This window comes from Streptomyces sp. WAC 06738 (assembly GCF_003945505.1).
In the GTDB taxonomy this organism is placed as follows: Bacteria; Actinomycetota; Actinomycetes; order Streptomycetales; family Streptomycetaceae; genus Streptomyces.
Genome location: NZ_CP029618.1, coordinates 5,624,095 through 5,739,179, shown reverse-complemented (window position 1 = coordinate 5,739,179; position 115,085 = coordinate 5,624,095). Strand labels below are relative to the sequence as shown.

Annotated in this window: 94 protein-coding genes (1 of these 94 running past the window's edge); 57 read left to right on the top strand and 37 right to left on the bottom strand. The window is 73.8% G+C overall.

Annotation, left to right across the window (positions count from 1 at the left end; translation table 11 throughout):
- The 3 genes from DMB38_RS25435 to hemC form a co-directional block, all read left to right on the top strand.
- Positions 1–404: the 3' end of an ABC transporter permease gene (locus DMB38_RS25435; RefSeq protein WP_125937108.1), read on the top strand. The gene continues 571 nt to the left of window position 1, outside the view; only the last 404 of its 975 coding nucleotides appear in the window; its start codon lies beyond the left edge, outside the window; it ends in the stop codon at positions 402–404.
- A gap of 186 nt (positions 405–590) precedes the next feature.
- Complete coding sequence (locus DMB38_RS25430) at positions 591–2,462, top strand: CocE/NonD family hydrolase (RefSeq protein ID WP_125937107.1); 1,872 nt, start codon at positions 591–593, stop codon at positions 2,460–2,462.
- A gap of 161 nt (positions 2,463–2,623) precedes the next feature.
- The gene (gene hemC / locus DMB38_RS25425) at positions 2,624–3,556 is read left to right on the top strand and encodes a hydroxymethylbilane synthase (RefSeq protein WP_125937106.1); all 933 of its coding nucleotides are present in this window, start codon (positions 2,624–2,626) and stop codon (positions 3,554–3,556) included.
- A 45-nt stretch (positions 3,557–3,601) separates the two neighbouring features.
- On the opposite strand, the gene DMB38_RS25420 is transcribed toward hemC, so the two are convergent.
- Positions 3,602–5,221 carry an amidase gene (locus DMB38_RS25420; RefSeq protein ID WP_125937105.1) on the bottom strand — a complete coding sequence of 540 codons (1,620 nt, stop codon included), beginning with the start codon at positions 5,219–5,221 and terminating at the stop codon, positions 3,602–3,604.
- Positions 5,222–5,426: 205 nt separating this feature from the next.
- Positions 5,427–6,707, bottom strand: coding sequence for a PQQ-binding-like beta-propeller repeat protein (locus DMB38_RS25415; RefSeq protein ID WP_125937104.1), 1,281 nt, complete (start codon positions 6,705–6,707; stop codon positions 5,427–5,429).
- A 339-nt stretch (positions 6,708–7,046) separates the two neighbouring features.
- On the opposite strand from DMB38_RS25415, the gene DMB38_RS25410 reads away from it, so the two are divergent.
- Complete coding sequence (locus DMB38_RS25410; protein ID WP_240662461.1) at positions 7,047–7,751, top strand: response regulator transcription factor; 705 nt, start codon at positions 7,047–7,049, stop codon at positions 7,749–7,751.
- A gap of 71 nt (positions 7,752–7,822) precedes the next feature.
- Here the strand turns inward: DMB38_RS25410 and DMB38_RS25405 are convergent, their stop codons facing one another.
- The 3 genes from DMB38_RS25405 to DMB38_RS25395 all read right to left on the bottom strand — a co-directional run bounded on the left by DMB38_RS25405 (position 7,823) and on the right by DMB38_RS25395 (position 10,856).
- Positions 7,823–8,380, bottom strand: a complete 558-nt coding sequence (locus DMB38_RS25405) for a hypothetical protein (RefSeq protein ID WP_125937103.1) — start codon at positions 8,378–8,380, stop codon at positions 7,823–7,825.
- Positions 8,381–8,391: 11 nt separating this feature from the next.
- Positions 8,392–10,392 carry an alpha/beta fold hydrolase gene (locus DMB38_RS37545; protein ID WP_125937102.1) on the bottom strand — a complete coding sequence of 667 codons (2,001 nt, stop codon included), beginning with the start codon at positions 10,390–10,392 and terminating at the stop codon, positions 8,392–8,394.
- 161 nt (positions 10,393–10,553) lie between these two features.
- Positions 10,554–10,856, bottom strand: a complete 303-nt coding sequence (locus DMB38_RS25395) for a hypothetical protein (protein ID WP_125937101.1) — start codon at positions 10,854–10,856, stop codon at positions 10,554–10,556.
- A gap of 278 nt (positions 10,857–11,134) precedes the next feature.
- Between DMB38_RS25395 and DMB38_RS25390 the strand changes: the two genes are divergently transcribed.
- From DMB38_RS25390 to DMB38_RS25370, 5 genes are all read left to right on the top strand, one after another.
- Positions 11,135–12,361 (top strand): acetylserotonin O-methyltransferase, encoded by a 1,227-nt coding sequence (locus tag DMB38_RS25390; RefSeq protein ID WP_240662460.1) that lies wholly within the window; start codon positions 11,135–11,137, stop codon positions 12,359–12,361.
- Positions 12,339–12,749: a DCC1-like thiol-disulfide oxidoreductase family protein gene (locus DMB38_RS25385; protein WP_125937100.1), complete on the top strand. Its 411-nt coding sequence runs from the start codon at positions 12,339–12,341 to the stop codon at positions 12,747–12,749. The genes DMB38_RS25390 and DMB38_RS25385 overlap by 23 nt, the downstream gene beginning before the upstream one ends.
- 83 nt (positions 12,750–12,832) lie before the next feature.
- Positions 12,833–13,222, top strand: coding sequence for a metalloregulator ArsR/SmtB family transcription factor (locus DMB38_RS25380; protein WP_125937099.1), 390 nt, complete (start codon positions 12,833–12,835; stop codon positions 13,220–13,222).
- Positions 13,219–14,259 (top strand): TIGR03086 family metal-binding protein, encoded by a 1,041-nt coding sequence (locus DMB38_RS25375; RefSeq protein WP_125937098.1) that lies wholly within the window; start codon positions 13,219–13,221, stop codon positions 14,257–14,259. The genes DMB38_RS25380 and DMB38_RS25375 overlap by 4 nt, the downstream gene beginning before the upstream one ends.
- A gap of 238 nt (positions 14,260–14,497) precedes the next feature.
- Positions 14,498–15,010: a hemerythrin domain-containing protein gene (locus DMB38_RS25370; protein ID WP_125937097.1), complete on the top strand. Its 513-nt coding sequence runs from the start codon at positions 14,498–14,500 to the stop codon at positions 15,008–15,010.
- 43 nt (positions 15,011–15,053) lie between these two features.
- Here DMB38_RS25370 and DMB38_RS25365 read toward each other — a convergent pair whose 3' ends face one another.
- The gene (locus tag DMB38_RS25365; RefSeq protein ID WP_125937096.1) at positions 15,054–15,659 is read right to left on the bottom strand and encodes a DUF6506 family protein; all 606 of its coding nucleotides are present in this window, start codon (positions 15,657–15,659) and stop codon (positions 15,054–15,056) included.
- A gap of 107 nt (positions 15,660–15,766) precedes the next feature.
- Between DMB38_RS25365 and DMB38_RS25360 the strand changes: the two genes are divergently transcribed.
- Together DMB38_RS25360 and DMB38_RS25355 are read left to right on the top strand one after the other, a co-directional pair.
- The gene (locus DMB38_RS25360; protein ID WP_125937095.1) at positions 15,767–18,925 is read left to right on the top strand and encodes a BTAD domain-containing putative transcriptional regulator; all 3,159 of its coding nucleotides are present in this window, start codon (positions 15,767–15,769) and stop codon (positions 18,923–18,925) included.
- 4 nt (positions 18,926–18,929) lie between these two features.
- A complete protein-coding gene (locus tag DMB38_RS25355; RefSeq protein ID WP_276314973.1) occupies positions 18,930–19,484 on the top strand; it encodes a GNAT family N-acetyltransferase in 555 nt (184 codons plus the stop codon).
- Here DMB38_RS25355 and DMB38_RS25350 read toward each other — a convergent pair.
- A complete protein-coding gene (locus tag DMB38_RS25350) occupies positions 19,453–19,911 on the bottom strand; it encodes an ATP-binding protein (RefSeq protein WP_125937093.1) in 459 nt (152 codons plus the stop codon). The genes DMB38_RS25355 and DMB38_RS25350 overlap by 32 nt on opposite strands.
- Before the next feature lie 262 nt (positions 19,912–20,173).
- Between DMB38_RS25350 and DMB38_RS25345 the strand changes: the two genes are divergently transcribed.
- The 3 genes from DMB38_RS25345 to DMB38_RS25335 all read left to right on the top strand — a co-directional run bounded on the left by DMB38_RS25345 (position 20,174) and on the right by DMB38_RS25335 (position 22,270).
- Positions 20,174–21,067 carry a helix-turn-helix transcriptional regulator gene (locus DMB38_RS25345; protein ID WP_125937092.1) on the top strand — a complete coding sequence of 298 codons (894 nt, stop codon included), beginning with the start codon at positions 20,174–20,176 and terminating at the stop codon, positions 21,065–21,067.
- 2 nt (positions 21,068–21,069) lie between these two features.
- On the top strand, positions 21,070–21,357 hold the full coding sequence (locus DMB38_RS25340) for a DUF397 domain-containing protein (protein ID WP_240662459.1): 288 nt from the start codon (positions 21,070–21,072) through the stop codon (positions 21,355–21,357).
- Between the two features lie 85 nt (positions 21,358–21,442).
- Positions 21,443–22,270 carry an SAM-dependent methyltransferase gene (locus DMB38_RS25335; protein WP_125937090.1) on the top strand — a complete coding sequence of 276 codons (828 nt, stop codon included), beginning with the start codon at positions 21,443–21,445 and terminating at the stop codon, positions 22,268–22,270.
- 32 nt (positions 22,271–22,302) lie between these two features.
- Here the strand turns inward: DMB38_RS25335 and DMB38_RS25330 are convergent, their stop codons facing one another.
- From DMB38_RS25330 to DMB38_RS25295, 8 genes are all read right to left on the bottom strand, one after another.
- The gene (locus DMB38_RS25330; protein ID WP_125937089.1) at positions 22,303–24,456 is read right to left on the bottom strand and encodes a bifunctional serine/threonine-protein kinase/ABC transporter substrate-binding protein; all 2,154 of its coding nucleotides are present in this window, start codon (positions 24,454–24,456) and stop codon (positions 22,303–22,305) included.
- Between the two features lie 13 nt (positions 24,457–24,469).
- Positions 24,470–26,581 (bottom strand): bifunctional serine/threonine-protein kinase/ABC transporter substrate-binding protein, encoded by a 2,112-nt coding sequence (locus DMB38_RS25325; RefSeq protein WP_125937088.1) that lies wholly within the window; start codon positions 26,579–26,581, stop codon positions 24,470–24,472.
- Positions 26,578–27,432, bottom strand: coding sequence for a hypothetical protein (locus DMB38_RS25320; protein ID WP_240662458.1), 855 nt, complete (start codon positions 27,430–27,432; stop codon positions 26,578–26,580). Before DMB38_RS25320 ends, DMB38_RS25325 begins: the two co-directional genes overlap by 4 nt.
- 179 nt (positions 27,433–27,611) lie before the next feature.
- Positions 27,612–30,011, bottom strand: a complete 2,400-nt coding sequence (locus DMB38_RS25315) for a LuxR C-terminal-related transcriptional regulator (RefSeq protein WP_240662457.1) — start codon at positions 30,009–30,011, stop codon at positions 27,612–27,614.
- Positions 30,012–30,155: 144 nt separating this feature from the next.
- Positions 30,156–31,166 carry a class I SAM-dependent methyltransferase gene (locus DMB38_RS25310; protein ID WP_125937087.1) on the bottom strand — a complete coding sequence of 337 codons (1,011 nt, stop codon included), beginning with the start codon at positions 31,164–31,166 and terminating at the stop codon, positions 30,156–30,158.
- The gene (locus DMB38_RS25305; protein ID WP_125937086.1) at positions 31,159–32,385 is read right to left on the bottom strand and encodes a DegT/DnrJ/EryC1/StrS aminotransferase family protein; all 1,227 of its coding nucleotides are present in this window, start codon (positions 32,383–32,385) and stop codon (positions 31,159–31,161) included. Before DMB38_RS25305 ends, DMB38_RS25310 begins: the two co-directional genes overlap by 8 nt.
- Before the next feature lie 32 nt (positions 32,386–32,417).
- Complete coding sequence (locus DMB38_RS25300) at positions 32,418–32,930, bottom strand: cupin domain-containing protein (RefSeq protein ID WP_125937085.1); 513 nt, start codon at positions 32,928–32,930, stop codon at positions 32,418–32,420.
- Between the two features lie 56 nt (positions 32,931–32,986).
- On the bottom strand, positions 32,987–34,084 hold the full coding sequence (locus tag DMB38_RS25295) for a type III polyketide synthase (protein ID WP_206337740.1): 1,098 nt from the start codon (positions 34,082–34,084) through the stop codon (positions 32,987–32,989).
- A gap of 265 nt (positions 34,085–34,349) precedes the next feature.
- Here DMB38_RS25295 and DMB38_RS25290 point away from each other — a divergent pair, with 265 nt between their 5' ends.
- A complete protein-coding gene (locus DMB38_RS25290) occupies positions 34,350–35,252 on the top strand; it encodes a sigma-70 family RNA polymerase sigma factor (RefSeq protein WP_125937083.1) in 903 nt (300 codons plus the stop codon).
- A 98-nt stretch (positions 35,253–35,350) separates the two neighbouring features.
- Here the strand turns inward: DMB38_RS25290 and dxs are convergent, their stop codons facing one another.
- The gene (gene dxs / locus DMB38_RS25285; protein ID WP_125937082.1) at positions 35,351–37,270 is read right to left on the bottom strand and encodes a 1-deoxy-D-xylulose-5-phosphate synthase; all 1,920 of its coding nucleotides are present in this window, start codon (positions 37,268–37,270) and stop codon (positions 35,351–35,353) included.
- Positions 37,271–37,830: 560 nt separating this feature from the next.
- On the opposite strand from dxs, the gene ispH reads away from it, so the two are divergent.
- The 12 genes from ispH to DMB38_RS25225 all read left to right on the top strand — a co-directional run bounded on the left by ispH (position 37,831) and on the right by DMB38_RS25225 (position 56,381).
- Entirely contained in the window at positions 37,831–39,894 is a 2,064-nt protein-coding gene (ispH, locus tag DMB38_RS25280) for a 4-hydroxy-3-methylbut-2-enyl diphosphate reductase (protein ID WP_125937081.1), read from the top strand.
- A gap of 82 nt (positions 39,895–39,976) precedes the next feature.
- Positions 39,977–41,125, top strand: coding sequence for a flavodoxin-dependent (E)-4-hydroxy-3-methylbut-2-enyl-diphosphate synthase (gene ispG, locus DMB38_RS25275; RefSeq protein ID WP_125939261.1), 1,149 nt, complete (start codon positions 39,977–39,979; stop codon positions 41,123–41,125).
- A gap of 168 nt (positions 41,126–41,293) precedes the next feature.
- The gene (locus DMB38_RS25270) at positions 41,294–42,877 is read left to right on the top strand and encodes an AMP-binding protein (RefSeq protein WP_164716217.1); all 1,584 of its coding nucleotides are present in this window, start codon (positions 41,294–41,296) and stop codon (positions 42,875–42,877) included.
- A gap of 197 nt (positions 42,878–43,074) precedes the next feature.
- A complete protein-coding gene (locus tag DMB38_RS25265; protein ID WP_125937079.1) occupies positions 43,075–48,603 on the top strand; it encodes a carboxyl transferase domain-containing protein in 5,529 nt (1,842 codons plus the stop codon).
- 182 nt (positions 48,604–48,785) lie between these two features.
- Entirely contained in the window at positions 48,786–49,259 is a 474-nt protein-coding gene (locus DMB38_RS25260; protein WP_240662456.1) for a hypothetical protein, read from the top strand.
- Complete coding sequence (locus tag DMB38_RS25255; protein ID WP_125937078.1) at positions 49,256–49,441, top strand: helix-turn-helix domain-containing protein; 186 nt, start codon at positions 49,256–49,258, stop codon at positions 49,439–49,441. Before DMB38_RS25260 ends, DMB38_RS25255 begins: the two co-directional genes overlap by 4 nt.
- 397 nt (positions 49,442–49,838) lie before the next feature.
- Positions 49,839–50,411, top strand: a complete 573-nt coding sequence (gene idi / locus DMB38_RS25250; protein ID WP_125937077.1) for an isopentenyl-diphosphate Delta-isomerase — start codon at positions 49,839–49,841, stop codon at positions 50,409–50,411.
- An 802-nt stretch (positions 50,412–51,213) separates the two neighbouring features.
- A complete protein-coding gene (locus DMB38_RS25245; RefSeq protein ID WP_125937076.1) occupies positions 51,214–52,350 on the top strand; it encodes a ScyD/ScyE family protein in 1,137 nt (378 codons plus the stop codon).
- A gap of 447 nt (positions 52,351–52,797) precedes the next feature.
- Positions 52,798–53,832 (top strand): methyltransferase, encoded by a 1,035-nt coding sequence (locus tag DMB38_RS25240; RefSeq protein ID WP_125939259.1) that lies wholly within the window; start codon positions 52,798–52,800, stop codon positions 53,830–53,832.
- 594 nt (positions 53,833–54,426) lie between these two features.
- Positions 54,427–55,344, top strand: a complete 918-nt coding sequence (locus tag DMB38_RS25235; RefSeq protein ID WP_125937075.1) for an aromatic prenyltransferase — start codon at positions 54,427–54,429, stop codon at positions 55,342–55,344.
- 83 nt (positions 55,345–55,427) lie between these two features.
- Positions 55,428–55,667: a hypothetical protein gene (locus DMB38_RS25230; protein ID WP_125937074.1), complete on the top strand. Its 240-nt coding sequence runs from the start codon at positions 55,428–55,430 to the stop codon at positions 55,665–55,667.
- Between the two features lie 60 nt (positions 55,668–55,727).
- Entirely contained in the window at positions 55,728–56,381 is a 654-nt protein-coding gene (locus tag DMB38_RS25225; protein WP_125937073.1) for an undecaprenyl diphosphate synthase family protein, read from the top strand.
- A gap of 453 nt (positions 56,382–56,834) precedes the next feature.
- Here DMB38_RS25225 and DMB38_RS25220 read toward each other — a convergent pair whose 3' ends face one another.
- From DMB38_RS25220 to DMB38_RS25210, 3 genes are all read right to left on the bottom strand, one after another.
- Positions 56,835–57,140 (bottom strand): hypothetical protein, encoded by a 306-nt coding sequence (locus DMB38_RS25220; RefSeq protein ID WP_240662454.1) that lies wholly within the window; start codon positions 57,138–57,140, stop codon positions 56,835–56,837.
- Positions 57,141–57,501: 361 nt separating this feature from the next.
- The gene (locus DMB38_RS25215; RefSeq protein ID WP_276314972.1) at positions 57,502–59,043 is read right to left on the bottom strand and encodes an MFS transporter; all 1,542 of its coding nucleotides are present in this window, start codon (positions 59,041–59,043) and stop codon (positions 57,502–57,504) included.
- A gap of 250 nt (positions 59,044–59,293) precedes the next feature.
- A complete protein-coding gene (locus DMB38_RS25210) occupies positions 59,294–61,054 on the bottom strand; it encodes an FAD-dependent monooxygenase (protein WP_125937072.1) in 1,761 nt (586 codons plus the stop codon).
- 1,999 nt (positions 61,055–63,053) lie between these two features.
- Between DMB38_RS25210 and DMB38_RS25205 the strand changes: the two genes are divergently transcribed.
- The gene (locus DMB38_RS25205) at positions 63,054–64,172 is read left to right on the top strand and encodes an AfsR/SARP family transcriptional regulator (RefSeq protein ID WP_240662744.1); all 1,119 of its coding nucleotides are present in this window, start codon (positions 63,054–63,056) and stop codon (positions 64,170–64,172) included.
- A 149-nt stretch (positions 64,173–64,321) separates the two neighbouring features.
- Here the strand turns inward: DMB38_RS25205 and DMB38_RS25200 are convergent, their stop codons facing one another.
- The 5 genes from DMB38_RS25200 to DMB38_RS25180 all read right to left on the bottom strand — a co-directional run bounded on the left by DMB38_RS25200 (position 64,322) and on the right by DMB38_RS25180 (position 70,219).
- Positions 64,322–64,993: a response regulator transcription factor gene (locus tag DMB38_RS25200; protein WP_125937071.1), complete on the bottom strand. Its 672-nt coding sequence runs from the start codon at positions 64,991–64,993 to the stop codon at positions 64,322–64,324.
- On the bottom strand, positions 64,990–66,267 hold the full coding sequence (locus DMB38_RS25195; RefSeq protein WP_125937070.1) for a histidine kinase: 1,278 nt from the start codon (positions 66,265–66,267) through the stop codon (positions 64,990–64,992). The genes DMB38_RS25200 and DMB38_RS25195 overlap by 4 nt, the downstream gene beginning before the upstream one ends.
- Positions 66,268–66,364: 97 nt before the next feature.
- Positions 66,365–68,608 (bottom strand): MMPL family transporter, encoded by a 2,244-nt coding sequence (locus tag DMB38_RS25190; RefSeq protein ID WP_125937069.1) that lies wholly within the window; start codon positions 68,606–68,608, stop codon positions 66,365–66,367.
- 203 nt (positions 68,609–68,811) lie between these two features.
- Entirely contained in the window at positions 68,812–69,243 is a 432-nt protein-coding gene (locus DMB38_RS25185; protein WP_125937068.1) for a PPOX class F420-dependent oxidoreductase, read from the bottom strand.
- A 46-nt stretch (positions 69,244–69,289) separates the two neighbouring features.
- Positions 69,290–70,219: an NAD(P)-binding domain-containing protein gene (locus DMB38_RS25180; protein WP_125937067.1), complete on the bottom strand. Its 930-nt coding sequence runs from the start codon at positions 70,217–70,219 to the stop codon at positions 69,290–69,292.
- A 72-nt stretch (positions 70,220–70,291) separates the two neighbouring features.
- Between DMB38_RS25180 and DMB38_RS25175 the strand changes: the two genes are divergently transcribed.
- The gene (locus DMB38_RS25175; RefSeq protein ID WP_047018049.1) at positions 70,292–70,660 is read left to right on the top strand and encodes a MerR family transcriptional regulator; all 369 of its coding nucleotides are present in this window, start codon (positions 70,292–70,294) and stop codon (positions 70,658–70,660) included.
- Between the two features lie 53 nt (positions 70,661–70,713).
- Here DMB38_RS25175 and DMB38_RS25170 read toward each other — a convergent pair whose 3' ends face one another.
- Together DMB38_RS25170 and DMB38_RS25165 are read right to left on the bottom strand one after the other, a co-directional pair.
- Positions 70,714–71,970 (bottom strand): aminopeptidase, encoded by a 1,257-nt coding sequence (locus DMB38_RS25170; RefSeq protein ID WP_125937066.1) that lies wholly within the window; start codon positions 71,968–71,970, stop codon positions 70,714–70,716.
- A gap of 49 nt (positions 71,971–72,019) precedes the next feature.
- Positions 72,020–72,619, bottom strand: a complete 600-nt coding sequence (locus tag DMB38_RS25165) for a helix-turn-helix domain-containing protein (protein WP_240662453.1) — start codon at positions 72,617–72,619, stop codon at positions 72,020–72,022.
- Between the two features lie 98 nt (positions 72,620–72,717).
- On the opposite strand from DMB38_RS25165, the gene DMB38_RS25160 reads away from it, so the two are divergent.
- Complete coding sequence (locus DMB38_RS25160) at positions 72,718–74,226, top strand: dihydroxy-acid dehydratase (protein ID WP_125937065.1); 1,509 nt, start codon at positions 72,718–72,720, stop codon at positions 74,224–74,226.
- Between the two features lie 9 nt (positions 74,227–74,235).
- Positions 74,236–75,249, top strand: a complete 1,014-nt coding sequence (locus DMB38_RS25155) for an alcohol dehydrogenase catalytic domain-containing protein (protein WP_125937064.1) — start codon at positions 74,236–74,238, stop codon at positions 75,247–75,249.
- 63 nt (positions 75,250–75,312) lie between these two features.
- On the opposite strand, the gene DMB38_RS25150 is transcribed toward DMB38_RS25155, so the two are convergent.
- A complete protein-coding gene (locus tag DMB38_RS25150) occupies positions 75,313–76,245 on the bottom strand; it encodes an EamA family transporter (protein ID WP_240662452.1) in 933 nt (310 codons plus the stop codon).
- A 72-nt stretch (positions 76,246–76,317) separates the two neighbouring features.
- Here DMB38_RS25150 and DMB38_RS25145 point away from each other — a divergent pair, with 72 nt between their 5' ends.
- Positions 76,318–77,229 (top strand): LysR family transcriptional regulator, encoded by a 912-nt coding sequence (locus DMB38_RS25145; RefSeq protein ID WP_125937063.1) that lies wholly within the window; start codon positions 76,318–76,320, stop codon positions 77,227–77,229.
- Between the two features lie 10 nt (positions 77,230–77,239).
- Here DMB38_RS25145 and DMB38_RS25140 read toward each other — a convergent pair whose 3' ends face one another.
- Complete coding sequence (locus tag DMB38_RS25140) at positions 77,240–78,460, bottom strand: hypothetical protein (RefSeq protein WP_164716100.1); 1,221 nt, start codon at positions 78,458–78,460, stop codon at positions 77,240–77,242.
- Positions 78,461–78,588: 128 nt separating this feature from the next.
- Between DMB38_RS25140 and DMB38_RS25135 the strand changes: the two genes are divergently transcribed.
- The 5 genes from DMB38_RS25135 to DMB38_RS25115 all read left to right on the top strand — a co-directional run bounded on the left by DMB38_RS25135 (position 78,589) and on the right by DMB38_RS25115 (position 85,986).
- The gene (locus tag DMB38_RS25135; RefSeq protein WP_125937061.1) at positions 78,589–79,425 is read left to right on the top strand and encodes an NAD(P)-dependent oxidoreductase; all 837 of its coding nucleotides are present in this window, start codon (positions 78,589–78,591) and stop codon (positions 79,423–79,425) included.
- 144 nt (positions 79,426–79,569) lie between these two features.
- The gene (locus DMB38_RS25130) at positions 79,570–80,499 is read left to right on the top strand and encodes a 5-dehydro-4-deoxyglucarate dehydratase (RefSeq protein ID WP_125937060.1); all 930 of its coding nucleotides are present in this window, start codon (positions 79,570–79,572) and stop codon (positions 80,497–80,499) included.
- A complete protein-coding gene (locus DMB38_RS25125; protein ID WP_125937059.1) occupies positions 80,496–81,767 on the top strand; it encodes an enolase C-terminal domain-like protein in 1,272 nt (423 codons plus the stop codon). The genes DMB38_RS25130 and DMB38_RS25125 overlap by 4 nt, the downstream gene beginning before the upstream one ends.
- Before the next feature lie 70 nt (positions 81,768–81,837).
- Positions 81,838–83,418, top strand: coding sequence for a sodium:solute symporter family protein (locus DMB38_RS25120; RefSeq protein WP_125937058.1), 1,581 nt, complete (start codon positions 81,838–81,840; stop codon positions 83,416–83,418).
- Between the two features lie 123 nt (positions 83,419–83,541).
- Entirely contained in the window at positions 83,542–85,986 is a 2,445-nt protein-coding gene (locus DMB38_RS25115; protein ID WP_125937057.1) for a polysaccharide lyase 8 family protein, read from the top strand.
- A 107-nt stretch (positions 85,987–86,093) separates the two neighbouring features.
- On the opposite strand, the gene DMB38_RS25110 is transcribed toward DMB38_RS25115, so the two are convergent.
- A complete protein-coding gene (locus DMB38_RS25110) occupies positions 86,094–87,014 on the bottom strand; it encodes an NADP-dependent oxidoreductase (protein WP_125937056.1) in 921 nt (306 codons plus the stop codon).
- Between the two features lie 63 nt (positions 87,015–87,077).
- On the opposite strand from DMB38_RS25110, the gene DMB38_RS25105 reads away from it, so the two are divergent.
- The gene (locus DMB38_RS25105) at positions 87,078–87,476 is read left to right on the top strand and encodes an RNA-binding S4 domain-containing protein (RefSeq protein WP_047018038.1); all 399 of its coding nucleotides are present in this window, start codon (positions 87,078–87,080) and stop codon (positions 87,474–87,476) included.
- Between the two features lie 77 nt (positions 87,477–87,553).
- Here DMB38_RS25105 and DMB38_RS25100 read toward each other — a convergent pair whose 3' ends face one another.
- Complete coding sequence (locus DMB38_RS25100; RefSeq protein WP_125937055.1) at positions 87,554–88,453, bottom strand: endonuclease/exonuclease/phosphatase family protein; 900 nt, start codon at positions 88,451–88,453, stop codon at positions 87,554–87,556.
- Positions 88,454–88,681: 228 nt separating this feature from the next.
- On the opposite strand from DMB38_RS25100, the gene DMB38_RS25095 reads away from it, so the two are divergent.
- Entirely contained in the window at positions 88,682–89,923 is a 1,242-nt protein-coding gene (locus DMB38_RS25095; RefSeq protein ID WP_125937054.1) for an FAD-dependent oxidoreductase, read from the top strand.
- A 72-nt stretch (positions 89,924–89,995) separates the two neighbouring features.
- Here the strand turns inward: DMB38_RS25095 and DMB38_RS25090 are convergent, their stop codons facing one another.
- On the bottom strand, positions 89,996–90,766 hold the full coding sequence (locus tag DMB38_RS25090; RefSeq protein WP_125937053.1) for a methyltransferase domain-containing protein: 771 nt from the start codon (positions 90,764–90,766) through the stop codon (positions 89,996–89,998).
- A gap of 130 nt (positions 90,767–90,896) precedes the next feature.
- Here DMB38_RS25090 and DMB38_RS25085 point away from each other — a divergent pair, with 130 nt between their 5' ends.
- The 3 genes from DMB38_RS25085 to DMB38_RS25075 all read left to right on the top strand — a co-directional run bounded on the left by DMB38_RS25085 (position 90,897) and on the right by DMB38_RS25075 (position 94,555).
- A complete protein-coding gene (locus DMB38_RS25085; RefSeq protein WP_206337739.1) occupies positions 90,897–91,850 on the top strand; it encodes a sigma-70 family RNA polymerase sigma factor in 954 nt (317 codons plus the stop codon).
- A 94-nt stretch (positions 91,851–91,944) separates the two neighbouring features.
- A complete protein-coding gene (locus tag DMB38_RS25080) occupies positions 91,945–92,796 on the top strand; it encodes a PhzF family phenazine biosynthesis isomerase (RefSeq protein ID WP_125937051.1) in 852 nt (283 codons plus the stop codon).
- Positions 92,797–92,932: 136 nt separating this feature from the next.
- Positions 92,933–94,555, top strand: coding sequence for an MFS transporter (locus tag DMB38_RS25075; protein ID WP_125937050.1), 1,623 nt, complete (start codon positions 92,933–92,935; stop codon positions 94,553–94,555).
- A gap of 114 nt (positions 94,556–94,669) precedes the next feature.
- Here the strand turns inward: DMB38_RS25075 and DMB38_RS25070 are convergent, their stop codons facing one another.
- The gene (locus DMB38_RS25070) at positions 94,670–94,963 is read right to left on the bottom strand and encodes a hypothetical protein (protein ID WP_125937049.1); all 294 of its coding nucleotides are present in this window, start codon (positions 94,961–94,963) and stop codon (positions 94,670–94,672) included.
- Positions 94,964–95,038: 75 nt separating this feature from the next.
- Here DMB38_RS25070 and DMB38_RS25065 point away from each other — a divergent pair, with 75 nt between their 5' ends.
- Positions 95,039–95,779: a VOC family protein gene (locus tag DMB38_RS25065; RefSeq protein ID WP_125937048.1), complete on the top strand. Its 741-nt coding sequence runs from the start codon at positions 95,039–95,041 to the stop codon at positions 95,777–95,779.
- A 50-nt stretch (positions 95,780–95,829) separates the two neighbouring features.
- Positions 95,830–98,181, top strand: coding sequence for a tetratricopeptide repeat protein (locus DMB38_RS25060; protein WP_125937047.1), 2,352 nt, complete (start codon positions 95,830–95,832; stop codon positions 98,179–98,181).
- 94 nt (positions 98,182–98,275) lie between these two features.
- Here DMB38_RS25060 and DMB38_RS25055 read toward each other — a convergent pair whose 3' ends face one another.
- Positions 98,276–99,163, bottom strand: a complete 888-nt coding sequence (locus DMB38_RS25055) for a zinc-binding dehydrogenase (protein WP_125937046.1) — start codon at positions 99,161–99,163, stop codon at positions 98,276–98,278.
- Positions 99,164–99,274: 111 nt separating this feature from the next.
- Here DMB38_RS25055 and DMB38_RS25050 point away from each other — a divergent pair, with 111 nt between their 5' ends.
- Entirely contained in the window at positions 99,275–99,715 is a 441-nt protein-coding gene (locus DMB38_RS25050; protein ID WP_125937045.1) for a helix-turn-helix domain-containing protein, read from the top strand.
- A 4-nt stretch (positions 99,716–99,719) separates the two neighbouring features.
- Here DMB38_RS25050 and DMB38_RS25045 read toward each other — a convergent pair whose 3' ends face one another.
- A complete protein-coding gene (locus DMB38_RS25045) occupies positions 99,720–100,655 on the bottom strand; it encodes a LysR family transcriptional regulator (protein ID WP_125937044.1) in 936 nt (311 codons plus the stop codon).
- A gap of 129 nt (positions 100,656–100,784) precedes the next feature.
- Between DMB38_RS25045 and DMB38_RS25040 the strand changes: the two genes are divergently transcribed.
- From DMB38_RS25040 to DMB38_RS25000, 10 genes are all read left to right on the top strand, one after another.
- Positions 100,785–101,762, top strand: a complete 978-nt coding sequence (locus DMB38_RS25040; protein ID WP_125937043.1) for an SDR family NAD(P)-dependent oxidoreductase — start codon at positions 100,785–100,787, stop codon at positions 101,760–101,762.
- Between the two features lie 71 nt (positions 101,763–101,833).
- On the top strand, positions 101,834–102,139 hold the full coding sequence (locus DMB38_RS25035; protein WP_125937042.1) for a DUF6191 domain-containing protein: 306 nt from the start codon (positions 101,834–101,836) through the stop codon (positions 102,137–102,139).
- A gap of 19 nt (positions 102,140–102,158) precedes the next feature.
- Entirely contained in the window at positions 102,159–102,863 is a 705-nt protein-coding gene (locus tag DMB38_RS25030; protein WP_125937041.1) for a type 1 glutamine amidotransferase, read from the top strand.
- Positions 102,864–102,992: 129 nt separating this feature from the next.
- Positions 102,993–104,495 (top strand): FtsW/RodA/SpoVE family cell cycle protein, encoded by a 1,503-nt coding sequence (locus tag DMB38_RS25025; RefSeq protein ID WP_125937040.1) that lies wholly within the window; start codon positions 102,993–102,995, stop codon positions 104,493–104,495.
- Positions 104,492–105,946: a penicillin-binding transpeptidase domain-containing protein gene (locus DMB38_RS25020; RefSeq protein ID WP_125937039.1), complete on the top strand. Its 1,455-nt coding sequence runs from the start codon at positions 104,492–104,494 to the stop codon at positions 105,944–105,946. The genes DMB38_RS25025 and DMB38_RS25020 overlap by 4 nt, the downstream gene beginning before the upstream one ends.
- Before the next feature lie 78 nt (positions 105,947–106,024).
- A complete protein-coding gene (locus DMB38_RS36240; RefSeq protein WP_164715894.1) occupies positions 106,025–106,189 on the top strand; it encodes a hypothetical protein in 165 nt (54 codons plus the stop codon).
- 123 nt (positions 106,190–106,312) lie between these two features.
- Complete coding sequence (locus DMB38_RS25015) at positions 106,313–107,242, top strand: diiron oxygenase (RefSeq protein ID WP_125937038.1); 930 nt, start codon at positions 106,313–106,315, stop codon at positions 107,240–107,242.
- Positions 107,243–107,289: 47 nt separating this feature from the next.
- Positions 107,290–108,054: a TetR/AcrR family transcriptional regulator gene (locus DMB38_RS25010; RefSeq protein WP_047018022.1), complete on the top strand. Its 765-nt coding sequence runs from the start codon at positions 107,290–107,292 to the stop codon at positions 108,052–108,054.
- A gap of 5 nt (positions 108,055–108,059) precedes the next feature.
- Positions 108,060–108,317 (top strand): hypothetical protein, encoded by a 258-nt coding sequence (locus DMB38_RS25005; RefSeq protein WP_125937036.1) that lies wholly within the window; start codon positions 108,060–108,062, stop codon positions 108,315–108,317.
- Between the two features lie 89 nt (positions 108,318–108,406).
- A complete protein-coding gene (locus DMB38_RS25000; protein ID WP_125937035.1) occupies positions 108,407–109,657 on the top strand; it encodes a C40 family peptidase in 1,251 nt (416 codons plus the stop codon).
- Between the two features lie 11 nt (positions 109,658–109,668).
- On the opposite strand, the gene DMB38_RS24995 is transcribed toward DMB38_RS25000, so the two are convergent.
- Both DMB38_RS24995 and DMB38_RS24990 read right to left on the bottom strand, forming a co-directional pair.
- Complete coding sequence (locus DMB38_RS24995; RefSeq protein WP_047018019.1) at positions 109,669–110,088, bottom strand: roadblock/LC7 domain-containing protein; 420 nt, start codon at positions 110,086–110,088, stop codon at positions 109,669–109,671.
- Complete coding sequence (locus tag DMB38_RS24990; protein ID WP_125937034.1) at positions 110,085–112,274, bottom strand: ATP-binding protein; 2,190 nt, start codon at positions 112,272–112,274, stop codon at positions 110,085–110,087. The genes DMB38_RS24995 and DMB38_RS24990 overlap by 4 nt, the downstream gene beginning before the upstream one ends.
- Before the next feature lie 231 nt (positions 112,275–112,505).
- Between DMB38_RS24990 and DMB38_RS24985 the strand changes: the two genes are divergently transcribed.
- A complete protein-coding gene (locus tag DMB38_RS24985) occupies positions 112,506–113,273 on the top strand; it encodes a protein phosphatase 2C domain-containing protein (protein WP_125937033.1) in 768 nt (255 codons plus the stop codon).
- A gap of 164 nt (positions 113,274–113,437) precedes the next feature.
- Here the strand turns inward: DMB38_RS24985 and DMB38_RS24980 are convergent, their stop codons facing one another.
- Complete coding sequence (locus DMB38_RS24980) at positions 113,438–114,424, bottom strand: alpha/beta hydrolase (RefSeq protein WP_125937032.1); 987 nt, start codon at positions 114,422–114,424, stop codon at positions 113,438–113,440.
- A 145-nt stretch (positions 114,425–114,569) separates the two neighbouring features.
- Here DMB38_RS24980 and DMB38_RS24975 point away from each other — a divergent pair, with 145 nt between their 5' ends.
- Positions 114,570–115,043, top strand: coding sequence for a MarR family transcriptional regulator (locus tag DMB38_RS24975; RefSeq protein ID WP_125937031.1), 474 nt, complete (start codon positions 114,570–114,572; stop codon positions 115,041–115,043).
- Positions 115,044–115,085 lie beyond the last annotated feature (42 nt).

Here is a 115,085-nt window from a genome sequence, read left to right as displayed (position 1 = left end):
GCGCCCTGGCCGGCGACTGGTGGGCGGAGGCCGGCGCGCTCGGCCTGACGGTCCTCGCGGGCGCCGGGGCGGTCGCGGGCCTCGCCGCGGTGCTCGGCCGGGCCGGGATGGGGGCCGGCAGCCTGCTGGTGATGCTCCTCGGCAATCCGTTCTCGGGCGTCACCTCGGCCCCCGAGCTCCTCCCCGAGCCGGTGGGGACGCTCGGCCAGTGGCTGCCGCCGGGCGCGGGCGGCTCCCTGGTCCGCTCCGTCGCCTACTTCGACGGCAACGGCGCCGCGGGCCCGCTCGCGGTCCTCGCCGGCTGGTCCGCGGCCGGCCTGGCGCTGCTGGCCCTCGGCCCGCTGCTCGCCCGCCGCCGTGCCCCGGAGGCCGCGCGGCCGGCCGCCGCGGGCGTCGCGGTGTAGCGCCGTCCCCGCACGGAGCCCGTACGGCCCCGGCCAACAGGCAGGTCGCATGGCCTCGTTGACGTGTACGCGAAGTGATCATACGCTCCACGCGTCGGTCCCGGTCGCGCCCGCGACGTGTGGTTTTCCCGGGTGCGCCCAGCCGCCGTCCCCCCACAACTCCGTACCGTCATTCCGGAGGAGCATGTGAAGAGACGTCACGCGGCCGCCTGGGCCGCCTCCGCACTCGCCGCCACCCTCGCGGCGACCGGCGCGCTCGCCGGGCCCGCGACCGCGGCGCCCGAAGCCACCGCGGCCGGCCCCCAGGCCCGTATCGCCACCGCCACCGAATCCGTCACGCACGACGAGAACGACCGCGTGCCCGAGGGCGCGGAATGGACCCAGCACTACTTCCCCTCCGCCGACGACTCCGGCACCGAGCTGCACGCCGACGTGCTGCTGCCCGAGGGTCTTGAGAAGGGCGAGGAGGTGCCCGTCATCCTCTCCGTCGGGCCGTACTTCGCTCACGCCGGCGCGACCGGCGACGAGGGCTGGTCGCACACCGGGCCCTCCTCGCGGTTCCAGGACTTCATCGAGGGCGCCGACGTCTTCGCCAACGGCTACGCCTTCGTCATGGTCGACCTGCGCGGCTTCGGCGGCTCGACGGGCTGCCTCGACTGGGCCGGGCCCGGCGAACAGGCCGACGTGAAGGCCGCGATCGACTGGGCCGCCGGCCGGCCGTGGTCGACGGGCGCGGTCGGCATGTACGGCAAGTCGTACGACGGCGTGACCGGGCTGATCGGCAACAACCTGGACCAGCGGGCCCTGAAGGCCGTCGTGTCGCAGGAGCCGGTCTGGGACATGTACCAGTACATTTACTCCAACGGCGTGCCGCGCCCCAACGTCACCGGCACCGCCAACGCGTACAACTCGATCGCCACCATCCCCCCGATGGCCGACGACGACCCCCGCTACGCGGCCAACGCCCGCTGGGAGGAGACCCATCCGGAGTGCCTGACGGAGAACTCCGCCGGCTACCGGATCTCCGACCAGGACAGCGAGCACTGGAAGGCGCGCGACCTCGCGCGGCAGGCCAAGGGCAGCGACACCCCCCTCTTCGTCACGCAGGGCTTCATCGAGCCCAACACGAAGCCCGAGGAGATGGAGGAGTACCTGGACAACCACCGCGGCCCCGAGCGCGGTTGGCTCGGCCAGTGGGACCACGTCCGCGGCGGCGACCGCGTGCCCGACGGCCGGCTGGCGATGGGGCGCGAGGGCTGGTACGACGAGACGCTCGCGTTCTTCGACCAGTATCTGAAGGGCGAGAAGCCGTCCGTCCGTTACCCGAAGTACGCCATGGAGGACAACAGCGGCGACTGGCGCGCGCAGAGCACCTGGCCGGTCGTCGAGCGGCGCGCGGGCATCCCCCTGGGCGGCGGCTCGTACGTCGACGACGGCGGCGCCTCCGCCCGCGCCGACCTCACCGCCTCCGGCCGCGCGGCGCCCGGCAAGCCGGCGCAGCCGTCCGGCAAGTGGGACATGGAGAACGCGCCCGCCCTGGAGCCGGCCGCACCGGACGGGCTCGCCGCCGAGGCCGCGAAGCAGCAGCGGGCGGGCGAGGTCACGTCGAGCTTCTTCGCGTGGTCGAAGCCGCTCCAGCGGGACGTGCGCGTCACCGGCACCCCGCGGATCGCGCTGAACGCGAAGGGCGCGGGGAACGTCATGCTCAAGCTCTACGACGTCGCCCCCGACGGCACCGCCGTGATGTTCGACGAGCAGGTCTCGCTCCTGGAGCGCGGCCGGTTCACCGTCGACCTGAAGTCGACCGACTGGCGGCTGGCGGCCGGGCACGTGCTGGCGGTGGAGATCGGCACGATCCAGACCGGCTCGTGGCGGGACACCCCGTCCGGCGAGACGATCGAGGTGCGTGACGCGACGCTGCACCTGGCCCTGGACGGCACCGCCGACGACGTGGCGACCGGCGGCGAGCGCTCGCCGTACCTCGACACGTACCTGAGGCAGTACACGGTGGACCTCCCCGCGGGGCCGCCGTCGTTCACCGTCCCCGGCGTCAGGTAGCTCCGGCGGAACGCAGGCCGGGCCGCCGACGGCACATGCGCCGCCCGGGAGCCCGCGGGCTCCCGGGCGGCGCACGCGTTCGAGGCAGGTCCGAGGCGTACGCGACCGCGGGGCCGGGGCCCGTCCGAAGAGGCCGTTTCTGACGGTCTATCGTGTACGGCATGTCCGTGCCCGAGCTCATCCGCATCGTCTCGCGCGACTCCCCCATGGCCCTCGCCCAGGTCGAGCGCGTCCGCGCCGAGCTGGCCGCCCGCCACCCCGGCATCCGCACCGCGGTGGTGCCGGTGAAGACCACGGGCGACAAGTGGCTGGGCGACCTGTCCCAGGTCGACGGCAAGGGCGCGTTCACCAAGGAGGTCGACGCCGCGCTGGTCAGCGGGGAGGCGGACCTGGCGGTGCACTGCGTCAAGGACGTGCCCGCGGACCGGCCGCTGCCGGCCGGGACGACGTTCGCCGCGTTCCTGCGCCGCGACGACATCCGCGACGCGCTGGTCCACCCCGGCGGGCTCGGACTCGACGACCTGCCCGCGGGCACCCGGATCGGCACGTCCTCGGTGCGACGGATCGCCCAGCTCTCCGCCGCGTACCCGCACCTGGAGTGCGTGCCGTTCCGCGGCAACGCGAACCGCCGGCTGGCGAAGCTCCACGCCGGGGAGGTCGACGCGCTGCTGCTGGCGGTGGCCGGTCTCGAACGCATCGGCCGCGCCGACGTCATCACCGAGGTGCTGCCGGTGGAGACGATGTGCCCGCCGCTGGGCGCCGGGATCCTGGCGCTCCAGTGCCGCGAGGACGACACGGCGACCATCGACGTCGTCAGCGACCTGAACCACCCGGAGACGTACCGCGAGGCCATGGCCGAGCGGATGTTCCTGCACGTGCTCCAGGGCCACTGCAACAGCCCCATCGCCGGCTTCGCCACCGCGGCGCCGGACGAACTGTGGCTGCGCGGCCGGGTGTTCAGCCCCGACGGCAAGACGGTGCTCCACGCCCACGAGTCCGCGGGCCGGCTCACCCCGCCCGACCTCGGCACGTCGGTCGCCCTCGCGCTGCTGCGGCAAGGCGCGCGGGAGCTGATCGACGGCATCGCGCACTGACGCGCGCGGGGCGCAGCAGCGCGGCGGCCGGACGCGGCGGGCGGCTTACAGGCCGACGTCCGGCGCCCGGTACTCCGGCGGCCTGCGGACCGCGGTCGCGCGCTCGTACGCGTACGCCAGCCGCAGCAGCGTCGGTTCGCTCCACGCCGTCCCCATGAACGTCAGCCCGACGGGCAGCCCGAACGCGAACCCCGCCGGCACGCTCACCGCCGGATAGCCGGCGAGCGCCGCGGGGGTCGAGGAGCCGCCGCCGTAGGCGTCGCCGCGGATCAGGTCGATCTTGGCCGGCGGGCCGCTGGTGGGCATCACGAGCGCGTCGAGGCGGTGCCGGCGGAGCACCGCGTCGATCCCGTCGGCGCGCGAAAGCCGGTGGTTGACGGCCAGCGCCTCCCGGTACTCGGCCTCGCCGTACTCCAGCCGGTGCACCGTCTCCAGACCGTCCTGCCGGACGTAGCGCAGCTCGCGGTCGGCGTTCTCGCGGTTGAACTCGATCAGCTCGGCGAGGCTGCGCGGCACGTCGCCCGCGGCGCCGGCCAGATAGGCGTTGATCCCGCGCTTGACCTCGTAGACCTGGACGACGACCTGGCCCGGCAGGTCGTCGAGCTGCCCGGCGGTGGGGATGTCCGCCGGGTCGACCACGGTGGCGCCCGCCGCGCGCAGGGCGGCGATCGCCCGCTCCGCGATCTCGTCGGCGTGGTGGCTGTAGCCGAAGTAGACCTCGCGCGCCACCCCGATCCGGGCGCCGCGCAGCCCGCCGGGGTCGAGGAAGCGGGTGTAGTCGCGGTGGTAGTGGCCGCGGCTCGCCCCGGTCGCGGGGTCGCGCGGGTCGACGCCGACGAGGGTGCCGAGCAGGATCGCGGCATCCCGTACGGTACGGGCCATCGGGCCGACGCTGTCCTGGCTCGGCACCCCGGGGATCATGCCGCCGCGGCCGACGAGCCCGACGGTCGGCTTGACGCCGACGACGCAGTTGGCGGACGACGGGTCGAGGATCGAGCCGTTCGTCTCGGTGCCGATGCCGGCGACGCAGAGGTTGGCGGCGACGGCGGCGCCGGTGCCGGAGCTGGACTCGTGGGGTGAGCGGTCCAGCTTGTACGGGTTGGCGGTCTGCCCGCCGCGGGCGCTCCAGCCGGCGTGGTGGGTCAAGGACATGCCGCCGGCCCACTCGCTGAGGTTGGTCTTGCCCAGGATGACGGCGCCGGCGGCGCGCAGCCGGGCCGCCACGGCGGAGTCCCTCCGGACCCGCATCCCCTCCAGGGCGTAGGAACCGGCGGTGGTGTGCATCCGGTCGGCGGTCTCGAACATGTCCTTGAGCAGCACGGGCATGCCGTGCAGCGGGCCGCGGGGCCGCCGTTCCCGGTCGAGCGTGCGCGCCTCGCGCAGCGCGTCGGGGCTGACCTCGATGACCGAGCGGAGGAGCGGGTCGATGCGCTCGATCCGCTCCAGGTAGTGGCGGGTGAGCCGGACGGCGTCGAGCCGCCCGTCGGCCATGCGGCGGCGCAGTTCGTCGATGTCCAGCTCGTCGAAGTCGTCCGGGGCGTCGGGGACCCGGCCGCGGCCGGTGCCGGCGTGGGCCGGGCCGGCGCCCAGCGCGGGCGCGGCGGCAGCGGCGGAGCCGAGGGCGAGCAGGGAGCGGCGCGAGGGGCGCGGAGCGGGAGTTCTCATACGCCGGAACGCTAGGGCGGCGGCGCCGCCGGATCCCTCCGGCTGCCACCCCCTTCGTCGCGGGAGCCATCCCCCGGCCCGTACGGGGGCCGGCCGGAGTCCCCGACTGCCGTACGGCGGCGGGGAGTCCGGCTCCTCCCGGGCGACCGGGCGCGGGGGCGCCGCCGTCCGCTCCGGCGCACGGCGGCGGCCCCCGCCCGGCGCGCTACCGCCGGTACGCCTCGATCCGCAGCGCCTCCTCACCGACCTCGGGCTCGGCGAGCACGTACACCACACCGCCGTCTTCGCTGCTGGCCACCGCCTGCGCGGAGCCCGCGTTCTCCGGCAGCATGCCCGCGGTCGCGGGCTCGCCGCCCTTCCGCGCGTCCCACAGCGCCAGGTACTCGCCCATGGCGTTCTCGCCCTCGATCATGCCGTCCCGGAGCGCGACCAGTTCGCCGCCGGAACCGCCGCCGGGGGCCAGCGGGTGCGGAGCGAAGTCGAACTCCTTCTTCCACAGCTCCTTGCCGGTGGTCAGATCGATGCCCACGTAGTCGTTGGTGGCGTCGTCGTAGCTGGTGACCAGCACCGAGTCCCGGATGGTGAAGTCCCCCGGGTCGAGGTGGAGATACCCGTCGGGCCGCTTCAGCGGCAGGTCGGTCAGCACCTTGCCGTCCTCGCCGAACGACACCAGCCGCTCCTGCGTCGCGACCGTCAGCGGCTCGTCGGTGAGGATCTCGACCCGGGCGGGCTGGTCCTCGTCGGTGAAGTCCGCCGCGGTCCACAGCTCCTCGCCGCTCGCGGCGTCGTACGCGGCGATGTGGTTCTCGGCGCCGGTCAGGTCGGGGCAGTCCACGACGGCGACCAGAGAGGTGGCGCTGTGCCGCCAGTCGGTGTAGAAGTCGTCGCACTGCTCGCCCACCGTCACCTCGGGGGTGGGCAGTTCCTCGCCGTCGAGGGAGAAGCGGTGCAGGCCGTCCTCGATCAGCTCGACGGTGACCGTCTCCTCGCCGACGCTGACGGGGACGACGTCGGCGCTCGGGTACGCGCTGTCGCCGGAGGTCAGGTCCTTGCTCCAGAGCAGCTTGCCGCTCGTGGTGTCGACCACCGCGAGCACCGCGCAGGAGTCGTCGCCGGGTTTCGCGTCCGCCGGGCCGAACAGCACCGCGCCGACGCCGCCGGCGTTCACCGCCGGCGAGGCGGCGCAGGGCTGTCCCGCGCCCGGTGGCGGGGCCAGTTCCCAGGCGGGCTTGCCGGTCTTGGCGTCGTGTCCTGTGACCCCCTCGGTGCTGATGCCGACGACCCGGTCACCGGTGACCCAGAGCGGCGGCAGCCACACGTCCTCCGGTTCGTGCGCCACGGCCTTCGTCCGCCACTCCTCCGCCAGCGGGGCCCCGCCGCCCCCGGCGGAGTCGCTCCCCTCACCGCCGTCGTCACCGCAGCCCGCGGCGAGCAGCACCGCGGCCGCCGTCGCCAGTAACGCCCACTTCTCCGTCTTCGCGCCCATACAGTCGCTCGTGTCCCGTCCTCTTGTCGTGATCAACTCAGGTTGCTCAGGACGCGACCGCGGACAGGATGGTTCCGCTACGGGTGGGGCGGAAGTCGGCCACGATACAGGGCTGTTTTCCCCACAAGCGGGCCCCGCGGGCCGGGCGGGCGGTGCCGTCGCGCCCGTTCAGGGCCCGGGGGGCCGCCGCGGAAACGGGCCGAACCGGGCACGATCCGCCGGGTCCCACGCGCGGGTCACCCACCGGTAGGGCGGTAACTTGCGCATTGACCAGTCGGGTTTGACTACGCGACCGTTTCCGTATCAGTGAGGTGAGTTCGCGTGCTTTCCATTGGGATCGTGACGCCTGACCGCCGGCACCTGTCGCACGTGCTCGGGCTCGCACTCGACAGATTCCACATCGACATCGTGCTGACCAGCACGGTGGTGGCGGACGCCGTCTCGCGCCCCGAGGCCGGGCGGGTGGACGTCTGGCTGGCGCGGCCGGCCGCGGCCACCGGGGAGTCCGTACGGGAGTTCCGGCGGCTGGTGCCGCCGCGGGGGGCCGCCGAGTCCGGGACGGAGGACGGCGGGGGCGCCGGGGCGGGGGCAGGCGGCGGCGTGGGCCGGCCGCGGCCGCTGGCCGTCGTGTGCGGGGGTGAGGAGGGCCAGGTGGCACAGGCGCTGGCGCTGGGCGCGTCGGCCGTGATGCTGCCGGACGACTCGGTGTTCGACACCGCGGCCGGCCTGTACGCGGCGGCCTCCCGGGACCTGTTCGTCTCGCCGCGGCTGCTGCGCCGGGTGTCGCGGCGGCTGAGCGACGTGCTCAGCGGGCCGCTGACCGTCGGCGTGGACGTGCTGACCGAGCGGGAGCAGCGGGTGCTGAGCCTGATGTCCGCGGGCATGTCCAACGGGGCCATCGCCCGCTCGCTCTGCATCAGCCCCGCGACCGTGTCCACGCACGTGGGGCACATCCTGCGCAAGCTGGGCGCCGGCAACCGTACGCAGGCGGTGATCGCCGCGCTGCGGCAGTCGCTGATCGCGCACCCGGCGCACCACGCCTGAGGGAGGGCGCGGTACGCCGGGTGCGGAGGCGGCCGCGTACGCGGGGCCCGCGTGCGGGTCGCGTACGGCCGTCAGGTGCGGGCGCTCTCCGGCAGCTCGTGGAAGTCGGACGCGAAGAGCGTGCGCGGCTCCTCCTCCTCGTCGAAGCCGCCGGAGGACACCACGAGGAACTGCACCTTCCGGGAGCCCGGCGGGTGCGGGCAGTGGTGCGTGACGAAGGTGAGCAGCGCCAGATAGGGGATGGTCAACTGCAGTACCTCGATGCGCTTCTCGTCCAGCGCGAGCTGCGTCAGCTCCGAGACCGTGTCGGGCAGCAGCTTCTCCACCCGCCGTCCGGGGTGCCAGAGCATGTGCCGGATCGTGCGCCGCTCCAGCATCGGGTACTCGGACCACTCGGTGGTGGAGCCGTCCGCCAGCCGCTCGCGCCCCAGGACGTGGATGTCGGAGCGGCCGGGGTTGGGGGCGAAGAAGGTGGTGACGGGGATCGCCGTGTTGATGGGGTCGATGCGGGTGAGGAACTTCGGGGTCTTGCGGAACTGCTTGGCCGCGGTGAGCCCCAGCCAGGAGGCGAGGACGCCGTAGAGCCCGTAGCGGGCGGCGGCCCGCGGCAGTGCCGTGGTGGTGGTCATGTGCGGTCTCCTCAGGCGCTGTCGGGGGTGGGCCTGGCCTTCTCGGCCTTCCCGGCCTTCAGGGGTACGACCGGGGCGGTGCCCGTGGCCACGCGCGTACGCGCCCACTCCACGGCCCGTACGACATGGGCCGCGTGCGCCTCGTCCAGCACCAGCGACTCGTGCCCCGCCTCCTCGACGACGTCGTGCCGCGACACCGTCGACAGCAGCGCCAGCTCCCGCTGGAACTCGGCGTGCAGCGGGTCGCTGCGCACCGTCTCGCCCGCGGTCACCACCGCGACCGGGGTATCGGTCGCGGGCAGCGGCCGGCGCGCGTCGGGGCACCAGGTGCGCTGCGACTCGGCCAGTTCCTCGCGCGCCGTGCGCCACAGCCGCGGCCGGCGCACGATCCGCTCCGTGGCCTCGCCCAGCGGCGCCGGCAGCCCGCTCATCTGCCGCGGGCGGCCGGAGTAGCGCAGCAGCCCGAGCGACGCCTGCAGTCCGGTCGTCGTCATGCGCTGCCGGATCCAGGGCAGCGCCTCGCGCTGCCGCGGGGAGCGGACGAACTGTTCGGGGTGGGTGGCGTCCACGAAGACCAGCCCGCCGGTGAGTTCGGGGTGGCGGCGGGCGAAGGTGCGGACCAGCAGGCCGCCGATGGAGTGGCCGACGAGCACGTACGGGGGCTTGAGCCCGAGGGTGCGCAGGGTCTCCGCGAGGACGTCGGCGGCCTCGTCCGGGCCCTGCGGGCGGTCGGCGGCGTCGCTCCAGCCGATGCCGGGCCGGTCGTAGGCGGCGCTGGGCGTCCGCGGGTCCAGGCCGCGCTGCACCCAGCCCCACTGGGTGGCGGGGGCGGCGAGGCCGTTCTCGAAGACGACGGAGGGCCCGTCCGCGGCGGAGTTGCGGGGCAGGACGTGGACGGTGCGGCCGGCCACGGTGAGGAGTTCGCCGGGTGCGTCGCGGCGCAGCCGGGCGTCGCGGGCGCGGCCGGCCTGCCGGACGGCGGCGCCGGCCAGCAGCGCGAGACCGGCGCCCGCGGTGACGGCGGCGGCGCCGCGGGGCCCGGCGGCGGCGCGCAGCAGCCGTCCCGCGGTGGCGGCGTACGCCTTCGGGGAGGCGGCCGGGGCGGCGGTGCGGGCGCGGGGGCCGAGGGAGCGGGAGACGTGCGCGAGCGCCGGGTAGGTGGAGCAGTAGGACCAGACGAAGCGGTTGAGGCCCATGAAGCGGGCGTTGCCGAGGTGGAAGGCCGTGCCGGAGGCCAGGATGCCGCGTGCCACGGGCTTCGGCGCGACGAGCACCAGCGGGAACGCCATCTCGCCGAGGATCGTCGCCCACGCCACCGACTTCGCCAGCCACGGCCGTTCGCGTACGGCGCGGAAGAAGAGCGGGTCGCCGAAGGTGCTCGTGCGGAAGATCTCCGGGATCGCCGTGCCGTCGCGCCACACCGGGGAGATGAGCTTGGCCGCGCCCGAGGTGAAGTACGCCATGCAGACCTGCGCGGCGAGGAAGCGCACCAGCATCTCGCGGGCCCGCGGGTCGTGCCCGAACGCCTTCTCGGCTGCGGAGACCGCGTAGTTGACGAACGTGAGGTGGTCGGAGCCGTCGAGGCCGAAGCCGCCCATGCGGGTGTGCAGGCCGTGCGCGGTGCCGCACATGGTCGCGGCCAGCACCCCGCGCTGCGCGCGGGTGGCGCCGGGCAGCAGCAGGCCGAGGCCGGTCAGGGCGCGCGTCTGCACCAGACCGACGACGCCGGGGTAGCCGAAGACCTTCTCCAGCCGCTCCTCGCCCACGCGGCGCCACCACATCGGGGCGCGCAGCCGCATCACGGGCCAGGCGAACAGGCCGTCGTCGGCGAGGGTCTCGGCGGTGGCGAGCAGTTCGACGGCGCCGATGGTGGCGCCGACGGAGGTCATCAGCTCCAGCTTGCGGAAGACGGTGTCGATGTCGTCCCGGCCGCCGTAGAGCCGGTCGGCGAACCGGCCCGCCGGCGGGCGGCCGGCGGCACCGGAGGGGGGTGGAGCACTGGGGGGTGTCACGGGTGGGGTCTCCCTTCTGGCGGAACGGCGGAGCGCTCCCGGGCGGCGGCGGGGGTGCCGTCCGCCCGGGAGCGCCGCTGCCGGCCGGACGCCGGGTGGTACCGAGGTGCGGGCGGTGCCGGGACGTCAGGCCGTACGGCGGCGGTGGTGCGGGCCGGCCGTCAGACCATGCCGGGGTGGCCGCCGGTGAGCTGGTCGACCGAACGGCCCCGGAGCGCGGCGCCGTCGGGGGCGTCGGGCGAGGTGCCGTCGTGGAAGCCGAAGGCCGTGGCGAAGGCCGTCGCCGGGCCGAGCGCGCATCCGACCGCCCCGGCGACCGTCAGCGCGATCAGCGGGGTGAAGAGCACCGGGACGACGCGGTCGGTCGGGGCGACGAAGTGCTCGTCGTGCTCCGCCGCGTTCTTCTGCGCCCAGACGGCGATGCGGGAGTCCGCCGTCGTGGGGGCCTGAAGGGTCGTGGTCATGACCTCTCCTTTCGTCGGGAGATTCCGAAGCTAGGTGCGCCGGCGGGGCCCGGCATCCGGTCAACGCACCGTCTTGGCGGCCGGTACGGAGGTGTTCTGAGGATTGACGCCGCGCGCCGGTTCGGTTACGGGCGGGGGCAGCGCGCCCCGGGCCCGGTTTGTCAATCCCCCGTGGCCCGCTCGTGTACGGCGGTCCCTCCGGCGAACTGCGGATGCGCGGGCGCGGGCGGCGGTCCTACGTTCCGGGGCATGGAGACGCCGAGCGGAAGGGCGGGAGCATGAGCGAGCCGACGCACGACGGAGGCGGGGAGCGTACCCGCGGCGGGGACGGGCGGGACCGGCAGGAGGGGACGCGGCCCGCGGAGGCGGGCCGCGCCGCGGAACCGCCGGGCGGGCGGGGGGCCGAGGAGGCCGCCGCCGTACGGGCCGCGACCGGCACTCTGGTCTACGGCTTCGCGCTCTCCCGGATCACCGGCGCCTTCGTCCGCCTCGGCATCCCCGACGCACTCGCCGGCGGCGCGCTGCCCGCCGACCGCCTCGCCCGCGCCACCGGCACCGACGAGCCGTCCCTGCGCCGCCTGCTGCGCGCCGCGACGGCACTGGGCCTGCTGACCGTACGGCCCGGCGGGCGCTGCGAACTGACCCTGCTCGGCGAGCTGTTCCGCGACGACCCGCGACTGCGCCGGCTCGCGGAGCTGTACGGCGAACCGGCGGTGTGGCAGGCGTACGGCGCGCTGGAGGACGCCGTACGCGACGGCGGCTCCGCCTTCCACCACGCCCACGGCACCGGCCTCTTCGCGGCGCTGGAGACGGACGGGCCGCTGGCCGCCCGGTTCACCGGGGCGATGGGCACGGTGACGGCCGCGGCGACCGAACCGCTCCTCGCGGGCTTCGACTTCGGCGGCATCCGCCGCCTCGTGGACGTCGGGGGCGGCGACGGCACGCTGCTCGCCGCGCTGCTGCGCGCGTACCCGCACCTGCACGGCACCCTGCTGGAACGGCCCGCGGCCCTCGCCGCGGCACCGGGCGTGCTGCGGGCGGCGGGGGTGGCGGACCGGTGCACGCTGATGGCGGGCGACTTCTTCACCGCGGTACCGACGGGCGACGGCGGCCCGGCCGACGCCTGCCTGCTGAAGAACATCCTGCACAACTTCGGCGACGACGACTGCGTGCGCGTGCTGCGCGCCTGCCGGGCGGCGCTGCGGCCCGGCGGCCGGGTGCTGGTGCCCGCGCTGGTCCTGCCGGAGGCCGCGGGCGGGGCCCGTACGCAGGCGGACGCCGAGGTGGCGATGGCGCTGAGCGACGTGGAGATGATGGTGCTGACGGCGGGACGGGAGCGCACCCTCGCCGAGTACCGCGGGCTCTTCGCCCGCGCGGGTCTCACGCTGCCGCCCGGGCTGCCCCCGGCTTTGCCCGGTCTCGCGCACCACCACATGCTGGAGGGGACGAGCGGGACACCGCACGACACGGAGGAGGCGCGGGATGCTGCTGCTGTACGACGGTGACTGCGGGTTCTGCACCGGATGGGCCGACTTCGGGCGCCGGCGGTTCGCGCCGGACGTGCGGATCGTGCCGTGGCAGTCGGTGGACCCGGCGGTGTACGGGGTGCCGGAGGAGCGGCTGCTGCGCGAGGTGGTGCTGGTCGAGGAGGTGGGGCACCCGCCCTCCGGGGCCCCGGCGGCGACCGTGCCGCCGGGCGGCGCCATGGCCATCGCCGGCACCCTGCGCAGCGGGAACCGCGCCGGCCGGCTCCTGGGCCGCGCACTCGCCGCCCGGCCCGTGCGCCGCCCCGCCGCGGCCGTCTACCGCCTGGTCTCCCGCAACCGCTACCGGCTGCGCTTCCCCTTCCTCCCGGCCCGCGAGGGCGCGAGCTGCGGGCTCCCCCAGCGGTAGCCACCAGGCTATTCAACCGAACGGTTGACTACTCGCCCGCGTCCGGGCTAGCGTGTATTCAACCGAACAGTTGAGGACGTGAGATGACCTCGGTCCCCGAGCCGGACGAACGGCTGTCGCTGGTGTTCTCCGCCCTGGCGGACCCGACCCGGCGCGACATCGTCGCCCGCCTCACCGCGGGCGACGCGACGGTCAACGAGCTGGCCGAGCCGTACGACGTCAGCGTGCAGGCCGTCTCCAAGCACATCCGCGTCCTGGAGGAGGCCGGCCTGGTCAGCCGCAGCCGGGACGCCCAGCGGCGGCCCTGCCACCTTCAGGCGGAGGTCTTCGACCTCATGACGAAGTGGATAGAGCGCTACCGGCGCGCGGCGGAGGACCGTTACCGCCGCCTGGACGCCGTCCTGGAGCGGATGGACGCCCAGGACGGGCCGCCGGTGGAGAAGACCCGGACAGAGAGAGAAGAAGCATCATGAGCACCACGCCCACCCGCCACCGCAACGAGACCGGGATCGTCGTCGACCCGGCGCTGCCCACCATCGTGATCACCCGGGAGTTCGAGGCCCCGCCCGAGCGGGTGTTCCGCGCGCACACCGACCCCGACCTCGTCGCCCAGTGGCTCGGCCCGCGCGGGCTCACCATGACCATCGACCGGTACGACGCCCGCACCGACGGCTCGTACCGCTACGTCCACGCCGACGAGGAGGGCAACGAGTACGCCTTCCACGGCGTCTTCCACGAGGTGCGCCCCGCCGAGCGCATCGTCCAGACCTTCACCTACGAGGGCATGCCGGACAGCGTCAGCCTGGAGACCGCCGTCTTCGAGGACCTCGGCGGGCGCACCCGGCTCACCGCCACGTCGCTGCTCGACTCCCTCGAATCCCGCGACGGGATGATCGCCAGCGGCGCCGAGACCGGCATCCGCGAGGGGTACGAGCGGCTGGACGCCGTGCTCGACGGCACCCAGGCGGCCGAGGAGCACCGCCGGATCGCCGCCGGCTTCACCGCGCGCGTCCGCGGCGTCGAGGCGGGCAGGTGGGACGACCCGGCGCCGTGCGAGGGGTGGGTCGCGCGGGACGTCGTGCGGCACCTCGTCGAGTGGTTCCCCGGCTTCCTCAAGGCGGGCGCGGGCATCGAACTGCCGGAGGGCCCCCCGGTGGACGACGACCCGGTGGCGGCCTGGCAGGTCCACAACGACGCCGTGCAGTCCCTGCTGGACGACCCGGCCACCGCGGGCAGGACGCTCTCGCACCCGCAGACCGGCGACCTCCCGCTGGCCCAGGCGATCGACCGCTTCTACACGAGCGACGTCTTCATGCACACCTGGGACCTGGCCCGGGCGACCGGCCAGGACGAGCACCTGGATCCGGCCAAGTGCGCCGCCCTGCTGGCGGGGATGCTGCCGATGGACGAGGTGCTGCGCGGCAGCGGCCACTACGGTCCGCGCGTCGAGGTCCCGGAGAGCGCCGACGTGCAGACCCGCCTGCTGGCGTTCATCGGCCGCACGCCCTGAACCCGGGCGGACGCGACCGGCCCCGTCCCTGTCCCTGCCGCGCCGCCCGTGGCAGGGACAGGACCGTGCGTGCAGCGTATGCGCTGGTGAGCAGCCCGGCGCGGGTCATGCCGCGGATTTGGCCGATGCTTGACGGTCACTTGGCCAGCCGCTGGTAACCGCGGGCCCCGGAGCCCGCCGCACGACGGGCCGGGGCCCCCGGATCCGGCGGCCCGGGCCGCCGTGATCGGATGGCGCCATGTCCCCCGAATCCCGTGCGCGGCTCGTCGCCCTCGGCGGCGAACTCCTCGCCATCCACCGCGGGCTCCGCGCGCAGCTCGCCCGGCTCCGTGAGGAGACCGACGACTACCTGGCAGGCGGCCCCCGGCCGCGCGACCTCAAAGCCCACTGCCTCGCCTTCTGCACCGCGCTCACCTCCCACCACACCGGCGAGGACCGCGGCGCCTTCCCCGCGCTCGCCGCGCGCGACCCGGAACTGCGGCCGCTGATCGCCAAGATGGAGGAGGACCACGCGATGATGAGCGGCCTCCTGCAGAGCCTGGAGCGGGTCCTCGACACGCTGCCCGAGGATCCCGGCGAAGGTGACGCGGCACGGGTACGAGGCGAGCTGGAGGGGCTGAGCGCGATCGTGGAGTCCCACTTCCGCTTCGAGGAGCGGACGATCACCGCGGCCCTCGACGCGCTGCCGCCCGAGGCCGGCGGCACCGAGGACCTGCTCGGGCTGCCGGGCCCGGGGAAGGACGGCGCGTAGCGGCGGGGCCGCGGCCTGATCCCCGGGGCCGCACCGCCGCGGATCAGGCGGCGCGGAAGGCGGCGGCGGCGTCCATCGACTCGATGCCATACGTCACCGAGCCGACCGGGATGCCGCCTGCGGCCTCGTGGATACGGGCCGCCGCGTCGGCCCCGAAGCCGCCGAAGATCTCGATCAGGCCCACTTTCGTCCCCCGTACCTCCCGCGCCACCCGCTCCGCCGCGGCCACGTCCGGCACCGCGATCGCGCTGAAGGTGAACCCGCCGGGACGCTCCACGACCAGCCGGTCCCGCGCGGGGTCCGCGCCCGGCAGCAGGATCAGGAACAGCTCCGACTGGTCCTGACCGGCCAGGAACGTCAGGTGGAAGCGGGAGATCGCGGCCAGCGACTCGCTGCCGTACCCGATCGCCCCGACCGGCACCCGGTCCCCCACCTCGGCGATCACCTTCGCCGCTCCCACGGGACCGAACCCGCCGCACAGCTCCACCAGACCGGCCCCCTCCGTCACCAGACCGGCGATGGCGGGCACCGCCTCCGTCTCGTCCGGCACGGCGAGCAGCGTCACCCGCCGCCCGCCGGACTCGAAGACCGTCCGGGTGCCCCGGGGGTCGGCGTCCGGCTGCGGGAAGACCACGATGGACTCGGACATGAGGTCGCTCCTCTCGTTTCCGGGGCCGCGGGATGCGCTCCCCGGTACGACGCCGACGCTACGGAGCCGCGCTGACGGTCCACTGACCGTCGGCTTACGATCGCCGGATGCGCTTCGGTGTGCTGGGACCGCTCGCCGTCTGGACCGACACGGGGCAGGAGGTCGCCGTGCCGGGGGCCAAGGTGCGCGCGCTGCTGGCGGACCTGCTGGTGCACCACGGGCGGGCGGTCCCGGCGCGGACGCTCATCGAGGACCTGTGGGAGGGCACGCCGCCCGCGGGGGCCACGGGGGCGCTGCAGTCGAAGGTCGCCCAGTTGCGGCGGGCGCTGGAGGGGGCGGAGCCGGGCGGCCGGGCGCTGGTGGAGCGGGCCCCGCACGGCTACCGGCTGCGGGCGGAGCCGGCGCAGGTGGACGCGGCGCGGTTCGCGGAGCTGGCGGCGGCGGGGCGGTACGCGGAGGCGCTGGCGCTGTGGCGGGGCCCGGCGTACGCGGGCTTCGCGGAGACGCCGTTCGCGCGGGCGGCGGCGGAGCGGCTGGAGGAGCGGCGGGTCACGGCGTTCGAGGGGCTGGCGGAGGAGCGCGTCGGGCGCGGCGAACACGGCGCGCTGGCGGACGAGTTGGCGGCGATGCTGGCGGCGCATCCGCTGCGCGAACGGCTGCACGCGGTACGGATCCGCGGGCTCTACCTCGACGGCCGGCAGGCGGAGGCGCTGGCGGCGTACCGGGAGATCAGGGACCGGCTGGCGGAGGAGCTGGGGGTGGACCCGGGGCGGGAGCTGACGGCGGTCCACGAGGCGGTGCTGCGGCAGGACCCGGCGCTGGAGCGGGGGCCGGGATCGCGTACGGCAGGCGCGGCGCCCGCGGCGGGCGCGTCGCGTACGGATCACGCCCCGCCCGCGGCAGCCGCGGCCGGAGCCGGTGCGGGACCGGGACCGCCCGCCGGGCCGGAGTCCGCCGCGCTCGCCCCGCCCGCAGGGACCGTGCCGTATGCCGGGCTCACCGCCCTCGTCGGGCGGGACGACGCCGTCGCCGAGGTCCGGGCGCTGCTCCGGGCGCACCGGCTGGTCACGCTCACCGGCCCCGCGGGGGTGGGCAAGACGCGGCTGGCGCTGGAGGTCGCGGCGGCCGCCGGGGGCGGGGCGCGGGTGGTGGAACTGGCCGGCGTCGACGCCGCCGGGGCCCGCCGGGACCCCGCCGTCCTGGCGGAGCGGATCGCCGCGGCCCTCGGCGTACGGGGCGACCTGGGCCGGGCGCTCGGCAGCCGACGGCTGCTGCTCGTCCTCGACACCGTCGAGCACCTGGCCGTGCCGGCGGCCCGGCTGGTGGTGGCGCTGCTGGGCGCCGCCCCGGGGCTGCGGGTCCTGGCCACCGGGCGCGAGCCGCTTGCGGTGCCCGGCGAACGGCAGGTGCCGGTCGCGCCGCTGCCCACGGAGGCGGCGGTGCGGCTCTTCCGCGAGCGGGTCGCGGACTCCGTCCCCGGGTTCGCGGGGGACGACGCGGAGATCGCGGCCGTCTGCCGGCGCCTCGACGGGCTGCCGCTGGCGATCGAGCTGGCGGCTGCGCGGGTGCGCACGCTGGGGCTGCGCGAGGTCGCGGCGCGGCTCGACGACAGGTTCCGCCTCCTCGGCGCGGGGGCGCGCACGCTGCGGGCGGCGTTCGACTGGAGCTGGGAGCTGCTCGACGCCGGGGAACGGGCGGTGCTGCGGCGGCTGTCGGTGTGCGCGGGCGGGTTCGGCCTGGCGACGGCGGAGGCGGTCACCGCGGGTCCCGGGGTGGCGCGCGAGGACGTGGCGGGGACGGTGGCGGCGCTGGCGGACCGCTCGCTGATCACCGTCGGCGAAGCGGGGGCGGGCCGGTTCCGGCTGCTGGAGAGCGTGGCGGCGTACGCCCGGGAGCGGCTGGCGGAGGCGGCGGAGTCGACGGCGTACGCGACCCGCCACGCCCGGCACTTCACGCACTTCGCGGAGGAGGCGGACGCCCGGCTCCGCGGCCCGGAACAGCGGGAGTGGCTGCGCCGCCTGGACACGGAGACGCCGAACCTGCGGGCGGCGCTGGCGGGCTGCGTGGCGCGGGGAGAGGGCGACGAGGCGCTGCGGCTCTGCGGGGCGCTGGGCTGGTACTGGTTCCTGCGCGGCGGCTACCGGGAGGCCCACCGGTCCTTCGGCGACGCCCTGGCGGCGGCGGGGCCGGAGGCCGCCCGCGGCGTTCCGGAACCGGAGGCCGCGGAGGACCGGGAAGGACCGGCGGACCGGCGCGCCGGGGGCGGCCGTTCGTGGGCGCTCGTGTGGCGCGCCGCGCTCGAAGCGTGGGAGCGGATGCCCGGCGGCGGACCGCCCGGTACGCCGCCCGCGGCGCGTACCGCACGGCAGCGGTGGCTGCTCGGGTTCGCTCGTGCCGACGGAGGCGATCTGCCCGCCGCCGTACGGGAGGTCGACCGCGCGCTCGGCGACTTCCGGCGCGACGGCGACCGCTGGGGGACCGCCGCCGCGCTCGGCGTGCTCGGCTGGGAGTCGCTGCGGCTCGGCGAGCCCGGCCGCGCCCGCCGCGAGGGCGAGGAGGCGCTGGCGCTCTTCCGGGACGCCGGCGACCGCTGGGGGCAGGCGCACGCGCTGCGGCTGCTCGGCGTCCTCGCCGAGGTCGGCGGCGACTACGAGCGCGCCGGGCGGCTGCACCGTGAGGGGCTGGCCGCCGCCGAAGAGCTGGAGTTGTGGCCCGTCGTGGTCGAGGAGTTCTCCCAGCTCGGCCGGCTCGCCGCGCTCGCCGGAACGTACGCCCGCGCCGACGCCCACTACGAGCGCGCTCTGCACGTCGCCCGCAAGCGCGGCTTCCACCACGGCGTGGTCCACGCCCGCGCCGGCCTGGGGACCTCGGCCCGCAGACAGGGCCGGCTCGACGCCGCCGAGGAGCATCTGCACGCCGCCGAGCTGGCCCACCGCGACGACGGCTACCGCTCGGGCCTCGCCTACGTCCTCGCCGAACTCGGCTTCGTCGCCGAGCAGCGCGGCGACGCGGACCGGGCCCGTGCCCGGCACACCGAGAGCCTGGAGCTGGCCCGCGCCGCGTCCGACCCGCGGGCCGTGGCGCTGGCGACCGAGGGGCTGGCCGGCGCCGCGGCGCTGGCGGGCGACGCCGGCGACGCGGCCCGCCTCCTCGCCGAGGCCGCCCGCATCCGCCCCCTGCCGCCCGCGGAACGCACCGATGTCGACCGCATCACGGCCCGCATCGCGGACACCTCCGGCCCGCGTTCCGGGCCCGGCGCACAATAGGCGGGTGCCCACCTTCCCGCCGGCGGCCGTCATCCGCCCCGCAGCGCCCCAGGACATGACGGCGATCGCCGAGATCTACGCGTACTACGTCACCGACACCGTGATCACCTTCGAGGAGACCCCGCCCCCGCCCGCGTACTGGCAGCAGCGGCTGCGCGACCTGAGCGACCGCGGCCTGCCGTTCCTCGTCGCCGAGGCGGCCGGAAGCCTCGCCGGCTACGCCTACGCCGCCCCCTGGCGCCCCAAGCCGGCCTACAGGCACACCGTCGAGAACACCATCTACCTCGCCCCGGACCGCACGGGACAGGGCATCGGCGGCGCGCTGCTGGCGGAACTGGTCGACCGGTGTGCGAAGGCGGACGTGCGGCAGATCATGGCGGTGATCGCGGACACCGGCGACGGCACCTCGCCCGCTCTCCACAGGCGGCACGGGTTCACGCAGGTGGGCCGGCTGACGGAGGTGGGGTTCAAGCACGGGCGCTGGGTCGACACGATCCTCATGCAGCGCACCCTGCCCGGGAGCGGGCTCACCCGCCTCGGAGCGGCCGCGGCACCCTGATCGTCGCCCACACCGAGAACCCCGGCCCCGACGGCTCCGCCCCCCACGCCTCGCTCAGCGCCGCCACCAGACCGAGCCCGCGCCCGCACTCGTCCTCGGGTCCCGCGACCGTGCGGATCGGGACCCCGTACGCGCCGCCCTGGTCCCGCACCTCCAGCCGCACCCACGGCTGCCGCAGCGCCAGCCGGCAGACGATCCTGCCGCCGCTCGCGTGCAGCACGGCGTTGGTCACCAGCTCGGAGATGACCAACTGGGCCGCGTCGCACACGTCGCCGCCGGCCAGCCGCCAGTCGCCGAGCAGCCGCCTGACGTGTGCCCGCGCCTCCGCCGCCGCGGCGGCCCTGGCCACGAGCTCGAAGCTCTCGCCGTGCGCCGCGACGTCGAAGTCCGCCATCGTGCCGAGCGCGGTGTGGGATGAGGAGGCCATGGGCCGGATGCCTTCCGTACGTCCGTCGAGGGGGAACACGGCGTCCGACCGCCCCGGAGCTTCGCACGTGGGCGGGCGTCTGCCGTGTGAACGGCGTCACTCGCCAACTATGCGTGGGCCGGTCACAGATCGCAAGCGCTGTTTTGCAGACTGCACATGCGGGAATGCATAACGCTGCGAACGATCGAAGTGGCGTGGCACACTGCGCACCGGCAAACCCACCGACAACGCCCCACAGTTGTTCCCGGGAGGTGCAGACGCGATGGCGCGAGCCGGCGGCGAGGCGGGCACGACGGCCATATCAGGCCCGTCGGCCCCCACGGCCGGCCAGCTCGTACTCGGCCGCCGCCTGCAGAACCTGCGCGAGAGCGCCGGGTTCACCCCCGAGCAGGCCGCCAGGGCGCTGCGCGTGAACGCGACCAGCGTCCGGCGCATGGAGAAGGCCGAAGTCGGCCTCAAGTACGCCTCCGTGGAGAAGCTGCTGCGCACCTACGGTCTGCCGCAGGACGACATCGAGTCCTTCCTCGACCTCGTCGAGCAGGCCAACAAGCCCGGGTGGTGGCACCGGTTCCGCGACGTCCTGCCGGAGCAGTTCGGCCTGTACGTGAGCCTGGAGTCGGCCGCGACCCTCATCCGCGCGTATGAACCCCACTGCGTGCCGGGACTGCTGCAGACCGAGGACTACGCCCGCGCCCTGCTCTCCGCCGGGCACCTGCCGCTGGCCGCGGGCGAGCGCGAGCGCCGCGTCACCCTGCGGATGGAGCGCCAGGGACTGCTCATACGCGAGCCGAAGCCGCTGCGGCTGTGGGCCATCGTCGACGAGGCGGCCCTGCGCCGCACCGTGGGCGGACCGCAGACGATGCGGGCGCAGCTCGACCGGCTGGTGGAGGTCGCCCGGATGCCGAACGTCACCCTCCAGGTGCTCCCGTTCGACACCGGCCCGCACCCCGCCATGTACGGGCCGCTGCACCTGCTGCGCTTCCCCGCCCCGGAGCTGGGCGACTTCGGCTACAGCGAGAGCCTCACCGGCCCCGCCTACGTGGAGGACACCGCGCTGGTCTCCCAGTGCCTGGAGGCCCTCAACCGGATATCCACCCAGGCACCGCCGGCACACCAGACCGAGAACATCATCGCCAACATCCGGAAGGAAGTATGAAGATGGCGCACACCCACGGGACGAACGACGCCCACCGCACCGGCGCACCGGGCGGGGGGCAGGTGTACAACGGCATGCCCGCCCGCGAGCTGGGCGCCGACGGCTGGGACAAGCCGTGGAGCGGCCCCAACGGCGACGCCTGCGTCGAGGCGAAGCGGCTCGCGGACGGCCGCGTGGCGCTGCGGCAGAGCACCGCGGACGACGGTCCCGCGCTGATCTACACCGCCGACGAGATGCGCGCGTTCATCGCGGGCATCAAGAACGGGGACGCGGACTTCCTGCTCTCCTGAACGGGCATTCCGGCCGCCGCCCCGCGCGCGTCCCGTACGCCGCCCCCACCGCCGAGCGCCGGCACGACCGAAACGGACTGAGCAGGTGACCGACGAGACCGCCGACCCCATCCGCGTCGACCAGACCCGGGCGCACCCCGCCCGCATCTACGACTACATCCTGGGCGGGCACGACAACTACGAGGTGGACCACACCGCCGCCCGGCAAGTGCTCTCCGTCTGGCCCCAGGCCCGTACCGCCGCCCGCGTCAACCGGGCGTTCATGCGCCGCGCGACCCACTGGCTGGCCGCCGAGGCGGGCATCGACCAGTTCCTCGACATCGGCACGGGCATACCGACGGAACCCAACCTCCACCAGGTCGCGCAGGACGCCAACCCGGCCGCGCGGGTCGTCTACACCGACAACGACCCGCTGGTGCTGCGGTACGCCGAGGCGCTGATGACCAGCACGCCGCAGGGCCGCACCGCCTATCTGCACGCGGATGTCACCGCGCCGCACACCATCCTGGACGCGGCGGAGTTACGTGGCACGCTGGACCTCGACCGGCCGGTCGCGCTCTGCTGCAACGCGCTCTTCCACTTCATCCCGGACCGCGACGCACCCCACGAGATCATGGAGACGCTGCTCAAGCCGCTGGCCCCGGGCAGCTTCCTGGCCCTGTCGCACGCCACCCCCGACTTCAACCCCGAGGGCATGGGGAAGATCCAGGAGATCTACCACCGGCAGGGCATCCCCCTGACCCTGCGCGCGAAGGAGTCGATAAGACCCTTCTTCGCCGGTCTTGAGCTGGTCCCTCCGGGCCTGGTCCCCCCGCACCGCTGGAAGCCCGAGAGGGCCCCGGACGCCGACGGCGGAACGGAGTTGCTCGACGCGGAGGTGTCCCAGTACGCGGCGGTGGCGCGGAAGGTGTAGCGGACGGGGGCGGCGCCTCGTCGGGACCGCCCTCAGCCGTACGGGCCGAGGAAGGCGAACGTGTCGCCGCGGGCCTGGTAGAGGAAGAGCGATCCCCCCGGCTCCAGTTGGTGCGTGTCGTCCTGCGCGAAGGTCAGTTCCTTGGCCACGCCGCGGTACGTCTCCCGGAAGAGCTCCTGCGCGAGGGCCCCGCGGTCGACGGTGCCGTCCGTCGCGGTCCTCTTCTGCCGCGCGATCGCCGCCGCGATCAGGCCCACCGCGTCGTACGCCTCGGGCGCCCAGCGCGGCGGCGTCGTGCCGTACGCGGCGCGGTAGGCGGCGGCGAAGTCCCGCGGTGCGGCGGGGTCGCTGAACGGGGCGGCGCAGAGCCAGCCTCCGGCCGTGCCGCCGGCCGCCTCGAGGAAGGCCGGGGTCATCGTGCGCCAGGTGCCGCCGCGCGGACCCGCGAAGTCCGCGGCGGCCATCGCGCGGGCGCACCGCGCGGCGCGCTCCGGGGACACGCCGGCGTAGATCACGGCCTCGGCGTCCCGGGCGACGGCGGCTTCGACGGCGGCGGCGATGCCGTCATCCGTGTCGTGCACGGTGACGATGCCGTCGTTGGGCGGATTCTCGCCGAGGGACAGGGAGAAGTCCGCTGCCTCGCGGCCCTCGTCGCGGACGACGGCGGTGCGGCGGACGGGGCGGTCGTCCGTCAGATACCGGAGGAGCGGCGCTGCCAGCAACTCCTCGGGTGCTCGGGTGACGCAGAGGGTGTCCATGGTGTGCGCGGCGGGTTGCGGGACGCCGGCGCCGTCGACGCCGACGAGCACGAAGCCGAGCCCGGCGGCCCGGTACACGCCCGCGGCGGCGCGGGTGCCGGCGGCCGTGGTCGGTCCGAGGACGGCCCGTACGGCGGTGCCGTCCGCGAACCGCCGGGCGACGCGCGCCGCGCCGTCGCGGGTGCCGCCGTCGTCGGCGACGTCCAGCGCGAGGCGGAACCCGGTGCCGTCGCGGGCGTTGTGCCGGTCCACGGCCAGCCGTGCGGCGCGCTCATGGGCGCGGCCCGTCTCCTTGCCCGGCCCGCTGAGGTCGGCGTGCAGCCCGAGGGTGTGCACCGGAGGGGAGCCCCCGGCCGAAGTCCCGCCCCGGCCGAGCCCGTACGCGAGCAGCCCGCCCCCGGCGGCGAGCGCCCCCGCCACCCCTCCGGCCGCCAGGAACCGCCGCCGGGTGGGGGCCGCGGCCGGCGGGGAGTCGGTGACGAGGGTGTCCCGGCCCGGAGGGGGAACGTCGAGCGCCCGGGCGGCCCGCTCGGCGACCACCCGCACCACCGCACCCGGCAGCCAGCTCCCGGGGTCCGCGACGGTCTCCCCCGGGCCGCCCGCGGGACCCGGCTCCTCCCCCGCCGGCTCCAGGGCCGCCGCGAGCTCCGCCGCCGTCGGGCGGTCCTCCGGGGGTTTGCTCAGGCACCGTTCCACCCAGCTCCGCAGCGTCCCCTCCGGGACTCCGGTCAGATCCGGGGGCTCGTGGACCGTGCGGAAGACGACCGCCGCCGGGTTGCCGGTGCCGAAGGGGCGGCGGGCCGAGGCGGCGTAGGCGAGGACGCAGCCGAGGGCGAACACGTCCGCCGGCGGGCCGACTTCGGCCGCGCCCGTACGCGCCTGCTCGGGGGCGAGGTAGCCCGGGGAGCCGATCACCACGTCGCTCTCCGTCAGGGCCGTGGCCCCCGGCGCGCGGGCGATGCCGAAGTCGATGAGCCGCGGGCCGTCGAGCGTCAGCAGGACGTTGCCGGGCTTGACGTCCCGGTGGACGAGGCCCGCGCGGTGGACGTCCGCGAGCGTACGGGCCAGGTACCCGCCCAGCCGCAGCACCGCCGGCTCCGGCCACGGCCCGTGGCCGTCCACCGTCTCCGTCAGCGTGGGACCCGGCACGAACTCCGTGGCCAGCCAGGGCTCCCGGGCCTCCGCGTCCGCCGCGACGACCGGGACCAGCCAGCGGCCCCGCAGCCGGCCCGCCGCCGTCACCTCGCGGCGGAAGCGGGTGCGGAAGTCCGGGTCCGCGGCGTGCTCCGCGCGGATCACCTTCAGCGCGACCAGCGCGCCGCCCGGCGTCCGGGCGAGGTAGACCACGCCCATGCCGCCGGCGCCGAGCCGCGCCAGCAGCCGGTGGCCGCCGATGGCCTCGGGGTCCGCGGAGGTCAGCGCGCGCACGGCCCGGGCCCCCTCACTCGCCCGTGTCCGCGGGGCCCGCGTAGCCGAAGCGGCCGTCCGCGGCGCGGTAGTGGAACATCTCGACGCCCTGCAGATAGCCGTCCTGGAACGCGTACTCCCGGACCAGCCCGCGGTACGTGCCCTTCGCCAGCAGCTCGAAGAGCTCTGCCCGCGCCGGCCGGCCGCCGCCCCCGGCGGCCTCGGTGAGCCGGTCGAGCACCATCCGCGTCACGTCGTACGCCTCGGCCGCCCACCGCCCGGGGGCCCGCCCGTAGCGCTCGCGGAACGCCGCGGCGAACTTTGCGACCGGCTTCGCCCCCGGGTCGATGTACGGCGCGTACACCTCCCAGCCGTCCGCCGCCGCGCCCGCCCGCGCCGTGAACTCCGGCCCGGCGGCCGGGTAGCCGAGGATCCGTACGCCCGTGAAGCCACGGTCGGCGAGCCCGCGCGCGAGGTCCGCGCCGCGCCGCGGGCCGCCCGCGTAGTAGACGGCGTCCGGCTCCCAGTCCAGCAGGTCCGCGAGGACCGCGACGGGCGAGGCCGCGCTGCGCGGCACCACCCGCGGGTGCACCTCGATCTCCACCAGCCCGACGGTCCGGTACGCGAGATGGCCCTCCTCCCACGCGAACTCGCCCGCCGCCCGGTCGATCACCATGCCCAGCCGGCGCACCCCCGCGGCCTTCAGCATCAGCGCGGCCGGCAGGCTGGTGGTGCCGTAGGTCGGCACGGTCTGGAGCAGGGAGCGGCGGGAGGCGGTGCCGTACACGCCCTGCGCGGAGGAGACCGTGAGCTGCGGGACGCGCCGCTCGTCGTACGGGCCGAGGGCCGCGCCGGTGGTCTTGTCGCCGGTGGAGCCGACGACGGCCAGCACGTCGCGGTCGGCCGCGAGCCGCCGCGCGGCGCGCTCGGCCTCCGCGGGGTCGCCGCGGTCGTCGGCGACGACGGCCTCCACCTCGAAGGGCCGGCGCTCCCGGGCGTTGAACTGCTCGACCGCCAGCCGCACGCCCCGCTCCTGCGCCCGCCCCGCCGCCTGCTGCGGCCCGCTCAGGTCGGCCTGGACGCCGAGGATCCACCGGCGCGCGGCGGGGCCCGGCGATCCGTCGTCCCGCAGTCCCGCCCAGAGCGCCGCGCCGCCGCCCGCCGCGAGCAGCACGGCGCCGCCGGCGCCGAGGGCGAGGAAGCGGCGGCGGCCGGCGGCGCGGCCCGGCTCGGGTGCCGTGGCCGCCGTGGCGTCGATGTCGGGCAGCGCCAGCGTCGCGGCGGAGCGGTCGGCGATCAGCCGTACGACCTCGTCCGGCAGCCACTCCGCGGTGCCCTCGGGCGCGTCCTCGACCAGGGCCTCGTCGAGTTCGGCGGCGGTCGGGCGGGCGGCCGGGTCCTTGGCGAGGCAGCGGAGCACCACGTCCCGTACGCCGTCGGGGACCTCGGCCAGGTCCGGATCGTCGTGCACCGTGCGGTACAGCAGCGCGTCCACGGCGCCGGTGCCGAAGGGCGGGCGTCCCGTGGCCGCGTACGCCAGCACGCAGCCCAGCGCGAACACGTCGGCCGCCGGGCCGACTTCCCGGCCCTGCGCCTGCTCGGGCGCGAGGAACCCCGGGGTGCCGACGACGGCGTCGGGCGAGGTGAGCGCGGTCTCCTCCGGGGAGCGGGCGATGCCGAAGTCGATGAGCCGCGGGCCGTCGACGGCGAGCAGCACGTTGCCGGGCTTGACGTCCCGGTGGACGAGCCCGGCCGCGTGCACGGCCGCGAGCGCACGGGCGAGGATCTTGCCGAGTATCCGCGTGCCGCGCTCCGGCAGCGGGCCGCAGCGGGCGACGGCCTCGGCGAGCGCGGGGCCCGGCACGAACGCCGTGGCCAGCCAGGGGGCTTCGGCCTCCGGGTCGGCGCCGGTGACGGGCACCACCCACGGGCTGCGCACGCGCCGGGCGGCGGCGGCCTCGCGGCGGAACCGGGCGCGGAAGTCCGTCTCGGCGGCGTACTCCGGGCGGATCACCTTGACGGCCGCCAGCTCGCCGGTCTCCGCGCGGCCGAGGTAGACGACGCCCATGCCGCCGGCGCCGAGCCGGGCGAGGAGGCGGTGGCCGCCGATCCGTACCGGATCCGAGGGCGTGAGCTGCTCCGTCACCGGCCGTTCCCCTCCGCGCCGTTGCCCTCGGCGCCCTCACCGCTCTTGCCGCTCTTGCCGCCGGTCCCGTCGCGCCCGAGCGCGTCCGCCACCCGCCGGAGCATCCGGACCCCCGCCTCCCGCCCGATGTCCTGGGCCTCGGTCATGTCGTACCCGCGCCCGGCCCTGACCGAGACCGAGACGGTGACCTGGCCGAGCCGCATCTGCATCCAGGCGTACGGGACGGGTGCCGCGCCCGCGCCCCGGTAGTCGCCGCTCTCGCGCAGCACGTCGTCGGCGTAGAGGTTCGCGGAGTCGCCGTAGTAGGAGGCGGAGGAGATCAGGTCCGTGAGCCGCTCGCCCGCGCCGAGTCGCTGCTCGGGGCAGCGGAGCATCTCCTCCAGCATCCCGGCGTTCTCCCAGTCCGCCTCCTCGGCGGTGCGGTGCACGGTGACCACGGCGACCAGCCGGGCGGTGCCCTTCCCCGCCGCGGGCGGGACCTCGAAGTGCCGCGAGAGCGTGGCCAGTACGTCGCCGGGCAGCGGCTCCCGGCGCCAGACGCAGTCGTCGCCGAGGACCGACCAGCCGCCCGGGTCGCTCTCGTACGGCGTGGCCGCGACCGCCTCGGGGCCGAAGAGCGCGGGTTCCGCGATGACCTCGTCGATCAGGGTGCGGGCGGCGGCTTCGTCCCGCGGCGCCTTCGCCGGGTCGGCGTCGAGCGCGGAGGTCGGCGCCGGGGCCGGATCGCCCCGCGTACCGGAAGCCCGGGCCGGGCCGTCAGCGGGCTTCCCACTGTCGCCGGTGCAGCCCGCGAGGGCGAGCACGGCGGCGAGCAGCACGGATCCGGCGCACCCCGCGGGCCGTCGTCGCACGAGTCTCCCCCACCCCTGACGTGACGCAGCTCTCCCGTCCCCCGGTAACGGATCGTACGGCGCGGCTCGACACGGTGTCAGCACGGGCGTGTACGGATCACGTAACACCGCGTGAACGCCCGGGGTCGGGGCGGGGCGGGCGGAAGGCGGGGTGCGGTACCCGCCTTCCGCCGCCGGCCTCAGCCGGTCGCCAGCCGGCGGGTCACCTGTACCCGGGACTGGCAGCCGAGCTTGCGCATCACCTTGCGCAGGTGGTTCACGACCGTCCACTCGGCGATGCCGAGCCGGCGGGCGATGACCCGGTTCGTCAGCCCCTCGGCCACCAGCAGGGCGACCTCCAGCTCCCGCTTGGTGAGGATGTCGGCCACGTCGGTGGGCACGTCGTCCCCGGCCACCGGGCGCGCGTCCGCGGCGGGCATGAGACGCAGCGCCGCCTCCCAGGTGAGGTCGGCGCCGGAGCGCCACGCCCACATGTAGTCGTCGGCGGTCAGCTCCTGGCTGGCGGTGGCGAGGATCGCCGTGGTCAGGTCGGTCAGCGGCCGCGGGCGCGGGTGGCCGAGCCGCCGGCGCAGCAGGTTGGCCAGGCCCAGCGTCGCCGTGAGCAGCCGCCAGTCGGTGATCCGGCGCCACTTGTACAGCGCGATCGCCAGCATCTCCAGGCACTCGGGCTGCTCCGGCGCGTCCGCGAGGCCGCCGAGTTGCTCGGCGGCGTCCGCGAAGAGCGCCCGGGCTTCGGCGGAGTCCTGCTCCAGCAGCCGGACGGAGGCGAGGACGTAGCGGGCGGTGACCGCGTCGCCGAAGTCCTCGCGGCCCAGCTCGGCCGCCAGGGCGGTACGGGCCAGTTCGTCGGCGCGGGCCAGGTTGCCCGCGTCGCGCGCCACCACGGCGAGCCGCCGGCTGAGGTACCGGCCGACGCCGACCGCGGTGTCACCGGTGACCCCCGCGCGGGCGGGAGAGGCCAGGACGGCCAGCCCCTCCTCGAACCGGCGGCGGGCGCGCTCCAGGTCCCCGGCGGCGTACGCCTCGTCGCCGAGCAGCCCGAGGCAGCGCACCAGGCCGACGTCGTAGTGCACGGCGCGGTACGCGTCGCGGGCCTGGGCGAGATAGCCGCGGGCCGCGCCGGAGCCGAGCCGCATCGCCAGCTCGCCGGCGGCCTCCAGCGTCCTGGCGTGCAGCCGGGCGTCCTCGACGCCGGCCCGCAGCACCTCCTCGGTGAGCCGCAGGCACTGCCGGGTCTGGGCGGCGCCGGTGGACTGATCGCGCAGCGCGCCGGCGATCAGCGCCATGAACCGGCCCTCGCGGGCCTCCCGCCAGTAGCCGAACGCGGCGAGCAGATCCGCCCGGGTCTCCGGTCCCGGCGCGGCGCGCGGACCGGCGGACGGGGCGCCCGGCTCGGGCGGCGTGGGGTGGGGCGTGGCGAGCGCGAGGAAGTACTCGCCGTGTGCCTTGCGCAGCGTCTCGTGGATCGGCAGCAGGGCCAGCGACCGGGCCGCGGCGTGCCGTACGGAGCTGGGGATGCTGAGGCTCAGCTCGCCGTCGGGGCGCTCGTCGGGGATGAGCACGCTGGCGTCGATGAGCCGTTCCAGCGTCCGGTAGCCGGCGGCGTCGAAGCCGGTGAGCACACCGGCCGCGGCGCGGGTGGTGAACGGGCCCTCGAAGATCGCCAGTTGGTCGAGGAGCATCCGTTCCTCGGCGGGCAGCCGGGCGAGCACCCAGGAGACCATCCCGGAGATGCTGGAGTGCCGCGAGTACGGGTGCCGGTCGATGCGCCGCAGGTCGCCGGTGCCGCGCTCGAAGCGCTCCAGGATCAGGTCGGGTTCGGCGAGCTTGACCTGCTCGGCGGCCAGCTCGATGGCGAACGGCAGCCCGCCGACGAGCCGGCAGAGGTCCAGTACGTAGCGGAAGTTCTCCGCGGTCAGCTTGAACTCGGGCCGTACCGCCCGCGCGTACTGTACGAACAGCTCGACGGCCGGAATCCGCGAGACCGCCGGGAGGTCGGCCTCGACGCCGTGCCCGGTCGGCAGCGGCCGCAGCCGTACGACCCGCTCGCCGTAGAGCCCGAGGCGGGTGGTGCCGACCGTGACCACCCGTACCTGCGGGCAGCTCCTGCGGAACTCCGTGAGCAGTGGCGCCAGTTCATCGGCGACATCCTCGTAGTGGTCGAACAGCACGGTGTGGGGCCCGGGGCCGAGGCCCTCCAGGGCCGACTGGACGGCGGCGGGGCCCTCGTGGAGCTGCTCCCTGAGCCGGCGCAGCATCAGCGCGCCCATGGCGGGGTCCGTGATCCGGCCGAAGTCGAACACCTCGACGGTACCGCCGGGCCCTGGCCCGAAGCGGCGGAGGTACTCCATGACGAGCCGGCTCTTGCCCACCCCTGCCGGCCCGGTGACGGTCACCAGACCTGCGTCGGGCGCGGAGAGCACGGTGGCGAGCCGGTCGAGGTCGCGGGTGCGGCCGATGAGCGACGTGGGGGTGGCTCCGATGTACCCGGCCGGGCTGGTCATCCGGCCGGCGAACAAGCCGGCGAGTCCCAGCTCCGCCTCCTCCTCCTTGGTTGCCACTACGGCGCCGGCGCTCATGGCGTCGCTTCACGGGAGGTGCCGGGAACGACCGACGGCCACGTGCGCGCCGAGACGTCCGCTCGTTTGCCAACAGGGCTGCTCACTGCATTCCCTCCGCCGATAACCTGTCCCGCTCCCCCATGCACACGGCCGGCTCGTCCCTCAGCGGGCGAAGATCAGTGTGGTGGGCGAAGGGGTGGGCTGGAACGTGATCTCCTCGTACCCGGTCTTGGTGAGCCAGGCGTGGTAGTCGGCCCGCCGCCAGGTGCTGCCGTGCGTGCTCTTCAGAAGCATCTCCGAGGCGAACTGCAGCGCGTACCGCGGGCCGCCGCCGCGGTCGTCGTCCACGACGTAGTCGGCGACGACCAGCGTGCCGCCGGGCTTCAGGGCACTTCTGGCCTTGTCGAAGAGGGCCATGTTCTCCTCCGGCCCCTCCTGGCGCGCGATGTTGGAGTACACGACGTAGTCGTAGGGGGCGTACGCGGACCCGCCGAAATCGGTGGTGTGGAAGTTGCCGTCGATGTAATCGACGCGATCGCCCACGCCGTGCTCGGCGAGCAGCCGGCGTGCGATGCGGTTGATCGGCGCCCAGTCGAGCTGGGTGGCGCGGGCGGCGGTGTTGAGCTGCAGCCAGACGCGGGAGTAGATACCCGAGCCGCCGCCGATGTCGAGGAGGGACATCTCCCCGGCGCCGGCGATCCCGAGGACGTCGGCGGCGATCTCCGTCGCCGGCAGGGACGTCGCGGCCAGCGCCTGGACCAGCGCCTCCCAGTACGGGTTGTCGACGACCCCGACCACCGAGGTGGACAGCGGCCCGCCGGCGCGGACCACCTCGGGCAGGTCCGCGAGGGAGTCCATGTGGCCCATCTTGAACTGGGCGAAACCGGTCAGGCTGGTCGGCCGGTGGTCCACCAGGTAGGTGGCGGCCTCTTCGGTGTTGTGGTACTCACCCGCACGCAGTTCGAGCAGCTCCATGCTGACCAGCCCGTCAAGCAGGGCCTGGGTGCCGCGGGTGGACAGCTCGGCGCGGGCGGCGAGCCCGTCGACGGTCCGCACACCGTCCTCGATGTGGGTGAACAGCCCGTACTTCGACGCGGTACCCACGATGCCGGTGGCCCAGTAACCCGTGATGAGGCGCAGAATCCGATCGGACGTCGGTCGGCCCTCACTCATGCTGCTCCTCCCTTGCCGGTCTGCTGGCCTGCCGGCCGGCGGCGGAGGTCTTCGTGCGGGACGCGGAGGACGCCTCGTAGCGCCGCGATGAGCTGACGTTGTTGCGCAGCGCGGCCCGCAGCGCCTCGACGACGCGCTCGGCCTGGTCGACGGAGAGCTCGGCGTGCATCGGGATGGCGAGCTGACGCTGCGAGAGGTCCGCCGAGACGGGGCAGGTCTGGTCGGTCTCGTACGCGGGCTGCAGGTGGCTGGCCCAGGTGCCGTGGCCGCAGCCGATGCCCTGCGCGCGCAGGTCGGCGGCGACGCCGGCGCGGTCGACGCCGGGGTCGAGCGTCAGCAGGTAGGACTGCCAGGCGTGGGTGCGGTCCGCCGGCACGTGCGGCACGGTGACCAGCTCCTCGTCCTTGAGGAGTTCGGCGTAGCGCGCCGCCACCAGGTTGCGGCGGTCCAGCAGTTCCTCGATCCGGCCGAGCTGCACCTGGAGGATCGCGGCGGAGATGTCGGACAGTTTGTAGTTGTAGCCGATGTCCGTGAAGATCGGGATCGGCAGGCCGATGACCCGGGCCTTGTCGAAGATGCTCCCGATGCCGAACGACGAGCGCAGTCGCACGTCCGCGCCGATCGCCGGGTCCTCCGCGAGCAGGGCGCCGCCCTCGCCGCTGGTGATCCCCTTGCGCCCGTGGAAGGACAGGCAGGCGACAGGTGCCAGTGAGCCCGCCGGGCGGCCCTGGTAGGTCGCGCCGATCGCGCAGGCCGCGTCCTCGATGAGGAACAGGTTGTGGCGGTCGGCGAGTTGCCTCAGCTCCGCGTAGTCGGCGGGCAGCCCGACGGTGTCCACCGCGATGATGCCGGCGGTGCGCGGGCCGATGAGGTCCGCGACGGCCTGGGGGTCGACGGTGCCGGTGTCGGCGCGTACGTCGGCGAACATCGGCGTGGCGCCGACGTAGCGCGCCGCGTGGGCGGGCGCCGGGAAGGTGTAGTCGGCGACGATCACCTCGGCGCCGGGCTCCACCTTCAGCGCGAGCAGGGCGAGGTGGAGGGCGGCCGCGCAGCTGCTCAGCGCGACGGCGTCGGCGACGCTGTAGCGGCGGGCCAGCTCGGCTTCGAGGGCCTTGCCCCGCGGGCCCTGGCCGGCCGTCCAGTCGGAGGCGAACACCTCCTCGACGGCGGCCAGCTCCTGCTTGCCCAAACTCGCGTGAACCAGGGGAATGCTGTCCATCGTGCCCTCTCGGTGGCGCTTTCGGAGACCGGTTACCCGTAGCGAAGCGGCGTGATCTGGTTGACGTCGTAGCGTTCCCGCATCTGCTGCACGGCGACGGGGTCCACGGTCTCGCCGGCGGAGAAGATCTCGCAGAGCTCCTCGAAGTACCGCTCGTGGTCCGGCGGGGGCGAGCTCTGGAAGAGCATGCGCGTCGGCGTGTCCGTGGGGTTGCGGAAGGCGTGCGGGGTCCCGCTGTCCACGAACATGCAGCTTCCGGGGCCGCCGCGCAGCGGCTTGACGCCCTCCGGGGATTCCCAGTTGTGCCAGGTGTCCCCGGTGCGGGTGACGGGTTCGAAGGCGAACACCTCCAGTTCGCCTTCGAGGACGTAGAAGAACTCCTTGGAGTCCTCGTGCACGTGCGCGCCGACGTCGAAGCCGGGCGGCACGATGACCTCGAAGGTCGAGGCGAAGCCGTTGTCCGCGCCGGTGACCTTGAAGGTCACCTCCTGCGCCTTGGTGACGAGCTTCCGTCCCTGACCGGGTGGGACGATCAGGCTGGTCATACGGTCTACCCTTCGTGGTGTGTGACGAGACGCTCGCGGGCGGGCCGGGGAGCCGCTCAGCCGATGGCGGCGGCGACGGGCGTGCCGGTCGCGTGCTCGTTGTCCCCGTCGGTGACCCAACTGCCCACCGACATCTCGGCGGTGATGCCGGGGCCGAAGCCGGCGATCATGCCGCTGGCGCCGGGCAGGACCTCGTTCTCCTCGAAGAGGCGGCGCAGTGCCTCCAGCACGACGGCGCTGGCGATGTTCCCGTAGTCGGTCAGGGTCGACCAGCTGTGCCGGAACATGTGCCGGTCGGTGTTGAGGAACTTGCTGAGGTCGTCCAGGATCCGCGGCCCACCGGCGTGGATGATGTAGAAGTCCAGCTTCTCGACGTCCCAGCCGTGGTTCGTGGCAAGCTGGCGCAGCACCGGCGCGAGCGGCTCCATGGTGCCGGGGACCCGGCGGTCGAGCTGGAAGTGGAAGCCGGTAGAGCGGACCGCGTAGGAGATCCACTCCTCGGTCTCCGGGATGAGGTACGAGGCGTTGCGCTCCAGCGTGACGCCGGTGCCCCCGCGTCCGCGCACGACGGCGGCGGCGACGGCGTCGCCGAACAGGCCGTCGGAGAGCAGCGAGCCGATGCCGTCGTCCTCCGGCTGGTAGCACAGCGAGCACAGCTCGGCGGAGACGATGAGGACGTTGCTGTCCGGGTACGCGCGGATGAAGTCGTGGGCGCGGTTGATGGCGGCGCCGCCCGCGGCGCAGCCGAGCTGGGCGATGGGGATCTGCCGGGTGTCGGAACGGAAGCCCATGGTGTTGATCAGCCACGCGGTCAGCGACGGCATGAGGAACCCGGTGCAGGACACGTAGATGATCGCGTCGATGTCCTGGGCGGTCACGTCCGCGTTCGCCAGGGCCTCTTCGATGACCGGCGGGGTCATCTTCTTGGACTCGACCTCGTAGACCCGGTTACGCTCTTCCAGGCCCGGGTGGTCGAGCGTCTTCTCGATGGGCTGGACGATGTGCCTTTTCCGTACCCCGGTCTTCTGAATGAGACGAAGCGCCAACGGAAGTTGCGGCTTTCCCGCGTGTACCTTCTTGGCGAATTCCAGGGTCTCTTCCATAGTGATGACGTACTCCGGCACGCTCACCGCTGGCTTGCAAAGAGTCGACATGCCTGGCATCCACCTTCTGGTAGGTAGAGATTCCCCCGAAGTCTCCCGTTGCACTGACTCCGGGTTTACAGCGAATTCAGTCGTGCCACCGCAGCTTTCCGCACGGTGCACAAGCGTTATCTTTGCTCATTTCGCTTGCGATCGGCTTGGTGGCGACTTGGCAACCTGTTGCTCACCCCACCGATCATGCGGGGGCGCAGGTCACACCGGACGGCACACCAAGTAAGCTCACTGAGCGGGCCCACAGGTGGGAGGATCTGACCAGATGCATGAACACGACTCGCTGGCGGAGAGGTTCGAGAAAGATCGCCCTCGCCTGCGTGCCGTCGCGTACCGGATGCTCGGCTCGACCGACGAGGCGGAGGACGCGGTCCAGGAGGCGTGGATCAGGCTGAGCCGCTCGGACACCAGCCGGGTCGAGAACATGGGCGGCTGGCTGACCACCATCGTCGCCCGAGTTTCCTTGAACATGCTGCAGTCCCGCAAGTCCCGTCCCGAGGACCTGGTGGACACCGAGCGGAACGGCCAGTCGTACGACGCGCACGCGCCGGACGACCCGGAGGAGGAGGCGCTGGTCGCCGACTCCGTCGGCCTCGCACTGCTGGTGGTCCTGGACACGCTGTCGCCGGCGGAGCGGCTCGCGTTCGTGCTCCACGACATGTTCGCCGTGCCGTTCGACGAGATCGCGCCGATCGTGGACCGGTCCCCCGCCGCGGCGCGGCAGTTGGCCAGCCGCGCCCGGCGGCGGGTGCAGCACGCCACGCCGGCCGCCAGGACCAGGCCGCTCGGCGTCTACCGGGAGGGCAGCGCGGCGGCGGTGCGTACGGGCAAGACGACGCTGGCGAGCGCGTTTCTCGCGGCATCCAAGGACGGCAACTTCGAGGCCCTGCTGGAGATGCTGGACCCGGACATCGTGCTGCGCTCGGACCCGGCCGCCATCGAGATGGGCGTCGACGCGGAGCTGCGCGGCCGGGACGCGGTCAACCGCGTCTTCGCCGGGCGCACGTGGTCGCCGGTGCTGGCGGACCTCGACGGCACGAAGGGGCTGGTGTGGGTCCTCGACGGCCGGCCGCACGTGGCGTTCCGGCTCACCGTCACCGACGGCCGGATCTCGGCGATCGACATCAAGGCCGAACTGGAGGAGATGGACATCGCCCTCGCCGGCTAGCCGTACGGCCCTGGGGCGCTTCGGCGGCGTACGACACGGCGAGGGCCGGTGCTCCCCGGAAGGGGGCACGGCCCTCGCCGGCTGCGGCCGAAGCGGGGTCAGCGGGAGCCGACCACCGTGTCCGCGCTGTCGCGGCGGCGGCCGGAGACCGCCTCGGTGACGGAGCGGGCGATGTGCTGGCCGGTGAGCCCGGCCTGTTCGAGGATGCCGCCGCGGGTGTTGTGGTCCAGGAACTCCTGCGGCAGGCCGAAGCACGTCACCGGCGTGGCCACGCCCGCGTCGCGCAGGTCGCGGGAGACGGCGTCGCCGAAGCCGCCGGAGATGCCGTTGTCCTCGACGGTGACCACGAGCCGTACGTCGCGGGCCGCGGCGGCGAGCGCCGGGTCGACCGGCTTGACCCACCGCGGGTCCACGGCGAGGGCGCCGATGCCCTGGTCGGCGAGGCGGGCCGCGGCGTCCGCGCACACCCCGGCCATCACTCCGGCGCCGACGAGCAGCACGTCGGCGGCGGTGCCCTCCTCGGGGCGGGCGACGACGTCCATGCCGCCCAGCTTGCCCAGGCCCGGGACCTCCTCGCCGGCCGGCGCCTTGGGCCAGCGCAGCAGGGTCGGCCCGGTGGAGTCGTCCAGCGCCTCGGTGAGCAGCTCCGAGAGCCGGGTGGCGTCGCGCGGGGCGGCGACGCGCATGCCGGGAACCATCTGGCTGATCGAGCCGTCCCACATGCCGTTGTGGCTCGCGCCGTCGGGGCCGGTGACACCGGCGCGGTCCAGCACGAAGGTGACGGGCAGCTTGTGGAGGGCCACGTCCATGAGCATCTGGTCGAAGGCGCGGTTGAGGAACGTCGAGTAGAGCGCCACCACCGGGTGCAGCCCGCCCATCGCGAGCCCCGCCGCCATGGTGACGGCGTGCTGCTCGGCGATGCCGACGTCGAAGACCCGGTCCGGGTGCGCCTTCGCGAACGGCGCGAGCCCGGTGGGGTGGAGCATCGCCGCGGTGATGCCGACCACGTCCTCGCGTTTGCCGCCGATCTTCAGGATCTCGTCGGCGAACACGTGGGACCAGGTCCGCGCCCCCTTCTTCACCGGCGTGCCGGTGAGCGGGTCGGTGTTGGCCCCGACCTGGTGCAGGTGGTCCTCGTCGTTGTTCTCCGCGGGCGCGTAGCCGTGGCCCTTGCGGGTCAGCACGTGCACGATCACCGGGCCGCCGAAGTCCTTGGCGTGGGCCAGCGCCAGCTCCAGGCCGGCCTGGTCGTGGCCGTCGATGGGACCGACGTACTTCAGCCCCAGGTCCTCGAACATGACCTGCGGCTGCAGGACGTCCTTCAGCCCCTTCTTGATTCCGTGCAGCGTCTCGTAGAGGGGCGCGCCGACCAACGGGGTCTTGGGCAGCGTCGACTTGATGGAGGCGAGCACGTTCTCGTACTTCTGCGACGTCCGCACCTGCGCGAGGTGGGTGGCGATGGCGCCGTGGGTCGGCGAGTACGAGCGGCCGTTGTCGTTGACGATGACCACGACGCGGTTCGACTTGGCCGCGGCGATGTTGTTCAGCGCCTCCCAGGCCATGCCGCCGGTGAGCGCGCCGTCGCCGATGACCGCGGCCACCGTGCGGTCGTCCTCGCCGCGCAGCTTGAAGGCCTTGGCCAGCCCGTCGGCGTACGACAGGGAGGTCGAGGCGTGCGAGTTCTCCACGTGGTCGTGGGGCGACTCCGCCTGGCACGGGTATCCGGACATGCCGCCGGGCTGCCGCAGGGTGGCGAACTCCTCCTGCCGGCCGGTCAGCAGCTTGTGCACGTACGACTGGTGGCCGGTGTCGAAGATGAGCGGATCGCGAGGGGAATCGAACACGCGGTGCATGGCGATGGTGAGTTCCACCACGCCGAGGTTCGGACCGAGGTGCCCGCTGTTCGCCGACACCGTGGAGATCAATCGGTCCCTGATCTCGGCGGCAAGACCGGTGAGCTCATTCGGCCCAAGGTCCTTGAGATCCTTCGGACCACGGAGCGAATCTAGAAGTGTCATGGAACAACACTCGGGGCGCGAACCGAATTCAGCAAGGAGTCCTGAGAGGCAACATGTTGCTGGCGGCCCGAGATGACAGACTCTTGTCATTTTTCCGGGCGTCTGATCGATCGGTCCGAGGGCCCGCAAGACGCCAAGCCGCCGCCAACTCGGAGCACAGTGCGGCCCAAGGAGCGTCACCATACTCGTGACTGTGGAGCGGTAGGGCGAGACAATAATTCATGTAACGCGGGAGCGCTCGTCCGCCGCTCCACTATTCAACTTTCCGCCCGCGTCGACGCCCTGGTCGCATTCTCCGCGACCGCGTCGCGATAACGACCCTTCTTTGCGGGTACGTTAGCGGCGCATTTCCGCGGGGCGTCGACCCGGCGCCGAGCCCTGCCGAATTCCCCGGCCAGCGCGCGTTTTCCACCCGCGCGCCGGCTGCATCCCACACCTATCCGACCCCTCGTCGGCAGCCCGTGAATGCGCATGTGAGAGGGGTTCTAGGCGGGGGTGACAATATGTTGCCCCACCTTCATTCTTGACGCTCGTCCCGGCGATTCCGCACCCTATTCCACATGGCTATCGCGGTGGAAAAGAGGAAGCAAAAGGGCGGCAAGAAGGTCATTCTGGCGGAGCCGCGCGGCTTCTGTGCCGGCGTCGAGAGGGCCATCGAGATCGTGGAGCGTGCGCTGGAGATCCACGGCGCGCCGGTGTACGTGCGCAAGGAGATCGTGCACAACCAGCACGTGGTGCGCGAGCTGGAGGAGCGCGGCACCATCTTCGTCGACTCCGAGACCGAGGTGCCCGAGGGTGCGGTGTGCATCTTCTCCGCCCACGGCGTCTCGCCGCAGGTGCGCGAGAACGCCGCCGGCCGGCAGCTGAACGTCATCGACGCGACCTGCCCGCTGGTGTCCAAGGTGCACCAGGAGGCCCGGCGCTACGCCCGTGACGAGCGCACCCTGCTGCTCATCGGGCACGCCGACCACGAGGAGATCGAGGGCACCTACGGCGAGGCACCGGACCGCACGCTCATCGTCGAGGACGTCGAGGAGGCGCGGCAGGTCGAGCTGCCACCGGGGACGGAGGCGGCGTTCCTCACCCAGACGACGCTGTCGCTGGACGACACCTCGGAGATCGTGGACATCCTGAAGGAGCGGTTCCCGGGGATCGTCGGCGCGGGCAGCGAGGACATCTGCTACGCCAGCCAGAACCGGCAGAACGCCATCAAGGCCATCGCCGCCCGCAGTGACTTCGTCCTGGTCGTGGGGGCCACCAACTCCAGCAACTCCATACGCATGGTCGAGGTCGCCGAGGCCCACGGCACGCCCGCCAGGCTGGTCCCGTCCGTCGACCACTTCGACCCGGCCTGGCTGGAGGGCGCCGAGACCGTCGGCGTCAGCTCCGGCGCCAGCGCGCCCGAGGTCCTCGTCCAGCAGCTCATGGAGCGTCTCGCCACCCTCGGCTACGTCGACGTCGAGTCCGAGGTGACCGCGAAGGAAACCGTCGTGTTCCGGCCGCCGTCCGGGCTCGAACTCCCCGGCGAGCAGGCCGCCGACGACGAGTCCACCGAGACCGCCGGCAGCTCCCCGGCAGGCGGTGGGGCCGCCGAGGACGACGCCGGGAAGCTGCTCGCCCGCACCGTCGAACGGATCGAGGTCCTGCTGCGCGACGAGGCCGACCGCTGGGGCAGTGTGGACACCCGCGCCGCGCAGCCCGTCGAGGCCATCGCCGAGCTGGTTGCCGCGGGCGGCAAGCGGCTGCGCCCGACCTTCTGCATCAGCGGCTACCTCGCCGCGGGCGGCAGGCTCGACGGCTCCGCCGCCGAGGGCGCGGTCGTCAACGCGGCCGCGGGCGTGGAGTTGCTCCACACCTTCGCCCTCCTCCACGACGACGTCCTCGGCAACGCCCCCACCCGCCGCGGCAAGCCGACCGCCCACGTGAAGCACGCCGGCATCCACGAGCGGCACGGCTGGGCCGGCGAGTCCCGCCGCTACGGCGACAGCTTCGCCATCGTCGCCGGCGACCTGGCCTTCAGCTACGCCAACAAGATCACGCGCCACCTGCCCGGCGCCGCCCGGGACGTCTGGGCGTACCTCAGCACCGAGGTGATCGTCGGCCGGCAGCTCGACATGGCCCTGGCCGCCGAGCCGGCCCCGGACCCGGACCTGGCCCGCTGGGTCGCCGTCTGCAAGTCCGGCCAGTACACGATCCACCGCCCCATGGCCCTCGGCGCCGCCATCGCCGGCCGCGAGGACCTCCGCGAGGCGTACGAGGCGTACGGCGTCGCCGTCGGCGAGGCATTCCAGCTCCGCGACGACCTCCTCGACGCCTTCGGCGACTCCGAGGCGACCGGCAAGCCGGCGGGCCCGGACGTCAGCGAGCACAAGATGAACCTGCTGCTCGCCCTGGCGGCCGGCAAGGACGCCGACGTGGCGGCGCTGGTCACCGACGGCGAGAACGGGGACCCCGACCGCCTCCGCGCCGCGATGCTCGCCTCCGGCGTCCGCCAGGAGGCCGAGGACCGGATCGACGAGCTCGTGCAGACCGCGCGGAAGGCGCTTGAGGGCGCGCCGCTGGCGGACGGCTGGCGGGAACGGCTGGACAAGATGGCGCAGCAGGTCGCGTACCGCGGCCGCTGACGCAGCAGCGAGACCGGCGGGGCCTGGACTCCGGCCCGCCACGACCCAATTGAGAGGATGATCATACGTGGTGGACCTGGGCATGCCCAAGGTGCCGCAGCAGGTTGCTCCCCGTCGGGAGAGCCGGCAGCTGAAGCTCGGGCACGACGACAAGGCCGTGCTGGTGGGCGGCGGTGCGCCGGTGAGCGTGCAGTCGATGTGCACCACCGTGACGGCCGACGTGAACGCGACGCTGCAGCAGATCGCGCAGCTCACGGCGTCGGGTTGCCAGATCGTACGCGTCGCCGTGCCCTCGGCCGACGACGCCGAAGCACTGCCGGAGATCGCGCGCAAGTCGGGGATTCCGGTGATCGCCGACATCCACTTCCAGCCGCGGTACGTCTTCGCGGCGATCGAGGCGGGCTGCGCCGCGGTCCGCGTGAACCCCGGCAACATCAAGGCGTTCGACGACAAGGTCGGCGAGATCGCCAAGGCCGCCGCGGCGGCGGAGGTGCCGATCCGCATCGGCGTGAACGCGGGCTCGCTGGACAAGCGGCTCATGGAGAAGTACGGCAGCGCCACCGCGGACGCGCTGGTGGAGTCGGCGCTGTGGGAGTGCTCGCTCTTCGAGGAGCACGGCTTCCGGGACATCAAGATCTCCGTGAAGCACCACGACCCGGTCGTGATGATCAATGCGTACCGCAAGCTGGCCGCGGCCTGCGACTACCCGCTGCACCTCGGCGTGACCGAGGCCGGCCCCGAGTTCCAGGGCACCGTGAAGTCCGCGGTGGCCTTCGGCGCCCTGCTGTCCGAGGGCATCGGCGACACCATCCGGGTGTCGCTGTCCGCGCCGCCGGTCGAAGAGGTCAAGGTCGGCATGGCGATCCTGGAGTCCCTCGCGCTCAAGGAGCGCCGCCTGGAGATCGTCTCCTGCCCCTCGTGCGGGCGGGCACAGGTGGACGTCTACAAGCTGGCGAACGAGGTGACCGCCGGGCTCGACGGTATGGAGGTCCCGCTGCGCGTCGCCGTGATGGGCTGCGTCGTCAACGGTCCCGGCGAGGCGCGCGACGCCGACCTGGGCGTGGCGTCGGGCAACGGCAAGGGGCAGATCTTCGTCAAGGGGAAGGTCGTCGCCACTGTGCCCGAGTCCAAGATCGTCGAAACCCTCATCGACGAGGCCATGCGCATCGCCGAGGAGATGGGCGAGGAGGAAGACGCGCCCGTCGGCAAGCCCCAGGTCATCACCGCCTGAGGCGGACCCGGTTCGCTCTATGGAATTCACCACGGCAAACCGCCAAGTGAACGCCAAGTCATCGATATGCGGTGGCCAAGTGGGGTGCCGGATGCTGGGTGGGCGTGGCTTCGGGACGGTACGTTTATCGGTCGGTTTTCGAGAACGCTGGTCTGGGTGGAGGGCTTTATGAGCCAGAATCCGATGCACAAGCGTGGTTTGTATCTGGGGGTGCTTGCGCAGCGTGCGGCTGTGAAGCATGGGTCGGTGCTGCTGACGTTGGATCATGATCTGGATGTGCTGCCGGAGGCGGGGCGTCGGATCACGGTCAACGAGTTGGCGCATTATGTCGTGGATCTGGCGGGCCGGCTGGCGGCGGCGGGGGTGCGGGCCGGGGATCACCTGGTGATCTACAAGCGGCCGAACTTCGATTCGTGGGTGCTGGGCACCGCCGCCGCCCGCGTCGGCGCCGTGCCGGTGATGCTGTCGCCGGCGCTGGACGCGCCGACGGTGGCGGCGTTGATGCGGCGTTTGGGCCGGCCCCGGCTGCTTACCGATGCCGCGAAGTTGAAGCTGCTGGCGGGTGAGGACCTCGACGCGCTGGCCGAGTCGGTGATCACCGTTGCGGACCCGGGTGCGGATGCCGGTGACGGTGTGGTGTCGCTGGCGGATCTGGCGGGTTCGGCGGGGGTCCAGTCGGTGTTCACGGGTTTGGACGAGCCGGCGATGATCACGCACACGTCGGGGACGACGGGGCTGCCGAAGCTGGTGGTGCACACCGCGCGGACGATGCGTACCCGGTTGCGGCCGCAGTTGTTCATGCTGGGGATCATGCCGCGGCGGGAGACGGTGGCGATCAGTATCCCGTTCGTGCACTCGCGGCTCTTCGCGGCGATGGCGCTGGTGCTGATGAAGGGCATGCCGACGATCCTGGTCAACAACCACGATCCGGAGGAGGTGGCGCAGTTCTTCGTCAAGAACCGTCCGGGTCTGATCGAGGCGCTGCCCAACTCGTTCCTGGCGTGGGAGGGGCTGGTCAACGACCCGCGGAAGCCTTTTGCGTCGGTGAAGTATTTCTCCTCCACCTTCGATGCGATCCACCCGCGTACGGTGCGCCGGCTGCTGGACTCCTCGAAGCGGCGTGCCCCGCAGTTCTTCCAGATCTACGGGCAGAGCGAGGTGGGTCCGGCGGTGGGCCGGCCGTACTACCGCCGCCACGCGCGGGAGATGGACGGCCGCTGCGTGGGTTTCGCCCTGCCGGGCAGCGCGAAGGTGCGGGTCGTCTCGCAGAACGAGCGGGCGGTCTCGGAGAGCAATCCGGGGTTCATCGAGGTCCGCTGGGACGGTATCGCCAAGGCGTACCACGGTGAGCAGGACCGTTACGACGAGAACGTCAACGACGGCTGGTGGCGCACCGGCGATGTCGGCTACCGCACGAAGCTCGGCTGTCTGCACATGCTGGACCGGGAGATCGACACCATCCCGGGCGTCGGTTCCAGTCTGGAGATCGAGGACACCGTCCTGGACCGCCTGGACGAACTCGTCGAACTCGTCGTCGTCCAGGGTCCGGACGCCAGCGCGGTGCCGATCGTGTGCACCCGTGAGGACAAGCCGATCGACACCGGCCGCTGGCGGCAGGCCACCGGTGACTGGCCCCAGCTCGCCGAGCCCGTCCAGATCCCCATGGCCGAACTCCCCCGCACCGCCACCCTGAAGACCCGCCGCGTCGAACTGTCCCGCATCCTCCACGACAGACTCCAAGAACAACCCTGAAGCATCCGTGTGCCGGGCCGCCCTCCGGCACACCCCGGTCAGCGGGCGCGCCGACGGAAAGGCCGCCGGCGCGCCCGCTGACAGGCATGTGAGCAGCCACCGCACCGTGACTCGTCCGATGGGGTGCAGCACCGACTCACCGGCTACAGGCGGCGCGCCCGCCTTCTTCCGTTGCTGACCTTGGGAGGCTCGACTCGGTGTTCAGCCGTATAGCGATCATCAACCGCGGCGAGGCCGCGATGCGGCTCATCCAGGCAGTCGGTGAGCTGAACGCCGCCGGCGGACCGCGGATCGAGACCGTGGCGCTCTACACCGACGCCGACGCCACGGCCACGTTCGTCCGGGAGGCGGACCTCGCCTACGACCTCGGCAAGGCCGCGGACCGCCCGTACCTCGACCTCGCCGTGCTGGAGCGCGCCCTCGTCGAGACCCGCGCCGACGCCGCCTGGGTCGGCTGGGGCTTCGTCGCCGAGGACCCGGCCTTCGCGGAGCTGTGCGCGAAGCTGGGCGTGACCTTCGTCGGCCCCGACGCCGAGGCGATGCACAAGCTGGGCGACAAGATCAGCGCCAAGCTGCTCGCCGAGGAGGTCGGCGTCCCCGTCGCGCCGTGGAGCCGCGGCCCCGTCGAGGACCTGGACACGGCGCTGCGCGAGGCCGAGCGGATCGGCTATCCGCTGATGCTCAAGGCGACCGCGGGTGGCGGCGGCCGGGGCGTACGGGCCGTGCACCGGCCGGACGAGCTGGTCGAGGCGTTCGAGCGCACCAGCCAGGAGGCGGAGCGCGCCTTCGGCAACGGCGCGGTGTTCCTGGAACGACTGCTGGTGAGCGCCCGGCACGTCGAGGTCCAGGTGATCGCCGACGGCCAGGGCGGCGTGTGGGCGCTGGGCGTACGCGACTGCTCGGTGCAGCGCCGCAACCAGAAGGTCGTGGAGGAGTCGGCCTCGCCGGTGCTCGGTCCGGAGCAGGTGGAGCGGCTGAAGTCGTCGGCCGAGCGGCTGGCGCAGGCCGTCGGCTACCGCGGCGCGGGCACGGTGGAGTTCCTGTACCAGCCGAAGGACGGGATGTTCGCCTTCCTGGAGGTGAACACCCGGCTCCAGGTGGAGCACCCGGTCACCGAGGCCACGACCGGCATGGACCTGGTCAAGGCACAGCTCCACGTGGCCGCCGGCGGCCGGCTCACCGGCGGGCCGCCCGCCGAGCTGGGCCACGCCGTCGAGGCCAGGCTCAACGCCGAGGACCCCGACCGCGACTTCGCGCCCGCCCCCGGCCGCATCGCCCTGCTCGACCTGCCCACCGGCCCGGGCATCCGGGTCGACACCGGCGTCAGCCGGGGCGACACCATCCCCGCCGACTTCGACTCGATGATCGCCAAGATCATCGCCTACGGCCGCGACCGCGCCGAGGCGCTGTCCCGGCTGCGGCACGCGATGCGCGACACCACGGTGCTGATCGAGGGCGGCACCACCAACAAGAGCTTCATCCTCGACCTGCTCGACGAGCCCGAGGTGATCGACGCCAGCGCCGACACCGGCTGGATCGACCGGGTACGGGCGGAAGGCCGGCTGGCGTCGCCCCGGCACTCCGGCGTCGCGCTCGCCGCCGCGGCGATCGAGGCGTACGAGGACGGGAAACGGGCCGAGCTGCAGCGGCTGCTGACCACCGCCCGCGGCGGCCGGCCGCAGGTGCACCACGAGAGCGGCCGGCCCGTCGACCTCACCCTGCGGGGCGCCGGCTACCGGCTCACCGTCGTGGAGACCGGCCCCGGCCGCTACCGCGTCGGCTTCGTCACCGGGGGTGCGGAGGAGTCCGAGCGCACCGTCGAGGCGAAGCTGGAGCGGTTCGACGCGCACACCGGCCAGATACAGCTCAACGGCCGCCGCTTCCGGCTGGTCACCGGCGCCCACGGCGCCGTGCAGCTTGTCGAGGTCGACGGCGTGACCCACCGCATCAGCCGCGACGAGGGCGGCGTCGTCCGCTCCCCCGCCCCGGCTCTGGTGGTCGCGACGCCGCTCGCGGTCGGCGACGAGGTCGACGAGGGCGCCCCGGTGCTGGTGCTGGAGAGCATGAAGATGGAGACGGTCCTGCGCGCGCCGTTCCGGGCGTCGCTCAAGGAGTCGCTGGTCTCCGTCGGCAGCCAGGTCGAGACCGGCGCGCCGCTGGTACGGCTGGAGCCGCTGGAGGACATCGACGCGGCCGGCGTCGCCGCCGACGGCGTCGACCTGGACCTGCCCGCCGAGCCCGCCGGGCTCACCGCCGAGCAGCGCGCCGACCGCGGGCTGGCGGAACTGCGCAGCCGGCTGCTCGGCTTCGACGCCGACTCGCGCGGCGCCGACGTCACCCTGGCCGAGCACCTCGCGGTCCGCGCCGAGCTGGCGGAGCGGCCGCTGGCCGCCGAGGCCGGGCTGCTGGAGGTCTTCGCCGACATCTCCGAGCTGAGCCGCAACAAGCCGGAGCGCGAGGAGATCCCGGCCGAGACGTGGGTGCGCAGCCCGCGCGAGTACTTCCACACCTACCTGCAGAGCCTCGACGCCGAGCGGGCCGGCCTGTCGGAGGGCTTCCGGGAGCGGCTGAGCCGGGTGCTGGGCCACTACGGCATCGACTCCCTGGACCGTACGCCCGCGCTGGAGGAGGCGGTCTTCCGCATCTTCCTGGCCCGGCAGGCCGCCGGCACGGACGTCGCGGTGATCACCGGGCTGCTGCAGCAGTGGCTCAACGAGGAGCCGCCGCCGGCCCGTTCGCGCCAGGCCGTGAGCCGGGCGCTGGAGCACCTGCTGCGCGCCACGCAGCTCCGCTTCCCGTCGGTCGGGGCGCTCGCCCGGAGCCTGGTGTACCGCTGGTTCGCCCAGCCGCTGCTGCGCAGCGCCCGCGAGAAGGTCTACGCGCAGGTACGCGAGCACCTCGGCCACCTCGACGAGCACCCGGACGCGGCCGACCGCGACGAGCGCATCGCCGACATGTCGGCCAGCTCCGCGTCGCTGGTGCAGCTGCTCTGCGAGCGCATCGGCCGCTTGGGCGCCCTGCCGGACCCGCTGCTGGAGGTGCTGTGCCGGCGCGCGTACCGCGACCACGGGCTGTCCGACGTGCGCTGCGAGTCCATCGGCGGGCGCCCGTTCGTCCTCGGCGCGTACGACCTGGACGGTGTCTCGCACCGGCTGCTGGTCACCGTCTCCGACTACGACGACCTGGCCGCCGCGGCGGCGACCGTCGCGGAGGCGGCGGCCGCGGAGCCGGACTCCACCGCCGTCGTCGCCGAGTTCTACCTCAGCTGGACCGACCCGCCGGCCGACTCCGACGCCATGGCCGCGGGGCTGCGTACGACGCTGTCGGCCGCGGCCCTGCCCGGCAGCCTGCACCGCATCACCACGACGGTCGCCGGCCGGGGCGGCGCCGCGCCGCACCACTTCACGTTCCTGCCGACCTCGAACGGCCTGGTCGAGGACAAGCTGATGCGCGGCATGCACCCGCTCATCGGCCGCCGGCTGCTGCTGCGCCGGCTGCGCAACTTCGACCTCACCCGGCTGCCGTCCGCCAACGAGGACGTGTACCTGCTGCGCTGCGTGGCGCCCAACAACCGGTCCGACGAGCGGCTGGTCGCCATGGCCCAGGTCCGCGACCTGACCGCGCTCCGCGACGACGAGGGCCGCATCCTCGCGCTGCCGGAGGTCGAGGCGGCGCTCGGCGCCTGCCTGGACGCGATCCGCAAGGAGCAGATCCGGCACCCGGAGAGCAAGCGCCAGGACACCAACCGCATCTTCATCAACGTCCGGCCGCCCAGCGACCTCACGCTCGCGGACCTCAACGCCGTCGCCCACCGCGTGCTGCCGACGACCGCGGGGCTGGGCGTGGAGGAGGTGCTGTTCCTCGGCTGCCGGCGCGACCGGCGCAGCGGCGGGCTGGTCCCCGCGGCGGTGCAGGTGTCGTACGACGTGGCCAGGGGCGTCAGCCTCAGCGTCACCGACCCGCCGACCGACCTGATCCAGCCGCTGGACGACTACGGCCAGAAGGTGCTGCGGGTGCGGCGCCGCGGCACGGTCTACCCGTACGAGCTGTTCGACATGATCGCCGGTCCGGGCGGCTCGTTCACCGAGCACGACCTCGACGACGCCGGCGCGCTGGCCCCCGTGCAGAGACCCAAGGGCCTCAACAAGGCCGGCATCGTGGCCGGCGTGGCCACCACGCCGACCGAGCGCTACCCGGAGGGCGTGACCCGTGTCGTGCTCCTCGGCGACCCGGTGAAGGCGCTGGGGGCGCTCTCCGAGGCGGAGTGCGCCCGGGTGGTCGCGGCGCTGGACCTGGCGGAGCGGCTGCGGGTGCCCGTCGAGTGGTACGCGCTGTCCGCGGGCGCCCGGATCGCGATGGACTCGGGCACCGAGAACATGGACTGGATCGCGCGGGCGCTGCGCCGCATCGTGCACTTCACCCAGGACGGCGGTGAGGTCAACGTCGTCGTGGCCGGTGTCAACGTCGGTGCGCAGCCGTACTGGAACGCCGAGGCCACGATGCTGATGCACACCCGGGGCGTGCTCGTGATGACCCCGGACTCGGCGATGGTGCTCACCGGCAAGCGGTCGCTGGACTTCTCCGGCGGCGTCTCCGCCGAGGACAACTTCGGCATCGGCGGCTACGACCGGGTGATGGGCCCCAACGGCCAGGCGCAGTACTGGGCGCCGGACGTGAAGGCCGCGCGGGACGTGCTGATGTCGCACTACGACCACAGCTACGTGCTGCCGGGCGAGGCCGGCCCGCGCAGGGCCGTCACCACCGACCCGGTCGACCGGAACGTCTGCGACTTCCCGCACGCCGTCGAGGGCAGCGACTTCACCACGGTCGGGCAGATCTTCGCGCCGGAGACCAACCCGGACCGCAAGAAGCCGTTCGACATCCGCACGGTGATGCGCGCGCTCGCCGACCAGGACCACGCGGTGCTGGAGCGCTGGGCCGACATGGCCGAGGCGGAGACCGCGGTGGTGCAGGACGTGCACCTGGGCGGGCGGCCGGTGTGCCTGGTGGGCATCGAGTCGCGGTCGGTGCGGCGGCACGGCTTCCCGCCGGCCGACGGCCCGGACACGTACACGGCCGGCACGCTGTTCCCGCGCTCGTCGAAGAAGGTCGCGCGGGCGGTGAACGCGGCGAGCGGGAACCGGCCGGTGGTGGTGCTGGCGAACCTCTCCGGGTTCGACGGGTCGCCGGAGTCGATGCGCGAACTCCAGCTGGAGTACGGCGCCGAGATCGGCCGGGCGATCGTCAACTTCCGCGGACCGATCGTGTTCTGCGTGATCTCGCGCTACCACGGCGGCGCGTTCGTGGTCTTCTCCAAGGCGCTGAACCCGGGCATGACGGTGCTGGCGGTGGAGGGCTCGTACGCCTCGGTCCTCGGCGGCGCGCCGGCCGCGGCGGTGGTCTTCGCCGCCGACGTCGACTCGCGCACCGCCGCCGACCCGCGGGTGGCGGACCTGGAGGCCCGCATCTCCGGGGCCTCGGGCAGGGAGCGGGCGCAGCTCACCGGCCGGCTGGAGAACGTGTGGGCGACGGTGCGCGCGGAGAAGCTGGGCGAGGTCGCCGCGGAGTTCGACAACGTGCACTCGATCCAGCGTGCGCAGCAGGTGGGCTCGGTGGACAAGATCATCCGCCCGGAGGAGCTGCGGCCGCAGATCATCGCCGCGGTGGAGCACGGGCTCGCCGACGGCGAGCGGCGACCGTCGGCGGCGGGGAGGGAGAAATGCTGACAGGACACGAGTCATGTCGAGCCCCGTCATGCGCAAGCAGACCGAACGGAAGTACGTCGAAAAAACCGGGGGCGACTGGCGGCAGAAAAGTCTTATGTGCACCGTGCCAGCGTCGGCTGGAAGCCGATCTGCTCCATCTTCCCGGACTGTACTCCGACTGCAGCAGAGTCACGGGAGCGGAGGTGGTGAAGGTCGTACGGAAGGTTGCCAGGAAGAGCGCCGCGACCGGCACGATGAATACCGCCGCCGCCGAGGTGCGAGCTTCCATCCGTACGGTATTGGCATCCTGGTCGGGCCTCGTCGCCGAAGAGCGTCGACTGAGACCGCCGGCCAGAGACGTCCCCGCGCTCGCCCGCTTCCTGTGCCGGCATGTGGATTGGCTCACGCGCCACCCGGCGGCCGGTGATCTGGCGGAAGAAATCCAGGAACTCTCGCGGAGGGCACGCAGTGTCGCCGACCCGAACGGCGTTCGCAGAGTGCACATCGGCGATTGCCCTGACATCGACTGCGATGGCAATCTCGTGGCCCTGATGCGCACTCACGGCGACCGGCTGCCCTCCGAGATCGTCTGCACGGCTTCTGACGCGCACACGTGGCCGGCCACATGGTGGACCAGACTCGCCCGCCGGATGCAAACACAGAGAGAGGTCAGATGAAGCACAAAGCCGTGAGCGCCGGGCTGACAGCAGACGACGTCGCCAGCATCTGGCGCATACCCAAGGGCACTGTCTATCGCTACGCCCATATGCACCACTGGCGTCGCTACAAACAAATCGGCCGAGTTTACTACCACCCCGACGATGTCACGACCACCCTTGACGAGGTGCACCCGGGATGACCGCGGTTCCGGTGCGGTGCCGTCCGCTTCGGTACGTCCCTACGCGGGGCTTGACGGTCGGCCGGCGAAGAAGCTATAAATACAATTGTCGCCCATATTCCGCCCTCAGCGGGTGCGAGTCGATCTCGCGTATACGCGAAGCCGCACTGAGCCGCACCTGCTGCGACTTCGCACGGCAAGGCGATTTCAGCCACGTACTGCGCCGAAGAAGGCGGCACCCCGTGCTGGCCGGGCAGTTCCCTTCCGACGACATTCCTGTGGCCGCAGTCGGGGAGTGGATTTCTCATATGCCAAGGCTCCGCAAGTCTGGGAAAGACTGAGCAGCGGCGAGGCGCACGGACGCGCGGCCTGATGCCGACGTGTCAGGTCTGTTCATGACAGGAGGTAGGAGACCCCCATGGTTACTCGGGAATCACAACTGGTGGAGCTCGTCGACGCGGGCGGCACCGCGCTCGGCTCCCTCATGGTGGCCGAGGCGCATACGGCGCCCGGCCGGTTGCACCGGGCGTATTCGGTGATGTTGCTGGACGACCAGGGCCGCGTCCTTCTGCAGCAGCGCGCCGCGGTGAAGACCCGGTTCGCGCTGCGCTGGGCCAACGCCTGCTGCGGTCATCCGGCTCCCGGGCAGGCCGTGCTCGCCGCCGCGGCCGAGCGGCTGGTCGAGGAGATCGGGCTGCGCGAGGTGGCGTTGCAGGAGGCCGGCGTGTATCTCTACCGGGCCGAGGACCCGCAGACCGGCCGCGTCGAGCACGAGTACGACCACGTCGTGGTCGGTCTGGTGTCGGCGGACGTGCCTCTGGACCCCGACCCGGCCGAGGTGGCCGACGTCCGCTGGGTGCCGCCGGAGGAGCTGCGGGCGGACCTGGCCGCCCATCCGGACCACTACTCGCCCTGGCTGGGCGGCGTGCTCGCCGTGGCCACCAACGCCGCCGACCGCCTGCCGCACGCCGCCGGCCTCTCCACCCCGTAACGAAACCCGGTTCCACGGCTGGTGACGAGGGGCACCTCGGTTCTCGCACCGGTTGGCCCGCCTGCGACTCCAAAAGCCTTCGCGGTTGATGACGCTGCTGTCGTGTTTTGAGCTCGGAAAGCTTCCCCGGGGCTTCAGGTGACGGCGTTCGATCTGCTGGAGAAGGAGGATGAGGCCCTGGGGTCCGTGTCCTGTCCACGAAACACGGCAGGACACGGATCGGTACCACGCGCATCTGCGATGAAAGTCGGCGGAGGGCTTGACGGCCAGCACCGAAGAACCTATAAATAGGATTGCATAGCTGGAGTCCGCCTTCTTGCGTAGACTCATCTCGGCACCGACGCGGCGTCGGTTGCCCGCGCCCCACTTTTCTCGACGTCAACCGTCGCATGCTCCGCCACAGAGCTCCGCGGGCGCCCCGAATCCGAAATTCCGGATTCCCTTGTTGAGACCCACACTCACCTTCACCACTTGGAGTGGCGTATGCCCGGAACCGCTGAGCTTGAGAGAGTGAATTCGACCATCGAAGAATCGGCTCGGATAGTGGGTGCGCCCTGCTCCCGTGACAATGTCTGGCCGTATCTTTCTGCATTCGGAGGATCGATCGAGGACGCTCTGATGGTCTTCATTCTGCAGACCGGCGAGCGCCACGCGGGAGAACTCGTCTTAGAGACGCGTCAAGAGTTAGAGACGCGTCAACCCGCCCCGATCGCAAGCCTCGTCCAGCCCATCCTCAGTCTGAGTCTGAGTCCGGCTAGATGCAGCCTAGGTACGAACGAGCCCCTTGTCCAGGAGACGAACAATGCAGTCACTACACCGTAGCCTCAGGTTCCTCACGATACCGGCGGCAACCTTCGGCGTTCTCGCCTTCGCCCTGCCGAGCGCGCAGAGCAGCCAGTCCGCCCCCGCGACACCCGATAAACACGCCACCATCGAAACCCTGGCCACTGGTCTGGACAGCCCACGCAAGGTCACTTGGGACTGGAAGGCGCACCGTCTGTTCGTCGCCGAGGCCGGGGAGACATGCGGAGAGCCCCCCGCGTATTGCTTCACCAAAACCGGCGCGATCTTCACCTACAAACCGGGAGACGCGCGCGGCAAGCGCATCGTGACCGGATTGCCGGCGCTGACCGTGCACTCGCAGGCGCGGGGCCCGGAGGCGATGGGCATCACCGAGGTGAACCCGCTGCCCGGCAGCGGCTCGCCCGATGACTTCCGCGCCTCGATCGGGCTCAGCTACGACGTCACGAGCGCGGACCGGGCCAGCTTCGGTCCTGACGCGATGCCGCTCGGCACGATCGTCCGCATCACCGAGGACGACGAGATCATCCTCCTCGCCGACCTGCTGGCCTACGAAGAGGAGCACGACCCGGACGGCGTCGTGGTCGAGTCCAACCCCTACGGCATGGTCACAGACGCCACCGGGAGCACCATCGCGGACACCGCCGCGGACGACATCATGCACGTCGACTACAACGGCAAGGCCAGCGTGTTCGATGTGCCGCCGCGGATACCGGGAGCGGAGAACACGACGGTCGACCCCGCGCCGACCGCCATTGCGCGCGGCCAGGACGGCTCCTACTACGTCGGCGAGCTGACCGGTTTCCCGTTCCCGGTCGGCGCCGCCAGGGTGTGGCGGTATGCGCCCGGGCAGGAAAGGCAGCTCGTCTCGACCGGCTTCACCAATATCATCGACCTGGCCATCGACCGCAAGGGCCGGGTGCTGGTGCTGGAGATGGCCGAGAAGAGCCTCGCCTCCCCCGACCGCACCGGCCGGCTGGTGCGCATCGAGCGGAACGGCGACCACACCGTGCTGGCCCGGGAAGGTCTGGTGCACCCCGGTGGCGTCGAGGTGGTGCCCAACGGCGACGTCTACCTCACCAACAGGACCAACGAACCGAACGGTGGCGAGCTCCTGCGCATCCGCGGGCTGGGCTGATCCCGCCCGCCTGGGGCGGCATCGGCATGGGCACGGTCAACGACATCCGGGCCGACGAGTGGCCCCTTCCTCTTCCTGCCCACCGGTGACCACCCGGAGTACGGGTCGGGCTCGACCACCGTGGCATCGGCCGCGTCGCAGACGGCGCGGCGGTTCTTCGGCACCGACGAGCTGGGACAGCGGCACGTCAAGGGCGAGGGCAACGGCTGACGCCCCCGCCGGAGCAGAAATGGGGCGTTCCGGCACCCGTACACGGGTGCCGGAAGGCCCCGCTTCTCGCGCCCTGCCCGGATACGCCGCCGCACACCGGGGCGGGCGGCGGGTGCAGGGGAGCAGCAGCGGACGCATGACTTGTGATCAGTTACCTGCCACGGCCGTGGCACGAAAGACTCGGAAAGGACCACTACCTTGACACCGGAAGCCACGTTCACGCGATTTCGCGAATACATGGTGGGCCCCTCGCGGTTCATGACCCTGCTGTCCTGTTTCGAGCTCGGCGTCATCGACAAGCTCCGGCAGACCCCGGGCATGACCGCGGCCGAACTCGGCCAGGCCGTCGGCGCCAAGCCCGACGCCGTCGAACAGCTCCTGCTGCTGCTGGTCAAGGAGAGCTTGCTCGCCTACGACGAGGACTCCGGCGGCTACTCCCTCGACGCGCTCGCCGACATCGGCGAGGACGACCTGCGCCAGATACTCGCCCGCATGGAGATGATCAAGGCCGTCACGCTCAGGCAGTTGTTCTACCTCACCGACAGCGTGCGCACCGGCACCACCGTCGGCCTGAACAAGCTCTACGGGTTCGAGGGGAACCTGTACGGCGCGCTGGCCGAGCACAGCGAACTGCGCGAGCCCTGGGCGCGGCTGATGAACGGCGAGACCGCCCACATCGACCCCTGGTTCTTCGACAACATCGACGTGCCGGCCGGATCGAATGTGCTCGATCTCGCCGGGAACACCGGCCTCGGGGCCATCCACACGTGCAAGCTGAAGGCGTCCCCCGGGCTTCGGGTGACGACCTTCGACCTGCCCGAGAAGGAAAAGGAGTGCCTGGAGAACTTCCGGGCCCACGGCGTGGCGGAGCAGTGCTCGTTCATCGGCGGGGACGTCTTCGAGGAGGTCCCCAAGGGCTTCGACGTCGTGCTGATCAAGCACTTCCTGCCCATGTTCGACAAGAGCGACGTGTTCCGGATCCTCGAAGCCGTCAACCGGTCGATGGACCCCGGCGGGCAGGTCCACGTCCTGGTGCCGGTGTTCCCCGAGAACATCAAGGACACCGACAACTACACCGTCGACTTCTTCCCGTCCTTCTTCATCGGCTGCGCCATGGGCCAGGGCGGGGCGCAGAAGATGTCGACGTGGCAGCGGTGGCTGGAGGAATGCGGGTTCACCGTCACCAAGGCCGTCGCCGAGGACCCCGCCGACATGCTGCCGCACGCCCTGCCCGTGGAAGCCGTTCTGTCCGCCACGAAACGCGCCGGATAAGCCCGCCCCCCGCACCCGGCCGCACACCCGCGCGGGCCTGACGGCCCGTCACGGCCCGCCCGGCCGCCCGGGCCGGGCGGCCGGGCGGCCGGGCCCGGTGGCGGCACCCGGACCGTCCTGCGAAACCCGCACAGCCTCACAGGAGACAGGAAAGGGGCCCCAGGCGATAACAAAGGACACCGCCGAGATGCCGAGGAGGTCATTCCGACTCCGGCCATCCTGTGCGCGACCAAGGAGGGCTGACCCACCGGTGTTGACGGATCACGGATCCGGACGGCGGTACCAGGTGCCGGGTCCGTGTCCTGTGTACGAAACACGGCAGGACACGGACCGGTACCACGCGCATCTGCGATGAAAGTCGGCGGAGGGCTTGACGACCAGCACCGAAGAACCTATAAATAGGATGGTATAGCTGGAGTCCGCCTTCTTGCGTAGACTCATCTCGGCACCGACGTGGCGTCGGTTGCCTGCGCCCCACGTTTCTCGACGTCAACCGTCGCATGCTCCGCCACAGAGCTCCGCGGGCGCCCCGAATCCGAAATTCCGGATTCCCTTGTTGAGACCCACACTCACCTTCACCACTTGGAGTGGCGTATGCCCGGAACCGCTGAGCTTGAGAGAGTGTATTCGGCCATCGAAGAGACGGCTCGGATAGTGGGTGCGCCCTGCTCCCGTGACAACGTCTGGCCGTATCTTTCGGCATTCGGAGGATCGATCGAGGACGCTCTGATGGTCTTCAGTCTGCAGACCGGCGAGCGCCACGCGGGAGAACTCGACTACAGCTTCACCGCATCTCCGGGAATCGGTGACCCCTACCTCCACGCGCTGTCGCACGGCTTCGTCACCGAGACGGACCACCCCATCGGCTCTCTGGTCTCGGACCTGCAGGGACGATGGGCGATCAGGGAGCACTTCGTCGACTGCGGGGTCGCCGGCGGCTTCAAGAAGCTCTACGTGCACTTCCCGGGGGACCTGCAGCCGGTGGCAAAGCTGGCCGAGATCCCGTCCGTGGCCCCGGCCGTGGCCGAAAACGCCGACCTCTTCGCCCGCACCGGCCTGCACGAGGTGGCGATGGTCGGGGTCGACTACAAGCGCAAGACGATGAACCTGTACTTCCAGTTCACCCCCGACGGAGTTCCGGAACCGAGCGCGTACCGGTCCCTGCTGCGCGAGGTCGGGCTGCACGAGCCGAACGACGACATGCTGAAGTTCGTCAGCGGCTCGATGCGGTGCAATGTCACCCTCAGCTGGGATTCCTCGACGATCGTGCGGGTCGCCGTCGCCCGGCCGCCGGGCAGGAGGGTGGATCCGGCGGAGGTGCCCGCTCCCATAGAGCCGCACATCGCGCGGTTCGCGACCTCCGCACCGTACGCGTACCCCGGCGAGCTCATGAACCTCTTCGGTGTCAAATGGTTCCCTGACGGGGAATTCATCGACGTCTCTACGTACTACCAGATCTCGGCCGGGCACGTGGGCATCAAGTTGATGGAGACGTTCAAAGACCGGACGTAGTGCTTCTTGCCGCGTAGCCGGCACTACGGGAGTTCTTCAGCAACAACCACCTGGGCGTCCTCCTGGCGACGAGGGCCGCGGCAATGGCCCACGACCTGGACCTCGACGGCTGGGTGCAGCTGTACGTGACGATTTCGATGGCGCAGCTCGACCACCTCATCGCCGCCTGGACCGACTTCGTCCGGGACGCCGCGATGAGCCGGGTGTCGGCCGGCGTGAACTTCACGAAGACGGCCGAAAGGTCCGTGGAGTTCGGCATGCAGTTCGGCGACATGGCCTACGAGTTCGTGCACCGACACGTCGAAGGCGACGTCGAGGACTGACCGCGGTCACGAGAGCACGAACCTCCGAAACAACGGATCACGCAACCCAAGGAGATAACGGTGACCAATTTGATGTTGCTGCCGGACGGAATGCGCCGCTGGTCCAAGGCCAACGGCGTCTCACTCGACGGCGGCTACAAGGCAATGGCGGACAAGCTGATCGAGTTCATGGGCTGGGCCAGGGAAGACGGCGTCAAGACCCTGTACATCACGACCTCCTCAGCCGCGAACTTCAGCCGCCCCGAGCCTGCGGTGACGACGTTCCTGGTCGCGTTCAACGACATCGTGAGGCGCGTCCACGACGACCTCAACTTCGACTTCTCCGGATCGCTCCACCTGGTTCCCGAGCAGTACCTCATCGAGCTGGAGGAGCTGCGGGACAAGTCGAACAAGGAGTCCGGCTTCACCCTGCACTACATCATGGGCATGTCCCTCTCCGAGGAGGTCGTCCAGATCTTCAACAAGCTCAACGGTAAGATCCCCGAGATGACCGAGGAGATCCTGGCAGAAAACGCCTACGTCCCGCAGAACGTCGACTACCTCATCCGCACGGGCGGCGCGATCAGGATGTCGTCCTTCTTCCCGCTGATGTCCCCGTACGCCGAACTGCACTTCTCACCCGTGCTGTTCCCGGACATCACGCGAGCGGATTTCGACGCCGCGATGAAGGACCTCCGGCGGCGGGAACGGCGCTACGGGAACTACCCGGCGTAAGCGCCGTCGGACAGCGCACAGACAAGACGGCGGCCGATCTCGGCCGCTACGGCGGGGTCCACCCCACGGGGCCCCGCCTGGGCCGGCGGCCCCGGTCTCGGGACCGTCGACGACATGCCCGCCAACGAGTGGGCCAGCCTCATAGCCGTGGGTGACCACGTGCAGCGATACATCAAGGGCGAGGTCAAGGACTGACCCCTTTCGCGGGCACCGGCCCGCCCCACTGCCCCGTTGAGACGGCCGGGCAGGGCGCGCAGCACCGCGCCCTGCCCGGCCTTTTTCGTGTTTTCGGCCCCTCAACGGCCGTCGCCGAGGCCGCCCGGGAATGCCCGTGTCGCCCTTGGGCGGACGAAAACCTGGGTGAGCTGCGGGACATGGGTCAGGGCGGGGCGGGCGCCGACAGGACCCGGCGGGGGGGCCGGGTCTGGCGGCGCACGGCGGCGGACGGGCTTCTCAGTAGAAGAGGCGGTACGTGCCTACGGAGGTCATCGGCTCCACGGACAGCGGCTCCGAGATCCACTCGTTCTTCAGGCCGTTCATCGTCTCCAGGAACGCGGGCATGGTGAGCAGCGGGTTCTTCTCGTCGTCCTCCAGGTCCACCACCAGGACGAAGGTCTGCCCGTCGGGCAGCTTGCACCAGGAGTACCGCACGCCCTCCGGCTCGGCCTCCTCGATCGCCGCGAACAGCTCCTTCGCGGCCCTCTCCGCGGTCTCGACCTTGTCTTCCTTGATCTTGGCACGGAACATGCGGACGCTCATCGCGAATCTCCTTGGTGAACGTGCACGCCGCCGGGTGTCGGCGGCGTTTCTCAGGGTTGTTCTAGGAGCCAGATACAAACCACGCGTGTGCATCGCATTCCGGCTCACGAGGCCCTCCACCCAGACCAGCGTCGTTGCTCAGAAAGACCGTGAACGTGCCTTCCCGAAGAGCCCGTCCAGCATCCGGCACCCCGCTTGGCCACCGCATACCGACGACTTGGCGTTCACTTGGTCAGCGCGGTGCCGACCCAGGGCAGTGCGGTCGGCCGGCCGGTGGAGTGCCGCCGTCCGCGCCCGGTCCAGACGTGATCGGGGGTCGTGTGCCGCTCCGGCGTGCCGCCGGTGCCGGTCGTCGTCGGGGTCAGGAGTGCGCCTTCTCCGTCTTGTCCTTGTCCGCGGGCTGTGCCCCCGACGCCGGTGCGGGCAGCGGGCCGGAACGGATCAGCAGGCCGCAGATGACGGCGCCCGCCGCGAACAGGCCCGCGCACCACCAGAACACGGTTGAGTAGCTGTCGACCGCGGCCAGTTGGAGAAGTTCCTCGGTCGGCGGTCCCTGGGCGTGTTCCGTCACGTAGTCCGTGATGGCGCTCGCCGCGATGGTGTTGAGCAGCGCGATGCCGATCGAGCCGCCGAGCTGCTGGCCGACCTGGATGCTCGCCGAGGCAATGCCCGCGTCCTGCGGCCGTACGCCGGCAGTGCCGGTCTGCAGCACCGCGGCGAAGATGGAGCCCATGCCGTAGCCGCAGATCACGATCGGGCCGAGGAGTGCGGAGGCGTAGGAGGAGTCGACCTCCACGTTGGTCAGCCAGGCGGTGCCGACGGCGTTGAGCGCCAGGCCCGCGATGACCAGCGGCTTGGGGCCGTACTTGGGCATGATCTTGATGTTGCCGATGTTCACCGCCACGGCGGTGAACACGATCATCGGCAGCAGCGCGACGCCCGAGGTGATCGCCGAGTAGTCCAGCGTGTTCTGCATGTAGTAGATGACGAAGAGGAAGAACCCGAAGGCGCCGGCGCCGAAGACCAGCATTGTCAGGTACGCCCCGCCGCGGTTGCGGTCGAGGACGACGCGCGGCGGCAGCAGCGGGTGCGCCGCGCGCGCCTGCCAGCCGGCGAAGGCGATCAGCAGCACGGCGCCGGCGATGAGGAAGCCCCACGTCTCCGGCGTGCTCCAGTCCTCGTTCGCGGCGTTGGAGAAGCCGTAGACGACGCAGAACATCGCGCTCGACACCAGCACGACGCCCGGGATGTCGAGCCGGGCACGTGCACCCCGGGACCCGCCGTTGCGGCCGAGCGGGAGCCCTGTGCCGATCAGCGCGACGGCGGCGAAGACCAGGTTCACGTACATGCACCAGCGCCAGGACAGGCCGGAGGTGAGGGTGCCGCCGATGATCAGGCCCAGGCCCGCGCCGCTGGCCGCGACCGCGCCGAAGGCGCCGAACGCCTTGCCCTTCTCCTTGGGGTCCGTGAACGTCGTGGTCAGCAGTGTCAGCGTGGCCGGCGCCAGCAGGGCGGCGAAGACGCCCTGGCCGACGCGGGCGCCGACCAGCATCTCGAAGCTGGTCGAGGCGCCGCCGACGGCGGAGGCGCCGGCGAAGCCGACCACGCCGACGATGAAGGCCCGCTTGAGGCCGAAGAGGAGGACGAGCCGGCCGCAGAAGAGCAGCAGGCTGCCGAACGCCAGCGCGTACGCGGTCACGACCCACTGCCGGTCCGCGATGGAGAACTCCAGGTCCTCCTGCGCCGACGGCAGCGCGAGGTTCATGATGGTCGTGTCAAGGGTCACCATGAGCTGGGCGACGCAGATGACGACGAGGATGAGCCACCGCTTGGGGTCGGCCTCCGTCACTCCGCCCGCTCCCGGGTCGGGCCCGGCAGCAGAGTCTGCGCTCTGTGTTGCCACGATCGTCTCCTTGTCGTGTGTGACGGATATACACCCCCAACCTTCATGACAGGGACGGCGGGGTGAATGTGACCCGGGGCCGAGCCGAGCACGCGCGCGAGGGACGGGGGGCGGCGCCGCGGCCGTGGTCGGTCCGGCGGGCGCGGTCGAGGGGCGGCGGCGTCCGGGGCATCGTGTCCCGGAGCCGCCGCCTCCTCGCCGTCGTGCTGTTGCCGTGCGGTGTTGTGCCGCCGGGGGGCCGGCTGTCGTGCTAGCCGCGGGCGAGGATGCGCGAGAGCGCGTCGCCCAGCGCGGCGGCCGGGTCGTCACCGGCGGTCCTGCTCCGCCACGCCACGTGGTGGTCGGGGCGTACCAGGACGGCACCGTCGTCGGTGATCTCGCGGACGGCCGCCCACCGGCCGTCGGCGGGGGTGTACTCGGCGCCGTCGCCGATGCGGACCGTGGTGAGGGGGACCGAGAGCTTCTCGGCCGCCTCGGAGGCCGCGTCGCACCACGCCTTCCCCTCCGGGCCGGCGATCAGCACGAAGCCGCCGGCGCGGCCGACCAGGTCGTGGGTGGACAGCCGCTCGCCGTTCCGCTCGATCCAGGCGTGCGGGAGCATGTGCCCGGGCCGGGTGGTGGGGTGGTACTCGTTGAGCAGGGCCGCGCGGGCCGGGGGCTCCGTCCCGTCGGTGACGAGCGCCCCCTCCTCGTACGCGAAGCCCACCTCCAGGTCGAGCGCCTGGCACTCGGAGCGGTGGGTGTTGAGGATCTCCGCCGCCCGGGCCCGGACGGCCCTGCCGACCGGGGAGGAGTCGAAGAAGGCGGCGAACACCGACGTGCGGCGCTCGACCGGGATGTGGGCGCCGAGGCCGACGGCGGCCTCGGTGACCACCTTGTGGTGGAACCAGGTCGACAGGCCCCATTCGACGTTCCGCTTGCCGACGGGGCGGCGCTCGGCCTCGTACGAGTCGAGGAGGCCGTCGTCGGCGCTGCCTGAGACGACGGCGGCCAGCTTCCACGCCAGGTTGTGCACGTCCTGGACGCCGCCGTTGAGGCCGAGGCCGGTGGTGGGCGGCTGGCGGTGCGCGGAGTCGCCGACGATCAGCACACGGCCCTGGCGGTAGCGGTCGGCGACGACGCCCTCGACGGTCCACTGGCTGATCCGGTGCAGGGTCAGCTCCAGGTCGGGTATGCCGAGGACCTCGCGAATCCGGGCGATCATCGCGTCGGGGTCGCCGCGGTCGGCGTCGCCGGGGTTGAAGTGGAGCGCCCACTCCTCGCAGTTCTTCCCCCAGGTGGGCCCCATCTCCATCAGGGTGCAGGAGAAGTCGGGGCGGTAGGGGTTGACGAACCAGGTGATGATCGTGCCGTCGTGCCACCAGCGGGAGAGGTCGGCGGTGAGGTACGCGGTGGTGACGTTGAGCATGCTGGGCACGCCCTCCATCCGCACGCCCAGTTGGGTGCCGATGGTGCGGCCGCCGTCGGCGGCGATGACGTACTGCGCGGTGACCGTCGAGGTCCCGCCGGTGGCGACGTCGCGGATCTCGGCGACGACGCGGTCGCCCTTGTCGGTGAAGGCCGTCAGCTCGTGGCCGAAGAGGACCCCGCCGGGGTTGTCCTTCTCGGCGCGGCGGCGCATCTCGGGCTCCAGCCGCAGCTGCGGGAGCTTGGCCGGGAGCACCGGGCCGTGCTCCGCGTACACGTCGGTCAGCGCGCCGCCGCCGAAGGCGTCCATCTCGTGGATGACCCGGGCGTCCAGCGGCCCGTCGCCGGTGAGCGAGGTCTGCCAGCGCACCCTGCCGAACATCTCCACCGGCGCCGAGTGCTCGTGGACGACGTCCACGAGCCCGTGCTGCCGGAAGATGTCCATGGTGCGCTGGTTGAGGTAGTGGGCCCGCGGCAGTCGCGACGTGTCCGTGTGCCGCTCGACCAGCAGGTGTTCCACGCCCAGGTCGGACAGGAAGATGGAGGCGGACAGGCCGCACCCGCCGCCGCCGACGATCAGAACCGGAACTTCGATGGCATCCATGCTCGGCCTTCCATGAGTGACGGCTCGGGCAGCACACCGGGGGTCCCGGCAGTCTCCGTCCGCCGCCGCCGAACCGCAGAAAGCGGCATCCGAGACCGAGCGTTGCCGTCATCCCCACGATCTGGAAGCGGGAGCTTCCGGATGAGCCTCCCCGACACCGTCCGGCCGACGTCTCTTTACCGATGCTGCGTGCGTGTTCAGCATCGGGCGGGTGATTTGGCCGGCACTATCGAACGGGTTGGCGCCGGCTTGGCGGCAATCCGCGAACGGGCCCGCCGACCGGCCCCGCAGGGGCCGCGGGGGCGGTGCGCGCCGGGCCCCCGCGGCCGGGGCGGGGGGCGCGCGACGGTGTACCGGAAATCTCTTCAAGATCGTCGGTCACATTTCGCGCTTGCCAACTGTCATGTGTGGGGGACTGTCGCCTCCTTCGGCGCGAAAAGGGAAAAGCCGGACGAGTCCGGACGTACCCTCACCGTGTTCGGCGCGGCGCGCAGCCGGCACCCCTTCGGCGGGACGCCTCAGGCGTACGCCCCCTCCCCCGCGGCCGGCGCCGCCGACGCGATCACCGCCCGGCGGGCGGCGCCCCCCGAGTCGCGGGCGCGGGCACCGCCGGATAGATTCCGCTTCCGCAATCTCTGCAAAGGACCCGACGCTCCACCGGGCCGCCGCGCCGGATTGAATTCAGCACCCTGGTAATTCGAGAACGGCGGGAAATCCACGGCGACGGGTAGCGCCGCGAGTACGGCCCGGCGGCCGGGTAACGTCTCGGCAAACAGCGGATTATTTCGCCGCGATAATCACCTGAACCCGGCACGGGAAAGGTGAAGATCGACATCCGTCTGGGCCCCGGACCAGCCACGGAGCCGCATCCGGTCCGTTCCTCGCGGACCGGGATGAAATTTCATTGCCGACTTTGCCCCGCTTGCCGCCCGCCGGCACTCCCCCGGCGCCGCTCGCGCGGGCCGCAGGACGACGGTCGCAGTCACGCTCTGCTACGCGCATGGAGGGCCCCGCGGTGCTGACAGAAGGTCTACGCCACCCGCTCCCGCCGGCCGGACTCGGAACCCCTCCTTCCGTCCGGCTTCCACTTGACGTACCCTTTACCACCTGGGCATCCACCCGCGCGGGGGCGCCGCAGGGAAGCCCGTAGGCGATCTTGCGAAAACGTCACAGCAGCCGTCGGAGTAGCAAGTTCCTGCTACGTTCCGGCTGGATGGCAGGACCTTGCCCCCCGCCTCCCGGCCGGGACAATCGATCACACCTTCGACGTGCGGGAACGAGCGGGTACCGGATCAGGAGAGCCGCGTCACCTTCGGAACTGTGTTGACAACACCGGTAGGCGATGTTGGGATCGAATAGCCGGGGAGAAAAGGGTCGAAGCCCCTAGATCGATCGTTGCTCTCAGTGCCCGGCAAGGCGAAGATCCATTGCGTTGTGTACCGGCCGCGTAAAACCCGCAGTCGGCATTGCCGGGCCTTGACTGGATTAAGGTTCACGGCTACGCTGGCCCCCGGCCAGTCTCGGGGGACTGGACGACAAACACGGGGGCAGCAGAAATGCTAATGATCGACGCAGGGCCGGAACCCGGCCACTGGCCTCGCGGTCAGATTCAGAACTCCTGGCCGTCAAATCCGGCAAAAGTCGAATTTCACGAAACTCCAGTTGAGATTGCTGCTTCTCGGCAGCAAATCCCTACGGCGCCTACGCTCTCTGACGCGGCGCACGTCGTCTCCGCTTACCGCCTGGTAGCCCGGCCGCGCACACCCCTTGCGCCGCGCCACCGGCGGGCCGTTGTCATGCCGCGGCGTGAGAGCGCTCTCCAGAGCGCCACGCAGATCCACCCGCGTACATCGCACGGAGCGTACGGTGACCGGATCCTGCTTGGCTGTACGGCCGGCAGCCGACCCGGCCGACACCCGGCCGTGGCCAGGCGCCCCGGAAAAGGCGGTGAGATGTTGGGAGTTCAGAGATGACGAACGACAGAACCAACGTCGACACGATGGTTATCGGCGCTGGATTGGGCGGAAGCTGCCAGTCCCACACGGACGGCGGGCAGCGCACGGGAACCGGCAACGGTGATGCGCGGCGCATCGCGGAGCTGGAGCGCGAGGTGCAGGAACTCCGCCGCGCCAACGAGATATTAAAGGTGTATTTCGCCAAGGAACTGGACCTCGAACTCGAATCCACCACGTCCACCGTCACCGTCGGCACGCCCGGCGAGCCGGCTCTCCCGGAGGCGCCGCCGACCGCGCCTCCACCCGCCTCGCGCACGATCCGCTGGAGCCCTGCGCAGCCGTCCACGATCCCGGATCCGCCCCGGCCCATGGCGGAGTTCCGGGCGCTCGGCCCCATCGAAGCCGTCGTCGACGGTCGGCTGTTAGATCTGGGCGCACCCAAGCAGCGGGCCCTGCTCGCCCTGCTGGTCAGCAAGGTGGGCCAGCCGGTGGCGGTGGACGTCATCGTCGAGGAGCTGTGGACCGGCAACCCGCCGCCCTCGGCGATCACTTCTCTGCAGGCGTACGTGGCCAACCTGCGCCGGGTGCTCGAACCCAACCGCGCACCGCGCACCCCCGCGACCGTGCTCCGCACCTACGGCCGCGGCTACCTGCTGGACAACCACGTCGTCGAGGTCGACGTGCACCGGTTCAGCGAGCGCGCCAGCGCCGGCTGGGAAGCCCTCGACCGCGGCAAGCCGCAGCAGGCGCTGCGGGAACTGGAAGCCGGACTGATGCTGTGGCGGGGACAGGCTTACGCGGAGGTGGCCGACACCACCTACGTACGGCCCGAGGTCGCCCGGCTGGAGGAGCTGCGGCTCTCGGTCATCGAGGGGCGGTGCGCCGCGCTGCTCGCGGTGGGCGCCCACGAGATGGCGGTGGCCGAGCTGGAGGCGTTCACGCAGGCGCACCCGCTGCGCGAGTACGGCTGCGAGCTGCTGAGCCTGGCGCTCTACCGGGCCGGCCGGCAGGCCGACGCCCTCGCCGTGCTCCGCACCAACCAGCGCAGGCTGGCGGAGGAGCTGGGGATCGATCCTCGGCCCGCGCTGCAGCACCTGGAGAACGAGATCCTCAACCATGCGCCCGCGCTCGACTGGCGGCCGCGCCCGGGCGGTGGTGCGTGAGATCGCCGCATCGCGATCTCTTTGGCGTGCTCGGGCATCCGCACAGTGTCCGAAATGCCGAAAGCGGCCCGGGGAGTTCCTCACCGGGCCGCTTTCCTCTTCTCCCGTCCCCCGCCGCGCCGCCCGGATCCGCGCCGCGTCCCGCCCGCTCACTCCGGGGCCCGCACCAGCCCCGACTGGTAGGCGAGGACGACGAGTTGGGCGCGGTCGCGGGCGGCCAGCTTGGTCTTCGCGCGCTGCACGTGGGTGCGTACGGTCAGCGGGCTGACGACCAGCTCCGCGGCGATCTCGGCGTTGGACTTCCCGGCCGCGACCAGCGCCGTCACCTCGCGCTCCCGCGCGGTGAGCACCGCCAGGTCCTCCGGGGTGGCCCGGGCGGCGCCCGGCTCGGGGGTGGCCAGGAAGCGGGCGATGAGCGAGCGGGTGGCGGCCGATGAGAGCAGCGCGTCGCCGGCGGCGACCGTGCGGATGCCGTCGACGAGTTCGTCCGCGGAGGCATCCTTGCCGAGGAAGCCGGCGGCGCCGGCGCGCAACGCGCGGGCCACGTGCTCGTCGGTCTGGAACGTGGTGAGGACGAGCACGCGCACCTGCCCCAGCTCCGGGTCCGCGCAGATCGCCTCGGTCGCGGCGAGGCCGTCGGTGCCGGGCATGCGGATGTCCATGACGACGACGTCGGGGAGGTGCGCGCGGGTGAGTTCGACGGCCTCGCCGCCCTCGGCGGCCTCGGCGACGACCTCGAGGTCCGGGTACGAGTCGATGAGGATCCGGAACGTCGCCCGCAGCAGGGCCTGGTCGTCGGCGAGGAGGACGCGGACGGTCATCGGGGCTCTCCGGAGGGCTCGGGGTCCTGCTCGGTGGCCGGCTCGGGCGCCGGGGCGACGGGGGTCTCCTGCCGTACGGGCAGGGGCAGTTCCGCGGTCACCGTGAAGCCGCCGTCCGGTCGCGGGCCCGCGCGCAGGCTGCCGCCCGCGGCGCGGGCGCGCTCGCGCATGCCGATCAGCCCGAAGCCGCCGCCCGGCGGCGGTGGCGGCCGGCCCGCGCCGCCGTCGTCGCTGACGCTGACGGTGAGCAGGTCGTGCGCGTACGCGAGCCGCACCCGGGCCGAGCCCGCGCCCGCGTGCTTGGCGACGTTCGTCAGCGCCTCCTGCACGATCCGGTACGCGGTGAGGTCGAGCCCCGGCGGCAGCGGCCGCTCGGTGCCCTCGGCGGCGACGGCGACGGGCAGCCCCGCGGAGGCGAACGCGGCGACCAGCTCCGGCAGCCGGTCCAGGCCGGGCGCCGGCTCCAGCGGCTCCCCGGAGCCGCCGGGCAGGCCCGGTCCGCCGGATCCGTCCGGTCCCTCCGGGTCGCCGGGCTGGCGCAGCAGCCCGACGGTGGCCTGGAGTTCGCGCAGCGCCGCCGACGTCGTGCCGGTCAGCTCGCCGAGTATCTCCCCGGCCTGCTCGGGACGGGTGCGTGCCAGCCGGGCGGCGGTGCCGGCCTGGGCGTGTGCGAGCGCCATGTGGTGGGCGACGACGTCGTGCAGCTCGCGGGCGATGCGTACGCGCTCCTCCGCGACCCGGCGGCGGGCCTCCTCCTCGCGGGTGCGCTCGGCGTGCTCGGCGCGCAGGTGCACGGCGTCGAGGTACGCCCGCCGCGCCTGGACGGCGATGCCCGCGAGCACCGGCAGCAGCAGCCAGAAGACGGGGCCGACCGACTCCTCGGCCCAGTCCTGCTCCTCGTTCTCGGCGAGCAGCGCGACGGGGACGACCATGGCGAGGACGAGGGCGTAGTGGGCGTAGACGGTCCGCTGCGGAGCGCGTACGGCCAGCTCGTACAGCGCGAGGACCGACGGCGCCAGCAGCGGCAGCGAGAGCGGATAGCCCAGGCCCGCGGACGCGGCACCGCACACGGCGGTGGCGACGACGACCGGGCCCGGGTGGCGGCGCCGCCACGGCAGCGGGACCAGCGCCGCGGCCACCAGCGGCTGCCCGGCGGCCCAGCCGTGGGCGGCGCCGGCGTGCTGCCGACTGGTGACGGCCGCCACGAGCAGCAGCAGGGCCGCCTCGACGAGGCGGGGGTGGCGGTCGGTGAAGCGCTGCCAGGTGGGGAACACGGTGTCCTCCCCTCGGGTGGACCGGCTCGTGGTCGTACGCGCCGCGGGCCGGCCGCCGCATCCGCGGTGCGGGCAGCCGACCCTACGGCGCGGCGCGTCAGACGCGCGTCAGGTCGTGGTCCGCCCCGCCGTGCGGGACCGGCCGCGGTCCCGGCGCCCCGCGGCCCAGCGCCTCGCCCTCCACGTCCACGCGCGGCAGCAGCCGGTCCAGCCAGGCGGGCAGCCACCAGGCGCGCTTGCCGAGCAGGGCCAGCACGGCGGGCACGAACGCCATGCGGACGACGACGGCGTCGAAGAGGACGGCGACGGCGAGCCCGAAGCCGATCATCCTGATGACCTGCTCGCCGCCGGTCATGAACCCGGCGAAGACCGCCATCATGATCACCGCGGCCACCGCGACCACCCGGGCGCTGTGCCCGAAGCCGCTGACGACGGCCGCGCGGGCGTCCTCCCCGTGCACGTACGCCTCACGCATCCGGGAGACGAGGAAGACCTGGTAGTCCATGGCCAGGCCGAAGACGATGCCCACCAGGAAGATCGGCATCATGCTCATGATGGGCCCGGTCTGCTCGATGCCGAACAGGCCCGCCAGATGCCCCTGCTGGAAGACGGTGACGACGGCGCCGAGCGCGGCGAGCACCGACAGCAGGAACCCGAGCGCGGCCTTCAGCGGCACGAGCACGGAGCGGAAGACCAGCAGGAGCAGCAGGAACGCCAGGCCGATGACGGTCGCCAGATACGGGATGAGGGCGTCCTGGAGCTTCTGCCCGACGTCGATGTTGAGCGCGGTGGCGCCGGTGACCTCGTACGTGGCGCCGGTGGCGGCCTCCGTCGCGGCGCGCTGCCCGCGGATGTCGTGGACGAGATCCCTGGTGCGTTCGCTGGTGGGCGCCGTGGCGGGGGTGGCGGAGAGGACGGCGGTCTCGCCGGCGTCGTCGAAGCGCGGCGGGGAGACGGAGACGACGCCGTCGGTGGCGTCGAGCGCCGCGGCCACGTCGCTGACGGCGGCCCGCGGTTCTGCGGCGCCGCGGGCGTCGACGACGACGGTGAGCGGGCCGTTGAAGCCGGGGCCGAAGCCGGCGGCGAGGGCGTCGTAGGCGCGGCGCTCGGTGGTGGAGGCCGGCTTGGCCTCGTCGCCCGGCATGCCGAGGCGCAGATCGGCGGCGGGTACGGCGAGGAGGCCGAGCCCGGCGACGGTGGCGAGGAGGACGGGGACGGGCCGGCGCAGGACGAACCGGGCCCAGCGGACGGCGAGGGTGGCGGGCGCGGCGGAACCCGCCGGGCTCGCGCCGTACGAGGAGTCCGCGCCGGGTCCGCGGGCGCCGCGGGCGCCCCGGGCCAGCACCGCGTTCGGCCACCACCCCAGCAGCGCCGGCACCAGCGTGAGCGCGACCAGCACCCCCACCAGCACCGCCCCCGCCGCGCCCAGCCCCATCTTCGTCAGCATCGGCACCCCGACGACCGACAGCCCGGCCAGCGCGATGACCACCGTCAGCCCCGCGAACACCACCGCGGACCCCGCCGTGCCCGTCGCCCGCCCGGCCGCCTCGCGCGGCTCGTGTCCCGCGGCCCGTTCCTCGCGGTAGCGGGAGACGACGAAGAGCGAGTAGTCGATGCCGACCGCGATCCCGAGCATCATCGCCAGCTCGCCGACCGTCGAGGACAGCCCGAGCGCGCTGCCCAGGGCCAGGATCGCGCACATGCTGACGCCGATCCCGACGACGGCGGTGATCAGCGGCAGCCCGGCGGCGGCCAGCGAGCCGAAGGTGACGAGCAGCACCACCGCGGCCACGGCGATGCCGACGACCTCCCCGAGGCCCGCCGCCTCCCCGGGCTCCACCGCGCTGCCGCCCGCCTCGACGGTCAGCCCCGCGTCGCGCGCCTCCTCGACGGCGTCGTCGAGCGCCGCCCTGGCCGCCTCGCTGACGTCGTCCTCCGCGACCTCGTAGGTGACGGTGGCGTACGCGGTCGTCCCGTCGTCGCTGACGCCCTGCCCGTCGAAGGGGCTCGCCACCGCGGCGACCTGCGGGGCGCCGGTCACGTCCGCGACGAAGGCGCCGACCGCCGCGCGGCCCGTACCCCCGGTGATCTTCTCGCCCGCGGGCGCGACGAAGACGACCCGGGCGTCGGCCCCGTCGGCCGCGGCGCCGGGGAAGCGCTCGTCGATGAGGTCGTACGCGTGCTGCGCCTCGATCCCGGGCATCGAGGAGGAGTCGTCGGGCGGGTCGCCGGCGCTCGTCGCGCCGAGGAACGCGGCGCCGAGGACGGCCGCCCACAGCAGCGCCACGGGCAGGCGCCGGCGGAAGGCGAACCGGCCGAGCCGGTACAGGAAGGTCGCCATGGGAAGGGGTCTCCGCTTCTGGGGTCTCGAAGAACCCCTCCAGCGTTTCCGCGGGGACCCCGCGCCGTCGTCGTCGCCCGTACGGCACTTCCGCGTACTGAAAAGCGAGTACGCGGCCGCTCCCCCTCCGCCGCGGGGATGACGCCCGCGGACGCGGACGGGGTGACGGGCGGCCGCCCGTCACCCCGGTGCTCGCGCGCGGGTCAGCCGAGACGTTCGCCGTAGACGTGGTCCACGGCCATCTTCATCAGCACCCGGCGGTCGGAGACCATCACCGCGCGGTACTCGTCCCAGTCGGGGTGCTCCCCCGCCGCGGCGCGGTAGTAGTCCACCAGCGCCTCGACCTCGGGGCCCCGCGGGTCGGTGCCGGGTCCGACGAGGGTCGCGGTGCCCTCGGCGGTGGCCCAGGAGCGGCCGTCGCGGGCGGTGACCTCCAGCGCGGCGCGGGCGTCGCGGCGCAGGTTCGCGGTCTTCGCCCGGCCTTCGGTCATCGAGACGTACAGGACGCCGGTGTCCGGGTCGTAGAAGGGCATGACGGGCGAGAGCTGCGGGCGGCCGTCCTTCTTGATCGTGGCGAGCACGCCGAGCCGGCTCTCCGCCAGCAGCGCGCGGGGGTCGTACGGGGTCGTGGTCATGTCCGTTGCCAAGTCCTGGTCTGTCGGTGGTATTCCGGCGGCGGGGTCACGCGGGCCGCGCCGCCGGACGGCGGAACTCCTCGATCATCACCGGGTATCCCTCGCCGCCGTGCCCCGCCGCGGCGGCGCGGTCGGCGAGGGACTTGATCAGCGCCGGGAACTCCGCGTTCACGCCGAGGGATTCGCTCTCCTGGACGAGGTGTGCCATCGACACCCGGTGGGTGTCCAGCGTGGCGTCGTCCGGCGGGAAGGTGCCGGTGTCGATCTGCTTCGCGTACCCCGGGAGCCAGTCGAGGACGGCCGGGAGGCCCTTCGCCGCGACGGCCGTGAACTCGGCCGCGGACACGCCCGCGGTGCCGACCAGCGCGGCGCCCTGCAGCCAGCCGTTGAGCAGGCTCCACATCACGCCGACCATCGCCATCTCGTACAGCGAGGTCAGCCCCTGGTCCGCGCCGAGGTACGGGGTGTCGCCGGCCAGGCTGCGCAGCGCGGGCGTGTGGCGGTCGTACGCGTCGCGCGGGCCGCTGAGGGCGATGGCGGTCTCCGCGGTGCCGATGGCCTGCGGGGTGGCCATGATCGCGCCGTCGAGGTACGTCAGGCCGCGCCCGGCGGCCCACGCCGCGGTGTCGCGGGCCTGAGCGGATGTGCCGGAGGTGAGGTTCACCAGGGTCCGGCCGCCGAGGGCGGCGGGGTCGACGGGGTCGAGGAAGGCGTGCAGCGCGTCGTAGTCGGTGACGCAGGCGATCACGAGCGGGGCGGCGGCGACGGCCGCGGCGGGGGTCTCCGCGCGTACGGCGCCCGCGGCGACGAGGCCGTCGGCCTTGGCGGCGGTGCGGTTCCAGACGGTGGTGGGGTGGCCGGCGCGCAGCAGGGCGGCGGCGAGGGCGTGCCCCATCAGCCCGAGGCCGAGGACGGCGACGGGGGCGGGGGCGGGGGCTGTGTCGATGTGGGTGTCGGCGTGTGTGTCGGTCGTCATGGAAGAATGGTCAACGTTCACACCGGTATGAAGGTCAAGCCAGTCAAGCCCGGAGGGCGGGGAGGAGCGCGCATGCGGATCGGGGAGCTGAGCAGGCGCACCGGCGTCAACGCGCATCAGTTGCGCTACTACGAGGCCCAGGGCCTGCTGAAGCCCGAGCGCTCCGGCAACGGCTACCGCGAGTACACGGACGACGCCGTGCTCACCGTCACCCAGATCCGGCGGCTGCTCGACGCCGGCCTGTCCACCCCGGACATCGCCTGGCTGCTGCCCTGCGCCACCGGCACCGGACCCGACTTCGAGCCCTGCCCCGAGCTGATCGACAAGTTCCGCGACCGGCTGGACGGACTCGACGCCCACATCACCACGCTCCACCGCTCCCGCGAGGCCCTGAGCGAATACCTGGTCGCCGCCGAGCGGCGGGTCGCGCAGTACATCTGAGGGTCCGTACGCGGCCCCGGAGACGCCCGTACGGCCACGGGCCGGTCCCCCCCTCAGAGCTGCCACTCGTCGTTCCGCAGGATCACCACCCGGCCGCCGTCGTGCCCGATGCCGGTGACCGTGACCTCCGGGCCGCCCACCATGAAGTCCGTGTGCACCGCGGAGACGCTCATGCCCAGCGCGTCCCGCTCCGCGTCGCCCAGTTCCGCCGCCCCCGGCACGGTCTGCGGCAGGCCCGCGCCCCACGCCAGGTGGCAGGTCGCGTTCTCGTCGAGCAGCGTCTCCAGGAACGTCACGCCCGACCGGCCGATCGGCGACGTCCCGTCCACCAGCGCGACCTCGCCGAGCTGTGCCCCGCCGCGGTCGGCGGCCTGGTGGGCCCGTACGACGTCCGCGCCGCTGGTCGCCCGCACCTCGCTGACGCGCCCGTCGGTGAAGGTGAGTTCCAGTCCGGTGACGACCGTGCCGGCCAGCGCGAGCGGCCGGGTGGCCCGTACGGTGCCCTCGACCCGGCGGTGGTCCGGCGTCGTGTAGACCTCCTCCGACGGCAGGTTGGCGACGAACCGGCGCCCGTCGGCGCTGTCGAAGCCCACCGCGTCCCAGCGGCCGCCCGGGATGAGCCCGATGGTCAGGTCGGTGCCGGGGCCCTCGAAGTGCACGGTGTCCAGGCCCAGTCCATCGAGCCGGGCCGCCCGCGCCTTCAGCTCGGCCAGCCGCTCCCGCCAGGCGGCGGCCGGATCGGGGCGGTCGAGCCGAAGGAAGTGCTTGAGGTGCCCCCACAGCCGGGACACGTCGTCCTCGCCGAAGACGCCGCGCGCCCAGGCGCGGGTGGGGCAGGCGATGACGGTCCAGCGGACGAGGTCGTCGCGCTGGAGGCGGTAGCGGGAGGCGAGGTTGGGCATGCGGTCGAGCCCCGCCCTGGCCGGTTCCGTGTCGTCGAGCAGGCCGGGTTCCGCCTCGCCGCGGATGTTGATCAGAACGCCGTGGCGGTCGCCGAGTTCGCGGTTGCGCGCGTCGAGCCAGGCGGGCACCTCGCCGAGCGTCGCGGCGTCGGCGTGGCGGACGCGGGAGCGCTTGGCGTGCGGGTCGAAGTACCAGATGTCGACGTAGCGGGCGCCGCGCGCGTACGCGCCCTCGGCGAGCGCGCGGGCCAGCGGGGCATGCTCGATCTCGGCGTTGACGGCCACCAGGTCGCCGGGGACGACGGGGGCGGCGACGTCGAGGACGAGGGCCGCGTACGCGGCCAGGTCGGCGGCGGGGACGCCGGAGGCGGCGGTGGAGGCGGGCGAGCCGTGCGCGGACGGGTTCATGAGCACTCCTGTGGGCCGGGGATGCGGCATGTTTGTACGGGGACGGGAATCAGCCGGGTGCGCCGCCGGGGTCGCCGGGTGCGCCGTCCGGGTCGCCGGACTCGCCGGTCCTGCCGCCGAGTTCGAGCAGCATCGCGGTGAAGCTGACGTGGACGCCGTCGCCGGTCCGCGGCGGTCCCGCCTTGTCGTGGACGAGGCGTACGGCACGCTCCGTCAGGGCGCAGACCTCCGCCCAGGTCTCGCGCGGCAGCCAGACCTCCGCGTCGGCGCTGGTGACCTGCCGGCCCGCGGCGGCGCGGCGGCGCAGATCGGTGAAGAGCGCTTCCAGCAGCGGCCCGGAGCCGGCCGAGCGGTCCAGGCGCCGGGCGCTGTCCGGGTCGTACTCGTACCGCTTGGGCGGCTGTCCGCGCCTGGCCGCGCCGCGGGGCTCGCCGGTCTCGCCGCCGGGTGCGCCGTCCGCCCGCCGCAGGAAGCCCGCGGCCGTCAGCCGCCGCAGGTGGTAGCTCGCCGAGCCGTGCGCGATGCCCAGCTCCTCCGCCACCTCCGTCGCCGACATCGGCGCGCCCGTGAGCAGCGAGACGATGCGGATGCGCAGCGGGTTGGCCAGCGCGCGCAGCGGCACGAGCGGCGCGGCCTTTTCCCAAGACATGTTGGGATAATACTCCGGGCCGCCGCCGACGGGTAGGCAGCATGCGCGGCAACCGTTTACTGTGCGGGAGTTCGCCCCTGTCACCAGAAGGACGGTGTATGGCTGCCGAGTTGCGGAGCGCCGAGTGGTACGGGGGCACGGACCGGAACGCGTACATTCACCGCGCGTGGATGCGCCGCGGTCTGCCGCACGACGCGTTCTCGGGTCGCCCTCACATCGCGATCGCCAACACGGCCTCCGACCTGACCCCCTGCAACTCCCACCTCACCGAGGTCGCCCGTTCCGTACGCGACGGCGTGCACGAGGCCGGCGGCATCCCCCTCGAACTCCCGGTGGTCTCCCTCGGCGAGACCCAGGTGCGCCCCACGGCGATGCTGTGGCGCCACATGGCGGCGATGGCCGCGGAGGAGATGTTCCGCGCCAACCCGGTCGACGGCCTGGTGCTCCTCGGCGGCTGCGACAAGACCATCCCCGCGCTGCTCATGGCCGCCGCCTCGGTGGATCTGCCCGCGCTCGTCGTCCCCGGCGGGCCGATGCTCACCGGCACGTTCCGCGGCATGCCGCTGGGCTGCGGCACGGACGTGTGGCGGCTGAGCGAGGAGGTGCGCGCGGGCAAGCTGTCGCAGCAGGAGTTCACCCGCTCCGAGTCGTCGATGATCCGCAGCCGCGGGCACTGCAACACCATGGGCACGGCCTCCACCATGGCCGTGCTCGCCGAGGCGCTGGGCATGGTCCTGCCGGGCCTGGCCGGCACGCCTGCACCCGACAGCCGGCTGCTGGAGGCGGCGCACGAGTCGGGGAAGCTCTCGGTCGAGCTGGTACGGGAGGGGCGTACCCCGTCGCGGATCGTCACCGCCGCCTCGTTCCGCAACGCGATCGTCGCGCTCGCCGCCACCGGTGGCTCCACCAACGCCGTCGTGCACCTCCTCGCCCTCGCCGGCGCGCGCATCTGGGACCCCGAGGTCGTCCGCACCCGCGACGCGCCGCTGCAGCCCAGCGCCGGCATCGCCGTGCTCCGCGGCAACCTCGCCCCGTCCGGCGCCGTCATCAAACCCGCCGCCGCCTCGCCCGAGTTGCTGCGGCACCGCGGGCGCGCGGTCGTCGTCGACAGCATCGAGGACTTCCACGCCCGCATCGACGCCCCGGACCTCGACGTCGACGCTGACTCGGTGCTCGTGCTCCGCGGCTGCGGCCCGCGCGGCTATCCCGGCATGCCGGAGGTCTCCAACATGCCGCTGCCGCGCAAGCTGCTGGAGCAGGGCGTACGCGACATGGTGCGGGTCTGCGACGGGCGGATGAGCGGCACGGCGTACGGGACGGTGGTGCTGCACGTCGCGCCGGAGGCGGCGGCGGGCGGGCCGCCGGCGCTCGTCCGCAGCGGCGACTTCATCAGCCTGGACGTGCCGGGGCGCAGCCTCACGCTGGACGTGCCGGACGCCGAACTGGCCGCGCGGACGCCGAACGCGGCGACGGTGGCGGGCTATGCGGCGCCGCGGCGCGGGTGGGAGCGGCTGTACGTGGACCACGTGCAGGGCGCGGACACCGGGGCTGACCTGGACTTCCTGGTCGGCTCCTCGGGTCCCGAGGTGAGCCGTGAGTCGCACTGAGGTGCTGCCGTGAGGGCGTTCGTGCTGCACGGCCCCGGGCAAGCGGGCGTCGTGGACGTCGAGCCGCCGGTGGCCGGGCCGGGCGAGGCGGTGGTGGACGTCGCGCGCGTGGGCGTGTGCGGGACGGATGTGGAGCTGTACTCGGGCGAGTTGCAGTATCTCCGCGACGGCCGCGCGCGGTTCCCCCTACGCCCCGGGCACGAGTGGTCGGGGCGGGTCGCGGCGGTCGGCGCCGACGTGGACCGGGGCTGGGTGGGGCGGCGGGTGATGGGCGACACGATGCTGGGCTGCCGCGCCTGCCGCCGCTGCCGGGGCGGCAGACAGCACCTGTGCGACGACCGCCAGGAGGTGGGCATCCTCGGCCGCCCGGGCGCGCTGGCGGCGCAACTGGCGGTCCCGGCACGGTCGTTGCACGCCCTGCCGGACACGGTCGACGACGTGCTGGGCGCCCTGGTGGAACCGGGCGGCAACGCGCTGCGCGCGGCGCGCGCGGCGCGGCTCGCGCCGGGCGACCGGGTCCTGGTCACCGGGCCCGGCACGATCGGGCTGCTGGCCGCGATGTTCGCCCGCCGGGCGGGCGCGGAGGTCCACCTCCTGGGCCGCGACCCGGCGACGCTGGAGTTCGCGGCGTCCCTGGGCTTCGACCGCTGCTGGACGGCGGAGTCGCTGCCTTCCGTCCCGTACGAGGCGGTGATCGACGCCTCCAACGCGGACGCGCTGCCCGCGCGGGCGGTGGAGTGGGTGGAGCCGGGCGGCACGGTGGTCTACATCGGCCTGGCGGGCACCCCGAGCCTGCTGGACACCCGCGCCCTGGCCCTGAAGGACGCCACGGCGGTGGGCATCCTGAGCGGTTCCCCGGGCCTGGCGGAGACGATCGACGCGTACGCGGACGGCTCGGTGGACCCGCGCCCGCTGATCGCGGCGACGATCGGCCTGGACGCCGTGGCGGCCACCCTGTCCGGCTCCCGCCCGGCGACCGCGGGCCCGGGCCCGAAGATCCACGTAACCCCGACCACCCCCTGACCAGCTCACCCCCGCCGGACGCACCGGGATCGCCACCCGGGGTGAAAGAAGAGCGGAGGTCGGCTATTCGGTGCGGCCGGGCGGAGTTGGATGTGTTCCTGCCGACGGTGGCTCGCAGGCAGGAGGGGGCGCGGCGGGGTGGTGGGGTACCGGTGGCCGGGGTGGCCGTTCGGCTTTCTGGTGGATCACCGTTCCGGCGCTCGCGATGCCCACGCATGCCAGAGCCGCCCACTGGACCGTTCTCAGGTGTTCGTCGAGGACCAGCACGCCCGCGAGGCCGGCGCTTGCCGGTTCGAGGCCGACCAGCACGCCCACCGTCCGTGTCGGGAGGCGCCGCAGGGCCGCCAGTTCCAGTGAGTACGGCAGCACGGCCGAGAGCACCGCGACCGTGATCCCGGTCAGCAGGACGGAAGGGGTGAGCAGTTCTGGTCCTTGCTTCGCCACGCCCAGCGGCACCGTCAGCACTGCCGCCCAGGCCAGCGCCAGCGCCAGCGCGTCTCCGCCTGTGCTCCTGGATCCCGCTTGCTTGCTCAGCAGCAGGTAGGAGGCCATACAGGTCCCGGAGGCCAGGGCGAGAAGCACACCCGCGAGCGGGAAATGGGTGCCCTGAGGAGCGTAGAAGAGCCATACTCCGGCCCCGGCCAGAACAGCGCATCCCACGTCGACGAGGCGGCGCGAACCGAGCAGTGCCAGGGTGATCGGTCCGAGGAGTTGCAGGGCGCTGGCCAGGCCCAGAGGCAGCAGGGTCAACGCGGGATAGATCAAGTTCATGCCGGCGATGGCCGTACCGAAGCCGACTATCACGCCGGCGTCCTGACGGCTGCGCGGCAGTGCGGGACGGTGGACGAGGAGCAGGATCACCGCGGCCAGGCCGAGACGCAGAGCCACTGCACCGGATGCCCCGACCGTGCCGGAGAGCTGTTTGCCGATGGCCATCCCGAACTGGATGCTCAGCACGCTGCCCAGCATCAGCGCGACAGCGGGAACCTTCGTCATCGCTCCAGGCTTGCCCGTGCAAGCATCCACGTCCAGCGAAGGTTTCCGCAGAGAATCGTTTACGCTCGCTTCATGATCGACCATCGGCTGCACGTGCTGCGCACCCTCGCGGAGGAGGGGACGGTGACGGGCGCGGCCGCGGCGCTGCACCTGTCGCCCTCTGCCGTCTCCCAGCAGTTGCGTCTGCTGGCTCGCGATCTCGGTGTGGAACTGCTGCGGCCCGAGGGGCGACGCGTGCGGCTGACGCCGGCCGCGCACGTCGTGCTCCGGCACGCCGACACGCTGTGGCTGCAGTGGGAGGAGGCCAGGGCCGAACTCGCCCAGCACAACGAGGTTCTTCGCGGCACGCTGCGATGGTGCGGCGTCTCCTCCGCACTCGCCACGCTCGCCGCACCCGCCGTCGCCGAGCTGCGGAGGACGCATCCCCTGGTGGAGCCGCTGCTCATCGAGGAAGAGAGCGTCGAGTGCTACCGGCTGCTGCTCGCCGAGGAGGCGGACGTGGCCCTGGTGCTGCCCGGCCCGGACGCGCCGCCCGTCACCGACCCCCGCTTCGAGCAGGTGCCGCTGCTCACCGACCGCCAGGATCTGCTGGTCCGTGAGGGCCACCGGCTCGCCCGGCCCGGGGGAGTCCGGCTGCAGGAAGCGGCCGATCAGGCATGGATCGTGAAGAAGCGCACCAACGACTCCTACCCGCTGGTGCTGGCGGCGTGTGCGGCCGCCGGCTTCACCCCGCGCATCGTGCACGAGGTCAAGGAGTGGTACGCGGTCTCCTCGCTCGTCGCGCAAGGGCTCGGCGTCTGCCTCCTGCCCGGGATCGTGCCGTTGCCGCAGCACCCCGTGGTGCGGGTCCCCCTGCTGGGCGACTCGGCTCCCGTACGGCGACTGCTCACCGCCGTGCGGCGCGGGAGCGCGGGCCACCCGCTCATCGAGGCGGGTCTGGAGGCGCTGCGCAACGCGGCGTCCGCCCACGCCGTGGACGGCTGACCGGCCCGGGTCAGGCGCCCAGGGCCTCCGCGATGCGGGTGAGGTCCTCGGCCGATGCCAGGCCACCGTGGTACAGGCGCAGTTCGTCCGCGCCCAGTTTCGCCGCGTGGGCCGCGTCCGCCGCCAGGGTCGCCGGGGTGCCGCCCATGCCCGAGACCACCGTGAAGTTCGCCGCCAGGGTCGTGTGCGGGCGGCGGTGCGGGGCGCAGGGGTCCAGGGCGGCGGTGCGGGCGGCGGGGCCGCCGGTGCAGGGGAGGACCAGGCCGTCCGCGAACTGCAGCACCTCCCCCGGGTCCACCCCCGCGTTCGCGCCGCAGGCGTACGGCTCCGGGGTGGCGTGCAGCAGGACGCGGAACGCGGAGTCCGGGGCCTCGGCCCGTACCGCCGCGACCGCCTCGCGCTGCAGCCGGGTCGCCGCCGCGCGCCGCCAGCCCAGCACCGCCGCCGCCCGCTCGGCGCCCAGCAGCCCCACGATCCGGGCCCAGGTGCCCGCCGCCTCCACCGCCTCGGCCGCGGCCGGCGGCGCGGCGGCGGTGCCGTCCCAGTACGGGCGCAGCGCCGCGGTGACCGCCGACCGCAGGCCGTCCGGTTCGGCGCCGTACGCGGCGTAGCCGTCGCGGCAGCGGTCGCAGAAGCAGAGAGACATCAGCAACTGCCCGGCCGCGTCCAGGGCCACCCCGCCGGTCTTGTCGTGCGCGTGCAGGTGCGCCAGCCCGTACCACCCGCACGACTCCAGCTCGCAGCCGCGCGCCCCCGGCCGGGTGGCGGCCTCCGCCGCGAGCCGGACGAGGTAGTCGCGCACGTCGGGCCGGCCGATACAGGGCGCCCAGGGGTAGCGGTCGCCGTGCGCGTTCACCACCGACGTCTCCGGATGCTCCGCGCCCAGCCGGGAGTTGTGCGCGAGGACCACCCAACTGTGCACCTCCAGACCCGCGCGGGCCAGCGCCTCGGCCGCCTCGCCGAACGGGTCGGCGGCGGCCACCCAGTCCTGCTCGTACGGGTGCAGCGCCCGGCCCGCCCACCGGCGCGCGTCCGGCGGGTAGAGCACCGCCGAGTGCCGGGCGGTGACGATGCGGTGGCGCGGGTGGCGGGGGGTCACGGCGCGGGCGGAGTGGTAGGCGGCGGCGAGCGTCACCTGCCGTACGCCCAACTCCGCGACCCGGCGCGCGGCCGCGGGGTCGCCGACGACGTCCCACGGATACAGAAAGACCGAAGCACGAGGTGTCATCATCAGGGTGTACACATTTCTGCCCGGCGTCCATATTGGTGAACAGGCACGCTAAGGCCGCCCCGACACACCGTCAAGACCGCCTCCCCGCCGCCCCGTCCACCCGGCGCCCCGCACCCCGAGGAGTCACGATGTCAGCCCAGCGCCCCCCGCGCACCGTCCTGCTCACCGGCGCCGCCGGCGGCATCGGCACCCTGATGCGCGGCCTGCTCCCCGCCCACGGCCACGAGCTGCGCCTGCTCGACCGGGTCGCCGTCACCCCGGGGCCCGAGCGCGCCGTCACCGCCGACCTCGCCGACCGCGGCGCGCTGCGCGAGGCGGTCCGCGGCGTCGACGCCGTGCTCCACCTCGCCGGGATCTCGCTGGAGTCGACCTTCGAGAAGGTTCTGCGGGCCAACATCGAGGGCACGTACCACCTCTACGAGGCCGTCCGCGAAGAGGGCGTCCGCCGGGTCGTCTTCGCCTCCAGCAACCACGCCGTCGGCTTCCACCCCCGCCCCCGCCGCGCCGGCCGCGTGCCCGCCGCCGAGCTGATCGGCACCGGCGCCGCGCACCGCCCCGACACCTTCTACGGCCTGTCCAAGTGCTTCGGCGAGGACCTGGCCCAGCTCTACTGGGACAAGCACGGGATCGAGACCGTCTCCGTACGCATCGGATCCTGCTTCCCCGAGCCGACGAGCGTGCGCATGCTCTCCCTCTGGCTCAGCCCCGCCGACGGCGCCCGCCTCTTCCACGCCGCGCTGAGCGCACCGGACGTCGGCCACACCGTGGTCTACGGCAGCTCCGCCAACACCCGCGCCTGGTGGGACCTGAGCACAGCGCGGGCGCTCGGCTACGAGCCGCAGGACGACTCCGAGGTGTACGCGGACAAGCTCCTCGCCGAGCAGGGCCCCGACGCGCCGGACGCGCCGGACCAGGCGAACCTCGGCGGCCCGTTCTGCACCGACCCGCCCATCTGGCCCCACTGAGGCCCGCGTTCGCCGCTCCCCGGCTCCCGGCAACCGCGGCCGGAACCCGCGCACACCCCCTTGACGGCCACCGTCCCCACCTCTACGTTTCCGGCACCAATTCAGATTCATATCTTTCGTTCAGATAGATGAATCGAGGTTCCGGTGCAGCTCGACGGCATCCTGTTCTTCCCCCTCACCCCCTTCGACGCCGCCGGCGCGGTGCACGAGGACGTGCTCGCCCGGCACGTCGCCGACGGCGTCGCGCACGGCGCGGGCGCGGTCTTCGCCGCCTGCGGCACCGGCGAGTTCCACGCGCTCGACGGCGCCGAGCACCGGCGCGTGGTCCGTACCGCCGTCGCGGCCACGGCGGGCCGGGTGCCGGTGTTCGCCGGGGCCGGCGGCCCGCTGCCGCACGCCGTCGCGTGCGCCAGAGCCGCCGCGGAGGCAGGCGCGGACGGGGTGCTGCTGATGCCGCCGTACCTGGTCGCCGCGCCGGAGGCGGGGCTCGTCGCGTACGTGCGCGAGGTCGCCGCCGCGACCGGCCTGCCGCTGGTCGTCTACCAGCGCGACAACGCCCGCTTCACCCCCGCGGGCGCCGCGGAGCTGGCCCTGATCCCCACGGTCACCGGCTTCAAGGACGGGCTCGGCGACATCGAGCTGATGCAGCGCGTCGTCCCGGCCGTGCACGCCGCGCTCGACGGCGGCGACGGGCCGAAGAAGGACTTCACCTTCTTCAACGGCCTGCCCACCGCCGAGGTCTCGGCCGCCGCGTACGCCGCCGTGGGCGCGCGGCTGTACTCCTCCGCCGTCTTCTGCTTCGCCCCCGAGGTGGCCCTCGCCTTCCACCGCGCGCGGGCCGCGGGCGACGACGCGCGCGTACGCCGCCTGCTGAGCGGCTTCTTCATCCCCCTCGTCCACCTGCGCAACGAAGTCCCCGGCTACGCCGTCGCGCTGGTCAAGGCCGGCGCCAGGATGCGCGGCCTGGACACCGGCGGCGTCCGGCCGCCGCTGGCCGACCCGCACCCCAAGCACCTCGCCGAGCTGGAGCGGATCGTCTCCGCGGGGCTGGAGCTGGCGGGGGCGGACCGATGACGCGGATACGCGAGATCACCGTCACCCCGGTCGCCTTCCGCGACCCGCCGCTGCTCAACGCCGCCGGCGTACACGAGCCGTGGGCCCTGCGCAGCGTCGTCGAGGTCGTCACCGACGACGGCCTCAGCGGGCTCGGCGAGAGCTACGGCGACGCCTCCCACCTGGACCGGCTGCGCGCCGCCGCCGAGGCTCTGACCGGCGCCGACGCCGGCCACCACCACGACCTCTACGCCCGCGTCGCCGCCAGCGTCGGCACCGGCGTCTTCACCGACCAGCACGGCCTCACCGGCGCCGGCAGCAACGGCAAGACCGTCGACTCCGTCTTCGCCCCCTTCGAGGTCGCCTGCCTCGACCTCGTCGGCAAGGCCACCGGGCGCCGCGTGGCGGACCTCCTCGGCGGGCCGGTGCGCGACGCCGTGCCGTACAGCGCGTACCTCTTCTACAAGTGGGCCGGCCACCCCGACGCGCCGGAGGACCGCTTCGGCGCGGCGCTCGACCCGGACGGGATCGTCGCCCAGGCGCGGCTGCTCGTCGGGGAGTACGGGTTCCGCTCGCTGAAGCTCAAGGGCGGGGTCTTCCCGCCCGACGAGGAGATCGCGGCGGTACGCGCCCTCACCGACGCCTTCCCGGGGCTGCCGCTGCGCATCGACCCCAACGCCGCCTGGACGCCGGAGACTTCCGTACGCGTCGGCACCGAGCTGGCCGGGGCCCTGGAGTACCTGGAGGACCCGGCGCCCGGCATCGAGGGGATGGCCGAGGTCGCGGCGAAGGTGCCGATGCCGCTGGCCACGAACATGGCGGTGGTCACGCACGCCCATCTGCCGCCGGCGATCGCGCACCGCGCCATCGGGGTGCTGCTGCTCGACCACCACTACTGGGGCGGGCTGCTGAAGTCGGCACAGGTGGCGGCGCTCTGCGCGACGTTCGGCATCGGCCTGTCCATGCACTCCAACTCGCACCTCGGCATCAGCCTCGCCGCGATGACGCACCTGGCCGCCGCCACCCCCAACCTCGACCACTCCTGCGACACCCACACCCCCTGGCTCACGGTGCGGGACGGCCAGGACGTGATCGCCCCCGGGGCCCTCGCCTTCGCCGGCGGCGCCGTACCGCTGCCTCCGGGTCCCGGGCTCGGCGTCGAACTCGACCGCGACGCGCTGGCCGTGCTGCACGAGCAGTACGAGAGGTGCGGCGTCCGGCGCCGCGACGACACCGCGTACATGCGCCGCTTCCACCCCGGCTTCGCCCCCGCGCGGGCCCGTTGGTGAGCGCTCGGCACGCGGCACGCGCACCACCCCCTCCCCCCACCCATCGGAGAAGACACAGGCAGGAGCCGCGATGTCCATCGCTGACTGGATCATGGTCGGGGCCTATTTCTGCGTGATGGTAGGCATCGGCTGGTGGTCGAAGAACCGCATCCACACCGTGAAGGACTTCTTCACCACCGGCGGCCGCATACCGTGGTGGCTGTCCGGCATCTCGCACCACATGTCCGGCTACAGCGCGGTGATGTTCGTCGCGTTCGCCGCCGTCGCCTACGACCACGGGCTGACGGTGTACGTGTGGTGGGCGCTCACCATCGGCCTCGGCATCGGGATCGGCGCGTTCCTCTTCGCGCCCCGCTGGGCGCGGCTGCGCGCGAAGCACGACGTGGCCTCGCCGCTGGAGTACCTGGCGAAGCGGTACAACCTGCCGACGCAGCAGGTGCTGGCGTACAGCGGGGCGCTGCTGAAGGTCGTCGACATCGCGGCCAAGTGGGTGGCGATCTCGGTGCTGCTCCAGGGCTTCGCGGACGTGCCGCTGGAGTGGGGCATCCTCTTCACCGGCGTGGCCACGATGGCGTACATGGCGGTCGGCGGGCTGTGGGCGGACGTGCTCACGGACTTCAGCCAGTTCCTCATCCAACTGCTGGCCGGTGTGGTGATGTTCTGGGCCGTGCTGGCGGAGCTGGGCGGCATCGACACGCTGTGGACGATGTGGGACGACCTGCCGGACAGCCACCACGACCCGGTCACCGGGCCGGTGACGACGACGCTCGTCCTGGCGTTCCTGCTGGTGAAGACCTTCGAGTACAACGGCGGCATGTGGAACCTGGCGCAGCGCTACATGGCCGCGCCCTCCGGCTCCGCCGCGAAGCGCTCGGCGCTGCTGTCCAGCGGGCTCTGGCTGGTGTGGCCGTTCATCCTCTTCCTGCCGATGTTCGCGGCGCCGCTCATCGTGCCGGGCCTGGAGAACAGCGAGGAGTCGTACATCGAGCTGGCGAAGGAGCTGATGCCGGCCGGTCTGACGGGACTGGTGCTGGCCGGGTTCTTCTGCCACACGATGGCGATGGTGGCCTCGGACTCCAACGTGATCTCGGCGGTCATCACCCGGGACATGGCGCCCGTGCTGGTGCCGCGGGTACGGCAGTTGACGGACCGGGCGCAGTTGACGTTCGCGCGGGTGACGACGGTGGCGTTCGTGTCGGTGAGCATGGTGATCGCGATCGCGACCGGGGGTGAGGGCTTCGTGCTCGACGTGGTCGTGGACCTGGTGGCGGCGACGATGGGGCCGATCTCGATCCCGCTGATGCTGGGCATGCTGCCGTGGTTCCGGCGCTGCGGGCCGACGGCGGCCATCGTGTCGTGGGCCGGCGGTCTGGGGCTGTGGTCGGTGCTGCACTGGGTGCTGGACGGCACCACGCAGGCCGCGCTCGTGGGGCTGCCGCTGCTGACGTCGCTGGTGCTGTACGTGGGCATCGGGCTGCTGCGGCCCGAGGGCGGCGCGGAGCAGGACGCGCTGATCGACTCGCTGGGCTCGGACCCCGAGGAGGGCGCGGCGGCCGGGGGCGCGGCGGCCGGGGACGCCTCGCCCGGCGCGGCGGCGGGGGCGAAGGACACCCAGCCGCCGGAGGCGACGGCGGACCTCACCTCGCGCTGAGCGGTTCGCTGCCGGCAACCCCCGTTCCTGCGGCGGGGGTTGCCGACTTCGGGAGCAAGCGCTTTCATCCCCCGGTGAGTACGGCCGCTTTCCTGCGAATCTCCTACGAACCGAGGGAGCCCGATGCGCCCCGTCCGCCCGCCGTTGCCCTCCCGCCGCACCCTGCTCGCCGCGAGCGCCGGGACGCTCCTCGTCCCGGCGTCCGCCACCGCCGCGTACGCCGCGGCCCCCGGCGCCGCGCCCGGTCCGCCGACCGCACCTGCCGCCGCACCCGCCGACGAGGAAGCCCTGCTGGAGCGCGCCGCCCGCATGCTCGCCGGCGACGGCTACGACCCCGCGGACCCCGACTTCGCCGCCGCCCTCGCCGACCTCGACGCCGAGGCCCGCCGCTGGTGGGACACCCTGGACCGGTCGGCGGGCCGCACCGCGCTCTGGCCCGACCTCGCCCCCGTCGCCGACGCCGGCAACTTCGGCCAGTGCTACCCGCGGCTGCGCACCCTCGCCACCGCCTGGACCGCCCCCGGCACCTCCTTCACCGGCAGCGCCGACGTCGCCGCCGCGCTGCTCGACGCGCTGCGCTTCCTCCACGACGCGGCGTACCACCCGGCCCGTACCCCGACCGGCAACTGGTGGTTCTGGGAGATCGGCGCCCCGCGCGCCCTGCTCGACTGCTGCGTCCTGCTGCGCGCCGCGCTGCCCGCCGCCGACCTCGCCGCGTACCTCGCGACCGTCGACCGCTTCGTCCCCGACCCCGACCGCCGCACGGGCGCACCCACGCTCTCCGAGACCGGTGCCAACCGCGCCGACAAGTGCGTCATCGTCGCGCTGCGCGGGCTGCTGGGCCGCAGCCCGGAGAAGACGGCGCTGGCCCGCGACGGCCTCTCCGACGTGCGCGACGGCGGGCGCAACAGCCTCTTCCAGTACGTGACCTCCGGCGACGGCTTCTACCGCGACGGCTCGTTCATCCAGCACGGCTCCGTCGCCTACACCGGCACGTACGGCGCGGTGCTCCTGGCCGCCGCGGGGCAGTTGATGGCGCTGCTCGCCGGATCGCCGTGGGCGGTCACCGACCCCGCGACGACCGTGCTCTTCGACGCCGTCGAGCGGTCGTTCGCGCCGGTGATCACCGACGGGCTGATGATGGACGCGGTACGCGGCCGGGCGATCTCCCGCGAGCGCGCGCCGGACCACATGGACGGCGCGCTCGCCGTCTCCTACGTCCTGCAGTTGGCGGAGGCAGCCCCCGCGGAGCAGGCCGCGCGGTGGCACGCGGCGGCGAAGGGCTGGATCGAGCGGCAGTCGGCCTACCCGTACCTCTCGCTCGTCGGCCTCCCGCACGTCCAGCGGGCCAAGGCCGTGCTCGCCGACCCCGCGGTGCCGGCGGCACCACCGCTCACGGGACACCACTGCTTCGCCGCCATGGAGCGCGTCGTGCACCGGCGGCCCGGCTGGTCGTACGCGCTGTCGCTGTCGTCGAAGCGCGTCGCCGCGTACGAGGCGGGCAACGGCGAGAACGGCCACGGCTGGTACACCGGCGACGGCATGGGCTACCTCTACCTCCCGGGCGACCAGGGGCAGTTCGGCGACGCCTTCTGGCCCACGGTGAACGCGTACCGGCTGCCCGGCACGACGGTCGACACCCGCCCGCGCGCCGACCTGGGGACGGTGTGGACGGAGTTCCGCCCGGCGAACGAGGTGTCGGGCGGCGCGGTGCTGCACGGGCGGTACGGGGCGGCGGCGTTCGAGCTGCGGGCGGACGGCAGCTCGCTGCGGGCCAGAAAGACGTGGTTCTTCCTGGACGACGCGGTGGTCGCGCTGGGCGCGGACATCGCGGCGGGCGACGGCAGGGTGATCGAGACGACGGTGGAGAACCGCGCCCTGCGCGGGGACGGCGCGCCGGCGTTCGTGGTGGACGGGCGGCGGCAGCCGGAAGAGCCCGGCGGGGAACGGGACTTCGGCGGGGCGCGGTGGGCGCACCTGGAGGGAGTCGGCGGGTATGTCTTCCTCGACGCGGACGGAGGCTCCCGGCTGCGGGCGCTGCGCGAGGACCGTACGGGCGCGTGGCGGGACATCAACACCGGCGCCGACACGGGCGGCTCCACCACCCCGCACACCCGGCGCTACCTGACGCTCTGGCTGGACCACGGCACGTCGCCGGCCGGCGCGCGCTACGCGTACGCGCTGCTGCCCACGGCGAGCCGGGTGGCGACGGCGGCGTGGTCGGCGCGCGGCCCCGTACGGGTGGCGGCGAACGACGCGGCGGCGCAGGCGGTCGAGATCCGCCATCTCGGCCTGACGGCGGCCCACTTCTGGACGGCGGCCACGGCGGCGGGCATCCGCAGCGAAGGACCGGCCACGGTGCTGCTGCGGCACCGCGACGACACGATCTCCCTGGCGGTCTCCGACCCCGGTCACACGGCGGCGGAGATCCGCCTCGAACTCCCGCTGCCCGTCCGCGCGGTGACGAGCGCGGACCCGACGGTGGAGGTGACACCGGGCAGGCGGGGCCGGGTGACGGTACGGACGGAAGGCTCCCGGGGCGCGACGCACCGGGCGGAGCTGCGGTAGCGCCGGACACGGTGCCGGGGTGACCCCGTGACGGCATGCACGGGGTCACCCCGCGGGTGGCGGAGGGGGCGGCGGCCCGGTGCGCCCCGCCCCCGGGAGCCGCCGGTCTACGGCACGTCCAGGACCAGCTTGCCCCTCGTACGGCCCGACTCGCTGCGGCGGAACGCCTCCGCCGCCTCCGCCAGCGGCAGAGCGTCGACGTGCACCGTCAGCTTGCCCGCCGCCGCGAGTCCCGCCAGATGCGCCAGGCCCTCCGCGTCCGGGCGGACCCACACCACCTGCCCGCCCAGCTTCTTCACCTCGCCGTCCGCGATCGACGCCGAGCGCGCCGGGTCCTTGAGCACGTCGTGCGAGACCTGCACCGCCCCGCCGCCCGCGAAGTCCACCGCCGCGTCCACCCCGCCGGGGGCCAGCTCCCGCACCCGGTCGGCGAGTCCTTCGCCGTACGTCACGGGCTCGGCGCCCAGCGAGCGGAGGAAGTCGTGGTTGCGCTCGCTCGCAGTGGTGATCACGCGCGCCCCGCGGAGGACCGCGAGCTGCACGCCCAGCGAGCCGACGCCGCCCGCGCCGCCGTGGACGAGCACCGTCTCGCCGTCCCCCGCGCCCACCCGGTCCAGCGAGCGCAGCGCGGTGAGCCCGGCCAGCGGCAGCGCCGCGGCCTCCCGCCAGCCCAGCGCGGCGGGCTTGTGGGTGAGGGTCCGTACGGGCGCGGCGACGTACTCCGCGTAGGTGCCCTGCCCGACCTCGTCCCGGCGCACGTACCCCAGCACCTCGTCGCCGACGGCGAACTCCGGGGTGTCCGCGCCCAGTTCCTCCACCACGCCGGCCGCGTCCCAGCCGGGGATCAGCGGGAAGCGGACGTACATCATGGGATCGAGCCAGCCCTTCGCGACCTTCCAGTCGACGGGGTTCACCCCGGCCGCCTTCACCCGCACCAGCACCTGATCGGGACCGACTTTGGGCTTGGGCACCTCGTCGAGTCGCAGGTTCTCGGGGCCGCCGTAACTGTCCGTGATGATCGCCTTCATGCTCCCCTCCAAGGTCGGGTCGGACGGGATTATTCCGGAAGCGCGCCCCGTAGAGTCGATGACATGGCTGGAGAGGACGGGAGCGTACGGGTCGACAGCTGGATCTGGTCCGTACGGCTCACCAAGACCCGCTCCGCGGCTGCCACCGCCTGCAAGGCGGGGCACGTCCGCGTCAACGGCGACCGCGTGAAGCCGGCCCAGGCGCTGCGGGTCGGCGACGAGGTGCGGGTGCGGCTGGCCGGGCGGGAGCGGATCGTCGTGGTCAAGCGGCTGCTGCGCAAGCGCGTCGGCGCGCCGGTGGCCGTCGAGTGCTACGCGGACCACAGCCCGCCCCCGCCGCCGCGCGAGATGGCCGCCCCGGTCGCCCGCCGCGACCGTGGCACGGGCCGGCCGACGAAGCGGGACCGCCGCGAACTGGAACGCCTCCGCGGCCGGGCGGAACGGGACGGGGCCGAGGGCTAGGCATAGGACCAGGGCGGGGCCGCCCGGTCGCGGAGCCGGGGCGCCGGCGGCCGTGCGGGCCGCCGGCGCCCGGGGCGTCAGAAGCGGAGGAACGCCTGCACCGGCAGGTGGTCGCTGGGGAACTGGCCGCCGCGCTCGTACGTGTTGATCTTGGCGTACCGCGTCCGCACGCCCGGCGTGACGAGGATCCAGTCGATGCGGTCGCCGTCCGGCACCAGCGGCCGGTAGCCGTGGAACGTGGCGTACGCGTCGCTGCGCCGCTCCGCCGCGTCCCAGGTGTCCACCAGGCCGCCGCCCACGAGCATCGCGTCGTAGACGGGGTTGCGGTGGGCGGGGACGTTGAAGTCGCCGGTGACGACCCGCGGCAGCGAGGCGTCGAACTCCGCGAAGCGGCTGGTGATGAGGTCGGCGGAGAGCTCGCGCGCCTGCTGGTTGACGTGGTCGAGGTGGGTGTTGACGTGGTAGAACTCGCCGCCCGTGACCAGGTCGCGGAAGCGGATCCAGGTGACCATCCGCAGCACGGCGTTGCCCCAGGTGTTGGAGCCGATCAGGTAGGGCTCGTCGGAGAGCCAGTAGTGGTCGAACGCGACCGGGGCCAGCCGGCGGATGTCGTAGAACACCGCCATGAACTCGTCCTTGCTGCCGCCCTTCCGGCCGGTGCCGATCCAGGCGTGGTGGCGGCCGAGATCGGCGGCGATGTCGAGCAGTTGCGGGTACAGCCCCTCCTGGGTGCCGACGAGGTGCGGTTCCTCGGCGTGCAGCAGGGCGCGCATCACGGGGCGGCGCTCGGGCCAGGAGTTGGGCGGGGCGGCGGAGGCGTAGCGGAGGTTGAAGCTCATGACGTGCAGTTCGTCCTCGCCGTCGCCGCTCGCGCGGCTGTCGGCCCGCGCCTCGGCGAACCCGGCGACGGTCGGGGCGAGGGCGGCGGCGGCCGCGGTGCCGAGGGCGCGGCGGCGGGTGAAGGGGAACTCGGGCATGGGACACCTCTCCGTTCGGGGGGTGTGACGTGGGGAGAGTCTCAGGCGGCGAGATGAGAGGGAAGTGACGCGCACACGTCAGCGATACGAACTGAAGATCACCCGGCTGCGGACCCGGACGCGCGCCGCTCCCGTCGCACTGTGACCCACGTCACGTGCCGTACCTGTCAGCAATCGCGGCGCTGTCCCGCTCAGGTCACGAAGCAAGCGACCGAGAGGGAGCCGCACATGAAGCACCGCATCGTCGTCCTCGGCGCCGGCTACGCCGGCGCCTACACGGCCGGGAACCTGGCCCGCCGGCTGTCCCCCGCGGACACCGGGATCACCGTGGTCAACGCGGTGCCGGAGTTCGTCCAGCGGCTGCGGCTGCACCGGCTCGCCGCCGGCGGGGAGATCGCGGCGCCGCGGCTGGCCGACGTCTTCGCGGGCACGGGGATACGGCTGCGGGTGGCCCGCGTCACCGCCCTCGCCCCGGAGAGCCGGATCGTCGCCGTGGCCGATGCCGACGGCGGCGGCCTGCTGCACTACGACACGCTCGTCTACGCCCTGGGCAGCCGCGTCGCCCACCGCGGCGTGCCCGGGGTGGCCGAGCACGCCTTCCACGTCACCGCCAGGCCCGCGGCGCTGCGGCTGCGCGACCGGCTGGACGGCCTGGACAGCAAGGGCGAGGGCGGCGCGGTACTGGTCGTCGGTGACGGGCTGACCGGCATCGAGACCGCCACCGAGATCGCCGAGGCCAGGCCGGGACTGTCCGTGACCCTCGTCGCCCGCGGCGAGCTGGGCGCCCGGCTCTCCCCCGGTGCCCGCGCCCACCTGCGCCGGGCCTGTGACCGGCTGGGCATCGCCGTCCGTGAGCACACCCGGGTCGAGGCCGTGGAGGCGGCGGGGGTGCGGTGCGCGGACGGCACCGCCGTGGCGTCCGACGTCACCGTGTGGACCGGGGGGTTCGCGGTCGACCCGCTGGCAGCCGCCGCCGGTCTCGAGGTCACGGACACCGGGCAGTTGGCCGTCGACCGCACCATGCGGTCGGTCTCGCACCCCGACGTCTACGGCGTCGGCGACAGCGTCTGCGCCATCGGCGACAACGGCCGGCCGCTGCCGATGTCCTGCGGTTCCGCCGGCCACACCGGCAGGCAGGCCATCGGCGCGATCGTGGGCCACCTCACCGGGCGCGAGGTCGCGTACACGAAGCTGGTCCACACGTTCAACCACATCAGCCTCGGGCGGCGGGACGGGATCCTGCAGCCCGTCGACGACGCGGCGGAGGCCAGGCGGGGGTACGTGGCCGGCCGGACGGCCGCGCGGGTCAAGGCGGCCATCGTCCGCGGCTCGCTGTGGGGCACCCTGCACCCGACGTACGGCCTGCCCAAGCGGCGGCGCCGCCTTGCCGCCGCGGCGGGGAGGGCGACCGAGACCGCACCGGACCCCTCGTGGGACGCGACCGCCGAGAACCCTTCCGTGGCCGCCTAGTTGTACCGGACGGCGGCCGCCGGTGCCGCGGAGGTCCCGCACGGCCCGGGTTCCGGACAGCCGGACGGCGGTTCAGGCGGACGCGGCGGCCACGAAGACGGGCACGGCGACGAGGAACCGGCCGGCCTCGGCCCGCCTGCGCTGTTCCGCGAGCCACGCGTCCGCCCGGTCCCGGGCGACGGCGCCGCTCTCGCAGGCAGGACCCGCGAGCCTCGCGACCAGGGGCAGCATCGCGGGGTCGGTGAAGACGCTGGTGTGCACCTCGACCGTGACGTCGGCGAAGCCCCCGGCCAGGAGCATGCCGCGGTACTGGCGGCCGGCGCGGGGCGCGCCCAGGAGGTCGGCGCGGGCGTGCACGATCGTGCGGGTGAGCGCGGCGTCGTCCGAGTCGATCATGAGGGCGTCCCAGTCCTGCCCGACGAGGACGATCCGGCCGCCCGGGCGGAGGACCCGCCGCGCCTCCGCCACCGCGCGCTCCGGCTCCCGGAGGACGTGGAAGACCTTGTCGGCGCGGTAACCGTGGACGCTTTCGTCGGCGAACGGCAGTTCCTCCGCCCCGGCCGCCCGGAACTCGGCCTCCGGCCACCGCTCCCGGGCCGCGGCGAGCATCCGCGGGCTGGGGTCCACTCCCACCGCGCGGACGCCGCGTCCGGTCAGCTCGGCGACGGCCCGGCCGGCGCCGCAGCCGACGTCGACGACGGTCGAGCCCGGGGCGGGGGCGAGCAGTTCGTAGGAGCGGTCCCGCAGCCGGGTCGCGCCCGGCATCCGGTCCGCTGCATCGATGACGGCCAGCAGGTTTTCGGTGTCGCGGTGCGCTGCCACCGCTTCCTGGTTCGTGGACATGGACGCCATGCTGCGACTTCATGTCGGCATGAGGTCAAGCGCGGCCGGCGGGCCGCGGCGTCCGGCGGGCGAGCCGCCGGCCGCGAGCGCGGCACCGGCCCCGGGAGAGGGAGGATCTAGGGTGGAGCGCATGGACGGCACCGCGACCGACCGCTTCGACACCGGGCGGTTCGAGGCCGGCCGGGCCCGGCTGCTGTCGCTGGCCTACCGGATGCTGGGGTCCGCCGCCGATGCCGAGGACGCCGTGCAGGACGCGTACCTGCGCTGGCAGGCCGCCGACCGGCGGCGGATCGAGGTGCCGGAGGCGTGGCTGACCAAGGTGGTCACCAACCTCTGCCTCGACCGGCTCCGTTCGGCCCGCGCCCGCCGCGAACGCAGCGTCGGCGCCTGGCTGCCGGAACCGGTCCTCGACGGCGACCCGGTGCTCGGCCCCGCCGACACCTTCGAGCAGCGCGAGTCGGTGTCGCTCGCCGTCCTGACCCTCATGGAACGACTGTCGCCCGTCCAGCGGGCCGTCTACCTCCTGCACGAGACCTTCTCCTACGGCCACGCCGAGATCGCCGGGATCCTCGGCGTCTCCGAATCCGCCAGCCAGCAGCACCTGCACCGGGCCCGCCGCCGTGTCACCGCCACGCGCCACCGCGGCGGCGAGGTCGATCCGGCGGTCGCCCTGCGGATCGCCGAGGAGTTCTTCACCGCCGCCGCCTCGGGCCGTACGGAACGGCTGGTGGAACTCCTCACCGACGACGCGACGGCGATCTCCGACGGCGCCGGCCTGACCGGGACGATGCTGCGGTACGACACCCCGCGGCGGATCGCCGCCGTCGCCCGGGCGGGATTCGCCTCCTCGGCCGCGAAACGGCACTTCGCGGGCGGCATACCCGCCGTCCACTCCGCGCACGTGAACGGCGGCCCGGCCATCCTCTTCGTGGTGGGCGGCAAGGTCTTCGGCGCCGTGACGTTCGACCTCGCCCACGGGAAGATCGCGCTGGTGCGCGGCATCGCCGACCCGGCCCGGCTGGGCCGCCTCAACGAAGCCTGGCGGCGGTACGAACCGGGCCCGCCCGTGCTTGCGAGCTGGTGACCCGGATCCCGCCGCCCCGGCCGCCCCCGGCGTCCGTCCGGCACCGCCGCGTACCTGCGGGAACACCGAGCGCACCGCCGCGGGTTGCCCCTGCATGACCGACGTACTGCGTTACACCGCCTTCAGCACCGACCCCGCCGGCGGCAACCGGGCCGGTGTCGTCCTCGACGCCGCCGGGCTCTCCGACGAGCGGATGGCCGCCATCGCGGCCGACGTGGGCTACTCGGAGACCGCCTTCCTCACCCCGGGCCCCGCGGACGAGGCCGGCGCCGGCCGGTCGTTCACCGCCCGCTACTTCAGCCCCGCCGCCGAGGTCCCCTTCTGCGGCCACGCCACCGTCGCGACCGCCGTCGCGCTCGCCGAGCGCCTGGGCGCCGGCGACTTCGCGCTGCACACCCGGCCCGGCCGGGTCCCGGTGGCGGTGACCGAGGCGGACGGGGTGCTGAAGGCGACGCTCAGCAGCGTCGAGCCGCACGTCCGGGAGGCCGCGGACGCCGACGTCGCCGAGGCGCTGGCGGCGCTGCGCTGGTCCGCCGCCGAGCTGGACCCCGCGCTGCCCCCGCGCATCGCCTTCGCCGGGGCGCACCACCTCGTCCTCGCCGCCGCCACCCGCGCCCGTCTCGCCGACCTCGACTACGACTTCGGCCGGCTGCGCGCCCTGATGGAGAAGCTGGACCTCACCACCGTCCAGCTCGTCTGGCGCGAGTCCCCCGCCGTCTTCCACGTCCGCGACCCGTTCCCCGTCGGCGGCGTCGTGGAGGACGCGGCCACCGGCGCGGCGGCGGCCTCCTTCGGCGCGTACCTCCGCGAACTCGGCCTCGCCGCCGGGCAGGACCGGCTCACCCTCCACCAGGGCCACGACATGGGCAGCCCCTCGCTGCTGGAGGTGGAGCTGCGCGCGGGCGATCCCCGGGTGCACGTGACGGGCGCGGCGGTCCGCCTCTGAGGCATGCCATGTGATCCGCCTCACATTCGGGATTTCCGCCGCTCCGCTGTCGAAATCCGTCCCGCTCGCTCGACGCACGGGTGAGAGGCGCCCGAAGGGGGCGCCGGACGGTCGTTTCCGACAAGGAGCACACCTCATGGCCACCGACATCGCGAATCGGGCCGGGCGGCGGGAGTGGATCGGGCTCGCGGTGCTCGCGCTGCCCGTCCTGCTCATCTCCATCGACGTCTTCGTCCTGCTGCTCGCCCTGCCCCACCTCAGCGCCGACCTCGGGGCGAGCAGCACCGAGCAGCTCTGGATCATGGACATCTACGGGTTCATGCTCTCCGGCTTCCTCGTCACGATGGGCACCCTCGGCGACCGCATCGGGCGCCGCCGCCTGCTGCTCACCGGCGCGGCGGCGTTCAGCGTCGCCTCCGTCGTCGCCGCGTACTCCACCGGCCCGGAGATGCTGATCGCCTCCCGCGCCCTGCTCGGCATCGCGGGCGCGACGCTGGCGCCGTCGACGCTGGCGCTGATCACCACCATGTTCCGGGACCCCCGGCAGCGGTCGGCCGCCATCGGCGTCTGGTTCATGTGCTTCATGGGCGGCGCGGCGATCGGCCCGCTGGTCGGCGGGGCGATGCTGGAGCACTTCTGGTGGGGCTCGGCGTTCCTGCTCGGGGTGCCCGCGATGGTGCTGCTGCTGGTCCTGGGCCCGATCGTGCTGCCCGAGTACCGCGACACCGGGGCGGGCCGGCTGGACCTGGCGAGCGTGGCGCTGTCGCTGGCGGCGGTGCTGCCGCTGGTGTACGCGGTGAAGGAGCTGGCGAAGGACGGCTGGGCACCGGTGCCGCTGGCGGCGCTCGCGGCGGGCGGGGCGTTCGGGACCGTCTTCGTCCGCCGCCAGCAGCGGCTGGAGCACCCGCTGATGGACCTGCGGCTCTTCCGCAACCGGGCCTTCTGCACCGCCCTCGGCGGGATGTTCGCCGGCACGTTCCTCATGGGCGCGCTGATGCTGTTCATCACGCAGTACCTGCAGATGGTGCAGGGGCTCACGCCGCTGAAGGCGGGCCTGTGGATGCTGCCCGCGGTGGCGGCCTCGGGGTTCAGCTTCGGCCTCGCCCCCGTCGCGGCCCGCTACGTCCGCCCGGCCCGGCTCATCGGCGGCGGGCTCTGCGTCTCCGTCGTGGGCCTGCTGCTGCTCGTCGTGGCCGACGTGTCCGGCGGACTGCCGTACGTCGTCACGGGGTTCGCGCTCATCAACCTGGGGGCGGGGCCGCTGGTGACCCTCGGCACCGACCTGGTCGTCAGCTCCGCGCCGCCGGAGAAGGCGGGTTCGGCGGCGGCGATGAACGAGACCAGCGGCGAGTTCGGCTACGCGCTGGGCATCGCGACCCTGGGCAGCATCGGCACGATCGTCTACCGCGGGCAGATGGAGGACGGCATGCCGGCCGGCACCCCGGGCCCGGCGGCGGACGCCGCCCGGGAGGGCATCACCGGCGCGGCCACCGCGGCGGCGGACCTGCCGGCGCGGACGGCGGAGGCGCTGCTGACGCCGGCGCGGGAGGCGTACGTGAGCGGAATGCATGTGGCGGCGGTCATCGCGGCGGTGCTGCTCGCGGGGGTGGCGGTCCTGGCCGTACGCCTCCTGAACCACGTCCCGCCGACGGGCACGGCGCCGCAGGAGCCGGCACAGGACGGCGAGGCGCCGGACGCCGCCGGACCGGACGCCACCGGCGACGGCACAGCGCCCGCCCCGGAGCCGGTACGCGGCTGAGCGCGGCCCGGCCGCGTCACCCGTAGACCCGCACCCCGTCGAACCGCCCCCGGGGCGGGCGGACTTCCCGCCCGCCCGGACGGCTGTCCGGGGCCGGCCCGCCGCCCCCGGCCCTCAGCCGCCCGGCGGCCGTGCCGCCTCGCGCAGCGCCATCCGCGCCGCGACCGTACCCCCGTTCAGCGTCTCCCAGAACGGGTGGATGGATATCTCGATGGACAGGTCGCGGAACCTCTTCCGCAGCACCGTCTCCTGCCGGTCGAGCTCGGGTGTCCACCCGCTGCCGGCCCGGTGCTCGACGCCCGCGCTGTCCGTGTACGGGCGCAGCGGGAACTCCTCCAACCGCTGCGCGACGGCGAACCACTCCCGCTTCGCCCGCAGCAACTCCTCCGGAAACTCGTAGTCGCTCACGACTCGCTATCATACGTGTGTTCGATTTTCAGAAGCGAGCCGCCACGCACGACACGGGTGCATAGGATCGCCGGTATGCCTCTGCGACCCGTCCAGGTGAACATCAAGGCCGTCGACCACCCGGCGGTCGGCCGGTTCTGGGCGGAGGCGCTCGGCTGGGAGGTGCAGGCGTCCGGCGCCACCACCTACGTCGCCCCCGCGGGCGGCCTCCGGTGGCCGCACCCGGCCGTCCTCGGCATCGACGTCGTGCCCGTACCGGAACCCAAGACGGCGGCGAAGAACCGCGTGCACCTCGACCTCGCCACCCTCTCGGCGGCCCACCAGGAGGAGCTGGTCGACCGCCTCCGTGCGCTCGGCGCGGCCCCCGTGGACGTGGGCCAGGCGGAGGTGCCCTGGACGGTGCTCGCCGACCCGGAGGGCAACGAGTTCTGCGTGCTGGAGCCGCGGGACGTCTACCGGGACACCGGGCCGGTCGCCGCGGTGGTCGTCGACTGCGCGGACCCGCGGGCCATGGCCCGCTTCTGGGGCGCGGCGACGGACTGGAAGGTGCACGAGGTGAGCGACGAGCACGGGGTGCTCCGCGCCGCCGCGGGCACGGGCCCGTACCTCGAACTCCTCCGCGTCCCGGACCCGAAGACCGCCCCCGACCGGATCCACCTCGACCTGCTGCCGTACCCCGGCGACGACAAGGAGGCGGAGGTGGCCCGGCTGCGCGCCCTCGGCGCCCGCGACCTCGACGTCGGCCAGGGCGACGCCCCGTGGACCTGCCTGACCGACCCGGAGGACCACGAGTTCTGCGTCCTCGCCCTGCCGTGACACGCCCTGCGGAGGGTGAAGGCGACCGCTCGGGCGCCACCCGCTCCGAGATGTCCGGAACCGCGGGTGCCGTGATCCAGGCCCGCGACATCAGCGGCGGCCTGCACGTCCACCACGCCGGGCCTCCTCCCCCGGAACCCGGCGTCCCGGTCCCCCGCCAACTGCCCGCCGCACCCCGCGACTTCACCGGCCGGGCGGCGGAGCTGCACGACCTGGACGGCATACTCGCCGCGGCGGAGGGCGCGCCCGCCCTGGCCGTCGTCACCGGGACGGCCGGGGTGGGCAAGACCTCCCTCGCGCTCACCTGGGCCCACCGGATCGCCGCCCGCTTCCCCGACGGGCAGTTGCACGTCAACCTCCGCGGCTACGGACCCGGCCGGCCGCTGCCGCCCGTTGAGGCGCTGCACCGGATGCTCAGCGCCCTCGGCGTCCCGGCCCCGGCGATCCCCGCGGAACCGGACGCCGCGGGGGCGCTGTACCGCTCCCACCTCGCCGGCCGCCGGGTGCTGACCGTGCTGGACAACGCGGCCTCCGCGGCCCAGGTCCGCCCGCTGCTCTCCGCGGGCCCCGGCTGCCTCACGCTCGTCACCAGCCGCCGCCGCCTCGACGGCCTGGCCGTACGCGACGGCGCCCGCCAACTCACGCTGCGCCCCCTGCCGGAGCCCGACGCGGTCGCCCTGCTCCGCGCCACCACGGCGGGGCGCCGCGCCGGGGACGACGCACCCGGACTGACGGAGCTGGCGCGGCTCTGCGCCCGGCTCCCGCTCGCCCTGCGGGTCGCGGCGGAACGGGCGGTCAGCCGTCCGCATCTGAGCCTGGGCGATCTGCTGGACGGCTTGCGGGACGAGTCGTCGCTGTGGGAAACCCTCAGCATGGGAGACGACGAGGAGGAGGACGGGGTCCGCGCGGTCTTCGCCTGGTCCTATCAGGCGCTGCCGGAGCCGGAGGCCCGGCTCTTCCGGTTCCTCGGCCTGCACCCCGGGCCGGACTTCAGCCTCGCGGCGGCCGCCGCGCTGGCCGCGGACTCGCCGCCCGAGACCCGGCGGCTGCTCGACGCGCTCGTCGGCGTCCACCTGCTGGAGCAGACCGCCCCCGACCGGTTCGAACTCCACGACCTGCTGCGCGCGTACGCCGCCGACCGGGCGCACGCCGAGATGCCGCCGGACGAACGGGACACCGCGCTCAGGCGCGTACTGACCTGGTATCTGCTGACCGCCGAGACGGCACGCGCATGGGTCCGCACCGACGGGATCGAGCTGCCTCTGCCCGCGCCCGAGGACGGCGCCGCTCCCCTGTCCTTCACGGACTACGACGCGGCCGTGGACTGGACGGAACGCGAGCGCGTCAACGTCCACGCCGCCGCGCGGGCCGCCGCCGCGGCGGAACTCCACGCCCTCGCCTGGCAGCTCCCCGTCGTGCAGTGGCGCGGCTCGATCCGCGCCGCGCCCCTCGCCGCGTGGTCCGAGACGGCACGGCTCGGACTGGCGTCGAGCCGCGCCCTGCGCGACCGGAACGCCGAGGCGTGGGTGCTGCGGTGCCTGGGCGAGGCGCACCGGCGTGCCAACCGCCTCGCGGAGGCCGAGCAGTGCCATCGCCAGGTCCTCGCCCTCCGCCGCGAGCTGGGGGACCGGAAGGACGAGGCCGCCGCGCTGAACTCGGTGGGTCTCGTCTGCCTCGCCCGCAGGCGGCCCGACGCCGCCGTCACCCACTTCGCCCGGGCACTGGACGCCTACCGGGAGCTGGACCTGCCCCGATGGGTGGCCGTCGAGCTGGCCAACCTCGCCGCCGCGCACTACGACGCGGGTGACCTCACCCCGGCGGACGACTGCGCGCGCCGGGCGCTGGCCGCCTACCGGGACCTGGGTGACGAACTCGGCGAGGGGCGCGTGCTGCGCACGCTCAGCGGCATCCAGCGCGAGCGCGGTGAACCGGCCGCGGCCCTGGAGTCGGCGCGGCGCGCCGTGGACATCGCCGTACGGCGCCGCAAGTCGACGTCGGAGGGGCTGCGGCTGCTGGCCCTGGGGGCGGCGCAGCAGGCCAACGGGCTCTTCGGCGAGGCCCTTTCCACGTACGACCGGGCGGCCGCCCTGCACCGCCGCATCGGCGACGGCGGCCGCGAGGCGCTCGCCTGGCACGGGACCGGTGAGACCTGCCGGGCGCTCGCCCGCGCCGACGAGGCCGCCGCCTGCCACCGCCGGGCCGCCGCCCGCTTTCACGAGCTGGGCGACCCCTGGCACGAGGCCGTCGCGCTCGACGGCCTCGCCGCGGCGGTGCGGGCGGAGGATCCGGCCGGGGCGCGCGGCCACTGGGAGAGGGCGCTCGCCCTGCTCGCCGGCTACGGCGATCAGCGGACGGCCGCGCTCCGCGACGGCATCGCCGCGCGGCTCGGGGCCGCGGGCTGAGCAGGGGCGCCGGGGTCCCGCCGGGGGCGGGCAACGGGCCTGGGTAAGGGGCTCGTTCCCGGTGCCCTGCCCCTTACGGCAGCGCGTCCCCTTCTTACGGCACCAGCACCAGCCGCCCCCGTATCCCGCCCTCCGCGAGCCGGGCGTGCGCCTTCGGGGCGTCGGCCAGGTCGTACGTGCCGGCGACCCGGAGCGTCAGCACGCCGTCGTCGACGAGCCGGGCCAGCTCCGCCAGCCGCGGGCCGTCGGCGCGGACATCGAGGGCCGCCGTGCGGATGCCGCGGACCGGGGGCGGCGCGGTGTGCGGGATGACCGCGGCGAACGCGCCGCCGTCGCGGGTCCAGGGCAGGGCCCGTTCGCCGCCGAGCACCGCCGCGTCGAGCACGGCGTCGTAGCCGGCGGCGGCCGGCTTCGTCGTGAACGCCGCGCCGAGGCCGCGGACCAGCTCCTCGTCCGGCTCGCGGGCCAGCCCCGTCACCGCGACGCCGCGGGCGGCGGCGAGCTGGATCGCGTACCCGCCGAGCGCCCCGGCCGCACCCGTGACCAGCAGCGAGCTGCCCGGCGCGAGGTCCAGCAGGCCCAGCGCCTGATCGGCGGCGAGCGCGTTGAGCGGCAGCGTCGCGGCATGCACGGCGTCCGCCGTCGCCGGTGCCGGGGCCGCCGCCGCGCCGTCCACGACCACGTACTCGGCGTGCGAGCCCAGCGGCTTCGCCACGCCGTGCACGAGTGCCACCACCGCCTCGCCCGCGGCGAATCCGGCGCCCGCCACGTCCACCGTCCCCGCGACGTCCCAGCCGAGTCCCGTATACGCCCCGCCCGGCGCGGCGCCGAAGGCACCGGCGCGCGTGCCGGCGTCCACGGGGTTGACCGCCGCCGCGGCCACCTTGATCCGCACCTGCCCCGCGCCCGGCTCGACCGCCTCCACGTCGGCGATCGTCACGGCCTCGGGGCCGCCGAACTCCACCACCACTGCAGCACGCATGACCTGTCTCTCCCTGATCGGTACCGTTCTCCGCCGCCGCAACCCTAGGAAGAGTTGGTATCTTTCAGTAAGTAGTTACCTGAGAGTGCCTAGGCCACCCGGAGGAGAGCCATGGCGACCATGACGGCGGCCCAGCGGCGCGAGCAGGAGCGCTCCGCGTACGACGCGTTCATGCGCGACTGCCCCACCAACCAGCTCCTCGGCCGCCTCAGCGACAAGTGGGTCAGCCTCGTCGTCGCCGCCCTGGCCGGCGGCCCGCGGCGCTACAGCGACCTGCGCCGGAAGATCGCCGGCGTGAGCCCGAAGATGCTCACCCAGACCCTGCGCACCCTGGAGCGCGACGGCATCCTCACCCGCGCCGTCACGCCCTCCGTCCCGGTCCGCGTCGACTACGAGCTGACGCCGCTCGGCCGCAGCCTCGGCGGGCTCCTCACCGCCGTGAAGGACTGGGCGGAGGAGCACATCGAGGAGGTGCACGCGGCCCGCGAGCGCTACGAGAAGCAGGAGCCGGGGGCGGGGGTGGGGGTGGGGGCGGGGGCGCCGGAGGGCTGAGGGCTCAGGCGTGGGCCTCCGGGTCGCGGACGCACTCCCGTACCGCCGCCAGGAAGTCCGCGACCTGCGGGCTCGTCCGCTCCCGCGGCCAGGCCACCGCGATCCGCAGCGGTTCGATGTCGCGCACCGGCCGCCAGACCAGCTCGGGGTGCGTGTAGTACGTGGTCATCGACTCCGCGGCGAAGCACACCGCCCCGCCCGCCGCCACCCGTTCCAGCATCTCCTCGACGTTGTCGTTCTCCGGCCCCCACAGCGGCTCGGAGCCGTCGGGGCGCGGGTTGACCGCCCACCAGTCGACCCACGCCTTCGGCGCCCTGCGCGTCCACATCAATTGCTGGTCGCCGAGGTCCGCGATGCCCACGTCCGGCCGCGCGGCCAGCGCGTGCGCGCGCGGGAGGGCGACCCAGCGGCGCTCGGTGGCGACGGTGCGCGCGTGCAGCCCCGTCAGGTCGGCGGGCAGCCAGACGAACGCTACGTCGGCCAGGCCGCGGCGCAGGCCCTCGGCCTCGCCGCCCCAGTCGAACCGCTTGGGTTCCAGCACCGTGCCGGGCCGCCGCGCGGCGAAGGCCGCCCGCGCCCGCAGCCCCAGCGGCCCCGCGCCGGTGGCGACGAAGCCGAGCCGCAGCACGTCGCGGGCCGCCGCCGCGGCGGTACGGACCTCGCGCACCGCCGCCGCCCACTCGCCGGTGACCCGGCGGGCCGCGGGCACCAGTGCCTCGCCGGCCGCCGTCAACCGCACCTCGCGCCCGGCGCGTTCGAACAGCTCGGCGCCCAGGTCGGCCTCCAGCCGGCGGATCTGCCGGCTCAGCGAGGGCTGGGTGACGTACAGCTCGCGCGCGGCTTCCGTGAAGCTCAACCGCGCGGCCACGGCGAGGAAGTAACGCAGCACGCGCGTGTCCACGTCCGCCGCGGGAACCCCGGCGGCCGGCTGCTCATCCATGCCGGAAGCGTATGGGTGCAGGCATTGGACCGGCCCGGAACTCCGGTGTTTCGGTGGTCCCGACCCGAACACGAACCGGTACGGGCGGGGCCGCACGGCCCCGCCCGTACCGCGGAGAGGAGCCGGCCCATGCCCGCACACGAGACCGACGACGCCCGGCCCGCGGCCGCACACCCCGCCTCCGAACGCCCCGCTTCCGAACGCGCCGCCGGCCGGCCCGCGTCCAGACGCGCCCTGCTCAGGACCGGCGCCGCCGGCCTGACCGCGGGGCTGGCCGCGGGCGCCGCCGGGACCGGCACCGCGCGGGCCGCCGCCCCGGCCGCCGCCGGGGAGAAGAGCACCGGGGACGGTGAGTTCGACGGCAAGGTGGTGCTCGTCACCGGCGCCACGTCCGGCATGGGCGAGGCCGCCGCCCGCGCGCTGGCGGCCCGCGGCGCGAAGGTGTTCTTCTGCGGCCGCCGGGCCCGGCTCGGCCGCGAGATCGAGGCGGACATCCGCCGCGCGGGCGGCGAGGCCACGTACATGCGCGCCGACGTGCGCCACGAGGACCAGGTACGGGACTTCGTGCACGGCTGCGTGCGGCGGTACGGGCGCGTCGACGTCGCGTACAACAACGCGGGCATCGAGAGCCCGCGCGCGGTGCGGCTGCACGAGCAGACGCTCGCGGACATGGAGGACGTGTGGCGCACCAACGCCGCCGGGACGTTCCTCTGCATGAAGTACGAGATCCCGCAGATGCTGGAGCAGGGAGGCGGGGTCGTCGTCAACACGGCGTCGATCTCGGCCGAGGTCGGCTTCGCGACCATCTCCCCGTACAACGCCAGCAAGCACGCGGTGGCGTCGCTCACCAAGGTCGCCGCGCTGGAGTACGCGCCGGAGGGTGTGCGCGTGACGGCGTTCGCCCCGGGGGCGGTGGACACCCCGATGCTGCGGCGGGCGGCGGAGGCGTTCGACCTGACGTACGAGGAGATCGCGCAGGACTACCCGATCCGGCGCATCGTGCGGGCCGAGGAGATGGCCGCGGTGATGATGTGGCTGGGCTCGTCCGCGGCGGCGCCGGTCGTGGGCACGGACGTGGACGTCTCGGGCGGCTGGCTGACGGCCTGAGGCGGCGCGGCGGGAACGGTTCCGCGGGCCGCGGCGTTCTCCGGACGAGCCGAGTCGCGGGAGGCGCGGGGATGAACATCGTTGCGGAGCTGTTCGCGCCCAGCCATGCCCACGCCCGGCGGGCGCGCGAGCGGATGGAGCTCGTCGTGGACGACGTGGGCTCGGGCGATCCGCACCGCGGGCCGATAGACCTCACGTCGGGCAAGGTCGTCATCGCCCTCGGGGAGGCGGCGAAGCCGGCGGCGGAACCGGCGGACGCGGTGCCTTCCGACGCCGTCCCGGCCGACGCGGAGGCCGCCGACGCCGAGCCCGACGACGCCGTACCCGCAGACGCGATCCCGCCGCAGGCCACCCCCGCCGATGCCCCGCGCGCGTAGCCGACCGAGAATCGCACCCATGACGAAGGTTCTCGTGGTGCAGAACGGCCGCGGCGGCGGCCCCCGCCGCTTCGGCGCGTGGCTGGAGCAGGAAGGCGTCACCCTCGACGTCGTGCACGCCTACGCGGGCGCGCCCCTCCCCCGCCGCCTCGACCACGCCGCGATCCTGCCGCTCGGCGGCGGCCCCATGCCCGACGACGACGTGGCGATGCCGTGGCTGGCGGCGGTGCGCGAGCTGGTCGCCGAGGCGCTGGAGCGGGACGTGCCGGTCTTCGGCGTCTGCCAGGGCGGCCAGCTCCTCGCCCACGTCGCCGGCGGCCGGGTCACCGCCTCGCACGGCGAGCCGGAGCTGGGCAGCACGCCGATCGCGCTGCGCCCGGAGGCCGCGGAGGACGCGCTCTTCGCCGGGCTCCCGCCGCGGGTGACGGCCGTCCAGCGGCACGTCGACGCCATCACGGAGCTGCCCGCGGGCGCGGTGTGGCTGGCGGAGAGCGAGCGCTGCCCGCACCAGGCGTTCCGCTACGGCGCCCGGGCGTGGGGCGTGCAGTTCCACCCGGAGGCCGGCGCCGACCGCGTGCACGCCTGGAGCGACGAGTCCATCCGCGCCCGCGGCTTCGACCCGGTCCGGCTGCGCACCGAGGCGGACCGCGACGAACAGGAGTCGGCGCAGGTCTGGCAGCAGGTCGCGCACCGCTTCGCGCAGGCGGTACGGGCCGAGGGCTGACCCGCGGCGGTCCGGCGCCCCGCCCCGTACGGCCGGAGAGGGCACCCGCGCCCGGGACCCGCCGCCCGCGCGACCCACCCCACCCCCGGCATACCCGGCAAATCGGCCACCGCTTGTTACGTTGCCCGCATGACCACCGCCACCGACCCGGCCCAGGCCCTCCGCCCGCCGGGCCGTGCCCGGCGGCTGGCCACGCCGCCGCCCCCCGTGCCCCGCCCCCGCCGCCGCGGCGCCGAACTCGGGCTCCTGGTCTGCGCCGTCGGCGTCATCGCCTACGGCTACGCCAACGTCGGCTACGCCACCTCCGGCGCCCTCCCCGCCGGCCTGGCCACCCACCTCGGCGGCCTCGCCGGGCTCGCCCTCGCCGCCCACCTCGTCGTCCGCTTCCGCGCCCCCCGCGCGGACCCCGTGCTGCTGCCGGTGGCGCTGCTGCTCAATGGCCTCGGCCTGGTCCTCATCCACCGCCTCGACCAGGACACCCCCGGCGACCGCGCCGCGCCCACCCAACTCCTCTGGTCCACCGTGGGCGTCGCCCTCTTCGCCGGCGTCCTGCTCTTCCTCCGCGACCACCGCGACCTGCGCCCCCGCGCCGCGAAGTACGCGTTCACCGCCCTGTGCCTGATGGCCGCGCCGATCCTCTTCCCCGCCGTCAACGGCGCCAGGATCTGGATCCGGATCGGCGGTCTCTCCCTCCAGCCCAGCGAGTTCGCCAAGGTGCTGCTCGCGGTCTTCTTCGCCTCCTACCTCGCCGCCAACCGCCACGCCCTCACCTTCACCAGCGGCCCGCGCATCCGCCGCCTGCTGCTGCCGCCGCGGCGCGTGCTCGGGCCGATCGTCGCGGTCTGGGGCATCAGCCTGGTGCTGCTCATCCTGGAGCGGGACATCGGCGCCTCGCTGCTGTTCTTCAGCCTCTTCGTGGCGATGCTGTACGTGGCCACCGGGCGGCTCGGCTGGCTGGCCGTCGGGCTGCTGCTGGCCGCGGCGGGGGCGGCGGCCGTCGGCGCGCTGGAGCCGCACGTGCACACGCGGGTGGAGGACTGGCTGTCGCCGTTCCGCGCCATCGAGGAGGGGCATGGGCCCGGGCAGTTGGCGCAGTCGCTCTTCGCGTTCGCGGCGGGCGGCGCGCTGGGCGCGGGGCTCGGGCAGGGGCACTCGCTGCTGATCGGCTTCGCCGGCAAGTCGGACTTCATCCTGGCCACCGCGGGCGAGGAGCTGGGGATCGCGGGACTGACCGCGCTCTTCCTGCTCTACGCCCTCTTCGTCGCCCGCGGTTACCGCACGGCCATCGCCATCGGCGAGCCGTTCGGCGCGCTGCTCGCCGCGGGCCTGGCCGCGATCATCACGCTGCAGGTGGTGGTGATCGCCGGCGGGGTACTGGGGATGGTCCCGCTCACCGGGATGGTCACGCCGTTCCTGGCGCAGGGCGGATCCTCCGTGGTGACGAACTGGGTGATCGTCGCGCTGCTCGTACGGCTCAGCGACGAGGCCCGTACGCCGCCGGAGGAGCGCCCGGCGCCGGAGGCCGCACCCGCGCGGCCGGAACCGGAACCCGCCGCCGCGACGGCCCCCGCCACCGTCCCCCTCGTCGTCCCCGTCATCGACGAGGCGCGCCCCGCGGACGGCAGCCGGTGATCCGCAACACCCGCATCGCCGCCGCCTGCAGCCTGCTGCTCTTCCTCGGCCTCCTCGTCGGCGCCGCCCGGGTCCAGGTGCTCAACGCCCCCGAGTACGACGCCAACCCGGCCAACCGCCGGCACGCCCTGGAGCGCTACGCCCAGCCCCGCGGCGACATCTACGCCGCGGGCCGCCGCCTCACCGGCTCCGAGGACACCCGCCAGGGCCTGCGCTACGAGCGCTCGTACACCGACGGACGCCTCTACGCCCCCGTCACCGGCTTCGCCTCCCAGCTCTACGGCGCCACCCTCCTCGAAGACACCGAGGACGGCGTCCTCGCCGGCACCGACGGCCGGCTCGCCCCGCTGCCGCTCTGGGGCGACCTCACCCGCAGCCGCCGGCCCGGCGGCCAGGTGCACACCACCGTCGTACCGGCCGTGCAGAAGGCCGCGTTCCGCGGGCTGCGCGGCCGCAAGGGCGCCGTCGTCGCCCTCGAACCCGCCACCGGCCGCGTCCTCGCCCTCGTCAGCAGCCCCGGCTACGACCCCGCGCTGCTCTCCGGCAACTCCCCCGCCACCGCGCTGGCCTGGGACCGGCTCACCGGCGACCCCGACCAGCCGCTCCTCAACCGGGCGATCCGGCAGACGTATCCGCCCGGCTCCACGTTCAAGGTGATCACGGCGGTGGCGGCGCTGGAGTCCGGCAGGGTCACCGACATCGACGCGCCGACCCGCACCCCGAACCCGTACCGGCTCATCGGCAGCACCACGCTCCTGCGCAATGAGGCGAGCGGCTGCGCCGACGCGCCGCTGCGGGAGGCGTTCGCGGAGTCGTGCAACACGGTGTTCGCGAAGCTCGGCGCGACGGTCGGCACCCGGCGGATCGTGGAGACCGCGGAGGCGTTCGGCTTCAACGACGGCGGCCTCTCCCTCCCCTCGCCCGTGCTGCCGAGCCACGTCGACACGCGGATGGACCCGGCGCAGGTCGCCCTGTCGGCCATCGGGCAGTACGACACCAGGGCGACGCCGCTGCAGATGGCACGGGTCGCGGCGACGGTCGCCAACGGCGGCCGGTCGATGCGCCCGTACCTGGTGGACCGGCTCGCGGACGCCGGCGGCGAGACGGTGGCGCGGACCCGCCCGGCGTACGAGGAGACGGTGATGACCCCGGGGACGGCGGCGCTGCTGCGGCAGATGATGATCGACGCGGTCAGCGACGGCACCGGCGGGCCGGCGGCGATCGACGGGCTGACGGTCGGCGGCAAGACCGGCACGGCGCAGCACGGGGTGGACAACTCCGAGAGCCCGTACGCCTGGTTCATCTCCTGGGCGCAGCGGCCGGGGACGGCGGTGCCGGGGGTGGCGGTGGCGGTGGTCGTGGAGGACGCGGAGGCGGACCGCGCGGACATCAACGGCGGCGGCAGCGCGGCGCCGGTCGCGCGCGGGGTGATGCGGGCGGCGCTGCGCTGAACCGGCCGGCGCGGCGGGGCTCTTCTGCCGTCGCGCAGCCGGGAGGGCTCCCCGGGCGCGCTTCTTACGATGACCGCCGTGAAGGACATTCTGATCGGCATCGTCATCGGCCTGATCTTCCTCGTCGTCGGCGGCGCCGTCTTCTGGCTCCTGGCCTCCAGCAGCGAGGAGAACCGGGAGGAGTGCGAGCAGCAGGCCGAGCGCTCGAACGGCCGGGTCACGTGCATCGTCACCGTCGAGTGACGCCCGCCGCCCGCCCGTTGGCACCTTACTCACGCGTCGACCGGACGCGTCGGGGGCATTGACGGGCTTGCTGACAAGCTGTCTCATAAGAGGTGACCGCCGGTAACTCTCCCAGGAGACGCGATGACCACGACGACGGGGCACCTCGCGCTGACGGACGCGCTCGGCCCGCTCAAGGACCGCGAGAAGGTCGCGGAACGGCTCCTCGCGGCGTCGGAGAAGCACTCCTTCGACCCGGACAAGGAACTGGACTGGGACGCCCCGGTCGAAGAGGGCAAGTGGTTCTGGCCGCCCGAACTGGTCTCCCTCTACGACACCCCCATGTGGCGGCGGATGCCCGAGGAGCAGCGGAGGGAGCTGGCCCGGCTGGAGGCGGCGTCGCTGGCCTCGCTGGGCATCTGGTTCGAGATCATCCTCATGCAGTTGCTCGTCCGGCACATCTACGACAAGCCGGTCACCAGCAACCACGTGCGCTACGCCCTCACCGAGATAGCCGACGAGTGCCGGCACTCCATGATGTTCGCCCGGATGATCACCAAGGGCGGCGCGGAGCCCTACCCCGTCAGCCGCTTCCACCACAACCTCGCGCGCGTCCTCAAGACCGTCTCCACCACCCCCGGTTCCTTCACCGCCACCCTCCTCGGCGAGGAGATCCTCGACTGGATGCAGCGGCTCGTCTTCCCCGACGAGCGGGTCCAGACGCTGGTGCGCGGCGTCACCCGGATCCACGTCGTGGAGGAGGCACGGCACGTCCGGTACGCGCGCGAGGAGCTGCGCCGCCAGATGCTCACCGCGCCCCGCTGGGAGCGGAACTTCACCCGGCTCACCTCCGGTGAGGCCGCCCGGGTCTTCTCCGTCTCCTTCGTCAACCCGCAGGTCTACACGGACGCGGGCCTGAACCGCGCCGAGGCGGTCGCGCAGGTGAAGGCCAGCCCGCACCGGCGCGAGGTGATGCAGACGGGCGCGAAGCGGCTGACCGACTTCCTCGACGACATCGGCGTGCTCCGGGGCGTCGGACGCAGACTGTGGCGCAGCTCCGGCCTGCTGGCCTGAACGGGCCGGGGCCGCCGACCCCGGCCCGGCGGGCTACGCTGCCGGACATGAGCACTGCGTCCGACCGGGGAGCCCGCCCCGCCGCGCCCCCGCCGGCGGTCGCGTACCGCAGGCTGAGCGTCTCCCAGCGCCGCAGCCAGTTGCTCGCCGCCGCGCTCGGCCTCTTCGCCCACCGCGCCCCCGAGGACGTCTCGCTCGACGACGTCGCCGCCGCCGCGGAGGTCTCCCGCCCGCTGGTCTACCGCTACTTTCCCGGCGGCAAGCAGCAGCTCTACGAAGCCGCCCTGCGCAGCGCCGCCGACGAGCTGGAGCTCTGCTTCCGCCAGCCCCAGCAGGGCCCGCTCACCCGCCGCCTCACCCGCGCCCTCGACAGCTACCTCGGCTTCGTCGACGAGCACGACGCCGGCTTCAAGGCGCTCCTCCAGGGCGGCAGCGTCGTCCAGACCAGCCGCACCACCGCCATCGTGGACGAGGTCCGCCGCTCCGCCGCCGAGCAGATCCTGCTGCACATCGGCGTGCCCGAGCCGGGACACCGGCTGCTGACCATGATCCGCACGTGGATCACGGCGGTCGAGGGCGCCTCGCTGATCTGGCTGGACGAGGGCAAGCAGCCGCCGCTGCCCGAGCTGCGCGGCTGGCTCGTGGACCACTTCATCGCGCTGCTCGTCGCCACCGCCGCGGGCGACGAGGAATGCGGCCGGGTGCTGCGCCGGGCGCTGGAGCTGGAGACCGCCGAAGGACCCGCGGGCGACCTCGTCCGCCGCATCGCGCCGTTCCTGCCCGACGCCGGCCACCTGCTCGGCGAGGACTGAGCGCCGTGCGCACGGAGGACACCGCGTTCGTCGGCGGCCCGCTGGACGGCCGCACGCTCGCCGTGCACGTCGGCGCGACGGGCCGGCCGCCGAAGGTGTACGAGGTGCCGGTGCCCGACCCCGAGGGCGGCCCGCCGGCCGTGCACGTCTACCGGCTGGAGCCGGCGAACCTCAGCCCGCGGCTGAAGCTGCCGCGGGGATGGGTGTACACGTACGACCCGGAGGGCGTGCCCGAGCGGCGCAAGTGGCCCTGGTCGCGCTGACGGGCCGTCAATCCTCACGGGTGATGGTATTACTCGGTTTCGCCCAGTGCCGACGGGAACGCGGCGGTCGCGGGGGAAGCCTTGCGTACATGTCGCGCACCCCCCGCCCCGCCCTCACCGCCGCCTCCGCCGTCCTCCTCGCCGCCGTGCTGGCCCTGCCCGCCGACGCGGCGCCCGTGCCGGACGTACCGGACGTACCGGAAGCGGCAGATGCAGCCGACGCCGCCGGCCCCGCCGGTCAGGACGGCGCCGCCGGCCCCGCCCCGGGTCCCGCGGCACCGGCGGCCGACGGCGCGGAACCGGCCGCCGACGCCCCGCTCGGCGAACTGCTCACCCGGCTCCAGACCCTCCACGGGCAGGCCGAGCGCGCCACCGAGGCGTACCACGCGACCGCAGAGGACCTGAAGGACGCCCGCGCCGAGACCGCCAGGCTCACCGGCGACCTCGCCGGCACCCGCGCCGACCTGGCCACCGCGCGCCGCCGCGCCGGACTCCTCGCCCGCGCCCAGTACCGGGGCCCCGGGCTCGCCCCGTACCTGCAACTCCTTCTCGCCCGCGACACCGAGACCGCGCTCGACCGCAAGCAGGTCATCAGCCGCGCCATCGGCAACCAGGCCGCCGTCGTGACCCGGCTGGAGTCCGGCGCCAAGCGGCTCGGCGCGCTGACCGCCTCCTCGCGGAAGGCGCTCGACCGGCAGCGGGAGCTGACGGGCGAACGCAAGCGGCGCCGGGACCGCGTGGACGACCGGCTGACCGAGGTGGCCGACGCACTCGCGGAGCTGACACCCGCGAAGCTGGCGGCGCTCGACCGGCTGGAGGTACGGGGAGCGGAGGAGGACCGGCGGGAGCTGATGGCCCCGGAGGGGGCGGACGGCGGCGGCCCGGACGCGGTGGCGGACGGCAAGCCGGGCGGGGCCCGCCCGGAAGCTTCCGGCGGTACGGACCGGCCACGGCGGCCGGGTACGTGGGGCGCCGCGGAGCGGGAGCCGTCGCGCGCCGGACGGCGGGCCGTCTCGTACGCCCTCGACCAAGTGGGCAAGCCGTACCGCGCGGGCGCCGGCGGGCCGCGGGCCTACGACTCCTCCGGGCTCACGCAGCGGGCCTGGCGCGAGGCGGGCGTCCGCATCCCCCGTACCGCGCGGGGGCAGTGGCGGGAGCTGCGCCGGGTGCCGCTCACCGCGATGCGGCCCGGGGACATCGTCGTGTACCACCGCGACGCCTCGCACGTCGCGCTCTACCTCGGGCACGGCCGGGTGGTGGAGGCACCGCGCACGGGCCAGCGGGTACGGGTCGTCCCCGTCACCATCCGCCCCCTGCGCGGCGCCGTGCGCCCCGGCTGACGGCGGCGCGCTCAGCCGGTCAGCTCGCCGCGCAGCCCCGGGGTGAGGACGTGGCCGACGCGGCCGACGAACAGCTCCATGTGGTACGCGGCCACGCTCAGGTCGCAGTCCGGCTCGGTCAGCACGCCGAGCAGCGAGCCGTCCCCGGCCTCCATCACCACCAGGCAGCCGTCCTCCATCGCCACCATCGTCTGCTTCACCCTGCCGCCGTCCATGACGTCCGCGGCCCCGTTGGTGAGCCCGCCGATGCCGGAGACCACGGTGGCCAGTTGCTCCCCGGCCGACGCGGACTGCGGCGGGGCGGCGAGGAGGGGCAGCCCGTCGACGGAGACGACGACCACGGACCGTACGCCGGGCACCTCGGCGGTGAAGTTGTCGAGCATCCACCGCAGGCTGCTGATGGTGTCCCGGTGTTCCTGTGTGCTGTTCACGTACTGGCTCCCTGCTCCTTCGCGTCCCATGTCGCGGCCTCCGCGGCGGCGGCCCGCCGCCCGTCCCGAGACCCCTGCTGCAACCCCCCGAGCAACCGCCGCACCTCCCGCGCGTCCACGCCCCGCCGCTCGGCCTGCGCGGGCACGGCGACCACGGCCCGCACCGGTGCCGCGGGCCACCCGCCGGGCGACTCGGTGCCGCGCTGCGGGGCGACGGCACGGGCGGGCGGGGCACCGGCGGCAGGACCGGGGACGGCGGCCCGCCCGGCCGGTACGGGGCTGAGCGCCGCGGGACCGGTGGCGGGATGGCCGGTCGCGGGGTGGCCGGGGGCGGGGTGGAGGACGGCCGGGTGGCCGGGCGCGGGATGCTCGAACGCCGCGTGGGCGGGCGCCTCGTGGGCGGGCGCGGGTTGGGCGGGGACCGCACGGGCGGGTGCCTCACCGGGCACCGCCGCACCGGCGGCCGACCCGGCGCCGGCGGGCACGGGGGTGCCCGTCGCCGTACCGTGCCGCGGCGGCGCCACCGCGCCGCCGGAGACCGTGCTGCCGGGCCGGCGCCGCGGCAGCATCCCCGCCTCGGCACGCACCCATCCGCCGGTCCGCGGTGCGGCCGCGGGCCGGGCCGGCGCGAACGGCGGCGGCACCGGCCGTACGCCGCCGCCGGGCGGCGGGCCGGAGCGCTGCGGCCCGACCCGTACGGGCGCCGCACCCCCGTCCCGTACGCCCCGGCTCTCCGCGTCCGTGCGCGGACCGGGCTCCGGCCGGGCGCCGCGCGCCGCGGGCACCGGCACGGCACGCCCCGCACCACCGGCCGCCGCACCACCACCGGTAACGCCACCCGCACCAACGCCGCCGGCACCGCCCACCGTCCCGGCCGCGCCACCGGCGGACCCGGCGCCGCCACCGCCGGCCGCGCCGACTCCCGCGAGCCCCGCGGCACCACCGCCCGGCCCGGCACCGCCGCCCGCCGCTCCCGCTCCCGCGAGTCCCGCGGCGTCGCCGCCGCCGACCGCGCCGGAGGCTCCCGCGAACCCCGCGTCATCGTCCGTACCGTCCACCGCGCCGCCCACCAGCAGCCGCCCCGGCAGCCGGACCTCCGCGTCCACCCCCCGGTCCCGCAGCCGCAGCTCCACGGCCACCCCGTGCCGTGCCGCCAGCCGCGCGACCACGTACAGCCCCAGCCCCAGCGCCTCCCGCGGCGCCGGGCCCGGGTCGGTGTCCGCGAGCCGGGCGTTGAGGTCGTCGACCCGGGCCGCCGGGCTGATGCCGATGCCCTCGTCCCGTACGACGAGCAGCAGATCGCCCGTCCCCAGCATCCGCCCGGTCAGCAGCACTTCGGACTCCGGCGGGGAGCACGACGTGGCGTTCTCCAGCAACTCCGCCAGCAGGTGGCTCGCGTCGCCGGAGGCGAAGCCCGTGACGTGCACCTGCGGCAGGTCCGGGGAGAGCACCACCCGCTGGTACGACTCGATCTCGCCGACCGCCGCGCGCAGCACGTCGATGAGCGGGACGTTCGCGCGCCGCGTGCCGCGGTGGTCGGCGCCCGCGAGCACCAGCAGGTTCTCGCTGTGCCTGCGCATGCAGGCCGCGAGGTGGTCGAGCCTGAAGAGGGTCTCCAGCGTGCTGGGCTCCTGCTCGTGCGCCTCCAGCTCGTCGATGAACGACAGTTGGCGCTCGACCAGCCCCAGCGTGCGGCGCGACAACCCGACGAACGTGCCCTGGACGCTGGCCTGGAGCCCGCCGATGCGCTCCGCGAGCGCCGCCCGCTCGCGGAGCAGCGAGTCGCGCTCGACGACGTGGTTCTCCCTGGCGGCCGCCAGCTCCGCGCGTACGGCGGCGAGTTCCGCCGCCTTCTCCGCGGCGTCCTCGCCGGTGTCGGCGCCGTCGGCGGCGTGCGTGCCGCGGGCCGCGTACACGACGACGCCCACCGCGAGCACCGCGCACAACGCCAGCAGCGCACCGTGCACGTGCAGCGCGCTCGCCGCCTGCGGTCGCTCCTCCGGGTCCGCGCCGCTGACGCCGCGGAGCGCGCCGACCAGGCCGGGCGCGCCCGCCGCGAGCACCGCGGCGCCGACGACGAGGTACGCCGCCTTGGCGCGCGGCGAGGTGCGGGGCGCGGGGTGCGCACCGCGACGGTGTCCGGCGCCCCTGCCCTCCTGCCGATCCGGCTGCACGGGGGTCCGCAATGGCCCTCCTTCGACTCTTTGTCCCGCGGCGCCATGTCCTTGCATTTCGGACTGTTGGTGGCTGAGTCCGGTTGCGCCTCGGCCCGCGGGTCGACCTTGGCAGCAGGTGTCCTATGCAGGCGGACTTTGCCCCGGTGCTCACTCGAACGAGCGAACATGCTTTGCCGGGGTGCCGCCGGTCCTTCCGCCGGGCGTCACGGGCCGTGCGGTCCGTACGGGCAGACTGGGATCATGCGCATCGAACTGGCCAGCGACCCCGCCGCACCCCCCGCCCCGAACGAGGACTACGCCGCCGTGGCCCTGCCCGCGTCCGGCACGGGCGGGGCGGTGGTGGTGCTGGACGGCGTGACGCCGCCGCGGGACGGGGACACCGGCTGCGTCCACGGGGTGCCGTGGTTCGTGGCGCGGCTAGGCGGCGCGTTCCTGGAGTTGGCGGGGGCCCGGGAGACCCCGCTCGCGGATTGCCTGGCGGCGGCCATCCGCCGCACCGCCGAGGCGCACGGCCCGGCCTGCGACCTCAGCCACCGGCGGACGCCGCAGGCCACGGTGGCGGCGGCACGGTGGGACGGTGAGAGGGTGGAGCACCTGGTGCTCTGCGACGCGGCGCTGCTGCTGGAGGGGCCGGACGGGGCGGTGCGGCCGGTGCTCGACCTGCGGCTGTCGCAGGTGCCGCGCAGCCGTCCCGCGGAGGAGATGCGCAACGTCGAGGGCGGCTTCTTCACCGCCGCCGCCGACCCGGAGGTCGCCGCGAGGGCGGTGGCCGGCAGCGTGCCGCGTACGGAGGTGGCGGCGCTGGCGGCGCTGACGGACGGGGTGACGCGCTGGACCGAGGTGTTCGGCTTCGGCGACTGGACGGCGCTGCTCCAGCGGGTGCGGAAGGCCGGGCCGCAGGGCGTGGTGGCGGAGGTACGGGCGGCGGAGGCGGCGGATGCGGACCGCAGCAGGTACCGCAGGGGGAAGGTGCACGACGACGCGTCGGCGGTGCTGGTGGAGCTGTGACGAGCGATGGGTGACGAGTGACGAGTGACGAGTGACGAGCACCGACTGACAGATGACAGATGACGGCAGATGTCGGATGGCGGGCGAGTCCGGACGGCCCGCGGCCCGGGCGGCTTGGGGAGCCGCCCGGGCCGAACGGAGCAGGGGGAAGCGGCGGTACGGACTCACTCGGTGCCGAACGCCCGGCGCAGGACGGCAACGGCCTGCCCGATGGCGGCGTCCGCGGCGTGGGTCTCGCGCAGGGCGTTGAGCATCACGAAGTCGTGGATCACACCCTGGTAGCGGGCGGCGGTGACCGGCACCCCGGCCTGGCGGAGCTTGTTCGCGTATGCCTCACCCTCGTCCCGTAGGACGTCGGCCTCCGCGGTGATGACGAGCGCCGGCGGCAGGCCCGCGAGCTGCTCGGTGCTCGCCCGCAGCGGCGAGGCGGTGATCTCGGCGCGCTGCGCCTCGTCGGTCGTGTACTGGTCCCAGAACCACTGCATCGCGTCGCGCCGCAGGAAGTAGCCCTCGGCGAACCGGCGGTACGAACCGGTGTCGAAGCTCGCGTCCGTGACCGGGTAGAAGAGCACCTGCTGCACCAGCGGTACGTCCCCGCGCTCCTTTGCCTGGAGCGTCAGGGCGGCCGACATGTTGCCGCCGACCGAGTCGCCCGCGACCGCGATCCGCGCGGGGTCGAGGCCGTTGGCGGCGCCGTCGGTGACGATCCAGCGGGCGACCGCGTAGTTCTGCTCGATGGCGACGGGGTAGCGGGCCTCGGGCGACAGGTCGTACTCGGGGAAGACCACGGCGGCCCGCGCGCCCACCGCCAGCTCGCGCACGAGCCGGTCGTGGGTGTGGGCGTTGCCGAAGACCCAGCCGGCGCCGTGCAGGTAGAGGATCACGGGCAACTCCCCCGCGGCGTCCGCGGGCCGGACGATCCGGGTCCGCACGGAACCGGTCGGGCCGCCCCGCACGGTGACCCACTCCTCGGCGACCTCGGGCTTCCCGATCTCGCCCGACTGCACCTCGTCGACGGTCTTGCGGCCCTCGGCGGGGCCGAGGTCGAAGAGGTACGGGGGGTTGGCGGTGGCCTCGGCGAAGGCTGCGGCGGCGGGCTCCAGGACGGGAGCGGCGGGGGTGTACGCGGCGGGCTTCCGGTTCTCGGACATGACGGGTGCTCCTCCGGGGGTCGATCCCTCTCGATGCCCACAACACTAGAGCACGATTACCTTGTGCACAAGTCAATCGCTCCTTATTAACTTTTGAACCGTCCCCATGGGTACGATGACGGCACGCGCAGAGAGAGGGGCCCGTATGGCGACCACCGACACCGCGGCCGAGGCGCCGCGGACCGAGGACGAGTTCCGCAAGCTGGACGAATTCATGTGCTTCGCCCTGTACTCCGCGCAGCGCGCGGTCATGAACGCGTACCGCCCGCTGCTCGACAAGCTCGGCGTGACCTACCCGCAGTACCTGGTGCTGGTCGCGCTCTACGAGAACGGCCCGTCGCTGGTGAAGAGCCTCGGCGCCGCCCTGCACCTGGACTACGGGACGCTGACCCCGCTGCTGAAGCGGCTGGAGGCGAACGGCCTGGTGACGCGGCAGCGCCGCGCCGATGACGAGCGGCTGGTGGAGGTGTCGCTCACGCCGGAGGGCACGGAGCTGCGCCGGAGGGCGAACGTCGTGGTGCCGTCGCTGGACGAGGCGATGGGGCTGACGGCGGAGGAGCAGGAGGAGGCGAAGGCGCTGCTGCGGAAGATGTCGGCGAACCTGGCGGCACACGGCTGACGGGGGCCTGGAGCGCCAGGAAGCCCGGGATGGCCGAGGCGA

Excerpts from the sequence above, each read along its gene's own strand:
- hemC (WP_125937106.1), top strand. The coding sequence starts at position 2,624 with ATGTCCGTGCCCGAGCTCATCCGCATCGTCTCGCGCGACTCCCCCATG.
- DMB38_RS25420 (WP_125937105.1), bottom strand. The coding sequence starts at position 5,221 with ATGAGAACTCCCGCTCCGCGCCCCTCGCGCCGCTCCCTGCTCGCCCTC.
- DMB38_RS25415 (WP_125937104.1), bottom strand. The coding sequence starts at position 6,707 with ATGGGCGCGAAGACGGAGAAGTGGGCGTTACTGGCGACGGCGGCCGCG.
- DMB38_RS25405 (WP_125937103.1), bottom strand. The coding sequence starts at position 8,380 with ATGACCACCACCACGGCACTGCCGCGGGCCGCCGCCCGCTACGGGCTC.
- DMB38_RS25395 (WP_125937101.1), bottom strand. The coding sequence starts at position 10,856 with ATGACCACGACCCTTCAGGCCCCCACGACGGCGGACTCCCGCATCGCC.
- DMB38_RS25390 (WP_240662460.1), top strand. The coding sequence starts at position 11,135 with ATGAGCGAGCCGACGCACGACGGAGGCGGGGAGCGTACCCGCGGCGGG.
- DMB38_RS25385 (WP_125937100.1), top strand. The coding sequence starts at position 12,339 with ATGCTGCTGCTGTACGACGGTGACTGCGGGTTCTGCACCGGATGGGCC.
- DMB38_RS25380 (WP_125937099.1), top strand. The coding sequence starts at position 12,833 with ATGACCTCGGTCCCCGAGCCGGACGAACGGCTGTCGCTGGTGTTCTCC.
- DMB38_RS25375 (WP_125937098.1), top strand. The coding sequence starts at position 13,219 with ATGAGCACCACGCCCACCCGCCACCGCAACGAGACCGGGATCGTCGTC.
- DMB38_RS25370 (WP_125937097.1), top strand. The coding sequence starts at position 14,498 with ATGTCCCCCGAATCCCGTGCGCGGCTCGTCGCCCTCGGCGGCGAACTC.
- DMB38_RS25365 (WP_125937096.1), bottom strand. The coding sequence starts at position 15,659 with ATGTCCGAGTCCATCGTGGTCTTCCCGCAGCCGGACGCCGACCCCCGG.
- DMB38_RS25360 (WP_125937095.1), top strand. The coding sequence starts at position 15,767 with ATGCGCTTCGGTGTGCTGGGACCGCTCGCCGTCTGGACCGACACGGGG.
- DMB38_RS25350 (WP_125937093.1), bottom strand. The coding sequence starts at position 19,911 with ATGGCCTCCTCATCCCACACCGCGCTCGGCACGATGGCGGACTTCGAC.
- DMB38_RS25345 (WP_125937092.1), top strand. The coding sequence starts at position 20,174 with ATGGCGCGAGCCGGCGGCGAGGCGGGCACGACGGCCATATCAGGCCCG.
- DMB38_RS25340 (WP_240662459.1), top strand. The coding sequence starts at position 21,070 with ATGGCGCACACCCACGGGACGAACGACGCCCACCGCACCGGCGCACCG.
- DMB38_RS25315 (WP_240662457.1), bottom strand. The coding sequence starts at position 30,011 with ATGAGCGCCGGCGCCGTAGTGGCAACCAAGGAGGAGGAGGCGGAGCTG.
- DMB38_RS25310 (WP_125937087.1), bottom strand. The coding sequence starts at position 31,166 with ATGAGTGAGGGCCGACCGACGTCCGATCGGATTCTGCGCCTCATCACG.
- DMB38_RS25305 (WP_125937086.1), bottom strand. The coding sequence starts at position 32,385 with ATGGACAGCATTCCCCTGGTTCACGCGAGTTTGGGCAAGCAGGAGCTG.
- DMB38_RS25300 (WP_125937085.1), bottom strand. The coding sequence starts at position 32,930 with ATGACCAGCCTGATCGTCCCACCCGGTCAGGGACGGAAGCTCGTCACC.
- DMB38_RS25295 (WP_206337740.1), bottom strand. The coding sequence starts at position 34,084 with ATGTCGACTCTTTGCAAGCCAGCGGTGAGCGTGCCGGAGTACGTCATC.
- DMB38_RS25290 (WP_125937083.1), top strand. The coding sequence starts at position 34,350 with ATGCATGAACACGACTCGCTGGCGGAGAGGTTCGAGAAAGATCGCCCT.
- dxs (WP_125937082.1), bottom strand. The coding sequence starts at position 37,270 with ATGACACTTCTAGATTCGCTCCGTGGTCCGAAGGATCTCAAGGACCTT.
- ispH (WP_125937081.1), top strand. The coding sequence starts at position 37,831 with ATGGCTATCGCGGTGGAAAAGAGGAAGCAAAAGGGCGGCAAGAAGGTC.
- ispG (WP_125939261.1), top strand. The coding sequence starts at position 39,977 with ATGCCCAAGGTGCCGCAGCAGGTTGCTCCCCGTCGGGAGAGCCGGCAG.
- DMB38_RS25270 (WP_164716217.1), top strand. The coding sequence starts at position 41,294 with ATGAGCCAGAATCCGATGCACAAGCGTGGTTTGTATCTGGGGGTGCTT.
- DMB38_RS25255 (WP_125937078.1), top strand. The coding sequence starts at position 49,256 with ATGAAGCACAAAGCCGTGAGCGCCGGGCTGACAGCAGACGACGTCGCC.
- idi (WP_125937077.1), top strand. The coding sequence starts at position 49,839 with ATGGTTACTCGGGAATCACAACTGGTGGAGCTCGTCGACGCGGGCGGC.
- DMB38_RS25245 (WP_125937076.1), top strand. The coding sequence starts at position 51,214 with ATGCAGTCACTACACCGTAGCCTCAGGTTCCTCACGATACCGGCGGCA.
- DMB38_RS25240 (WP_125939259.1), top strand. The coding sequence starts at position 52,798 with ATGGTGGGCCCCTCGCGGTTCATGACCCTGCTGTCCTGTTTCGAGCTC.
- DMB38_RS25235 (WP_125937075.1), top strand. The coding sequence starts at position 54,427 with ATGCCCGGAACCGCTGAGCTTGAGAGAGTGTATTCGGCCATCGAAGAG.
- DMB38_RS25230 (WP_125937074.1), top strand. The coding sequence starts at position 55,428 with ATGGCCCACGACCTGGACCTCGACGGCTGGGTGCAGCTGTACGTGACG.
- DMB38_RS25220 (WP_240662454.1), bottom strand. The coding sequence starts at position 57,140 with ATGAGCGTCCGCATGTTCCGTGCCAAGATCAAGGAAGACAAGGTCGAG.
- DMB38_RS25210 (WP_125937072.1), bottom strand. The coding sequence starts at position 61,054 with ATGGATGCCATCGAAGTTCCGGTTCTGATCGTCGGCGGCGGCGGGTGC.
- DMB38_RS25205 (WP_240662744.1), top strand. The coding sequence starts at position 63,054 with ATGGTTATCGGCGCTGGATTGGGCGGAAGCTGCCAGTCCCACACGGAC.
- DMB38_RS25200 (WP_125937071.1), bottom strand. The coding sequence starts at position 64,993 with ATGACCGTCCGCGTCCTCCTCGCCGACGACCAGGCCCTGCTGCGGGCG.
- DMB38_RS25190 (WP_125937069.1), bottom strand. The coding sequence starts at position 68,608 with ATGGCGACCTTCCTGTACCGGCTCGGCCGGTTCGCCTTCCGCCGGCGC.
- DMB38_RS25185 (WP_125937068.1), bottom strand. The coding sequence starts at position 69,243 with ATGACCACGACCCCGTACGACCCCCGCGCGCTGCTGGCGGAGAGCCGG.
- DMB38_RS25180 (WP_125937067.1), bottom strand. The coding sequence starts at position 70,219 with ATGACGACCGACACACACGCCGACACCCACATCGACACAGCCCCCGCC.
- DMB38_RS25175 (WP_047018049.1), top strand. The coding sequence starts at position 70,292 with ATGCGGATCGGGGAGCTGAGCAGGCGCACCGGCGTCAACGCGCATCAG.
- DMB38_RS25170 (WP_125937066.1), bottom strand. The coding sequence starts at position 71,970 with ATGAACCCGTCCGCGCACGGCTCGCCCGCCTCCACCGCCGCCTCCGGC.
- DMB38_RS25165 (WP_240662453.1), bottom strand. The coding sequence starts at position 72,619 with ATGTCTTGGGAAAAGGCCGCGCCGCTCGTGCCGCTGCGCGCGCTGGCC.
- DMB38_RS25160 (WP_125937065.1), top strand. The coding sequence starts at position 72,718 with ATGGCTGCCGAGTTGCGGAGCGCCGAGTGGTACGGGGGCACGGACCGG.
- DMB38_RS25150 (WP_240662452.1), bottom strand. The coding sequence starts at position 76,245 with ATGACGAAGGTTCCCGCTGTCGCGCTGATGCTGGGCAGCGTGCTGAGC.
- DMB38_RS25145 (WP_125937063.1), top strand. The coding sequence starts at position 76,318 with ATGATCGACCATCGGCTGCACGTGCTGCGCACCCTCGCGGAGGAGGGG.
- DMB38_RS25140 (WP_164716100.1), bottom strand. The coding sequence starts at position 78,460 with ATGATGACACCTCGTGCTTCGGTCTTTCTGTATCCGTGGGACGTCGTC.
- DMB38_RS25135 (WP_125937061.1), top strand. The coding sequence starts at position 78,589 with ATGTCAGCCCAGCGCCCCCCGCGCACCGTCCTGCTCACCGGCGCCGCC.
- DMB38_RS25125 (WP_125937059.1), top strand. The coding sequence starts at position 80,496 with ATGACGCGGATACGCGAGATCACCGTCACCCCGGTCGCCTTCCGCGAC.
- DMB38_RS25120 (WP_125937058.1), top strand. The coding sequence starts at position 81,838 with ATGTCCATCGCTGACTGGATCATGGTCGGGGCCTATTTCTGCGTGATG.
- DMB38_RS25115 (WP_125937057.1), top strand. The coding sequence starts at position 83,542 with ATGCGCCCCGTCCGCCCGCCGTTGCCCTCCCGCCGCACCCTGCTCGCC.
- DMB38_RS25110 (WP_125937056.1), bottom strand. The coding sequence starts at position 87,014 with ATGAAGGCGATCATCACGGACAGTTACGGCGGCCCCGAGAACCTGCGA.
- DMB38_RS25105 (WP_047018038.1), top strand. The coding sequence starts at position 87,078 with ATGGCTGGAGAGGACGGGAGCGTACGGGTCGACAGCTGGATCTGGTCC.
- DMB38_RS25100 (WP_125937055.1), bottom strand. The coding sequence starts at position 88,453 with ATGCCCGAGTTCCCCTTCACCCGCCGCCGCGCCCTCGGCACCGCGGCC.
- DMB38_RS25095 (WP_125937054.1), top strand. The coding sequence starts at position 88,682 with ATGAAGCACCGCATCGTCGTCCTCGGCGCCGGCTACGCCGGCGCCTAC.
- DMB38_RS25090 (WP_125937053.1), bottom strand. The coding sequence starts at position 90,766 with ATGTCCACGAACCAGGAAGCGGTGGCAGCGCACCGCGACACCGAAAAC.
- DMB38_RS25085 (WP_206337739.1), top strand. The coding sequence starts at position 90,897 with ATGGACGGCACCGCGACCGACCGCTTCGACACCGGGCGGTTCGAGGCC.
- DMB38_RS25080 (WP_125937051.1), top strand. The coding sequence starts at position 91,945 with ATGACCGACGTACTGCGTTACACCGCCTTCAGCACCGACCCCGCCGGC.
- DMB38_RS25075 (WP_125937050.1), top strand. The coding sequence starts at position 92,933 with ATGGCCACCGACATCGCGAATCGGGCCGGGCGGCGGGAGTGGATCGGG.
- DMB38_RS25065 (WP_125937048.1), top strand. The coding sequence starts at position 95,039 with ATGCCTCTGCGACCCGTCCAGGTGAACATCAAGGCCGTCGACCACCCG.
- DMB38_RS25060 (WP_125937047.1), top strand. The coding sequence starts at position 95,830 with ATGTCCGGAACCGCGGGTGCCGTGATCCAGGCCCGCGACATCAGCGGC.
- DMB38_RS25055 (WP_125937046.1), bottom strand. The coding sequence starts at position 99,163 with ATGCGTGCTGCAGTGGTGGTGGAGTTCGGCGGCCCCGAGGCCGTGACG.
- DMB38_RS25050 (WP_125937045.1), top strand. The coding sequence starts at position 99,275 with ATGGCGACCATGACGGCGGCCCAGCGGCGCGAGCAGGAGCGCTCCGCG.
- DMB38_RS25045 (WP_125937044.1), bottom strand. The coding sequence starts at position 100,655 with ATGGATGAGCAGCCGGCCGCCGGGGTTCCCGCGGCGGACGTGGACACG.
- DMB38_RS25040 (WP_125937043.1), top strand. The coding sequence starts at position 100,785 with ATGCCCGCACACGAGACCGACGACGCCCGGCCCGCGGCCGCACACCCC.
- DMB38_RS25035 (WP_125937042.1), top strand. The coding sequence starts at position 101,834 with ATGAACATCGTTGCGGAGCTGTTCGCGCCCAGCCATGCCCACGCCCGG.
- DMB38_RS25030 (WP_125937041.1), top strand. The coding sequence starts at position 102,159 with ATGACGAAGGTTCTCGTGGTGCAGAACGGCCGCGGCGGCGGCCCCCGC.
- DMB38_RS25025 (WP_125937040.1), top strand. The coding sequence starts at position 102,993 with ATGACCACCGCCACCGACCCGGCCCAGGCCCTCCGCCCGCCGGGCCGT.
- DMB38_RS25015 (WP_125937038.1), top strand. The coding sequence starts at position 106,313 with ATGACCACGACGACGGGGCACCTCGCGCTGACGGACGCGCTCGGCCCG.
- DMB38_RS25010 (WP_047018022.1), top strand. The coding sequence starts at position 107,290 with ATGAGCACTGCGTCCGACCGGGGAGCCCGCCCCGCCGCGCCCCCGCCG.
- DMB38_RS25000 (WP_125937035.1), top strand. The coding sequence starts at position 108,407 with ATGTCGCGCACCCCCCGCCCCGCCCTCACCGCCGCCTCCGCCGTCCTC.
- DMB38_RS24985 (WP_125937033.1), top strand. The coding sequence starts at position 112,506 with ATGCGCATCGAACTGGCCAGCGACCCCGCCGCACCCCCCGCCCCGAAC.
- DMB38_RS24980 (WP_125937032.1), bottom strand. The coding sequence starts at position 114,424 with ATGTCCGAGAACCGGAAGCCCGCCGCGTACACCCCCGCCGCTCCCGTC.
- DMB38_RS24975 (WP_125937031.1), top strand. The coding sequence starts at position 114,570 with ATGGCGACCACCGACACCGCGGCCGAGGCGCCGCGGACCGAGGACGAG.